The following is an 89,555-nucleotide window of genomic DNA, read 5'->3' as shown; positions in this document are numbered from 1 at the left end:
CTACAATTTTCGTGATGTTTCTAGTTGAAACGCCATTAATATAAGCTTCTATCATCGCTAAAATCAGTGATTGATCAGAGCGAGAATATTGATCAAAAACTTCAGTTGTAAATTCGCCATCACGCGTTCTAGGTACTTTTAAATGAAGTGTTCCGACTGGAATCATAAAATCACGTTCATAGTAGCCATTTCGTTGTGCAATCCTTTCAGGATGCTTTTGTTTGAAATCAGCGTTCACAAACTGATCTCTTTCCATTTCCATATAAGCATTTAATACAGTTACAGCTATACTTTTCATAGCAGTATTTAAATTACTTTCTAAAATAGCACTTGCCAATTCTTCAAAGTCTACGTTAATATTTAACTGAGTCATATATAGGTCACCTCTACAATATTTTCTTAGTCGATTACATTGTACTAAAGTGAGCTATATTTGGCTCTTTTTTTATTACACAATTATATGGACATATTCTGGTAAACTGCTCTAACGTGCAAGAAATTCGAGACAAGCCCGTTACATTTTCTAACGAGCTAGTGTTTTTAAATAAGCCCGTTATCGTAATATTATCTACGATTTAGTGAAGTGTTGACGCTTGAGGGAATAATATGAGTTAGGAAATACGTCCTAACCAATTGTTTTTATCAACAAAGAAGAGCTTATATAAAAATTTTATCTATAGCCAAAAGTACAAGTTTAAGGTAATGTTAATTTTTCGTAAATTTATTATAAATTTTTATGTGCAAATTTGCTTGAATGCAATGGATTTAGGTTAAATAATTTTGCATTATATGGCATAATAGATACATTAAGTGTTTTGGTTGAGGAGGACAAGAAATGTCACAAAAGAAACATGTCATTCCTAGAAATGAATATAAGAGACAAAGACGTGAATTCTTTCATAATTCAGAACGTGAGGAAAGAATTAGACAAGAACGTAAAGAAGACGAATTAAGACGTGCTCATGAAAAAGAACAACAAAAGAAAAACGAACAACGTGTTAAAGAAAATATGCAAAAGGCACGTATTGAAAAATTAACAAAAGAAGAAATTAAAAAGCAGAAAGAAGAATCAAAGGATCATCCAACGTTAGATTTAGATGATGAAAGATTAGAATCCAGTCATGAAGATAAATTTTCTAAAGAAGGTTCATCTATTGAAGATGATGTTTCCTCAACAGAAAATACTGAAGATTCATTTGAAAATCTAAAAGATAACCAAAATCTAGATGATTCAGAAGAAATCAAATATAAGAAAGTACATAATCAATCAAATAAGCTGAATAATAAGCAAGAAAATGAATTCGAAATAAATAAACAACTCGGCGCCGAACATGATGAAAAGGTAGAAAAGAAATCTCAAAATGATAAAAATATACTTAATATCATCTTATCGAAAATTGAAAAGCATTGGCCGATAATCGCTATTGTATTAGCTATTATACTTATATTCATATTAGTTTGGAGTATATTCCAAAATGTTAACCCACCAAATGAAAGTCGTAAATCTATAGAAGAGAAGCAATCTCAAAAAGGTTTCCAAAAACCAATAACAAATGTAATGGAAGCTGTTGAGAAGTCTAAAAACTCTGTAGTTGGTGTTTCTCATGAGGATTCAGATATCTCAAGTAAAACTGAATCCTCTCAAAAAGAGAAAGAAGAAAATAGCGGTGTAGGATCAGGTGTAATTTATAAAGTAGAAAATAATAAAACATACATAGTGACAAATTCACACGTTATATCTAATGATAAATCACCAGTTATTAGTGGTGAAAATGGTAAAAGGTATAAAGGTACTGTAGTAGGGTCGGATCAATGGTCTGATATTGCTGTTGTTACAATTCCCACAGATAAAGATGCTAATTTTAAACCAATTAAATTTGAAGACTCTGATAACTTAATACTTGGAGAATCAGCTATTGTTATTGGTAGCCCATTAGGGGCGGAATTCCAAAATAGTATTTCTACAGGTGTAGTTTCTGGTTTAGATAGAACCGTTCCTATTGATTTTAATGGGGATGACGAATATGATTGGGAAATAAAAGCAATACAAACTGACGCAGCTGTAAACCCTGGTAATTCAGGCGGGCCTATATTAGATGCACAAGGTAATTTAATTGGTGTAGTATCATTAAAAATTGATATGCCTAATGTAGAGGGTATGGCTTTTGCTATTCCTTCAAATGAGTCTGCTGAATATATCAAGAAATTAGAAAAAGATGGTAAAATCAAACGACCAGAAATGGGCATTATGGCTCAAAATTATAAAACTTTAAAATCTGACGAACAATCGCAAATAACACTGCCTAGTAAATATAACTCTGGTATGGTTGTAACTGGTATTGATGAAAAAGGCAATGCTCAAAAAGCGGACGTTAAATTCCATGATGTTATTGTAGAAATGGATGGCAAAAAAATAGAAAATAACCTTGAATTCCGTAAAGAATTGTATAATAATCATAAGTCAGGTGAAGAAATTAAGCTTAAACTTATCCGAGAGGGTAAAGAAATAACTAAGACATTAACTTTAAAATAAATAGAGGTGACAATTTGTGTCCATTATTAAATACTTTTTTCAAAAAATGACGCCGCAACAAGGTATTGTTTTGTATTATTTGGCCGCAATAATTGTCGCCTTTTTATTATTGAATTTACCTTATGTTGTAAAACCAGGTGTAAATATTGAGCCTGTAGATACTTTATTTGTAGCAGTGTCTGGAGTCAGTGTTACAGGACTAACTCCTGTAGTTATTGGAGAAACATTTACGACTTTTGGACAAGCAGTTATATTAGTCATACTGAATATTGGTGGTATTGGTGTCATGGCTATAGGGACATTGCTCTGGGTTATATTAGGTAAGCATATAGGACTTAGAGAAAGACAGCTTATTATGCTAGATAGTAATTCAACTGCAATGAATGGCGTTGTAAAATTAATATTAGATATTGTAAGAACGATTTTAATGATAGAAATTATTGGGGCTATTTTATTATCTTTTTATTTTTATAAAGATATTGGGTCTGTGAATGAAGCTATACATCAAGGTATCTTTGCTTCAGTTTCTGCCACGACGAATGGTGGACTAGATATTACTGGAAACTCGTTAGCACCATATGCGAATGATTATTTTGTTCAAACGATTATAATGTTGCTTATTATGCTAGGCGCAATAGGTTTCCCTGTTTTAATAGAAGTTAAAACTTATATGAAAAATACTATACCAAACTTTAGATTTTCATTGTTTACGAAAATTGCGAGTGCTACATATTTATTTTTATTTGTATTAGGTACGATAGTCATTTACCTATTTGAATTCTCAAATACATTTAAAGGAGCTACTTGGCATAAATCATTGTTTTATGCGATGTTTCAATCATCTTCAACACGAAGCGCCGGTTTATCAACCATAGATTTAACTCAATTTTCAGAAGCCACCAACTTTTTCTTAGGGGGTTTAATGTTTATCGGTTCATCTCCAAGTTCTGTTGGTGGAGGTATTCGTACAACAACTTTTACTATACTAGTATTATACTTAGTTAACTTTAGTAATGGACGAACGACAATTAAAGCTTTTAATCGGGAGGTACATCCGATAGATATACAAAGATCATTTGCCGTTATTTCATTAGCATTAGCTATCACATTTGTCGGTGTACTTGCCATTGTGAGGTTCGAAGATGGTAAACATGATTTATTATCTATTTTCTTTGAAACCATGTCGGCATTTGGTACATGTGGCTTGTCCATGGGTATTACAGATGGATTGCAATTAGGATCGAAAATAGTAATCATGATACTCATGTTTATCGGTCGCGTAGGATTATTATGTTTCGTTGTAATGTTAGGTGGAAAATCGACGCCAGATAAATTCCATTATCCTAAAGAACGTATCCAAATAGGTTAGTATTAAAAAAGGAACTTTTCGTTTAGAAATTTTAACGAAAAGTTCCTTTTTATTTTTGATCTGCTAATGCTATTAGAGTTCTATTATATATTTAGTTTTTAGAAACTGGTAACGAAATAGTAAATGTTGTTCCTTCTCCTTCTTCAGAATGAACGTATATTTTTCCGTTCCAATCTTCTATTAATTTCTTACTTAAATATAAGCCGAGGCCACTTCCTGAAGATTTCGTTGTGAAAAATGGCTCAAATATGTTTTGGATTGTTTCTTTTGTAATACCCGTACCATTATCTTTAAATTCTAGTGTTATATTGTTGTTAGAATCTATGTTCAAATTAATAGTTATATTTGCATTTGTTGTTTGTAGTAAAGCGTCTTTAGAGTTTTGGAATAAGTTTATCAATATTTGTTTCAATTGGTCTTCTGATAAATATGAATAAACAGGTTTATCAGGTAAGTTGAGTATAACGTTGATATTATTCTGTTCAAGTTCATACTCTAAGAATGCTTCCACATCTTGGATTGTTTGTACGATATTAATATTTTTATACTCTAGGTTTGTTGGTTTACCCAAATATAAAAACTGTGTAACGATATCATTTATACGTTCTAGCTCTTCGGTTATAATATTGAAATGTGTATCTAATTTATTTTTATCATATTTCATTCTCGTTAATTCTATAAATCCATTGATACTAGTTAAGGGATTTTTAATTTCATGAGCAGTATTTGCAGCTAATGTCCCTATTAGTCTAAGTTTTTCATTATTTGCTTGTTCTATTAAACGCTCATGTTCTATCCTTTCTAAGCGGCTTTTATACACTAATGCAACGATTGTTAATAATAAAAATATAACTAAAAATATTAATAGACTTGGAATTACTATTCTTGAAATGAAAAAGTATTGTCCAGAAATATTTATCAAGAATGGTAAGTCTTTATATACATAGTTGATGGATTTAGAGTTTTTAAATTCAGGTCCAATTTGATAAATTTCTGTTCCATTAATCGATTGAATATTAATATTAAATCGGTTTGAAATAAGTTTTATCTCATCTTGAAATGCGTTCATATTAATTTCAACAGCTGATGTATAATTTTTATTTTTAACTTTTAGTTGAGTTGTTAATAGTAGTATATCTGAATTTTTAAGAGATTTCTTTTTAGTTCTTAATTCGTCTTTATTAGAAACTGGAAAACGATGTTTATAAGTCTGATATTCTTCTATATCTGTATATCCCTTACCTTTAGAGTCATATACAATATTATCTTGATTATCTATTATGTAAATGTGATCAATCCATGTGTATCTCGTATGATTATCTTCTAAAAATTTATTTATAAAGTCTTCATTATTTGTATTAGATAATATAGTCGTTAAAGACTCTGAAATACTATCTGCTTGAGTAATGAAAGTTCCTATTTTTAAATCTATGATCTCTTTTGTAGCATCTAATCTTTGATGTATTCTAGTGGTATAATTTTTATTTAATACCCAGCCAATTAATACTGAAACAGTTAAAGCAAAGATTATATTTAGAATGATAATTTTTTTAAATGATTTCATAAACGTCTCCTACCTCTGTTGATGTTATTCTACCAAATTAGCAGAAAAAAACATAACTCTTTTTAAAAATGGTAAAATAAAAGTAAAAGGGGGAAAAACATTGAATACTAATGAAACTGTGACAATTGATTTGTTAGCTACTTCTGACTTACATGGACAAATAGGTAGGACAGGAATAAGTGGTAATATATTAAAAATGGCTACTTATGTTAAGCATAAGCGTAAGACAAATCACCATGTATTATTGCTTGATAATGGTGGTATGTTATCTGGTTCAATGTTTGCATTTTATTATGCTCAGATTGCGCCATATAAACGTAATCCAATGATTAAGATTATGAATGATATGAAATTTGATGCGAGTGGGGTTAGCCCAGATGAGTTTAACTTCGGGTTAGATTTTTTAAATCGTTCAATTGCTTTAAGCCGTTTCCCTTGGTTAGCAGCTAATATAGAACATAGCAAAACAAAAGAACCTTATTTTACAACACCTTACACTATAAAATATGTAGATGGAATTAAAATAGGAATTATAGGATTTACTTCAAGCGGTTTAATGGAGAATAAAAATGTAGAATTAGAGAACGAAGTAACTGTTGGAGAATCAATGGTATCAGCTAAGAGATGGGTGAGGTATTTACATGAGAAAGAAAGCCCTGACTTTTTAATTATGCTGTATCATGGTGGATTAAATACTTATACAGATAAAAGTAATTACAGAGCTTATTATAGTCATAATGCCGAAAATATGATGAAAAGCACTGAAGGTGTGAACGTTATTATAACAGGGCATCAAGAGCATGTAGTTGATATGAAAGTGGCTGAAACTCACTTTATCCAACCAGGAAAAGATGCGACTAATATCATTGATATGTCTATACAATTTAAGAAAAGAACAAATTCTGTAGAAATCATAGACTCTTCTATTAAGCATGTTGAAATTTCAAGTTATCCTGAAGATAGAGACTTATTAGAACTTACTTATTTTGATCAAAAAGCTGTACAACACTGGGCAGAACTACCTGTAGTAGACATGCCAGTTATATTAGATTATAAAGATATAAAAGATTTGTTTATAGAGCCACATGTATTTATTCAATGCATTCAAAATAGTATGCAGAGAGCATTTAACAATGTGGATTTTGTTTGTGCACAAATAGGTAATCCTGAAGGTAAAGGTTTAAGGGGTGAAATTCAAAATAAAGATGTCTATCATTCTTATATTCACACGGATAAGCCAATCAAAATCACTTTATCAGGCAAAGAAATAAAACGTATTCTTGAGAGAACGGCTACAGCATTAAGTAATCAAAATGGTGAAGTTTATTATAACGAGGAGATTCTTGAACCTACATTGATGACCGTTTGGAAAGGGTTTAACTATACAGTTAATATAAATAAACCAATTGGTCACCGCATAGTTATGGAAGATGTTGATTTAGAAAGTAAATATATAGTTGTCATGACAGATTATTTATATAGAAATGTAAAAAATATTATTTCAGGAAATGATTATGTTATGTCTAAAAAGACAGTCATTGAATATATAATAGAAGAATTATCAGAAACTAAAGGTAGAATAGAACTAGACCATCATTTTGAAATCATAAAATAAAAACAACAATCCATTGATTAATTTGGCAATGGATTGTTGTTTTAAATTTTGACTTAAACTTGTATGTTTCAAAATATTTTAACTAAATATAATTACGAGTATGATAATAGCTGCTACTTGAGCTATATATGATGTAATAATTCGTTTCGTGTAAAAATATAAAGTAGACAATATTAATTGAGCTAATAAAATAAATACAAAGATAGGAATATTACCTAAGTATAAAAATAATGAGCTTGAAGCTAATGCGGCGATTACAATTGCAATAATAGGTTGAGATAGTTTTTGTTGCAATTGATTTTGTAATATTGTTCTAATATATAGTTCGTGACAAGGAATTGCGATTACAATAGTTACAAGCATTTGCCATTTATAGAAAACACCAGCGCGCATTAATTCTTTAAATAGTGCTTCATAAGACAGACCACTATAAATGAGTGATAATAAAAGCTGCAATAAGACTAAAAATATTGCGCCTATTAAACCGTACCCAATAGATTGTAATAATCGTTTAGATTTAATTTCTCTTTGGTAAAATATATAGCTTATTCCAGCAATTAGCATAATACCAGTATATAAATACCAGAACACTTCTTTTTCACCTTTCATAATAAATAATAAAATATGAAAGAGGACGAAGCTTGAAATAAACCATATTAATTGAGCATTAATTTGTTTTTTCACTATTATCCCTCATTAGAAATTATAGTATAACGCTTATGGTTTACTACTGTTTTTTCTGGTAATTCCAAACTTTCGAAGTTATCCATAATTGTTAAATCTACGATAACTGAGTTTTCATTAATTTTTTCAACGCGTCCTTTTAAGCCATCTTGAAATTCTATGATATTTCCTACTTCTGCAATTGTCATTTTAATCCTCCTAAATAATACTAAGAAACATTATACTAAATTACCTATACATATAAAAGTAAAATGTGAATATACCTCTATATTATCACAAACATTTCATACATATGATTAATTCAACATATGGTAATATAATATTGAGGCTGATTGGGGAAAAATAAGGAGGAAATATGAATGAAATTTATAAGTAACAATGGTATTACCGATCCAATGATTAACTTGGCTATGGAAGAATATGTACTCACTTCTTTGCCTAAAGACGATAGCTATTTCTTATTCTATATTAACCAACCATCTATAATTGTTGGTAAAAATCAAAATACAATTGAAGAAGTTAATCAATCTTACGTTGAAGAACATAATATCAAAGTTGTAAGAAGGATTTCTGGCGGTGGAGCAGTCTATCATGATTTAGGTAATCTAAATTTCAGTTTTGTAACGAAAGACGATGAAGATAGCTTTCACAATTTTGCTAAATTCACACAACCAATAGTAGATGCTTTAAATGAAATGGGCGTTAAAGCTGAACTATCTGGTCGAAATGATATCCAAGTAGGAGAAAGAAAGATTTCAGGAAATGCAATGGTTAAACAAAGAGATAGAATGTTCTCTCACGGCACTTTAATGTTGGATAGTGAAATAGAAGAAGTTGTAAATGCATTACGTGTTAGTGAAGCAAAAATTAAATCAAAAGGTATTAAATCAATTCGATCAAGAGTTGCAAACATTCAAGAATTTCTTGAAGAGCCTATGGATATTGAAACATTTAAACAGCGTATTCTAACTTCAATATTTAAACAACAAGGTAGTGAAGAAGTAGAGGAGTATCACTTAACTCAAGAAGATTGGGATAAGATTAACGAACTTAGTCAAAATAAATACCAAAAGTGGGAATGGAATTACGGTAAAAATCCTAAATATAACTTTGAAAGAAGTCACAAATTTGATAGAGGACTTATTCAAATTAAATTGGATGTTAAGAAAGGTAATATTGAACATGCAGCTATTTTCGGTGATTTCTTTGGTGTAGGGGATGTTAAAGATATTGAAGATGCTTTAATAGGAGTACAACATCAAAAATCATCTATTACTGAAGCTTTAAAAGATGTAGATGCATTTTATTATTTTGGTGATATCAAAAAAGAAGATATTATTGATTTAATGTTATAAAGAAAGGAGACTATTTTTGATTTGGGTCAAAAGTAGTCTCCTTTTATGTTCTAGTATTTAAATGACAATTCACGATTGTAAATCCTCCAATTGAATTAATTCTTCACTGTATTGATCGAACAATTCATTATTTCGATTTACAAGTGCTTCATCAATTAAAATAGCTAATTCACGCTTTCGATTTTCACGAAGTGCAGAGTCAATAACAAGTTCAACTGATAAATCATTTAAGTTATTAACAAACGTTTCTAGACTTTGGTGTTTAACTTGTGAATATTGTTTCATTTTCAACAACCCCTTGACTTTATTTGTTAAAATTATAGCGTATTTATTTTCTAAATGCAATGAATATTCAGAAATTTTAAAAACTTTCGCTATTTGATTGAAAAGCTAACTATAGACCTCTATATTTATATTATAATTAAGTGTTTGTAATATTCAAACTTTTATGCTCAACCTTATTTTACCATGTGAAAATAATAAAACAAAATATTAATAATGTAAAGATATGTAATTTTTTATTAAAGGAGAGAAATTAAATGTTTAAATTTAAAAAGTGGGACCATATACAATTATCAGCACCTAAAGGATCTGAAGATACAGCAAGAGAATTTTATGCAAATAAATTAGGATTTAATGAAATAGAAAAACCGAAATCTTTACAAGGTAACGGCGGTGTTTGGTTGAATATTAATGATATAGATTTACACATCGGTATTGAAGAGGAATTTAATGCTTTAAAGAAAGCTCATCCAGCTATTAATATTGAGAATTTAGAAGCATTTAAAATTTATTGTGACGAAGTGAATATTAAATATCAATCTGATGATAGATTTCCAGGGGCAAAAAGGATTTTTATTAGAGATCCCTTTAATAATAGATTAGAGTTCATAGAAAAAAATATAGAATTTTAATAAAAAGTATTGACCGTAATTTAATATTTGTATATATTTAAATTAAATAAAAAGAAAAATTACTAGGGGAGGAGGGAAATTAAATATAGTATAAAATTTTTAATAAAGTAGTATAGTAATACAAATAATTGTAAAGGAGGTCGTCTATGGAAAAATATATTATTAAACAAAATACTGTTTATATACATGGTATAAAAATAGATGATCATATTGTTCATTCTGAAATATGTGAAGCAGGAAAAGATCCGTTTATGGTAAAATCAAAGCCACAAGAAATAATGAATCAGTCATGCCGTTTTTATGGCGAACATTTCAATGAAAGAAAGCAATTTACAAAAAGACTTACGAATATCACAAGTAAACCTCCAATATTAGTTTCACCTATCATTTCTACTTATTTCTTTTGTACAAACTCCGAAAGAACTCCAGAAAATACTTGGTTAAATCTTCTTTATGTTAAAGAATTCATCCCATTAAAAGGTAATAAAACAAAAATTATATTAGAAAAAGCACCTTCCATTATATTTAATATATCTAAACATGTTATAAATCATCAATATTTGAATTGCACATGTTTACATTATAGAAATCATCGTAAAAATTTATTCATTAGAGAACTTAATTCTGTGAATTTAGGGTTAAATCAGGAGGGATATAATGTGCTAGATGTTATTGATTTTTATTTAAATAAAAATAATTACAAAAAATAAATGGATAATAATAAATAATGGGATATGTGACACTAGAAGTGTAAATATTCCGTTATTTATTTTAAGTTTACTCTTGAAATTATGACCATGCTTGATATAATAGTATTTGTGCTTGATAAAATCATATTAATCCACAGTAGCTCAGTGGTAGAGCTATCGGCTGTTAACCGATCGGTCGTAGGTTCGAATCCTACCTGTGGAGCCATGGAGATGTACTCAAGTTGGCTGAAGAGGCGCCCCTGCTAAGGGTGTAGGTCGTTCTGCGGCGCGAGGGTTCGAATCCCTCCATCTCCGTTATATAGTCTGTAACCATTATGGTTGCAGGCTTTTTTGTTGTGTGAAAATAAGTGTTATATCTATTTTGTAAATGATTTTATTATTGAGATAGATATTTTAGCCTCTATAAGTTTCAATTTAATAGATAATACTAAAATCAAGATTTCAAGATATATAATAAATAAATGATATCTAAATTAATTCATAAAAGAATTCATGCATTAAATTCTATATTAATTTGTATAAATACTGAATGAAAAATATAAAAAATAAGTATTGAAAAAAATGTAAAATTAATATAATATAAAAAAGTGAGAAGTTCCTCACAATAAATGTAAAATCATTAACTTTCATCTTGAATAATCGTATATTGAAAGTGGGAATTAATGAATTTTATAAGTTATATATTTTAGATAATATACAAGAAAAAGGAGAACAAGATGAAGTATTTTGAATACTGGAGAAGAACATTCGATTATAAAGGTCAATCGCAATTAACAGATTTATTTATTTGTATAGGGATTAATATTTTAATATTAGCTTTTATATTTATATTCGCGCTATTAGGTCCATTAACTTGGGAAAATGCGCTTGTTAATTTATATTATATTTGTCTAGTATTAATGTTATTCCCAACTGCTTCATTGTTAGTTAGAGTTATAAAAAGCAATAAAAAAACTAATAATCAATTAAAATAGTGTTAGTAAAAATATTGATTCATAAGTAGAGGAAATCTTTAAAAGATTTCCTCTTTTTTATTAAGAAATATATTTCCAAAATATAAAAGTGTATAATGTATAATAAATTTACATTTAGGGGGTATACACATGACTGTTAAATTAGTATTCATGAATCAAGCTGATTTTGCTGACTTTAAAGAACATTCTTTAATGAGTTTTGCGAATGAACAGGTTAAAAGCGGTGCTTATGAAAAAGAAAATGCTATCGCTAGATCAAGGAAGTATTTTGACGAATTGTTGCCTGATGATTTGAATACGAAAGAACATAAAATATTTACTGTTTATAAAGATGAATACAAAGTGGGTACGTTATGGATTAGGGTATTTGAAAAGAACCATGCATTAAGAGCATTTGTTTATGATATTGAATTATTTGAAGAATTTAGAGGACAAGGTATAGGTACTCAAACAATGGAAGAACTTAATGAATACTGTAAAGAAATGGGTGTGGATACTATTAACCTACATGTGTTTGGACATAATAAAAGAGCTTTATCAGTGTATGAAAAAGTAGGTTTCAAAACAACAAATTATTATATGGAAAAGAAATTGTAATATAATGGACTTTGTAAAGATAATAGTTACGGAGTGATAATTTTTGTTAAATTTGAAAGAATCGCGTCATATGTATTTAAAAGGTGAAGATAGGGCAGTGCTGTTGCTACACTCATTTACAGGCACTACAAGAGACGTTAAAGATTTGGCTTATAATCTAAACAAACAAGGATTTACGTGCTATGTACCGGCTTATAAAGGGCATGGGCTTAGTATCGAAGCGTTTTTAGATTACCAAATTGATGATTGGTGGAATCAAGTCTTAAGAAGCTATCAGTTCTTAATAGACGAAGGTTATGAAGAAATTAACGTTTTAGGCGTATCTTTAGGTGGTTTATTTTCATTGAAACTCTCAGAAGAAAAGGATATAAATAAAAGTGTTATTATGTCAGCACCTAACAAAAAAGATAATAATAATATTAAGAGAAGAATAAAAAGCTATGGTGAACGGATGAATTACATACAAAATTTAGACGAGAATGAAAGCAAAAGACAAATAGCTTTGATAGATACTTACGATGAAGGTGCAACTAAATTTTGTGATTATATAGAAGATATCATGACTAATTTAAATAAAATACAAAATCCAATTAGCATTAAGTATGGTGAGCGAGATCAACAATCTTATAAAGAAAGTGCAAAATACATATATGAACATGTGAGTAGCAATGAAAAAACTTTAACAGCATATCCGAATTCATCACATCTTATGACGCGCAGTGAGGATAAGGATGAAATAGAAGAAAATATTATAGCATTTTTGAAATAAAAAGACCGAGACATATAAATGTCTCGGTCTTTTTATTTCAAAGTCCACCTAATAGACCACTGATATAAACTCCAAGTGCTAGTAACAAGCCGAAAATTGTATTGGCTTTTCCTGTAGCTGCCATAGCAGGCATCATGGATTGTGGTGTATTATTTTTATTAAAACGACGAATTGCTTTTATAGGAAATGGTGCTGAAATAAGTGCGATTAACCAAATGATAGAGCCATAAGGTTTGAATAGTGCTAAGTATATAACAAAGCCATAAGCAAAGATATAAAGTATCGCCATTGTTAGGATAGATAATTTTTTACCTACTAAAATTGCGTATGTTTTACGTCCGCTTTGTTTATCTTTTTCACGGTCTCTAATATTATTAGCTAAGTTGATAAGTCCAATTGTTATAGATACTGGAATACTTAACAACGCTGGATAGTAATTTATTGTTCCTGTTTGAATATAAAATGAAATCATTATAATGACGAATCCCATAAAGAAACCTGCAAATATCTCTCCAAATGGTGTCCAAGAAATTGGGAATGGTCCACCAGTGTAGAAGTAACCAATCGCCATACAAATAAGTCCTATTGGGATTAACAACCAAGTACTTTGCATACAAATATACACGCCAAGTAATAAAGCGATTATATAAAATATAATTGCGAGAGTGTATACTGAATTTGGCGACATACCATTTCTTACAATAGCTCCACCGATACCAACAGATGTGTGGTCATCTAAACCACGTTTGTGATCAAAATATTCATTGAACATATTTGTAGCTGCTTGTATTAATATGCTTGCTAATAACATTGCTAGAACAACTGAAATTTTTATAGAAGATTCTGAGCCTGTTAAGAATATTTTAGAAGCGGCTGTACCTAATAGCACTGGCACAAATGAAGCAGTTAAAGTATGTGGTCTCATCAAATGATAATATTTTTTAATACCTGAATGCTGTGATAAATTTTGTGACATTTATTTACCTCTTATATTAATATTTTTGACATTATTAGTATATGCTTTCACAAACAATAGGTCAATCACTGTAATTGTGTAATATTTTCACATATATTCATTTTAAAAAGTACAATAATTACGCATGTTGATAGAAAAAATGATAAAATAAATAAATAGATATATTTCGGAAAGAAGTGGAAGAGTGATGGCCTTGAGGACGGATTTGAAGCAAAATATGATTTCTGAAATCAAAGGGAATAAAAATTATATTTCAGTTGAAATTGAGCTTCAATATCAACCGGATTTAATTAATTTATTGAGGAAAGCAAATCATTATTTAGGACAAAGATTTTATTATAAATCGAAAGATCATAGATTAGAAATGTGTGGTATTGGCTATGTATTAGAAGCTAGATATTCACACCTAGAACACGATAAAATTTATGAGTATTGGCAAAGTATTAAAGAACAATTAGAAGCAAAAGTTTATCATGATAAAAAGCATCATTTGAAATTTTTCGGAGGATTCCAATTTTCTGAACATGCTTTGACGAATGAATGGAAAGACTACGGTATGAGTCATTTTGTCTTACCAAAATATTTAATAACAATTGAAGATGAACGTTGTTATTTAACTTATACAGAACAAAGCCAAAAGTTTAACATCGAAGAGATTAACGATATTTTATCAAAATTAGATGAATCAAAGCGAACAGATATTATTGAAACGCCAACTATGATTTCTAATAAAGATATTCAAAGTGAAGAGTGGAAAGCTTTAGTAGATAAAGTAGTTCAATTTATGAAAGATTCAGTGGCATTACAGAAAGTAGTATTATCTAGAAGAAGACAAATTGTTTTTGAAAATGAAGTAAATATTGAAGATGCTTTACAGCGCTCATTGAATATAAATGAATCAAGTTATTTATTATTATTTGAGTCTGGTAAATCTCAATTTATTTCACAAACACCAGAACAATTATGCCAAATCAGTAATGGTATATTATATACAAACGCAATTGCGGGTACTATAAGTAGAACAGATGATGAAACAATAAACGAATCTTTGAAAGACGAATTATTAAATGATTCTAAAAACCAATTTGAACATAGATATGTCGTAGATAGTATTATTCACGATATTCAATCATTTACAAAGCACTTAGAATACGATAAAAAGCCTACAATATTAACTAATAAACATTTATATCATTTATATACGAAAATACAAGCTGATTTATTATCAGAAAATGTATTAGAAATCGTTAATCAATTACATCCAACTCCAGCTTTAGGAGGTTTCCCGAAAGCAGAAGCAATGAGATTTATTGAGAATGAAGAATTTGGAACACGAGGTCTATATGGTGCACCTTTAGGCTATATTGATTTAGAAGATAATGGTGAATTTATTGTATCTATTCGCTCAATGTTAGTAAATGAAAATTCAGCAACATTGTATTCTGGCTGTGGAATTGTTAAGGATTCAAATGCAGAATCAGAATTTGAAGAAACAGATTTAAAATTTAAACCGATGTTAAAAGCACTAGGAGTGATGTAGATTTGAGTACACATACTGAAAGCTTAACTAAACAAGTATTTACGTTTGTTTCGAAATTATATGAACATGGGGTTGATGATGTCGTAATCAGTCCCGGATCTAGATCAACACCTTTAGCGATAGCTTGTGAAAGACATCCACATATTAAAACGTGGATTCACCCTGATGAAAGAAGTGCTGCATTTTTCGCTTTAGGTATTATTAAAGCAAATCAGAACCCTGTTGCGATAATCTGTACTTCAGGAACAGCGGCTTCGAACTATACACCAGCAGTTTCTGAAGCGTATATAAGTAAATTACCACTAATCGTTGTAACAAGTGATAGACCTCACGAACTAAGAAACATAGGTGCACCACAAGCTATTAATCAAGTAAATATGTTCCAAAACTTCACAAAATTTCAAATAGATATGCCTTTAGCAGATGAATCTGAAGGTACTATTAATACAATAAATATTAATATGATTAAAGCTGAAAAACATTTTGTAGGTCCACAAAGAGGGCCAGTGCATTTTAATTTTCCGTTTAGAGAACCATTATTACCGGATGTTAAATTGAGAAGATATCTATCTTCAAAAAGAAAAATAGAAACGAAGTATCAGAAGTCTATTGATTTTACAAATGTTCAAAATTATATCGAAAAACCTAGAGGTGTAGTTGTAGTAGGAGATACTCAAGGTCAAGATTTATCTCAAATATTGACTTATTCTGCTATTCATAACATACCGGTTTTAGCTGATCCTTTAAGTAATTTAAGAGGTTTGAATCATCCAAACGTTATCGCAACATACGATGCATTGTTTAAAGGTGGTTTAAGTATCGAACCACAATTTATTATTAGAGTGGGGCAACCAGTAGTTTCTAAACAACTTAATAATTGGTTGAAAGAAGTTAAATGCCCTCAGATACTCGTACAAAATAACGATACACCAGATGCTTTTCCAAAAGTTCCAACAATTTCAGTTGAATTGAGCCCAAACGATTTCTTTAGACAAGCTCAAGATGTGACACCAACACAAAATAAAAATTGGTTGAAAAAGTGGCAAGCTATGGAGAAAGAAGCACGCGCGTTAATTGAGACGCATATTGAAGAAGAAGCTGACGAAGGTGCAGCAGTAGGAAGCTTATTGAAAAAAATGACTTCTAAAGATACTGTGTTTGTCGGCAACAGTATGCCAATTAGAGATGTAGATACATTCAATATTGATTCAAAAGCTGAAATTGCAGCAAATAGAGGCGCTAATGGTATAGATGGTGTTGTATCAACAGCGTTAGGTATGTCTGTTTATAGAAAAGTGACACTGATTATAGGAGACATCTCATTTTTCCATGATATGAATGGATTAATTATGAGCAAAGCTTATGATTTAGATATTACGATTATTTGTCTCAATAACAATGGTGGTGGGATATTTAATTACTTGCCACAAAAAGAAGAAGCACCAGAACATTTTGAAAAATTATTCGGTACACCGTTGAATCTTGATTTTCAGCATGTTGCGCATTTATTTGAATTAGGTTATGAAAAATTTGAAAATGTTTCAGATTACAAACGACAAACATTACCTCAATTCGGTTCATATTTATATGAAATTATGACAAATCGACAAGAAAATACGGAAACACATCGAGAATTATTTGGCAAAATGAAAGGTATTCAATATGTTAACTCATTACGTTAAAGGTGAACTGAATACAGATCAGCCAACACTTATTATGTTACATGGTTTTATTAGTGACCATACGACTTTTCATTTAGTAGAAGATAAAATCGTAAATAATGATATCAATATTATTGAAATTGATTTACCTGGTCATGGACAAGATAAATCTAGAATAGATGATGAGTGGAGTATGCCTTTTATAGCTCAACAATTGTTAGAAGTTATAAAATATTATAATTTAAATCAAGTGTTCTTACACGGTTATTCTATGGGAGGTCGTGTAGCGCTTAGCTTTGCTATTCAACATCCACAAGTATTAAAAGGACTTATATTGGAAAGTGCTAGTCCTGGTATACAAGATAATGAAGAGAAACAGAAACGTATTGAAGTTGATAAAAACAGAGCACAATTAATTAGTGAAATAGGCATGACTGAATTTGTAAATGAGTGGGAGCAATTACCACTTTTCAATACTCAAAATCATCTGGCTTCTGAGGAACGTAAAAGAATCCGTAAGATGAGATTATCTCAAAATCCAAAAGGGCTTAGCAAATCTTTAATTGATTATGGTACTGGATCACAAACATCATATTGGGCAATGTTAGATCAGTTACAAACTCCTGTATGTATAATTGTTGGTTCAGAAGATGAAAAATTTATAAATATTGGTTCGAAAATGAATAATTGCTTTAAAAATAGTGAATTACACATAGTAAAAGAAGCTGGGCACACAATTCATGTGGAACAACCAACAAAATTTGATACAATAATAGTAGAATTTATTTTAGGAGGCACATTATGTCAAGACAATGGGAAACGATAAAAGAATATAAAGAAATTAAGTACGAATATTTTGAAGGTATTGCAAAAATTACAATTAACCGTCCAGAAGTTCGAAACGCTTTTACGCCATTAACAGTAAACGAAATGATTGATGCATTCTCAAGAGCAAGAGATGATGAAAGAATAGGTTCAATTATCTTAACAGGTGAAGGTGACTTAGCATTCTGTTCAGGTGGAGACCAATCTGTGCGTGGTCACGGCGGATATGTCGGAGACGACCAAATCCCTCGTTTAAACGTATTAGATTTACAACGTTTAATCCGTGTTATTCCTAAACCAGTAGTAGCAATGGTTAGAGGATATGCAATCGGTGGTGGACATGTATTACACATCGTTTGTGACCTTACAATTGCGGCAGAAAATGCAAGATTCGGTCAAACAGGACCAAAAGTAGGTTCATTTGATGCTGGATATGGTTCAGGTTATTTAGCTAGAATCGTTGGTCATAAAAAAGCTCGTGAAATTTGGTTCTTATGCCGTCAATATGATGCACAAGAAGCGGTTGATATGGGACTTGTAAATACAGTAGTACCTTTAGAGCAAATAGAAGACGAAACAGTACAATGGTGTCAAGAAATGATGGAACATTCACCAACGGCTTTACGTTTCTTAAAAGCAGCTATGAATGCTGATACAGATGGCTTAGCAGGATTACAACAATTCGCTGGCGATGCAACATTATTATATTATACATCTGATGAAGCAAAAGAAGGCCGCGATGCCTTTAAAGAAAAACGTAAACCAGACTTCGACCAATTTCCTAAATTCCCATAATATATAAAATAAGCATATCACTTTCATACTGAAATAATCAGTTAAGTGATATGCTTATTTATTTTGATTTAGTATAGTTTATTCATAATTATTAATATTTTAATAAATGTTTCTTAATTACATGCTCTATTAAATATGGTATTTCTTCAAATGCACTTTTAGTATGGATTCTTTCCGTTACTTGGTGGGCATCTTTACCGATTGGCCCAATATTTAATACAGGAGCACTTATCTCTTTAATGTCATGAAATGGAATGAAATACGATTGATTGAAATTTGGTGTTTGTTCGATATAGCTTTCAAATCCATCATCATCTTGTCTATATTTTGCGTAACTTAAATCACTTATACCGTTAAAGAAATACTGTCTTTTAGATGTTCTATCGAATTGTTCTAGAGACTTTTGGCTAACTGTTTCAACAATTTCATCTATGAAAGAATCTTCTGATGAATGTGCCGCTGGATAATAGGGTGGTGCGAAAAATGTTATTACAGTTGGACCAAGGTTTTTTAACATATGCATTAGTTGGTCCGCAATTTCGATTGCTTGTGCCCGTTCATCACTTATTTGATTAATAATTTGCTCAATAATTAAATTAACGTGTGCCTCTCCAAATTCTTCAATAGCTGTTAATTTTAACTCCTTAAAAGTCATTATATTAATATTAATTTTTCTAGATTGACCTTCGTTTTTTATAATATTTTGATAGGTTTCTTCGCACTCTTTTACTGCTTTTTCAACGATGCTATTAAAAGTCTTGAATACATCTTCAGCATTTTTATTAAATAAGAATATATTATATAAAGCAACTGTTCTAAATGGTGTTTGTACATCATAGTGTTCTTTAATATCACGACTCATTAGTGAGACTGGTAATGGTGTCGTTTCTTCTTTATATTCTTCTTTAAAAGTAGGGTTATATTCCATTTCTTTATTTATAAAACTTTGAATATAATTAGAGCTTAAACCTTGTGTTGGTTGACCTACATGAGTCTCTTTACCGTAACAGAGAACAGATGGCATTATTTTTCCAATCGTACCAGAATAAATATAGTGGTTGGAATCTTTTTCAGCTTGAGAGAAAGTCGGTTCACTATTTAAATGTAATTCAAATTCTAGTTGATCTTCTTTTCTTAATTGATTTAATTTTTCTACAGCTTTTAACATCCCGAGAGAACCAACTTCTTCATCAGGTACTGATACTACAATTATGTTGATATCCCAAGATTCATATATAGCTTTTTCTAAAGTTGACATATGTATCATAAGACCAGGTTTCATATCCATAGAGCCACGACCAAATAAATAATCGCCAGTCTTGATATCTTCTTTAGCATCCTCAGATAAATATTTATCATTTTCTTTAAAAATTTCTGTAAGTTTATCCATTTCAAATGCATGCATTTTATATTCGCTAAAGTCATCAATACCAACTGTATCGTAGTGACTAATACATATTAAGGTCTTCTTTGAGTTTGGTGCTTTATAATAAGCTAATACTGCATTTCGACCATCCCCAGTCGGTTGCAGTATAATTTGGTCTTCTCTTGATTTAAAATAATCTAGTTTTAAATATTCATTCTTCAAAAAATAAGGAAATGTTTTTTCACCTTCAGAATGTGTAATAGAAGCATGGCTCACCAATTTTTTTAGTAAATTTTCTCGTTCTTTACTTGTTTGCCATAATAAATTCATAAAAATCCAACCCCTTTAAGATAAATCTTGTATCATTTTTTCCAATCTATTAAGTCCTTCTTCTAATGATTTAAGGTCATAAGCGTATGAAATTCTAATATAACCTTTTCCTATATGTGTAAAAGCTGAACCTGGAACAACAGCAACATGATACTCCTCTAAAGCTTTTATACAAAAGTCATAATCATCTATACTAAAATGTGAAATTTGAGGGAAGATATAAAAAGCCCCTTCAGGTTTTTCTGATAAGACAAAACCTATTTCAATTAAACGATTATAGACATAATCACGACGTTCAATGTAAGCTTTATTCATTTCTTTAGGAGAATCAATACTGTGTGTAAGTGCTTCTATAGCAGCATACTGACTCGGAACATTTGCACAAATACAATTATAAGCATGTACAAAAGTTAATTGTCTCATTACATATTCTGGACCTAATAAAAAGCCAATACGTAACCCAGTCATCGAATGAGATTTACTTAAACCGCCTAATAAAATACATTGATTTTTAATTTCTTCATATGATGCGAAAGATGTATGTTGATCATTAAATGTATTTTCAGCATAAATTTCATCACTAACCACATAAATTGGATGTTCTTTAAATACATCTACTAATGCTTCAACTTCATTTTTATGTAAAGTAATGCCCGTAGGATTATTAGGATAGTTAAGTAATATTGCTTTAGTTTTATCAGTAATATGAGATTTTACTAGTTCAGGTGTTATTTTTAAATTTGTTTGGGTAGTATCTATATAAACAGGCTTTGCACCAAGCAATTCAACTAAAGGCACGTAACCGGCATAAACTGGAGCAGGGATGAGTACTTCATCACCTTGTTCTATAATGCCCCTTAATGCAGTGTCTAGCGCTTCACTTGCACCATTTGTTACTAATATTTCATTCGTATTAAAATAAGCATTAAAACGGTTTTCATAATATGATTTTACAACTTCTCGAAGTTTCAATAAGCCTGCATTATGAGAATAAGAAGTAAAATTATGATCAATAGCATCTTTCATAGCTTCTTTAACACGATTTGGTACATGAAAGTCGGGTTGTCCGACTGTCAGATTTATAACATCATCAATTTCAGGTATACGGTTAGAAATAGCTCTTATTCCGGATACTTGAAGTTTTGATGCAAAACGGTTTAACGGTAATTGCATTTTTTTCACCTCTTCAAAACGATAATTTAATTATAACGGTAATATAGCTACAAATAAATGAATATAGCAAAAATTTCGAAAACGTATTACAATAAGAAAAACATTACAAAAAATGGGGATGTTTACAATGGTAGATTTAAGTAAAATGAATCAGCGTTTAAAATTATTATTATCTTTAGATATTTTTGAATGGTTACCTCATCCGACATTTGTATTAGTGCAAAATAATGAAGAACAATGGATGATAACTTTTGAAGAAGATTCGATACATATTAGTAGGGCAGAAGTACAATTACCACACTTTCATAGGTTTTATTTTGGACAAGACAATCAATTAATTAAACGTGCTCAGTTTCATATTAAATTTAAAGCTAAAGCTGAAATGTCATTAGATGAAAAACAATTTGTATCAGATTTTATGAGACCATCTGAGAAAAAAGAAAATCCAATCTTGTTTATCCAATCAGAAACACCATATACACAAGAGTGGATTGATTACTTAACGTACTTGTTAAGTGCAGGATACGAGGTCTTAGAGAATATACGACGTAATAATCATCAATTAGCACCAATCACTCACAAGCATGTTCATATACCAGCTTATTTGTTAAATAGAGAAGAAAAATATATAGGTACAATATCTTATGAAACTTTAATAAGATAAGTATACAAAAAGGATGTTTTCGCTAGTTTCTAGCGAAAACATCCTTTTTATTTTTAATTTATATTCTATTCTTTCTTTTTAGGTGGTTTTTTCATGTTTACAACTGGATTTGCATAATGTTTAACAAGATCAGTACTAAAGAAGTAAACAATTACAATGGTTATAGCGATGATTCCAATCCAAGCATATGGTTGTTCTATTAAAAACTTATCCCATGCTTGAGATCTGAACAGTCCAACGAATAATCCATGTAATAAATATATAAACATAGTTCTAGAACCGATGTATGTTAAAGATAGTTTTCGTTCAGGTATTAGATTCATAAAACTTAATGTTGAAACGAAAATAACAATATAAATAAATAGTCGTTTTAAGGCACTGTAAACAGTGACGTCACGATCAATTTCTGAATATGGTTTACTACCAAATAGCCATTCAAAATTATAATCAGTCATTAAATATGCAATAAAGATAACGATTAAACTTAGACAAGAAATCCAAAGATACTTTTTATTTCTTAGAATTATAGATTGCTCTTTATTAATATAATAACCTAATAAGAAAATAGGGAAGAACACGAAAGTTCTTGAAAGGCTTAATTTTGCATTAATAAAATCGAAGTATCCTACTAATAAACCTATTAAAATAGCAATAATAAAAGTAGCATATGGGTTGAAGTTTCTTACAAAATGTAAAATGATATGCCATGAAAATAGACTGACTAAGAACCACATTGCCCATTGAGGATCGAAGGGGCTAACATTTAATGTATCGTCTCTGTCTATAAAGTAATAATACAATCCATAAAAAACTTGGAAAATTAAATAAGGTAAAAGTAATTTAATAGTAATTTTCTTTATGTATCCTGGCTTACCAACACTTTTTGCAAAGAAACCCGAGATAAGTACAAATGCCGGCATATGGAAACTATATATAAACATATACAGCGCTTTAATTAAATGGTTATCGTTAATATAAGACCTTAATAAATGTCCAAACACCACTAGTACAATTAAGAAAAACCTGGCGTTATCAAAATAATGATCTCTTTCTTTATGATTTGTCATGAAAATACTCCCTTAAATCAAGTGTTTACGCTTTCTATGAAATGTAGATTATAAATTAAATAAGTTCAATGTACAAATATAATCTATTTTAAAATATAAAATCATCCAAATAAATGAGTCCGGAACATCAATAATTGTCCCGGACTTTATGTTGTATTGGCAGTAGCTGACTGGGTTGAAAACACGCTTATATAAAGTTTTTCAACCCTAGTCATCCTTACCGAAGCGGGACTACGAAATCTTTTTAAGAAAATGAGATTTCTGTCCCACTCCTCATGCTACTTCTATTGATTAAGATTTATATCGGTCAAAGTCGTAATATTCGCCATCAGTTTGAATTTGTTGGTAAAAATCACTAATACGCTTAGCATTAGAAGTAGAAAAATCTACGCCAGTCGCATATTGATGTTCACCTGGGTTTTGAGGATTAAAACGCATTTTATATAATGTGTTTTGTCCTGCATTAATGTAGTTACTAGAGATAAATTGAGCTCCACCAAAAATAGCTTTGGATGGTGTATCCCATCCTGCTTGTTGAGCGTATTTAATACCACCGTATAAAGCATTGTCATCAATAGCACCTACACCAAACATATTATAATATTTAGTATCTGATTTTAAATCAACTTTACCATCAGAATTAATACTACCGCCTTTTGCTAAATCACTTGTGCCATTACCCGTTTCAAGAAGAGCGTGAGAAATTAAGTATATCTCGTTTACACCAACAGATTTTGCTGCTTCACTAAATGCTTCTCCTTGATTTTCTAATATACCTTTACCACGGAGTAATTCATTTAATTTAGATACAGGAATATTTTGAGATTGATTTAAATCTAAAAATTGATATTTTTGTACTGGATCGTCAATATATTTACTTGTGTCCATTGCATCTTTAACTTCTGCTCTAGTCGCTTTTCTAACGCCACTTGGTAACACTTTTTTAGGCTCTGTGCCATTTTTTAAAGCCATTTGAATATCTACAGCTTCATCAAGTGTATAAGGGCTTGTTGAAGATTTTGTTGAAGTTTCTGCAATTTGTAAGTATTTAGCATTAATCCATACTGTTTGTCCATTTAATATGCCTTTGTACCAAAGTTCATTGCCAATTTGTTGAGATGTAATGACTTTGAAATAAGCGTAGTGATAATTTTGTAATGAACCTAATAAGGTATTTTTAGAAGCATATGGCTCACTATAGAAATAACCAGTATTATCAGTGATTAAGTAATTTGTATAATTTTCTTGATACGCGATTGGTGTATTATTTACAGTGCTAGCTTTAATTGCTTCTGTCTTTTTAGGTGTAACAGTTGGTTGAGTGACTGTTTTTGGTTTTGTTGCATTTTGTAACTGTACATCTTGAGATTTAACCCAACCTAATGGTATAGCATTGTTATCTTGTAATAAATAAAATGTTTGATTGTTTATTACTGATTGTTTACCAATTTTAAATGTTTTTCCTGCTTTATTAACAGCTGGAACAGTTTTGTCATTATAAACAGAAGTATATACACCAGAAATATTTTTGTTTACTGTTCCTACATAATTTACGCGTTCTGTATTGGCTGTATAATTTTTAGTAGCTTGAGCAACCTGACTAGGCTTCGCAACTTTATTGTTAGTTTGAGCTGCTGGTTTAGATTTAACAGCAGTAGAAGCGGCTGGTTGAGTGACTGGTTTCGCCGCGTTGTTAGTTTGAACTTTATTAGTACTTACAGTCGATTTAGGCTTCACAACTGTATTATTATTTTGAGCTACTGGTTTAGGATTAACAACACTAGAAACGTTTGTTTTACTTACAGGTTTAACGTTATTAGTTTGTTCTTTACTAGTACTTTCAACTGGTTTAGGTTTTACAACTGTATTATTTGGTTTTTGAGTTGGTTTAGGTTTAACAGAAGTTTGTAATTGTACATCACTTGCTTTAACCCAACCTAATGGTGTTGAATTATTGTCTTGTAATAAATAAAATACTTGGTTGTTATAAGTAGATTGTTTACCAATTTTGAATGTTTTACCTGCTTTATTAACAGCAGATTTTTGCTGATTATCATATACAGAAGTATATACACCAGAAGCATTAGTGTTCACTTTACCAACATAGTCTACAACGATTGTGTTAGCAGGTTTTGAAACTACTGGCTTGCTAGGTTTGGCTTCAGGTTTAGTACTTGGCTTAGATACTACTGGCTTACTAGGTTTAGTATTAGGCTTAGATACTGTTGGTTTAGTACTTGGTTTAGATACTGTCGGGTTACTAGGCTTAGTAGTATTTTGGCTAGGCTTAGTAGTAGGTTTAGTTACTGGTTTAGTTGTTTCAGGCTTAGTAGGTGCTGTTAATAAACCAGTTTTGTATTGATATTTTTCCGTAACTAAGTCAACAAGTTCATCAAATGTATAATTATTTTCGGCAAACCAACCGTACGGATCACTGTGGTCTGTTCCACCTAAGAATTTAGATACAGCGTCGTGTGACCAAAGAGTACCAACGCCATCTCTCTCAGCACTATCTAATGATAATCCATAATAAGCTAAGTTCGTTGCAATATAATCTGCATAATTGTTAATAGAGCGAGCAAATCTATCGCTGCCATATACACGAACTAGTTCTACATGAATAAATCTTGGGTTTGCTTGTGCACCAGCACCCCATGCTAAATAGTCAGTAGGAGCTACTTCGATAATATTGTTATCATCTACATAAGCGTGTACGAACGCACTCTCATAATTATTTTTCATATAAGCAATCTCATTATGAATTGTAGAGTTAGGGTTTGCAGTTTCGTGAGCAACAATTCCTTCAGGTTTCCCAACCCCATTTCTATAAGGGATTTTTGGAATGTGGCTAGAGAAATCTTCTACATATTTAGGAACAGTATAGTTATTATTTCTTATTTGATTGTTAATTGATGAATTAACTGCAGCTTCATATTGAACATTAGCTGCTCTTACTTTAGGAGCACTTGGTGCATTTACAGCCGTTCTAAATTTAGTGCTGTTACTTTGTGGAGCAGCAGAACGTGACTGGATTTCCGCATTTTTAGAAGCAACTTTAGGTTCACTAATATTAGTCTCGTTGGCTTGATTAGTTTGGTTATTTTCATCAGATTCAGCATCATTAGAAGTATTATCTTCTTTAGATTGCTCTTTAATATTCTCGTTATTGTCTTGTTCTACGTCAGATGCATTATCTTCAGCATTAACATTATCAGATATAGTGTCATTAGAAGTATTGTCATCTTTCGCTTGCTCTTGATTATTAGCTTTTTCATCAGAGTCTTGTTCTACGTCAGATGCATTATCTTCAGCAGAAACATTATCAGATGTAGCGTCATCAGAATCATTGTTATCTTCCGCTTGCTCTTGATTATTAGCTTTTTCATCAGAGTCTTGTTCTACGTCAGATGTATTATCTTCAGCATTAACATTATCAGATGTAGCGTCATCAGAAGTATTGTCATCTTTCACTTGCTCTTTAGTATTTACATCAGAGTCTTGCTCTACGTCAGATGTATTATCTTCAGCATTAACATTATCAGATGTAGCGTCATCAGAAGCATTGTCATCTTTCACTTGCTCTTGATCATTAGCTTTAACATCAGAGTCTTGCTCTACGTCAGATGTATTATCTTCAGCAGAAACATTATCAGATGTAGCGTCATCAGAAGCATTGTTGTCTTTCGCTTGCTCTTTAGCATTAACATCAGAGTCTTGTTCTACGTCAGATGCATTATCTTCAGCAGAAACATTATCAGATGTAGCGTCATCAGAAGTATTGTTATCTTCCGCTTGCTCTTGGTCATTAGCATTAACATCAGAGTCTTGCTCTACGTCAGATGTATTATCTTCAGCAGAAACATTATCAGATGTAGCGTCATCTTGGACCTTTTCTTGATTGCTAGAATTTTCAATAGGATTATTAGCTACATTGGAATAATTATTTTCTTGTGTAGTCTCATTTGAAGTTTGTTGTTCTGTAGTTTCAACGTCATCAATAATTGATGGGTCTTTGTATTCTTTACTACCAGAAATATTTAAAGATTGGTTTTGTAATTCTTGTTTTTCTTTCTGAATTTGATTTGCATTATCGTGTTGTTCAATGATGTTCGAATCTTTATTGCTCTTTGTTTCTTCGGCATTAACTTGATGAGTTACAAGTGTCGTACCTGCTAACGTCATGGCAACAATTGCGGGTGTCTTATAATAGAATTTTTTATCCATATACAATCTCCTTTGAAATAGGTATTATATTATTTAATACTAAGTATAAAGGTTATTAGAAGAAATGATCCTAAAAACACAGATTTGTAATCTAACTTTAATATTTTGTATTAATAATTTTTATAACTTAAAAAAGCTTTTTCATGTAAAAGTGGGGGATGTTTTCTTCTAAAAATTCCTCGCCTTCAGCTTTATACCCTAATTTTTCATAAAATACTTTAGCATGTGATTGTCCATTTAATGCTGTTCCAATGAAACCATCTTCTTTTGCTTTTTCATTTATAAAATTCATCACATCTTTGCCGTAACCGAAACTTCTAAATGGTTTTAACACTGCTACTCGTTCTACTTTAGCTAAGCCATCTTTATATGCTCTATATCTACCAACAGCAGCAGGTTGGTTTTCATGATATAGAATAACGTGTTTAGCTATATCTTCAAATTTATCTATTTCAGCTTCTAAAGCTACACCTTGTTCTTTTACAAAAACTTCTTTTCTAATGTTAAGCGCATCATTTTTCTCTTTATCATTTTCAACTATTTTTATCATAATATTTCCTCCTAAAAGTGAATGGATTTATTATACATTAAAATGAAATATAAAAAAAAGCTCATAATCCAATTGTTGAAAAACAGTGGATTGTGAGCTTTTTGTAAGGAAAGAGATTTCCGAACTTTATCTATATTTATAATGCTTCTCTTCTGACGATAGCTGTATATTGCCAAAAAAGTCTTAGTTGGTGAATGTTCCAATTTGTTACACCCATTGTATAGCCGCTTGGTGTAAAAATTTGAATTTGACTTGTTTCAAGTGCTGCTGCTACAAGGTATTGTAAGTGCACACTTAGTGATTGCATTTCTTCAGTTAAGCCTGTTTCTGTATACACCCATGAAAAAGGAAGTGGATTTTCAAAAATATTGATGACATTAAATATTTCTGGTATCGCAATGACATAACATGCGCCATCAACAACAGGGTCATTTTCAGCTTGACTATAATAAACTATTAAAGCTTCATAATTTTCCCGATGTTCATGATTAACGAAATATAGATTTTTTCTGAAGTGTGATAAATCTCCCGCATGAACAATTTGATTTTCTAATGCATCGAACATTTTATTGATTTGTTCATATTTTTCGTATGTTTTTCGCTTTGTCATATTATGCCTCCTTTCTTAATATTGGTCTGGGCTAGGTTCTGCACTTTGATTAAATCCTTGATTATTTTGAGCTGGTGCATTCTGCTGTGGTACTTGTTGTTCCTGTTCTTGTGCAGGTGCATCATTGGAAGGAACATTTTGATCTGGTACTGCTTCTTGTTGTGGTACTTGTTGTTCCTGCTCTTGTGGTGGTTGTTCTACAGACTCTTCAGGTGCCGGTTCTACAGCAGGTTCAACGGTATCATTACCATCTGTATCGGCTGTACCGTCTTGTAATTGCTTTTTAGTAACTTCAACATACGGCATTAAATCACCATACGCTTGAATCATGAGATAATTCATAAAATCTGTTTTCTTAGTAGTTGACAATTTTAAGTCTTTTCTCAATTTATTTGAGAGTTTAACTAAATTATCTAAATCTGGGTTGAAGAAATAAACACCATTCACATTAGAATCTGTACCAACTAGTTGTTCAGATTCGATTTTAACTTTACTAGATGAATAAGTTGTTGCTAAATTTTGAATATCTTTGAAAGAGAAATTATGTTTAGCATTTTTACCAACTATTTTCACTAAGTCATCTAATTTATTAATAGAATTTGTTTCTTGCGCTTTTCTAATGATTGCTTTAATCATTTCCATTTGACGTTTACCACGTTCTAAATCTGAATCTTGTTTTCTAGAACGGACAACAGCTAGTGCTTCATCACCGCTTAGGTTATGTTTACCTTTTTTGACTTTAATTCTACCTTTATCTTCCGTGTTAGGTTCATTTAAATCAAATGGCACATTAAATTCTACACCGCCAAGTTCGTCTATTACTTCAACGAATGCTTCCATATTTATTCTCGCGTAGTAATCAACAGGAACATTTAAAGTTGATTCTACACTATCCATTGAACCTTCAGGACCGTCAATAGCATGAGCATGTGTGATTTTGTCATAATATTTCACTGCAGGGACATAACTCAACGTATCTCTTGGGATACTGACCATTCTAATTTGTTTTTTATCTCTATTAAATGTTGTATAAATCATAGCATCTGTGCGTGATTGATTAGCTTTTTGGCCACCTTCACGTCTTGATGAGCTATCATCGACACCTAAAAATAATACTGATATATGATCTAAACTAGGATCTACTGGTTTATCTCTTAAAGAAGATTTGCTTTTATTGGATTCTAGGAACGAATCATTAATAGCACCTCTAGTTTCAAGATAAAGCATTAGGCCGAATACAACAGGTAAAATCATAAGAACGACTGACATTAAAATTAAGCCTATTTTTGCGAATCTCTTCATATTATATATATACCCTTCCGTCTGTAGTCTTTATTTATTTTTGCATATTATACATCATACTCGATTTTACAAGTAAAATTCAACAATTTAAATGAATTATGTTTATTGAAACCAATTGTTGTAATGTTAAATTGTTGTAAAATTTATGGAAATGGTGTAAATTATAGTGAAGAATGTGAGGTGAGACAAATGGCAAAAGTGCTTGAAAAAGATTTAAGTAGAGCGAGTGAGCAAATAGTACTGAATAAAGATAATACTTACGATGTTATAAAACCACAAACGATTAATGTGCTTGGTTTGCCATTTGCAAACCTAACGGCAAATGAAATATTAGATCGTGTGAAATATTTTATCAATCAAGATACATTTGATAATCTCTTTATCGTAACTGCAAATCCAGAGATTGCTCACTATGCATATAACAATAACCATTACCAAAGACGCATTAAACATGCAGACTATATTGTTCCAGATGGTATTGGTATTGTGAAAGCTGCCAAATATTTAAAAACACCATTAAAAGAACGCGTACCTGGTATTGAATTAATGGAAGAAATGTTGAATATCGCAAATGCTAGTAGTAAGAAGGTGTTCTTACTCGGCTCTTCAAAAGAAGGCGTTAAAGAAACAAGAAAGATATTAGAAGAACAATATCCTAACATTACATTTGATCATAAACATGGTTATAAACATGTATTAGATTATAAAGTAACGAAGAAAGTAAAAAAATTTAATCCTGATTTTATTTTTGTTGCAATGGGCTTCCCTAAACAAGAAGATTGGATTTATTACAACCGTCACCATTTTGAACACACAGTTATGATGGGTGTAGGAGGTTCATTTGATGTTATTAGTGGTAACGTTAAACGTGCTCCTGAAGTCTTTCAAAAACTTAACTTAGAATGGTTATATCGTATTATTACAGATTTAAAACGAGTTGAACGTGCGATGAAAATACCACTCTTTATGAAAGAAGTTCAAATTCAAAAACGTATAGTGCCTAAGAAAGGCAAGCATGATTATATGAAGACGAGATAAATCAAAATGATTTTAGATACCTTGTTATATGAATTAGCTATTTAATTAGTTTAATTTATAACAAGGTATTTTTTATTATTTATTTTTGAAAGTGATAAAATAAAACTAACTTAATTAGAAAGTGAGTCACTTTTATGAATATATTATCATTAATTGAGAGACAAGTAGTAAACAAGAGTAAACATGCAGCTATGATTGTTGGAAATGACCAAGTGAGCTATCAAAAATTATGGCAAGATTCACATCATTTAGTTTATAAATTAAAACAATTTCCTAATAATGCGAAAATAGGTATTGCTATAGAAAATCCAATATCATTTATAAAGTGGTATGTTGCTATTTTAATCAATAAACAAATACCGTGTGTAATTGACCCTCATTTAAACAAAGATAAATTGGATTCCTTAATCGACGAATATAACCTTGATGGATTGATTAATAATAAATCAAATGTATTTAAATATAATGTGCCACATAAAGAAAAACTAGAAAATATATTGCATATTGGATTTACCTCAGGAACAACAGGATTACCTAAAGCATATTTGAGAAATCATGAATCGTGGGTTAAATCTTTTGAATACAATGATATGTTAATTGATAATAATATCGATGTGTTAGTTGCGCCAGGGCCTCATGCTCATTCATTATCTTTATATGTTATGATCTATGCACTATGTACTGGTAGAGCATTTATTGGGCAGGTACAATTTGATACGTTGTCTTTGTCAAAAGTATTACAACAAAATACAGATTCAAAAGCAATGTTTATAGTACCTACAATGTTACACAGTATGATGAATCATAATCTAAAATTAAATAAAGTTGAGACTATATTTACTTCTGGTTCTAAACTTTCTCTTCCAATGTTCAACAAATTTAAAGAACTATATCCTGAAATTAAATTAATTGAGTTTTTTGGAAGTTCTGAAGCTAGTTTTATTAGTTATAATATAGATGGTAAAGCAGCATATAATTCAGTAGGCTATTTATTTCCAAGTGTGAAAGTGAAATTAAAGGATAAAGATCAAAATAATATAGGTAAATTGTACGTTAAAAGTGATATGACTTTTAGCGGATATTTAGATGATAATATAGAAGTAAATTGGGTGAAGGTTGGTGACTGGGCTTCTCTCTCTGAAAACGGAGAACTATACTTATACGGTAGAGAAAGCAATCGGCTAATTATAGGAGGAAGAAACATCTACCCAGAAATCATAGAACAAGAACTAGTTAAATTAGATGGTATTGATGAGGTAATGATTTTAAGTGAGAAACATAATAAATTTGGTGAAATAGCGGTTTTGTTATATAAAGGAAGTACATTTCTTTCTCATGTGGAATTGAAACGTACATTACTAAGCATAGGTTTAAACCGATATGAAATTCCATCAAAACTCATTAAAATTCAAAAATTCTTATATACATCTAGTCATAAAATAGCTAGGAATTTGATAGAAGAGGCTTATAAAGAAGGCGGTGCAAAATGGAAGCAGTTATTGTAGAAGCAAAAAGGACTCCTTTTGGAAAATATGGCGGCATTCTTAAACATTTGGAACCTGAAGAATTATTAAAACCACTCTATAATTATTTGAAAGATAATCATAATGAAGCAATAGAGTACTTAGAAGAGGTTGTTTTGGGAAATGTGATAGGGAACGGTGGAAATATAGCTAGAAAATCTTTATTAGAAGCTAAACTATCACAACATATACCGGGGGTAACGATAGATAGACAATGTGGCTCGGGATTAGAAGCTGTTACATATGCTTGTAGGATGGTTCAAGCAAATGCTGGAGAAGTATATATAGCTGGAGGTGTTGAAAGCACGAGTAGAGCTCCTTGGAGAATAAAACGACCACAATCAATATATGAAACTGAACCTCCACAGTTTTATGAGCGAGCTTCATTTGCATCAGAAGGATCCGATCCTTCTATGATTGAAGCGGCTGAAAATGTTGCACAAGTATATAATGTATCTCGAAAATCTCAAGATGAGTATGCTTATAGTAGTCATCAAAAGACTTTGCAGGCTATTAAACAAGGACATTTATTACAAGAAATCTTACCACTAAAAGTAAGAAATGAAACTGTTGATAAAGATGAAAGTATAAAACCTAGATTAAATTTAAAGACTTTATCTAGATTAAAACCATTTATTCAAAATGGCACGGTCTCAGTAGGTAATAGTTGTATGAAAAATGATGGCGCAGTATTGCTGCTTATTATGAGTAAAGAGAAAGCTATTTCATTAGGCTATAAAGAAGGTTTAGAATTTGTGAATAGTGCTGTTTCTGGCGTGAATCCTAATTTGTTAGGAATTGGACCTGTACCAGCAGTTGAAAAATTATTAAAAAGAGAACATTTATCAATTAAAGATATTGATGTCGTTGAATTTAATGAAGCATTTAGCTCACAAGTACTAGCATCAAAAGAGTTGTTAAATATTCCAGATATTAAATTTAATATTTATGGTGGAGCATTGGCAATAGGCCATCCATACGGAGCTAGTGGAGCACAACTAGTAACGAGATTATATCATATGAAGCAAATGGAATATTCCATAGCTACGATGGGTATAGGAGGCGGTATGGGACATGCGACATTATTTAAACGATGGAAAAGAGAAGATTGAAGTTTCGTTTAATCTTAAAGATGTAGAAAATTATAAAATGTTAGTTTCTATAAACGAGGATAGTCTTTATGTTCCACCATTATATATTGCAAAAGTTTGGCCTAAATTCAAAATATTTAGTCGCTATATTAATAAGGAAATTTTATTAAGAGAAACTGAAGTTAATTCATACAAAGGATTAAAAGTAGACATCCCATATAATGCAACATTATATAAAGAGACTTCAAAGCAATTAAAAAAATATAAACTGCATACATTTTGCTTAATGATTTCAAAAGATAAAACAACTTATTTAAAAATAAAACAAACATTTGTCGAAAAGAGTGAATATTAATGAAGTTTGATCATCGAATGGTTCAAAACTATTTAGAATTGATTGAGGATTCAAACCCAGTACATGATGAAATTGTTCCAGGACAACTTGTTTGTGAGTGGCTATTACATAACGTTGAATGGAATAGTTTCAAAATAAAATATAAACAACCAATTTCAATAAATGAAAAGTTATATAAAGAAGAACAAGAAACGTTAATAAGATGTTCAAATAGTGAAGGTGTAACAAAGATAGAAATAATGAAATGTTAATAAAAAAGTAGGAACGGGACAGAAAATTTTTTTTGAAAGATTTCGTAGAATTGTCTTGCCAAGAATGACTAGGGTTGAAAAAACTTGAGATAAGTACATTTTTAATCCAGTCAGCTACTTCCAATATAACAAAAGAGACTGAGGCATTCATTTATGTCTCAGTCTCTGCTATTAGGGTGGGAGTATGAAATCTTTTTATTTAACGTAAAATCTTGTAGCATCTAATTCGTCTTTAAAAGCTTTCTTATCATTAGCCGATTTTTTATTAAATTCTTTTAGGAAGGATTGGTATTTTGGTAGCACCTCTTCTGTATCACCAAATTCTTTCAGTCTTCCCCCTTCGATCCAAGCTATTTTTGTACAGAAATCTTTAACTTGATTAATATTATGACTTACAAAGAATATTGTTTTTCCAGCTTCTTTAAATTGGTTCATTTTGTCTAAACTTTTCTTAGTAAATGTTTGGTCTCCGACTGATAAAGCCTCGTCAATTACAAGAATATCAGGATTAACCGTGACATTTATTGCAAAACCAAGCTTAGATTTCATACCACTAGAATATTTCTTGACCGGTTGGTATATAAACTCGCCTAGTTCTGAGAATTCGATAATTTCAGGAGTCAGTTTTTTAATTTCTTTTTTAGTAAATCCTAATAAAAGCATCTTATATTCAATATTATCAATACCATTTAATTGTGCATTTAAACCAGAATTGATTGCTATAACATTTACATCGCCATGACGTTCTATAATACCTTCAGTGGGCTGTAATGAACCGCCAATAATATTACTCAATGTTGATTTGCCTGATCCGTTAATACCGACTAGACCGATGATATCTCCTTCATAGGCAGTAAATGTAATGTCTTCTAATGCAAAAAAGCGTTTAGACTTAAAATTTGGAATAAAAACGTCTTGTAATCTTTCTTTATTAGTTCTGAAAATTTTATATTCTTTTGTTAAGTTTTTAATAACTACTGATTCTTTCATTTGTATCCATTCCTTAAAATTAGTAACATATCTATTATGCATTATTTTATCGATTTAGTAAATTTATTGTAAATTATGTGAGAATAATGTAAATTATATATGTTCTATAATTCTGTTATTAACCGTTATAAATATATCATCTAACGTAAAATGATGCTATATTTATGATTAGGTTATAAATGTAAAAGCGAAAGAGTGATATTAATGCAAGCTGTATTAACAGTGATAAAGGAACACTTTAAAAACTTTTATTTAATTCAAAGGTTAGCACGATTCCAATTGAAAATTTCTAACCATGATAATTATCTAGGTCTAGCTTGGGAGTTAATTAACCCTATTCTACAAATAGGTGTTTATTGGTTTGCATTTGGTTTCGGTATACGTCAAAACGCACCGGTAGATGGGATACCATTTATATTTTGGCTATTAGTAGGTATTAGTATGTGGTTCTTTGTAAACCAGGGTATTCTTGAAGGCACAAAATCTATATCCACCAAATTTAACCAAGTAGCAAAAATGAATTTTCCTTTATCAGCAATTCCTGCTTATATTTTAACAAGTAGGTTTTATGGACATATTATTTTAGTTTTAGTTATTATTTTAATTTGTATGACTACAGGAATATTCCCTTCTGTTTATGTTTTTCAATTAGTTATATATTTACCAATGGTATATGCATTTGCTTTCTCTGTTTCAATGTTAACTTCAACTTTAGGTGTGTTAATTCGAGATACTCAAATGGCTATGCAGGCAGTTCTGAGAATGTTATTTTACTTATCGCCAATACTATTCGTACCTAATAAAGGTTCTATAGTAGAAATGTTAATGAAATTTAATCCGGTATACTTTTACGCTCAGGCTTATAGGGCATCAATATTATATGATTATTGGTACATAGTTGAGCATTGGAGACTAGCTCTTTATAATGTCTCCGTCATTGCTTTATTCTTTGTAATTGGATCGATACTACATGTTAAATTTAGACAAAGATTTGCTGACTTTATTTAAATCTAAATAATTCAAATAAGGATTGCTCAAAAGGGTAATCCTTATTTTGTAAATTCAACTTAAGTTAGGTAGGTTGTGTAACTATGTTAAGAAATATCATTAAACAAATATATTTGTATTTATTATATGGCTTGGATAAGCTTATTAATCATAAAATTAAGCAAGACCATGTGGTCGTTTTTATGACATTTAAAGAAGACGTTTTACCGATTATTAAAGCATTGAAGCAAGAAAATTATAAAATAACGATTATTGCACATCCAAGATGGATGAAAGAAATAGAATCAATAGATGTTGAAAATGTAATTAATTTGAAAAACAAATACTTATATCAACAAATTAAAGCTATTAAAAGTAGTAAAACAGTAATTATCGATACATATTATTTATTATTAGGCGGAATTAAAAAAAATAAAAACCAAAAAATTATTCAAACATGGCATGCAGCTGGAGCTCTAAAAACATTTGGGCTTGAAGACAAAAGTATTAATCAAAATAATAAACGACAAATTAAAAATTATTTATCCGTTTATCAATTTACAGATTATTATTTAGTTAGCTCAGATATCATGAAAGATATATTTATAAGAAGCCTTGGTGCTAAAGAATCGCAAATGTTACCATTTGGTTTACCAAGATTAGATCAATATAAGCATAAAATAACGAGACCTAAACAAGATAAAAAGATAGCGTTATATGTTCCAACATACAGAGATTATACAGATGAAATTGTAACTATAAATAAACAAGCATTTGAACAAGCATGTCCTGAATATCAATTAATCACTAAACTACATCCTAGTATAAATAGTGAGAAATCAGACAGTCGAGATATCCAAACTTTAGTTGAAATAGCTGATGTAATTATTACAGACTATAGTTCTTTAAGTGTAGAAGCTTCTTTATTAGATAAACCTATTATTTTTTATAGTTATGATGAAGATATGTATAATGAAAAAAGAGGTTTAAATGAATATTATTATGAAATGACAAAGATGAACAAAGCATTTAATGAAGACGAATTGTTCGAACTTGTAAATCAAAACAAAATAAATAAAGATATAAAACCAATGTGGCATAAATATACAGATTTTAATGCAACTGAAAAGTTAATAAATTTTATACAAAAGGATGAATGATGTTATGAAAGTAAGTATTATTATCCCTGTTTACAACGCTGAAAATACAATAAAAGAAACAATAGCATCTATTTCCAGTACATATGACCATGAAATTATTTGTATTAATGATGGTTCTAAAGATAAAAGTGCAGAAGTAATAAGTGATTTATCTCAAGATAATATTGTCCTGTTAAATAGAGAAAATAAAGGTGCTGCAGCGACAAGAAATGAAGGTATAAGTATAGCGACTGGCGAATACATTATGTTTTGTGATGCTGATGATAAGTTAGGTGAGGGCATCGTAGATAAAATGGTGGAAGCAATAGAAGCAAATAATACTGATATTGTCGTTGGGCAAATATCACATCTAGTAGGTGAAGAAGTACGACCTATTAAGACATTTAATGACTTGAAGCCAATCTCAGATACAGATTTAAATCATTCTCCAGAAGTTATTCAATCTATAGGTCCATATGGCAAATTATATAAAAAGAAAGTATTAGAAAATATAAGATTTGATGAAGATATCACATTTTGTGAGGAACATACATTTAATTTAACAGCTTGGGCTAATAGTAAGATAACAATTATAGATGAATTAACTTATTTATATAATATTGGAAATGAAGATTCAATCGTAGCAACAAGTTATAAAAATATAGATAAGTATTTAAATGATGCAACTAAAGTGAGAAAAAGAACTCTAAATATATTAAAGAATTTAGAGGATAATGTATCCCAATATTATAGTTATAGAATGGATTATCTAATCATATATTTCTTAATTAGAAATAATTACTTAAAAACAGAGAATTTAAATAGTTTACTTGATGCAGCGACCAATTATTTAAAAGTAATTAAAGATGTAGATAACGAGCACAAAGAGAAATTAAAAGACATAGTATTAGCAATATCTACTCATGTAGGACATAACAAATTTGTTAGTATATCTAGAGCATTAAACATGTATCATACTAAAAAAACATACAGAAGTTACCAAATGAAAGCAATAAAATTAAAAACTAAAATGACATTAAGAGATTTGAAAAATAAAAATAGTAAATCAGCTCATTAATGTTTATTGGTATAAAAAATGAAGTAATCTATATATAGATTACTTCATTTTTTTATTTTGATTGATTTAATATATTAATATAGATATATTCTAATGTTTTTTCAGTGTTTCCATCATAAGGTTGATCAAGTTTATTACAAGCTAGTGTTATAATGTAATTATTATTTGAATATGCCACTACATCATTACCAAAAAATATTCCTCTAAATCTTTGGTGGTGCTTGTATTGATAAAAACCATATCTATAAGGTTTGGGATAAGTATTTTTACCATCTTCTGATAATAAACTTTGGGTTGCTGTTTTATTTCATAATTGATTTGTTCTAAAGGCGTGTATAAGCTTTGTCATGTCATTTGTTGACATATATACATTACCAGCGCCGTCATATTTGTCTAAATTATATGTAGGTGTATGAATATTTTGAGTCGGCTGGGATTTATAGCCACGCACCAAATATTTTTCATGTTCCAAATCATTATACCTTGAAGTAAAGTGTAAATTTGCCTTTTTAATAATTCTTTCTTTTAAATTCTGTTCGAAGGATTTATTTGTAGCAACTTCTATTATTTTCGCAATTGTTATGTAATTGACATCATTATAATTATATTGATGATATTTCTCTGGTAAAACACCTTTTTGTTTAATGCTTTCAATTGCACTGTCTAAACCAAAACTATTGGAATTAGGTGAGAATTTAGCTAAACCACTTTGATGAAAAATTAAATCTCTAACTGTAATTGCATAGTAATTCTGGAAGTTAGGTATATATTTATTAACATTATCATTTATATTAATCTTTCCCTCATCTTCTAATTGTCTTAGCATTATTCCAGTTAAAAATTTGTTTGCAGAACCAATAAGATACATTGAATTTTCATCATTAGGTATATTCTGTTCTATGCTTTTTTGACCATATGCTTTTGAAAATATTGTATTATCTTTTCTATATATTGTGACATTTCCATTAAAATTTATTGATTTTAAATATGCATCGACATCTTTATATAATGGATCATCATCTTTTCGTTTGTAAGCTTCTTTATTAGTAGCGCTATTTTTATCTTTTGTGTCACTTTTTTTCTTTTGGGTTGAAGCAATAGGTTTTGATTGTTGAACCTCCACTTTTGAACATTTGAGGTTCAATGTAATATAAACGATTAAAGCTATAATGATTAAACTCATTAATATTAATAGTATATTTTTCATCTGTTACTCCTATTTTACTTATAAATACATTACTTCTAATATTTTACATTATTCCTTTTAAAAATAGAACACATAATGTGTTCTATTCGTTGCCATATAATTCTTTTTTAATTTGAGTAGTTGAAATACCTTCTGTTCTTTTTAAATAAATAACTTCGCATTCGTCTTTTAAGAAGTCAAATTCGCCTTCCCAATCATGCCCCATTAAGAAAGTATCCACTTTGAAAGTTTTTACATCATCAACTTTTTGTTCCCAAATGTTCTCAGGGATAACTAAGTCAACATATCTAATGGATTCAAGCATCATTTTTCTTTGTTCGTAATTATAGTAAGACTTTTTGTTTTTTAGCTTATTAAACTCATCAGTAGACAGAGCAACGATTAAATAATCACCATATTGCTTTGCTCTTCTCAAAAGTTCAATGTGACCGTAATGTAATAAATCATAAGTCCCATATGTAATAACTCTGCGCATTATTTTTCACCTCGCTTAGTATATATTAAAGCTTAATACATAAATAAAATTATGTAAACAATTTGTATATTTCGAAAATCGGATTAAAGTATAAAATAAACACTTTATATTTAGTGGAACTATAGCATATTGCTTTAGTTTTATGGTGTTTATTGTAAGTGTATAATATAATAAGATATAAAATATAGTTAAAACTTAGATAAGAGGAGTATGTATGGATAAGAAGCATTTTTTAATGACAGAAGAATCATTTAGAGAAACGATAACATTTTATAACAAGAATGAAATTGATCAGAACGTAAATTTTAAGTTAAATACGTATTTAGACAAAGTACTGAATCCTCTTTTTCCATATAAATATGATTTTATACTTAACAATAAAGAACAACTTGTACAATTAATAAATAAAATGGCATATAAACCTTCAAAGAAAAGTATCTTTAAATATTTAGAAAATAAAGCTATAAGTCATGGAAAATTTTATTTTTCTTACTTATTTTCTAAGATAAGAAAGTCATTAAGTTCAATGAGATCAAATTATTATTCTTCAATGATTTTACCTAGAAAATTGAAGAATAATATTATTTATGAATCATTTAGTGGTAAAGCATTCTCTGATTCTCCTAAAAAACTCTATCAATATTTATCTAACCAATTAAAAGAATATGAACATATAGTAGTGGTTGACAATGATAAACTAAAAACTGAATTAGACAATTTAAATATTAAGACGGTGAACAAAAATACAAAAAGATATTTTAAGTTATATAGTAAGTCTATGGTATGGATATCTAATACTAGACTATCCCCCCAAATAGAAAAGAAGTCTAATCAAATTTATATTCAAACATGGCATGGAACTCCGCTAAAAAAATTAGCGAATGATCAAACTGTTGTATCAATACCGGGTATCACTTTGGAAGAATATTTATATAGTTTCAAAAAAGAAACTGAGCGATGGGATTATTTAATATCACCTAGTGAAATTGCTACAAGTAGATTCAAATCAGCTTTCAAATTGAAAGAGGATCAAATATTAACGTTAGGTTATCCTCGTAATGATGACTTAATTAATTTGAATCATAAAAGTTATATAAATGAGTTGAAGAAAAAACATAATATACCTTTTGATAAAAAAGTTGTATTATATGCACCTACGTGGAGAGATAATGATAGAGAACAAATAGGTCAGTATAATTTTAACTTAAAATTAGATTTGGAAGATTTTAATTCAAAACTTGGTAATGAATATATATTAATTATTCGTGCCCATTATTTAGTTTCTGAAAATTTAGATTTAGATAAACACAACAATATTTATGATTTATCAAATGCAAATGATATAAACGAGTTATTTTTAATGAGTGATATACTGATTACAGACTATTCTTCGGTATATTTTGATTATGCTAATTTAAAACGTCCTATTTTATTTTTTGCATATGACAAAGAAGAGTATGCAAGTGATATTAGAGGCTTTTATACTCCGTATGAAGAAGGAATACCAGGGCCAATCTTTACAGAAAGCGAAGCCCTAATAAAATATATTGAAAATAAAGAATATGATTCACTTCCTTATGATGAAAATTATATTATGTTTAATAAAAAATATAATTATTTAGATGATGGTGAAGCAACTAAAAGAGTTGGTAATGAAGTAACTAAAATCCTATAAATAAAGAGGATATTTTAAAAATAAAAGCAGAAAAAATTCGTATTGATTGAATTTTTTCTGCTTTTTATTGTGTGTATCGTATAACCTGTTTGTACTCGCATCTAATTAAAGGTATTATTTCATTAGTTAGTGTTTCATTGTTAAGAGTAAGTCAATTTTATTAAAAGTATGAAATAGGTTGAGGTGTAATATGATTAAAATAATTGAATTGAACAATGATGAAAAAATCATAGAAATAATTAATAAACTTTCTTCTGATATTTCACATGTCATATTAAAAGAAAATACTACTAAAATTAATAAAGATGTTCTAGAAACTTTAAATTTAGATAATTATTCTGCTGTTGTAGATTTTACCGTGAATGGTTATTACATAAATGATTGTCGTTATTTTGGAGATGAAAAAATAACTGCGAATAAGTGGTTTAGTAATAATGTTCTATATCCGAATATTATTTTTAAAGTAGAAGATTTGAAATGGTTGATTGACCGTCATGAGTGGGCGAGCCTTCTTGATATATGTGTTAAAGCTGTTGTTGAATTAGAAAATATATTCATCAATGGTCATGTCATTTTCGACTTTGATGAGAAATCTTCAAATAATTATTTAGATTTAAATAATTATGAAGATGATGATTATGTTAATCATTTTTATTTAAATAAATGGTTATTACTTAACAATCAAAAGGCGCAATTTAATAGGAAGAATACAACTTTACCTAATAATGCTAGAATGATAGATAAGGTAATGTACCGTTCGTATTTCAAATTACCTAATAAAATCTATTTGAAGATGCATCATCAATCATTAATGAAACAGAAAAATGCAGTTAATATATATCATAAAAATAAGGATGCTATTAAACCTTATATTGTATTTTTAGGATTTGACTATGGCTACAGAGGAAATTCTAAATATTTATTTGAATATATAAAAAATCATACGAACTTTACTGTATATTTCATTACAGATGAACAGCAAGGTGAAAGTTTTGTTTCTCCCCAACATTCTGAAACTCAAAACTTAATTGAACAAGCACAAGTATTAGTACTAGAAAGCTATATACCTGACGGTTTAAAACCAAATGGCACTATCATACAATTGTGGCATGGTACGCCAATTAAAAAGCTATTTTTAGATAGTAATGAACTTCATCAAAATAAAAATATATATAATTATAGAGCACGTAAATATAATAAGTTGATTAAACATAACTATTTCATTACTGATACTAAAGAGATTAATTCAGTATTCAATACTGCTTTTCCTATGCAAGAAACTAAAATAATAAGCAGTGGATATCCAAGAAATCAATTTTTGATAGAGCATAATGAGGATAACCAATTGATTAGTCAAATAAAAGAAGACTTACAATTAAATAATCATAAACAAACGATATTATATGTGCCTACATGGAGAGATAATAAAGAAGAGCAATATTTATTGGAGTTTCCAAAAGAAATTACTGATCATTATAATATTATTTATAAATGTCATATAGAAGATAAAAATATAAAAAAAACAAATTATATTGATCCATTAGATTATGAAACGCAGCAATTAATACTTGTTGCTGATATGTTAATAAGTGATTATTCTTCGATTATATTTGATGCATTGACGATTGATAAGAAAGTATACTTATATACACCTGACTTTGAATCGTATAAATATCATCGTGGCTTATATGAAGAAGTATTTAATACAGTTAATCAAAATCAATATTTTGAATCTAATAAAATGTTTGAAGCAATATCAAATCAACATTATATTAAAGTAAATAGCAAATATATTAATAAAAATAATCATTCATATGAAACAATACAAAGTATAATTGATAAACATATGAATAAAAATAGGTGATGACATGAAGTCTTTTACATTTATCGTGCATAATATTTATCATATGGGCGGTACAACTAAATCAATATCGAATTTAGCAAATGTACTAAGTGAAAAAGGGCATAAAGTTAGGATTATTTCTGTTTTTAAAGCAGCTTCAAATCCATACTTTAATTTAAATAAACAAATTGAAATTATACCTGTAATAGAATATAAGAGGTCAATTAAAGGTATACAAAATGTAGTAATGAATAGAATTAATAAATATACATCATTTATAAGACCAAAAGTTATTAATAAATATGAACCTGGATTTTATCAGTTTTCAAGTTATATTGAAAAGAAATTAATAAAAGCTATAAAACGTGTTGATACAGATGTTCTTATAGGTACAAGGGCAAGTTATAATTTACTTGTTGCAGAATTTGCCCCTCGTAACATTCTTAAAGTAGGTATGGAACATATGTATTTGCATGCTCATGAAGAAGCATATCAAGATGATTTAATTCAAGGATATGAAAACTTAGATATTGTCACGACGCTTACGAGTGAGGATCAATTGGATTATCAACAAGAGTTGAAACATACACCTGTTATTATTGTTCCTAATATATTAAAAGAACATAAATACAGTATGCCAAAAGAAAATCTGATTGTAGCGGCAGGACGTTTTGAACATGAAAAGGGCTTCGATTTATTAATTGAAAGTATCAATAATATACAACAAACAATGAGAGACTTGGATTATAAATTACATTTATATGGATCAGGTCAAGAAAAGAATCAATACTTGAAACAAATTAATGAATATAATATTGAAGATATTGTAGAGATTAAAGAAACAACTAATGAATTATCTAAAGTATTATCTACAAGTAAAATTACTGCAGTGCCTTCGAGAGTAGAAGGGTTCGGGTTAGTTATATTAGAAGCGATGTTACAACAAAGTGTAGTAATAGGATTTCACGATTGTTATGGTCCAGAATTTCTTATAGATAATGAAGTGAATGGCTATTTAATAGATAAAAATGATATAATAAGTTTTAGCAATCGTTTAACTCATATTATGCAAAACTATGAAGATTCAAATATACAAAATATAATCAATCATGCTGAGCAAAAAGTAAAAGAGTTTGACGAAAATATTATATATACACAATTTATAAAAGATATAAAAGAGATAAAATAGTTATTGATTGATGTTAAAGGAGAATGACTATGGTTAAGAAGGTTAAAAAAGCTATAATTCCAGCAGCAGGTTTAGGAACGAGATTTCTACCAGCAACAAAAGCAATGCCAAAGGAAATGTTGCCAATATTAGATAAGCCAACAATTCAATATATCGTTGAAGAAGCGGTAAGAGCAGGTATAGAGGATATCATTATTGTGACTGGTAAACATAAAAGAGCGATTGAAGATCACTTCGATAATCAGTTAGAACTAGAACTTAACCTGAAAGAAAAAGATAAACATGAATTATTACATAAAGTTCAACATGCTACAAATTTAGCTAATATGTTCTATGTAAGACAGAAAGAACAAAAAGGATTAGGTCATGCTATATGGTCTGCTAAACAATTTGTAGGCGGGGAACCATTTGCTGTACTATTAGGTGATGATATTGTTGAGTCAGAAGTACCAGCAATCGAACAACTTATAACACAATACAATAAAACAGGTAAATCAGTCATTGGTGTACAAGAAGTAGATTATAAAGATACACACCGTTACGGTATTGTAGACCCGATTTTAACGAAAGACAGATTGTATGAAGTAAAGAAGTTTGTTGAAAAGCCAGCTGAAGGGACAGCACCATCTAACTTAGCTATAATGGGTAGATATGTATTAACACCCGATATTTTTGATTACTTAGAAAATCAAGAAATAGGAGCAGGTGGAGAAGTCCAATTGACTGATGCTATTGAAAGATTAAACCAAGATGATCAAGTTTTTGCTTATGATTTTGAAGGGGAACGTCATGATGTTGGAGAGAAACTTGGATTTGTAAAAACAACAATTCAATTTGCATTAAACAACGATGAAATGTCAGAAGATGTTAAAGAATTTATTAAATCATTAGATATTAAATAATAAAAAAAGTCCGGCACATGAATAATGTCTCGGACTTTTTTATTGCTTTGTTGATATTTGTTAGGAAAAAATATTTTTATTTTGTTCTATTTTTAATTTAGTATTAAGATATTGTAAATTTTATATATTAACCTTTATATTCAATTTTCTTAAAGATATACTTACCTTTGTATAATATTTTAAGGAGTTTTGAATATGGTTAATAACCCGATTGTCATAGAACATAAATTCAGGCCAGAAATAGAAGGTTTAAGAGTAGTTGCAGCTCTACTCGTTGCCATATATCATATATGGTTTGGTAAAGTGTCCGGAGGCGTAGATGTTTTCTTTGTTGTTTCAGGGTTTCTAATCACAACCTCTATTATTTCAAGATACAATAAAGAAGGTGAATTTAAATTTTTACCCTATATTAAAGGTTTAATAAAGCGCTTATTCCCTTCGGTATTAACTGTGATATGTGTTACAGCAATTCTGAGTTTTTTCTTTTTACCACAATCTATTTTAGGAAAAACAATTAAAGAAATATTCGCTTCTTTATTTTATTATCAAAATTGGCAACTCGCTTTATCTAGTACAGATTATTTAGATAAAGATCAGATGAAAACACCCGTTGAACATTTTTGGGCCATGTCAATACAAGGTCAATTTTATATTATTTGGTTTATTTTATTTAGCGCAATATTTTTGTTATATAAAAAGAAGAAAAACTTAAATATTATTAATATCATGAATTTATTTTTAGGGACTATATTTGTAACATCTCTCATATATTCAATTTATTTAACCCATGTAAACCAACCGTGGGCATATTTTCATACTTTTACACGAGTATGGGAATTTTCTTTAGGTGGTTTGTTAGCAATTAATTTATCCAAAATTAAAGTGAATAGATATATCGCGAGTATAATCGGTTGGGTCGGTCTATTTGGACTTATACTAACAGGAATATTATTTGACGTATCTACAATGTTTCCTGGTTATATCGCTTTATGGCCAATGTTATGTGCCGTATTCATATTAGTTTCAGGAAATCACGAAACTAAATTCGGTGTAAAAAGATTTTTAGGTTCACCAGCAATGGTTAAAATTGGTGGTTTATCATTTGGTTTATATTTATGGCATTGGGTTATTTTATCGTTTTATCAATATCATAATGATAATCGACCAGGGGTTTTTATAGGAATATGCATTATTATACTATCATGGCTGTTGTCATATTTAATGACACGCTATATTGAAAAACCTATTAGAACAAATCAAAATGATAAAAATTCATTCAAAAAAATGGGAGTAGGTTTAGCGGTAAATATATGTGTATTAGCAGCGTTATACGTAATCATTTTAAACTCTCCATTTGATAAAGAAAAAGAAGCATTAAGTAAGACTTATCCAGGAGCTATGGCCATAGATAAAAAAATGCAAGGTAACAACGAAAGTGAACATATACCAAACTTTTCAGATATTCGAGATGAAACACCTGATTCATCTAAAGATAAAGTGCATCAAGCAATTGGTAAATCCAAAGTACTCGTTGGAGAATATGGAGAAAAAGAAAATTATGATAAAACAATCGCATTAGTCGGAAGTTCACATGCTGAACATTGGCTAGGCGCATTACAACAAGCAGCAAAAGAAAAAAATTATCGAGTATTAAATATGACTAAATCAGGATGTGTACTTACAACAAATGATGCTGATAAAGACTGTACAGAATGGAATAAGAATTTAATAAAAGAAATTGAGAAACAAGATATCGACTTAGTTGTAACAACTGCAGATGTCAGTTCAGATATAAATGGTAAAGTAGATCCATTACAAATTGAACAATTTAATAACATAACTGATACTAAGAAGCCTATTTTAGCAATAAGAGATAATCCCAGATATGAATTTAATGTACCTGAAACATTAGAAAAGGTCGGTGAAAAAGAAACAATCAAAAAAATGAATGCAAAAAATAGATTGCCGAAAACATCAAAATGGGATCAATTAAAAGAAAAACCTAAAAACACAGAATATGTAGATTATACAAAATACTTTAAGAAAAACGGACAATTCGTACCTGTAATCGGTAATGTCGTCGTATACATGGATAAAGGCCACATGACGAATACTTATTCAAAAACATTTGGTCCGATAATTCAAGAAGATATAGAAAAATATTTAAAAAAGACTGGGACTTAACTTTCCTAGTCTTTTTTATTTATATTCGTGATTTATTTACTTTATATTGTTTAGCAATTGTAAAGTTTGATAAAAGACTGTAAACCCTTCCTTAAGTATCTGTTAATCGACTGTTTATTGCTTTTATAATCGTTACAATGTATTTAACATTACAAAAGTAATAGCTTAACAATTTATTATTAAAGGATGGTTATAATATGAAATTAACAACTATAGGTCTTGGATATATTGGTTTACCAACTTCAATTATGTTTGCAAAGCATGGTGTAGATGTAGTTGGTGTAGATATCAATAAAGAAGCAGTAGATAAATTAAATAACGGACAAATTCATATTGAAGAACCAGGTTTACAAGAAGCATATGAAGAAGTTCTTGCAAAAGATAAATTTAAAGCAAGTTTAGAACCAGAAAGAGCAGATACATTCATCATCGCAGTACCGACACCTAATAATAATGACGAATATGAATCTTGTGATATTACGCTTGTCATGAGCGCTGTTAAATCAATCGTACCTTATTTAGAAAAAGGTAATACTTTAATAGTCGAGTCAACAATAGCACCTAGAACAACTGACGATCATGTGAAACCGTACCTTGAAAGTCAAGGTTTTACAATAGGTGAAGATATATATTTAGTACACTGTCCAGAACGTGTATTGCCTGGAAAAATACTACATGAACTAGTACATAATAATAGAATAATAGGTGGTATGACACCTGAGTGTGTTGAAGCAGGTAAAAAAGTTTATGGAACATTTGTTCAAGGAGAAATGATTGAAACGAATGCTAAAACTGCTGAAATGAGTAAATTGATGGAAAATACGTACCGTGACTTAAATATAGCTTTAGCAAATGAACTCGCTATGGTATGTAACAACTTAGATATTAACGTACTAGAAGTTATCAAAATGGCTAACAAACATCCAAGAGTAAATATTCATTTACCAGGGCCAGGCGTGGGCGGTCATTGTTTAGCGGTGGATCCTTACTTTATTATTGCGAAAGATCCAGAAACTACTACTTTAATTCAAGAAGGTAGAAAGATTAATCGCTCAATGCCTCAATACGTTATAGAAGAATCTAAAAAAATATTGAACGAAGTAAATGGAAATAAAATTGTTGTATTTGGTTTAACTTATAAAGGAGATGTAGATGATGTACGAGAATCTCCGGCGTTTGATATATACAATGAATTAAGAAAAGAAACAGATTTAGAAATAGAAGCATATGACCCTCACGTTGAGTTGGCATTTGTTGAAAAAAATGTACAAAAAGCAGTGAAAGATGCTTCATTAGTATTAATATTAAGCGATCACTCTGAATTTAAAACATTAACAGATAATGAATTCGAAGGTATGAGAGATAAAATTATATTTGATACTAAAAATATCGTTAAAAATGATTTTAATAATACTCAATATTATAATTACGGTAATTTATATACTTTTGGTAAAGAAAATATATATTCATTCAATAAGTAAAAAATGAGGGGTCTATTATGATTGATAAAAATAATCCATATATTAATGCTGGATTAAGTTTTCAAATAATTTTAAAAGAGAAAGAGAATCAAGAAATTTATGATGCTGATAATATAGAAATATCAGTAGGTTTAGTAACTCAATATTTACACAAAGTATTGAAAGTCATTTCAATAAAACATATTGGTGACGACTTATATGGTTTAATTGCTCAAGGTACAAATTTGATAGGTTGGACTAAGTTAAAAGATTCTATCAAATTGATTTCTAAACCGTTCGATACAGTTAGAGTAGATTTATCTAACTTTAACGCACCACAAATAAATAGAGAATTAGGGTTTAAAGTCGATTATAATTTATTGTTTAATGAGAAAAACTTTTCATCTAGGGCACTATATATATATGAAGGAGAAGTAGTAGAAGCGGTGTTTAATAAAGGATTGTTTGCAGGTTTTGTTTATGCAAAAGATATTGATCGATCAATTGTATGCAATACTAATACAGCAATTAAACAATCAACAACATTATATCAAGATAGTTCGTTGAACAAGTCTATAACGTTAGATTTACTCTCCGAAAGTATTAATTGTGAAAATGTAAAAGTTGATCTAGTTTTTACAAGAGCCCAGTCAGCACGAATCATAATTAAAAAAAAGAAATATTGGATTAGCATATCAGATTTTGAGGATATAACGTTATTTAACCATTTGGAAAATTACTCATATGAATCATATACAGAAAAAGAATTAGAAAATCTTGATATTATTACTAGAATTGAAGATGAGCGTAATGAATCAAAGGTTGCTATAACTAAACTTATAAAAGAAAATATTGCTTTACAAAAATATAAACATACAAATAACTCTGGAGATATGGGTAGATATGAGCAGTTATACCATAACTTAAGAAATTCAAAATTAGGTAAAATCCAAACGAAATACTGGACTTGGAGAAATAGGAGGAGATCGAGATGAACATAAATAAATCGACAAAAAAAGAAAACCTTCCAATTCAAACCACTAAAAACGAACTTACAAACTTTGATGATAAAAGCAAAACACAACAATTAAAAGAAGTTTTAGAAATTGTTGAAAATGATTATATGCATGCAATATATAAACTAAAGAAAGTAAAAGATAATACAAATCATCAAAATTATTATAAAAGAGTAGCAGTGGAATCAAAATTAGATTTTCTTGAAAACCATAAACAATATTTATCTCAATCTATCTCTTCTTATAAATCTAGAATATTTAAAAAGTCTGAGTATAACGTAGGTTTAGTAGCAGATGAATTTTTATATAATTCATTTAAAGATATTGGCAATATCGTCTATATAAATAGTGAATTTAAAGGTTTAAATCAAGATATGGATGTCTTAATTGTAGCAACTACTTGGAAAGGAATAGACGATAGCTGGACGGGTTTAGCTTCTGTTAATGGTGAGAAAAGACAACTGTTAATGGAAGGTATACGCAAAGCTAAAAGCATGGATATTCCTGTAGTATTTTATTCTAAAGAAGACCCTGTTAACTTCCATCTGTATAAAGATATCGCAACAGAATGTGATGTCATTTTAACATCAGCAGCTGAAGTCGTAGAGGATTATAAAGCTTATTGTAACAATGAAAATGTCCATGTCTTACAATTTGGTGTTAATCCTCATTATCATAACCCTATTGATACTCGAAAAGAGGATAATCAAAAGTATAATAATGATGTTATATTTGCCGGTAGCTGGACTAAAAAGTATCCAGTTAGAAATCAAGAATCAGCTAGAATGTTTGATGAATTGATTAAAAATGATAATGACTTAACAATTATAGATCGTAATTTACCTTTAAGAAGAGAACGTTATCAGTTCCCATCGAAGTATATACCATTTTTAACAATGCCCATTGATCATGAAGAATTGATGAAGATACATAAAATATATAGGTGGGCTATAAACGTAAACTCAGTTAAATATTCAGAAACAATGTTTGCTAATCGAATTTTTGAATTGCAAGCATTTGGTAATTTAATATTATCTAATTACTCAGTAGGTGTGAATAACCAATTTCCGAATATATTCATGGTAAATCATGAATCAGACGTTGCTACTATTATGAATGGCTATAAAAATTATGAATTAAATGATATGCAAGCTAAAAGTATTAGAAGTGTGATGCGTAATCATACAACTTATCACCGGTTAGATGAAATCTTTAGCTATATCGATAAGAAACCATCTCAAAAAGAAATGTTAATCTTAGTAGTTGTTGATAAAAAAACACCAGAGATGGAAGAAATTTTGAGAAGACAACTCAATGTTAATTTTGATGTAATTGAGCAAAATGAATCTATAGCTGAACAAGAAAAGTATGACTTTATAACCTTTATGAATGATTCAATACAATATGAAGAGTATTATTTAGAAGATTTAATTTCAGCTTTTAAATATGTTGATGTAGATTTTGTTACTAAAGATGAACAATCTGAACCACACCAATATATAGAAAAAGTACAAAATAAATATTTAACAATGTATCATAGAGATGTTATCGATTCAAATTTAGAAGTAAAAGAAACAAATAATGGATACAACCTTGATCAGTCAGAAATTTATAAGCCTTCTTTATACGGTCAAAATAATCAACAGAAAAAATTAAGCGTGATTGTACCAATTCATAATAATGGTACATATTTAGAAGATAAATGTATGAGAAGTTTAAGACGTTCTTCTATATTTAATAATATGGAGATTATTTTTGTAAATGATGGAAGTACTGATAAAGAAACAATTGCGATAATTGATAGATTAAGACGTCGATTTCCAGAGATTGTTTATCATGCATACGAGGATGGTTCTGGAAGTGCTTCTAGACCACGAAATAAAGGTGCAGAATTAGCTTCTACAAAATACATTACTTATCTTGACCCAGACAATGAAGCGACGGGTGACGGATATGCTAAATTATTAGAAGAAATCGAAAATAATAAAGACGTTGATATGGTAATAGGAAATATTATAAAAGAAGACAATAAACGTCGAGCTATTTTTAACTATGCTGGTACTGTAACAAAATATAATGATGGTAAATTATTAATTAACGATCCTAAAAAATATATGAAAAAATGTGGTTTAAGAGCACAAAGTATACAGGCTCTTATTATAAAAGCTGATATCATTAAAGATAATAATATTAAAATGATTGAAGGCGCTGCAGGTCAGGATACATTATTCTTCCAAGAATTGATGATACATTCAAATAAAGTAAAAGCAGTTAAAGATGTTATTCATATGTATTATGCTGCTGTAACAGGGTCCGTTACAAATTCAGTATCAAAAAAATTATTCGAAAAATATTATGCGTTAGAAATTGAAAGAATACCATTTTATGAAAAACATGATTTAATGAATTCTTATTTAGAAAATAGATTTAATTTTTACGTTAAAGGGTGGTATTTACCACGATTAGAAAAAGTAAAACCTGAAGAAAGAACAGAAGCTATAAAGCGATTTTTAGATATTTATGCTTTATACGATCAATATAAGAGACCAGAAGATAATGATTTAATCAATTATGTAGAAAATTTAAAAAAAGAAATACAATAGTTTTTACATTTTTAATAAATGATTGATAGAACTATTAAAAATATAACAATCAAGTAGGTCGTTAAGCATGAAAATTGTTGCAGAGATATTTAAAGAACAAATCTATAATTTACCCAAGATATTTAAACTAGCGATATATAATATGAAGAGTCAATACGCTAATCATTATCTTGGTGTATTTTGGAATATATTACAGCCTATGCTTCAAGTAGCTGTATATTATCTTGTATTTGGGTTAGGTTTAAGAGGGGATGCAAGTGCTCAAGTTGTAGGTGTTCCCTTTTTAGTGCATTTAATTTCAGGTTTGTTCCCATGGCTGTTTATATCCCAAGGAATTAATACTGGAGCAGCTGCCATACAAGGTAATGTTGGTCTATTATCCAAAATGAAGTTCCCATCTTCAATATTTATCTCTATAGCTTTAACAAATAATATGATTAATCTGATGATTACTTCGTCTATATTATTTGTTATTTCTGTTATAAATGGTTATGTACCATGGTGGCATTATTTCTGGTTTATATATTTTATCGTTGCCTCATTTGCGATTATTTTTGGTATTTCATTAATAATGAGTACTTTAGTTATTATTATACGAGATACTAAAAACTTATTACAAAATATTATAAGAATGCTATTCTTTATGACACCAATATTTTGGGCTATGGAAGAAGCACATGGTATTTTACAAAGAATTGCGAGCTTAAATCCTTTCGCATATTTAGTAGGTGTGTACAGAACAGCCTTTGTACATGGTAATGTTTCAATATATGGTCAATGGCATGACCATATTTATTTCTGGTTAATTACAATATTATTAATATTAATTGGTTCACTTGTTCACTCAAGATTTAAACGAAGATTACTAGACTACTTATAGGGTGTTTTTGAAATGACAAAGAAATTACTTATGATTTCACAAAATTTTTATCCTGAACTTGGTTCTGCTGCAAATAGAATGAGAATGATGTTTAAAGCTTTTAAAACTAAAGGCGCAGATCCGACGATGTTAACAACTGAACCAACATATCCAAATAGAGATTTGTTTCAAGATAGTTCATATTTTACAGATGAAGATTTAAATGAACTAGAACATAGTAAAATTATAAGAATGAAAATGCACGGTAATAAACAAAATAGCAACTTTATTATGAGATTGGTTTATTATATTGAACAATATATGCGTCTTCGAATTTACTTGAAAATGCATGATAAAGATTATGACTATGTCTATGTATCAAGTCCTAATATATTTTTAGCTTGGGCTACTTTATTTTTCAAAAAAAGTAAGCATCCAACTTATGTTCTGGAAATTCGTGACTTATGGCCGGATAGTGTAAATGGATTAAAACACGTTAATATTAGTCTATTTATACCATTACTTAAGTATCTAGAAAGAAAAATGTATAATGAAGCAGACAAAATTGTTATAAATAATGAAGCATTTAGATCTCATATTCAGTCAAAATTAAAAACAAAAATACCTATATTTTATTTACCTAATGGTTTATCGAAAACTGAATTGAAAACAGAAGAAAAGTATCGTGATTTCAGTGTTATATATACTGGAAATATTGGATATGCTCAAGATGTAAACCAGTTAATAGAGATTTGCAAAAAGTTAAATGAAAAGAAAATTAGTTTAACAGCAATCGTGTATGGTGTACAAGCTGCTAAATTTAGAGATGCAGTCCGTGAATTACCATACATTCAATTACAGAAACCTTTAGGTAGAAGTGAGTGTTTAAAAGAAATAGCAAAACATCATGTTTCACTTTCTATATTAGAATCATCTGAAGTTTTTATGAACGTTATGCCAGGTAAAATTATAGATTCAATCGGTGTGGGGACACCGCCTATATCTAATATTAGCGGTCCTACAGAAGCGATTATTCAAAAATATAATTTGGGATTTGCGAGAAAACAATGTTCCGTTAATACAATTGTTAATGAAATAGAATCATTAAAGCGTAATGAAAAATCATTAATTCAAAAATCCGAAAATGCGAAAAAATATAGGGATGAACACTTAATATGGGAAGACAATATTGAAAAATTAATTGCTTTTTTAAGAAAAGGTGAGACGCATGACACAAACATATAAAATCAAATGTGAAAATGTATCTAAAGTATATGATTTAAATGTTAGTAGAAAAGATAAATTATTATCATTATTTACGTTTGGATTAAGTTATAAATCAAAACCATATTATGCTCTTCATGATATTTCGTTTGAAGTTGAAGAAGGTACATCAGTTGGAATAATAGGGTTAAATGGTTCAGGAAAATCAACTTTATCAAATATATTGGGTGGGGTTATCGAACCTTCATCAGGCACAGTTTATACAAATGGTAAGCCATCTTTAATTGCTATAGGTGCAGGTTTGAATCCCGATTTCACAGGTGAAGAGAATATACATTATAAATGTTTGATGCATGGTATGTCTCAAAAAGAAATCAATGAAAAATTTGATGATATCGTTCAGTTTAGTGAATTAGATGATTTTATTTATCAACCTTTAAAGTCATATTCTAGCGGTATGAAATCAAGACTTGGCTTTGCAATAGCGATTCATACTGATCCTGATATTTTGATTGTCGATGAAGCATTATCAGTAGGTGATGAAACATTTTCTAATAAGTGTATTGAAAAAATGCATGAATTACAAGAACAAGGTAAAACAATCTTTTTTGTATCACATTCTGCAGGTCAAATTAAGAAAATGTGTAAAAAAGCAATATGGATTCATTACGGTGAAATGGTTGCATATGGAGAAGTACAAGAAGTAGTTAAAAGATATGTTAATCTCATACAAAAAGTTAAAAAGAAATCTAAAAAAGAGCAGTTAGAATATAAACGTATAAAAATCCAGCAACAAAGAGAAAAAGAAGTAAATGAAAAAGATGTTCATAAAGAGAAAAGACCTATAAGTTTATTAGCAATGATAGGCATGCTCAGCGTCGCTTGGATATATGTTATGCTATTTCAAGTAGGCATTTTATAATTTAATTATTTCAATTTTAAATGGGGTAATAAAATGAAGAAAGTAACAATGTTTGTGTGGAATCATTTTACGAATGATGCAAGGGTCAATAGAGAATGTACTACTTTAGCTGAAACAGGATATAATGTTGATCTAATCGCAATAAATGACCCGAAAAACCAAATGATTACAGCTTATGAAGAAATATCTGAAAGGTTCAAAGTACATAGAGTAAAACGTTATCCTTGGATACTACAAGCTTATCAAGATTATGGAAAGAAATTTTTACTTGTAGTTGCAGGTGTTCAAATTGCTATAATACCAAGTTTATTTTATGTCAGCTTCACATTAATGTCTGCATATTTGATGTCTTTATTATTAGCGGCTGGAATGATTAAATTTAAAAAAGTGAGAAAGTGGTTTATAAACAGTGCGATTATCATAAGAATGATTGTAAAAGGCTATATACAAAATGCCGATATTTATCATGCTAATGATTTAAATACATTACCACAAGCAATTGTCTGCTCTAAATTGAGGTTTAAACCAAAACCACTCATTTATGATAGTCACGAAGTACAATCAGATAGAACAGGCTATAATAAAGAAAAAATTAAAAAGATTGAATCATATATGCTTAAATTTGTTGATCAAATGATTGTAGAGAATCATACAAGAGCAGCATATAACGAAAAAATATATCATTTTTATCCGAAGACTTTATATAATTACTCTGAAAAATATGATATTCAAGATAAAGCTAAAATAAATTTACACGAATTAATAGGTATTTCGAAAAATGAAAAAATATTACTATATCAAGGTGGATTACAACAAGGTAGAGGGCTTGAACTATTAATAGAAGCTATGGATCAAATAGAAGAAGGGCATTTGCTATTTATAGGCGGAGGTAAGCTAACACAATCGTTAAAAGATCAAAGTAAACAATCGGCTCAATCCTCTAGAATACATTTTCTTGATAAAGTTCCATTTCAACAATTACCTTCTTATACGAGAGAAGCTTATTTAGGTTTTCAAGTATTACAAAATATATGTTTTAATCACTATTCAGCTAGTTCAAATAAATTATTTGAATATATGATGGCACATGTACCAGTTGTGAGTTGTGATTTTCCTGAAATTCAGAAAGTTGTAGAAGAAACAAATACAGGAATTGTAATAGATTCACATAATGTAAATGAAATAGCAGAAGCAGTTAATAAACTTGTTAAAAACCCTCAATTAAGAAGTGAAATGAGTGAAAATACTAAAGTAGCTAAAGAAATATATAATTGGGAAAATGAGAAAGTTAAATTATTAGATATTTACAACGAATTCGCTCCATTAACTCGTGAAGATTATGAAACAAGTTTAATATAAATATTATTTAATAGAGATAATTACGCCATTAGTTGCATGTAAAGCTAATGGCGTGTTTTATTACCTTGAGTTTTATAAATAGAGGGATTACAATAATAGCATTAATGAATTATAAGTGGGGGCAAAAGTAAAGGTTATGTATATTAAAAAAAGTATAGAAAATGTTTGTAATTATATTAAGTCAGATAACAATAAGGAAGCAATGATATTATTAAGAGATATTGAAGCAAATCTCGTTAGATATGATTTTGAAATTATGGGTAATGGATTTTTACAATTTGCAGAATTATATAAAACAAAGAAAAATAGGAGAAAGGCAATTGAAATGTATCAGAAAGCTATTATTTATTTCAGAGAAACAAATAATACCGATAAAATAGCTGAAATAAGTAAAGACTTTGAAAATCTTATAATGTAATTGATTTACATAAAAAAACAGTCGCAGTTCTTATTAGTAAGAACTGCGACTGTTTTATTTATTTAAACTTAGATTTTTATTATAGGTGAGAGCTGTGTCCACCAACCATAACCCAATAAGTACCGATTACAATAATTAAAGTAATGATTACTGCGAAGAGTACTTTGAATGCAGTTGCTCGACCGTCTCGTCCTTCTGTTAAGTGCATAAACATTAACAATTGTACAAGTGCTTGAATAAAAGCAAATCCAACAATAATTGAAGTTCTTACTTGTAGAGACATGCCAGTGTATAACATAACGTAAACAGCTAACAATGTAAGTACAATTGAGAATATTAAACCGACTGTATGATTTACGACTGTTTTATTCATGATCCACTCACCATCCCTACAAGATAAACTAGTGTAAAGATAAAGATCCATACAACATCTAGGAAGTGCCAATATAAACTACCTATGAAAATTTTAGGTGCGTTATGTTCATTTAAACCACGTCTAGCAATTTGGATTAAAACTCCTGAAATCCAGAATATACCTACAGTTACGTGAAGTCCGTGTGTTCCTAGTAAAATAAAGAACGCAGACCAGAATGAACCTAATTGAGCTGTAACACCTTCACCTACATAATGGGTAAATTCATATAATTCAAATCCAACGAATCCTGCACCAAGTAAAACGGTAATAATCATCCAAATCATCATCATTTTAACATTTTCTTTACGCATAAAGTAAACAGCTATACCACATGTGTAACTACTTACTAATAGTAAGAATGTCATTATCATGACTAAAGGTAATTCAAATAGTTCAGGCGTTGAAGCGCCACCATAAGAACCACTTTTTTGTAAGACTAGGAATGTTGCAAATAATGTACCGAATAACGCAATTTCAGCAGTAAGAAAGACCCAAAATCCGAGTTTATTTAATTGGCCTGTTTCATTAACAGTATCAATTGTATTATGTTGCTCATTACTCATCTTTATTGTCCTCCTTTTCCTTAAGTTCTTGTTCGCGTAATTCGCGTAATTTTGCTTCGTTTTCTTCTAGCTCTTCAGCATGAATGTGGTAGCCATAGTCTTCTTGGAAACTTCTCCAAAACATACATGCTATAACTCCAATTAAGAATATAATTGCAGGTATATAAGTTTCAAATACTAAGAAGAAACCTCCGAATAAGAAACTAACTGCCATCCAGAATCCAACGTGTGTATTGTTAGGCATATGAATATCTTCATAATTTCTATTATCAAGATAATGTTTGCCATTTTGTTTCATTTCTACAAATGTTTCAGTGTCATACCACTCAGGTGTGATAGCAAAGTTATAGTGTGGTGGAATTGCTGATGCAGTAGACCATTCTAATGTTCTACCTAAGCCATCCCAGTTATCGCCTGTAGCTTCACGTTTTGCTCTACCGAAGCTGTATACTACGTTCCAAATTAATGCTAAGAATCCAATACCCATCAAGAATGCACCGATTGTTGAGATGAAGTTTAATGTGAACCATCCATCTTCAGGTACATATTGATATAGTCGACGAGGCATACCATCTAAACCTAATAGGAATTGTGGTAAGAAACATAGGTTAAAGCCTAATGTAAATGTCCAGAATAACCATTGGTTGATCTTTTCATTTAATTTGTAACCAAACATTTTTGGATACCAGAATATTAAACCAGCGAAACAAGCGAATACTACAGCTGCAATAATTACGTAGTGGAAGTGTGCCACTAAGAAATACGTATTATGATACTGATAGTCAGCTGCTGCCATTGCTAGCATAACACCTGTTACTCCACCTAAAGTAAAGTTAGGGATAAACGCTAAAGCGAATAACATTGGTGATTCAAAGGTGATTCGACCTTTAAATAGGGTGAATAGCCAGTTGAATATTTTAACACCCGTTGGTATTGCGATTAACATAGTTGAAATTGAGAAGAATGAGTTAACTAATGCGCCATTACCCATAGTGAAGAAATGGTGAACCCAAACTAAGAAACTTAAGAATGCAATACCGCCTGTTGCCCAAACCATACTTTGATGTCCAAACAAACGTTTACGAGCAAATGTTGGAATAATCTCTGAGAACATACCAAATGCAGGTAATACAAGTATATATACTTCAGGATGACCCCAAACCCAGAAGAAGTTTGCCCATAACATAGGCATACCACCATTTGCTATTTCAAAGAAGCTCGTTCCCATTAAACGGTCAAATGTCATTAAAGCAAGTGCGACAGTTAAAATAGGGAAAGCTAGAATAATTATTAATGACGTAATTAAAGTCGTTATTGTAAACATAGGGATTTCCATAAATTTCATTGATTTAGTACGTAATTTAAGGATAGTAACAAAGAAGTTAATACCTGTCATTAATGTACCAATACCTGCAATTTGTATTGCAATTAAATAATAGTTAATCCCAGTACCTGGACTGAAGTCAGTTGCTAATGGTGCATAGTTTGTCCAACCAGCAGCTGGCGCACCGCCAAGTACGAATGAAATATTGAATAATCCCATTCCTGCAGCAAATAACCAGAAACTCAAGTTATTTAACATAGGGAATGCAACGTCACGAGCACCAATTTGTAATGGAACAACCACGTTCATTAAACCGATTAAGAATGGCATAGCCATAAAGATAATCATGATTACACCGTGAGTTGTAAAGATTTCGTTATAGTGCTGTGACTCTAGTAATGTATTGTCTGGTGTCATTAATTGTAGACGAATAAGTAAAGCATCTACACCACCACGGAAGAACATTAGGATAGCAGAAATAATATACATAATCCCAATTTTCTTATGGTCGACAGATGTTAGCCATTCTGAATATAACCAATTCCATTTTTTATAGTAAGTTAAACCACCAACAACGCATATACCTGTTAATACAAGTAGAACTTGTGCCATTGTGATCATCCAGTCACTTTGGATGATGAGTTCATGCCATGGAAAATTCATTACTTGTCACCTCCATGGTTTTTATTAGAAGATTGTTTGTTACCTTTTTCATCTTCATTTTTTGCATCTTCTGATATTTTTTCCATTTCATCCATATGATGTTCTTCTTCTTTCTTGAATTCACTATCATATTTCTCGTTATTTTTAAGAATCATAGGTTTCATTCCATGACGTTCGTAGTTAGGGTTAGTAACCGTAACTTTACGTGGAGGGAGAACTGGTTTTTCAGTTACACCTTCACTTTCATCATAGAAGTTTGGATCTTTTGGTTCATAACGGTAACGTTTATAAGCATGGAAGATGTATTCTGGGTCTGCTGCTGGATCTACATATGCTAAGTGTGTTCCGCTATAAGTAAGTTCCTGATTCTTTGTTGTCGGAAGAATTTGATGATCAAATGTATCTTGATCTATTGTTTTACGTTTTTGCGATTTAGATACCCATTTATCGTAATCTTCATTACTTACTGAATTTACGTTAAATGTTTGTCTTGAGAAACCTTCACCATTAAAGTTTGAGTTTCTACCTTTGAAAGTACCTGTCTCATTTGCTTCTAAAGTCCAATCCATAGTCATACTTGTCATGGCATATTTTTGACCACCTAGTTGAGGTACCCAAAAACTAGTCATTGTATCCATTGACTGTAGCTTGAATAATACAGGACGGTTTTCTGGTATCGTTACGTGATTTACTGTTTCTACTTTTTCCTCTGGATAACTGAAGAACCATTTGAAACCAGCGCTCGTTGCATAAATAACGACAGGCTCGTCTTCTGATTTTGGTGCTTCTTCATAGTTATATAGAGATTTAACTGTAGGTACAGCCAATATCACTAATATGATAACAGGAATAATAAACCATACTGCTTCTAAAATGAGATTGTGATGCATTGTACCTGATGTTACATTTTTTGTTTTTCTATATTTAATGATAAATATTAAAAACAAAATTAAGACCACTACGACAATGAAGACCATCATAATAATTGAGAAAATAATTAAGAAATGTGAATCTTCCGCCATGGGTCCTTTAGGGTTTAATACTTCTAAGTTTGAACAACCACTAAGTAAAATACCTAGCGTTGACATGAGAAGTATTGACTTTAACTTTGCCACGTTTTTTACCTCCCATTTTCTATATACCTATATATATGGCTAGACCTTAATTTTAAAGGATTTATCCATATTTACAAGGCTATTTAAAGCCTTGTAAGCATTGTTTCCAATAAATGCATTGCTCTAGCTTTGATATGACGCTATTTAACCTAATTGTTAAATTTTTGTGTACTTTTTGAATTGAATAAGGAAATAATAAATTTTCCCTTTTTATTAATAATTTCAATGATTTTTCTTTAAATTTAGTAAAGTTTGTATATACAATTTTATATTATAAAAAACATAAATAAAAGAGATAAAAAAGAAAGACTTCTAATTTTTAGAAGTCTTTCTTTTTAGAATATTATTTTACTGTAATTGTTCTACCTTGTGCTGTAATATGTCCGTCTTTATCTGATACAGCGTAACCAACTTTATATTTACCTGGTTTATTTGTGTTAACTTCACCGCTTGTAACGATGTCTGAAGTTAAATCATCGCCAGAATTAGATTTTGCTTTAACATCTTTAAGTAAATCGAAGTCTTCACCTTTATTTACTGTAATATCTTTAACACCTGTTAATTCAGGTTTAGGTGCTAAGTCACCGTCGTTAACATACACGCCTCGTTTATACGTGTAATAGTAACCATCTGAATCTTTTACATGATAAGTAATGTATTGTAAACCTGTTTTTGAAGTGTCGATATCACCTTTAACAGTTACTTTATCAGTTATATCACCATCTTTTTTATCTAAAGCTTTAACGCCTTTCATAGGATCAAAGTTATCACCTTGATACACTAAGTCTTTAGTTGGGACAGTAATTAGTGGCATATTTTCATCTAAGTCTTTTTTAGAAGTTTCTTTATTAGATGCTACTTCTGCTTTTTCTTTATTTTTATCTTTAGAAGCTTTATCTTTTGACCCATTTAATGAACCTTCTTCTACTACATAAACATAGTGCCATTTCGTTCTATAAGCACCGTCAGAATCAGTAACTTTATATTGAACTTTGTATTTTCCTAATTTTGAAGTATCAACATCGCCAGTTACTTTTATTTTTTTAGTTAAATCTCCATCTTCTTTATCAAATGCTTTAATTCCTTTTAATAAATCATAGTCAGAGCCTTTTTCAACTACGTCGCCTTCAACACCTTTAATTTCAGGTAAGCTGTTTCCAGTTGCGTTTGCAGTTAGTGAAGGTGTAACAAGTGTTGCAGAAACACCTAAGACAGTTAATGATTGTATTAATTTATTCATCATAATATTATGTACTCCTTTGTTGTAAGGTTATAAGGAAAGGATAACATTTTTTTAAGTTGATTTCCTTATAGTTACAAGATTATCGCAAACTTGTAACATTTACATCGACCTTAAGACCGATATCTACTATTAAGGAGTGTAGAGTGTATCTTTTAGATTATTTTTGGGTACGATATCACTTAAAGTATATTGATCTAGCGTTTTGAGGTATTCATTTAATGCGTGGTGGAGTGCACCTTTGAGGCCACAATTTAGAGCGATAGGGCAAGTGTTCGTTTCCATATTGAAACATTCGACTAGTTCGAAATGTTCTTCTGTTTGTCGAACAAGTGTACCGATATTTATGTCTTCAGGTGATAGATTAAGCGTAATTCCGCCATTTCTACCTCTGACTGATTTTAAATAACCTAATTTAACAAGTTGATGAACAATTTTTGTTAGATGGTTCTTAGATATACCATAAAAGTTTGCTATTTCTTCTATTTGAGATTGTTTCTTTTGCTGAGCAAGGTACATGAGAACTCGTAATGAATAATCCGTATATTGGGTGAGTTTCATAGGTCAGACCTCCTTATAATATACTTATTATACTTATTATTTATAACTTTACCAACAATTCAGATTGAAATATAAAAATGACAATTTTGTAAACAAAATGATTATTTATTGAATTACATTGTGAAATTATCTACAATTAAAGATGTATTTAAAATATATCTTTAAGAGGGGGCCTTCTGATGTTATCAGAACAAACTAGAGAAATAGTAAAACAAACAGTGCCAGTATTGGAACAGCACGGAACTGAAATTACAAAAGTATTTTACACAAGAATGTTTGAAGCACATCCTGAATTATTGAACATTTTCAACAAATCTAACCAAAAACAAGGTAAGCAACAAACTGCTTTAGCACAAACAGTTTTAGCAGCTGCAAAACACATTGATAATTTAGGTGCTATCGTTCCTAATGTTAACCAAATTGCGCATAAACACCGCGCTTTACAAGTTAAAGAAGAGCATTATCCAATAGTAGGGGAATACTTATTAAAAGCTATTAAAGAAGTACTTGGAGATGCAGCTACAGATGAAATTATGAATGCATGGGAAGAAGCATATGGTGAAATAGCAAGTGTATTTATTTCAATGGAAAAAGAAATGTATGAAAAAGCAGCTTGGGATGGTTTCCAACCGTTTAAAATTACGAATATCTTAAATCAAGGTACGACAATGAAATCATTTGAAGTAGAACCAGAAGTTGCTTTAGAAATACCTGAATTAGTAGCTGGGCAATATATAACAGTGCGTGTGAAACCTGAAAATGATGAAAATCTAGCATTAAGACACTATTCACTTTATTCAGTTGAAAATGATGGAACATTAAAATTCGCTGTTAAAAAAGAAGGTACAGGAGAGAAAAAAGGTATCGTGTCACATGAATTACACGATAATACTTCTATAGGTGATAGTATTGAAATTTCAGCGCCAGCAGGGGACTTTAAAGTGAATTCAGAAGCTGGTAAAGAATTGTTATTATTATCTTCTGGTGCAGGTGTTACACCAATGCTTGCTATGTTAGAAGATGAAGCTAAAAAAGGAAGACAAGTACATTTTGTACATGTTAATGAAAGTGAAGCAGATGTTCCGTTTAAAACTGAGCTTACAGAAATTAACGAAAAATATGATAACGTCGATGTAACTTATCATTTGAAATTAAGAGACGGATATTTAACAAGTGATTCTTTACAACATTGGATTAATGAAAATACTGACATTTATTTATGTGGTGGTATATTATTTATGGATACAATATTCGATGAATTTGCTAAATTAAATATTAGTCAATCAGATGTTAACTTCGAACCATTCGGTCCAAAAATGAGTATTACAAACGTATAATACGAACAAAAGTGAATTAATTAAAAAAGCCTTAACCCAGTTGTAATCATTCTGTACAACAAAGCGTTAAGGCTTTTTCTTATTCTATATTATTTTTCCATTTTTCAGCTAACAGTGTGTTGTTTAATACCATTGTAATCGTTAATGGACCAACACCACCTGGTACTGGCGTAATAGCACTCGCAACTTCTTTTACTGCTTCAAAGTCTACGTCACCTTTCAGTTTTCCATTTTCATCTGGTGTGTTACCAACATCTACAATGACTGCTCCTGATTTTACTAAATCTTTTGTAACAAGATGTACACGGCCAACAGCACTAACGATAACATCAGCTTGCTTTAGAACTTCTTCTGTATTTGTTGATTTGGAATGTAATAAAGTAACGGTAGCATCTTGATCTGTTAATAATTTACTTACTGGTTGCCCAACTATATGACTTCTGCCTATAACAGCAACATTCTTACCTTTTAAGTCTATATCAGCATGTTTTAATATTTCCATTATACCTAATGGAGTACATGGAATAAATGTACGCTCACCAGTATATAATCTTCCTATGTTGATAGGATTAAAACCATCTACATCTTTATCTGGGTTAATGGCTTCTAGTACTTTTGCTTCTGATACTTGCTTTGGTAAAGGTACTTGAACTAATATACCACTCACTGAATCATCATTGTTTAAGCGTTCTAACTCATTTAACACTTCTTCTTCCGAAGATGATTCATCCATATGTACTATTTCAGAAATCATGCCAATTTTTTCAGCTGCTTTCTTTTTAGAATTAACATAACTCTGGCTCGCACCGTCATTTCCAACAAGAATAACAGATAGTTTAGGTACGATATTTTGTTCTTTTAATTTTTCCACTTCACTTTGTAGACCACTTCTGTATGCTTTTGCAATCTCTTTACCATCTAATATTTTTGCTGACATATAAATCCTCCTAAATTATAAATCGAACTTTAACATTGCTTACATAGTAAATTATGTCGTTAATACGAACATAAATCAAATATTTTTGTATAAAAATATAAAAATGTTCGTTTTTCCATTGAAAATAGCAAAATCAATTGTTATGCTATATCTGTAATATACACAATAAAACTTTAACATTTCAACTAATTGAAAGGGTGACAAAGATGAAAGTGGCAGTAATAATGGGTAGTTCTTCCGACTGGCCAATCATGAAAGAAGCATGTGACATGCTTGATTATTTTGGTATTGAATATGAAAAAGAAGTCGTGTCTGCTCATAGAACACCATTAAAAATGGTCGATTATGCTAAGAGTGCAACAAAAAATAACATAGATATTATTATTGCTGGTGCCGGTGGTGCAGCTCATTTACCAGGAATGGTAGCGTCATTAACGACTGCTCCTGTTATAGGCGTGCCAATAGAATCTAAAAGTTTAAAAGGTCTAGATTCTTTATTATCTATAGTTCAAATGCCAGGAGGTATTCCTGTTGCTACAACAGCTATAGGTAAAGCAGGTAGTAAAAATGCTGGCATTCTTGCAGCTAGAATGATAGGTATGCACGATAATAAAGTTAGACATCAATTAGTTAAATATGAAGAAAGTTTAGTTGATAAAGTGGAGGAAATGCAAAATGACTTATTATAACCTTGAAGCAGGTGACATGATAGGTATTGTAGGTGGCGGCCAACTAGGAAAGATGATGGCACAATCGGCACAAAAAATGGGGTTTAAAGTTGCAATACTAGATCCTGACGAGAATTGTCCAGCTCAATATGTAGCACATGAATTTATCAATGCGGCATATTCAGACGATTTAGCCCTTAAACGTTTAGGTGAAATTTCAAAAGTAATTACTTACGAATTTGAAAATATTGATGCACATCAATTAGAAACACTCTCTAACCAATTTAATATTCCTCAAGGAAGTGAAACAGTAGCTTTATTACAAGACAGATTAACTGAAAAACAAACATTACAAGAAGCAAACGTAAATATTGTTCCTTTTATAGAAGTTAAAGAAATATCTGATCTTGAGGAAGCTATTGATGAAATTGGACTTCCATTTATAATCAAAACGCGTTTTGGTGGATATGACGGTAAAGGTCAGTTAATTATACGTGAAAAGAGCGAACTAGAAGAAGCACGCAAATTAGTCACTGATACACCATGCGTTGTAGAAAAGTTTATTTCCCTTAATAAAGAAGTATCTATTACGGCAACACGTGATATATACAATCAAACAGTTTATTTTCCACTACAAGAGAATGAACATAGAAATCAAATATTATACAAAACGATTGTTCCAGCACGAGTAGATTTAGAAAACAAAGCAATAGAAGCAGTTAAAAAAATTATGACTAAGCTCCATTTTGTAGGAACTTTTACAGTCGAATTTTTTGTAACAAACAATCAAGATTTATTTGTTAATGAGATTGCACCGAGACCACATAATTCAGGTCATTATTCAATAGAAGCTTGTGATTATTCTCAATTCGATACACATATTCTTGCTGTGGCTGGATGGCACTTACCTAAGCAAATCTCATTATTGAAACCAGCGATTATGATGAATTTATTAGGTCAAGATGTGAACTTATTATATGAAACTTTTTACAAACATCCGGAATGGCACGTTCATTTGTACGGTAAAAAAGTAAATAAAACAAATCGTAAGATGGGTCATATCACAAAATTAACAGAAGACTTAAATAAAGATGAAGCGATGTTTAACAATTTGTTTGAAGGGCGGAACAATTAAATGACTCTATTATATGAAGGAAAAGCAAAAAGAGTTTTTAACACCGAGAAAGAAAATATTTTAAGAATTGAATATAAAGATGAAGTCACAGCTGGCAACGGTGCAAAAAAAGATGAAATGACTGGTAAAGGTCGTTTAAATAATCTTATTACATCTAAAATTTTTGGAATTTTGCAAACAAGAGACATCGAAAGTCATTTTGTTGAAAAACTATCAGATACGGAACAATTAGTAAAAGCAGTAGAAATATTTCCATTAGAAGTAGTTGTACGTAATGTAGCAGCTGGTTCCATTTGCAAAAGACTTGGTTTTGAAAAAGGACATCAATTTGAAAAGCCATTACTAGAATTGTTTTATAAGAAAGACGAATTAAATGACCCGCTTATTACAGATGACCATGTAGAACTATTAAATATTGCTACAACAGAACAATTAGAAGTTATTAAAAATAAGGCATTACAAGTTAACACAGTTTTAAGTGAAATCATGGAAGAAATGAATCTTTTATTAGTGGATTTCAAAATAGAGTTTGGGTATACAGCTGACGGCGAAATCTTGTTAGCAGATGAGATATCTCCAGATACATGCCGTATATGGGATAAAGATACTCATGAAAACTTTGATAAAGATGTATATAGAGAAGACACTGGATCATTAATTGATACGTATGAAACTTTTTATAATAAATTGGAGGAACTATAAAATGAAAAATATTGAATTGCACATTACATTACAAGGACAAGTTTTAGATACACAAGGGCAAGCATTGAATAGAGCTGTACACGATTTAGGTTATGAGCAAGTCAATAATATTAGAGTAGGTAAAGTAATATACATGACAGTTGAAGAAACAGATGAAGCAACAATCCATAATATCGTTAATACACTTAGTGAAAAATTATTTGCGAATACTGTAATTGAAGAATATAGTTTTAAAATTTTAGAAGATAAGGAGAACGCATAATGAAATTAGCTGTATTAGTCTTCCCAGGTTCAAATTGTGACCGCGACATGTACAATGCTGCTACACGTTCTGGAGTTGAAGCGGAGTATGTTGATTATAGAGAAACATCTTTAAAAGGTTTTGATGGTGTTCTGATACCAGGCGGTTTTTCATTTGGTGACTACTTAAGATCAGGAGCTATGGCTAGAGTTGCTCCAATTATAAAAGAAGTTAAAAGACTAGCAGAAGAAGGGAAACCAGTATTAGGTGTTTGTAATGGCTTCCAAATTTTAACTGAAATCGGATTATTGCCAGGTGCGCTTTTGCATAATGATGATCATTTATTCGTTAGCAGAAATGAAGAATTAACGATTGTTAATAATCAAACAAAATTTACGCATCAATATGATGAAAATGAAACAGTTGTATATCCAGTTGCGCATGGCGAAGGCCACTACTATTGTACGGATGAAATGTATGAAGAATTGAAAAAACATAATCAAATTATTTTAACGTACCAAGATAATCCAAATGGTTCATACAAAGATATAGCAGGGATTACAAATATAGAAGGTAACGTTTGTGGTATGATGCCACATCCTGAGAGAGCTATGGAAACATTACTTGGCTCAGATAGTGGTGTTAAGTTATTTCAATCTATGATCGAAAGTTGGAGGGAACAACATGTCTAAGTTTTTAGAACCGAGTATTAAAGAAATCGAAACTGAACATTTATATAGAGATATGGGATTAACGGATGAAGAGTATCAAAAAGTTATAAGCATATTAGGAAGAAAACCTAATTTCACTGAAATTGGTATTTTCTCAGTTATGTGGAGTGAACATTGTTCTTATAAACATTCTAAACCATTTCTTAAACAGTTTCCTACAACTGGAGAACGCGTATTAATGGGACCTGGTGAAGGTGCAGGTGTTGTAGATATTGGTGATAATCAAGCAGTAGTATTTAAAGTTGAATCTCATAACCACCCTTCAGCAATTGAACCTTATCAAGGTGCAGCTACTGGTGTAGGCGGTATTATCCGTGACATCGTATCTATCGGTGCTAGACCAATTTCATTATTAAATAGTTTAAGATTTGGTGAATTATCAAATAAAACAAACCGTAGATTATTTAGCGGAGTTGTAAAAGGGATAGGTGGTTACGGAAACTGTATAGGAATCCCAACTGTAGCTGGTGAAATTGAATTTGATGAAAGATATGATGGTAATCCTCTTGTTAACGCAATGTGTGTAGGTATTATCGATCACGATAAAATTCAAAAGGGTACTGCAAAAGGTAAAGGCAATCCAGTAATATATGTAGGTTTAAAAACTGGTAGAGATGGCATTCATGGTGCAACTTTTGCTTCTGAGGAATTGAGTGAAGCATCTGAAAGTAAAAGACCTTCAGTACAAATAGGCGACCCATTCGTTGGTAAAAAATTAATGGAAGCAACACTAGAAGCAATTACATATCCTGAGCTTGTAGGTATTCAAGATATGGGTGCAGCAGGTTTAACTTCTTCATCTTCTGAAATGGCAGCAAAAGGTGGTAGTGGTATTCATCTACATTTAGAAAAAGTTCCAACAAGAGAAGAGGGTATTTCACCATATGAAATGATGTTGTCTGAAACTCAAGAACGTATGTTACTTGTAGTTGAAGAAGGAACAGAACAAAAATTCTTAGATTTATTTGAACATCATGAATTAGATTCTGCAGTAATTGGAGAAGTAACTGATACAAACCGCTTCGTTTTATCTTATGAAGATGAAGTTTATGCAGATATACCTGTAGAACCTTTAGCAGACGAAGCACCTGTGTATATTTTAGAAGGTAAAACACCTAAGTATGAAACAAAAGATAATAAATACGAAGATATTGATGTAAAAGATGTATTTAATCAATTAATTAGTCATCCAACTATAGCTTCAAAAGAATTTGCTTATGAACAATACGATCAACAAGTTGGGGCAAATACTATACGCAAACCAGGTATTCACGCTGGTGTCGTTAGAGTAGAAGGTACTAAAAAAGCAATTGCTTCAACTATTGATGGCGAAGCTAGATATGTTTTCAATAATCCTTATGAAGGTGGAAAAATGGTTGTTGCAGAAGCGTATCGTAACCTGATTTCAGTCGGTGCAACGCCTTTAGCAATGACTGATTGTTTAAATTATGGTTCTCCAGAAAAACCAGAAATATATCAACAATTAGCTGATTCTACAAAAGGGATGGCAGAAGCTTGTGAAATACTCAAAACACCAGTAGTTTCAGGTAACGTTTCCTTGTATAACGAAACAAAAGGTACTTCAATATTCCCAACACCAGTTATTGGTATGGTTGGTTTAATTGAAGATGTAGAATATTTAAATGATTATAAACCTCAAGCTTCAGAACGTATTTATCTAGTAGGCGACACTGAAAATAACTTTGGTGGAAGTCAAATCGAAAAACTTCTATATAGAGATGTTAACCATGAACATTGTGAAATAGATTTAAATACAGAAGTACAAAGAGGAGAAACAATTAAAAAAGCAATTGTAGATGGGAAAGCGTCACATGTACAAGCATTAGGTAAAGGCGGAATCGCAATAGGCTTAGCTAAACTTAGCGCACACTTTAATTTAGGAGTTGAAGTTAATTTAGAACTTACAAACGCACAATTGTTTAGTGAAACACAAGGTCGATATATTGTCGTAGCAAAAGAAGGCGAAACAATAGATATCGATGGTGCAATTGAAATTGGTAAATTAACTGACGATACGCAATTTAAACTATCGAACCAAACTACACAATTAACTGTCGACGTGAAGAATATAAGGGAACAATTGAAAGGGGCAATTGGCCAATGCATGAAATCAAAAGTCTAAATGAGGAATGTGGAGTGTTTGGTATATGGAATCATCCAGAGTCAGCACAATTAACATATATGGGCTTACACAGTTTACAACATAGAGGTCAAGAAGGAGCAGGAATTGTTGGGTCAAATGGCAATGAATTAAAGGGTGAACGTGGTTTAGGCTTATTATCAGAAGCGATTTCTGATGCGCAATTAGAATCTTTCAAAGATTATAACCATGCAATAGGACACGTGAGATATGCGACATCTGGCAATAAAGGAATAGAAAACATTCAGCCATTTTTATATCATTTTTACGATATGAGTGTTGGCGTTTGCCATAACGGTAACTTAGTAAATGCACAAAGTTTGAGAAAAAAACTAGAAAAAGATGGCGCGATTTTTCACTCTTCATCCGATACAGAAGTGATTATGCACCTAATCAGACGAAGCAAAGCAACTGATTTCGAAGGAAGTTTAAAAGAAAGTTTAAACATAATTAAAGGCGGATTTACGTTTGCATTACTAACTAAAGATGCATTATATGGAGCAGTTGATCCAAATGCCATTAGACCTTTAGCGGTAGGTCGAATGAAAACTGGAGCTTATATTATAGCTAGTGAAACATGTGCAATCGATGTATTAGGCGCTGAATTTGTAAGGGATATACATGCAGGAGAATATGTTGTGATTAATGACGACGGAATAAGAGTAGAATCTTACACTAAACAAACCTCAACAGCGATTTCAGCTATGGAATATATTTATTTTGCAAGACCAGATTCAACAATTGCAGGTAAAAATGTTCATGCAGTCCGTAAAGAATCAGGAAAACGTTTAGCTGACGAAAGCCCAGTAAGAGGTGCAGACATGGTAATAGGGGTGCCAAATTCATCTCTATCTGCAGCAACTGGATTTGCTGAAGAAAGCCACTTACCTTATGAAATGGGTCTAGTTAAAAATCAATATGTCGCAAGAACATTCATTCAGCCGACACAGGAACTTCGTGAACAGGGTGTGCGTGTGAAATTATCAGCTGTAAAAGATATTGTTTACGGTAAAAATATAGTGCTCGTAGACGATTCAATTGTGAGAGGAACTACAAGTAAAAGAATCGTAAGAATGCTAAAAGATGCTGGTGCAAATGAAATACATGTACGCATAGCATCTCCTGAGTTTATGTTTCCGAGTTTCTACGGTATCGATGTTTCAACATCATCAGAATTAATTTCTGCTCACAAATCACCAGAAGAAATACGAGACTATATAGGAGCAGATTCTTTAGCATATTTAAGCGTAGATGGTTTGATTGACTCAATTGGTTTAGATTTAGACGTACCTTACAACGGATTATGTGTTGAAAGTTTCACTGGTGATTATCCAGCAGGCTTGTATGACTATGAAACACGTTATTTCGAAAACTTAAGTAAACGACAAAAAGAATATTTAAGTGAACACAAACAATACTTTGATAGAGAGGGTAATCTTAATGTCGAAAGCATATAAAGCATCCGGTGTTGATATTGAAGCAGGTTATGAAGCAGTTAATAGAATGAAATCTCACGTACAAAGTACGATGAGAAAAGAGGTACTTGGTGGTCTAGGTGGTTTCGGAGCAGCGTTTGATTTATCCCAATTAAATATGAAGAAACCAGTTTTAGTTTCGGGTACTGATGGTGTAGGAACAAAATTAAAATTAGCTATCGATAATAATAAACATGACACAATAGGTATAGATGCAGTCGCTATGTGCGTAAATGATATTTTAACAACTGGGGCAGAGCCATTATATTTCCTTGACTATATTGCAACAAACAAAGTAAATCCGGAAACGATTGAAAATATCGTTTCTGGTGTATCTGTTGCTTGTAAAGAAACAAACTGTGCTTTAATCGGTGGAGAAACTGCAGAAATGGGCGAAATGTATCATGAAGGTGAGTATGATATAGCTGGTTTCTGTGTAGGCGCAGTTGAAAAAGATGAATATATCGATGGCAGTAATGTGTCTGAAAATGATGTCATTATTGGTATAACTTCAAGTGGTATTCATTCGAACGGATATAGCTTGGTAAGAAACTTAATCAAAACAAGTGGTATTAATCTAGAGGACCAATTTGATGATCAACATAGTTATTTAGATGTGTTTTTAGAACCTACTAAATTATATGTAAAACCTGTACTTTCTGTATTGAATAAAGTGAAAGTAAAAGCTATGTCGCACATTACTGGCGGCGGTTTTATAGAAAATATACCAAGAGCTATTCCAGATAATATGGATGCAAATATTGATGTGAATACTTATAAAATTCCTAAAATATTTAAATGGTTGCAAGAACAAGGCGAGATTGATGCAACTGAAATGTATAACGTGTTCAATATGGGTATTGGTTTCGTATTAATAGTTGATCAAAATGATAAAGATGAAGTATTGAATACATTAAAAGAACAGAACGAAGAAGCTTACGTTATTGGGGAAATTACAAAAGGTTCTGGTAACGTGAATTTATCGGGGGTTCAATTATGATAAAAACTGCTATTTTTGCTTCAGGTAACGGTTCTAATTTCGAAAAAATTATGGAAAATATTGAATATGGTCATTTAAGTCATATCGAAGTTACTGCTTTATTTACAGATAATCCGAATGCATTTTGTGTTGAAAGAGCAAGAAGGTTTAATCTACCTGTATATATCATTGATCCTAGAACATATGATAATAAAAAGGAATATGAGGAAGCTCTAATTACAAGATTATCTCAAGAAAGAGTGAGTTGGATTATTTTAGCTGGTTATATGAGACTTGTAGGTCCAACTTTACTTAGTCAATATGAAGGAAAAATTTTAAATATACATCCTTCAATATTACCAAGCTTTCCTGGTAAAGATGCAGTTGGTCAAGCACTAGATTATGGTGTAAGAGTTACAGGAGCAACTGTACATTACGTAGACAGTGGTATGGATACAGGAGAAATTATAGACCAACTAAGTTGCCCAGTTTATCCAGACGATACAAGAGACACACTACAGCTGAGAATACAGAACTTAGAATATGAACTATATCCGCGCGTCATTAAAGAAATCATAAAATAAAGGAGTCTTTACAAAATGAAAAATGCAATATTAAGTGTTTCAGATAAAACGAACATTGTCGAATTTGCACGTAATTTAATTAAAAATGACTACAAAGTCTATTCTACTGGTGGCACTAAAAAAGCTTTAGAAGAAGCGAATGTTGAAGTGTACTCAGTATCAGAACTAACAGACTTTCCTGAAATAATGGATGGTCGTGTAAAAACACTTCACCCTGGTGTACATGGTGGTATACTTGCAAATCGTTCTATTCCTGAACATTTATCAGCATTAGAGGAACAAGGTATCGACTTAATCGATTTAGTCGTTGTTAATCTATATCCGTTTAAAGAAACAATTAAAAAAGAAAATGTTACTGAAGAAGAAGCAATTGAGAATATAGACATTGGTGGACCAACTATGTTGAGAGCTGCTGCTAAAAACTTCAAATTTGTAACGACAGTTGTTAATCCTGATGATTATGAAGAAGTGATTCGACGTATAGAGAACAATGAATTAGATGAGAATTACAGACAATCATTAATGATAAAAGTTTTCAAACATACTAATGATTATGATAATACGATTGTAGAATTCTTTAATGATGCTTCTGAAGAATTAAGATATGGAGAAAATCCACAACAAAATGCTACGTTTGTTAAGACTTCTCAAGAGCCTAATACTTTAGCTGGAGCTAAACAGTTACATGGAAAAGCATTAAGTTTTAATAATATAAAAGATGCAGACGCAACATTATCATTGATTAAGAAGTTTGAACAACCTACAGCAGTAGCTGTTAAACACATGAACCCTTGTGGGGTAGGTGTAGGTGAAACAATAGAACAAGCATATGAATATGCTTATGAAGCGGATTCACAATCAATATTTGGTGGAATAGTTGCACTTAATAGACCTGTTACAAAAGCTTTAGCAGAAAATCTACATTCTATTTTCTTAGAAGTGGTTATCGCTCCTCATTTTGAAGAGGAAGCATTGGAAGTTCTTAAAGGTAAGAAAAATATTAGATTGTTAGAAATCGATATGGCTGAAACAAAAGATGAACAAGAATTTGTTTCTGTTTCAGGTGGATACTTAGTTCAAGATAAAGATAATGCAATTATTAAAAGAGAAGATATGAAAGTAGTAACAGATGTTGAACCAAGTGAAGAGCAATGGAAAGCATTAGAACTTGCTTGGAAAGTAGTACGTTCAGTTAAAAGTAATGCGATTGTTCTAGCAAATGATCATCAAACTGTCGGTGTCGGCGCTGGACAGATGAATAGAGTAGGATCAGCTAAAATTGCGATAGATAGAGCAATTGAAATGAATGATAATGTAGCTTTAGCTTCGGATGGCTTTTTCCCAATGGGAGATTCAGTTGAAACTGCTGCAAAAGCTGGCATTAAGACAATTATTCAACCAGGCGGTTCAATAAAAGATCAAGAATCTATTGATATGGCAAATAAATATGGCATAAGTATGGTATTTACTGGCGTGAGACACTTTAAACATTAGGAGGTTCATAAATGAAAGTACTGATAATCGGCTCAGGTGGTCGTGAACATGTTTTAGCTCAAAAATGTAAACTTTCAAATACAGTCGAAGAGGTATTTGTTATTCCAGGAAATGATGCGATGAGTGGTGTAGCAACTGTCATTTCAAATATTAAAGAAGATAATCATGAAAAGATAAAAGAGTTCGTGGTAAATAATGATATTGAATGGGTTATTATCGGCCCAGAACAACCTTTGATTGATGGATTAACTGATGTTTTAAGTGAAACAAATGCTAAAGTATTTGGACCTAATAAAGAAGCTGCACAATTAGAAGGGTCAAAAGAATTTGCTAAAAAAATAATGGACAAATATAATATTCCAACAGCTGAATATGAAACAATTTGTTCTAAAGAAAAAGCATTAACATATGTTGAAGCATGTCCTATACCAATTGTATTGAAAAAGGATGGGCTGGCTGCTGGTAAAGGTGTTATCGTAGCTTTGACTAGAGAAGAAGCTCGACAAGCTGTAGAAACTTTATATACAACAGATGATGAAAAAGTTGTATTTGAAGAGTTTCTTGAAGGCGAAGAATTTTCAGTTATGACATTTGTAAATGAAGAATTTGCGGTACCTTTTGATTGTATAGCTCAAGATCATAAACGTGCATTTGATGCTGATAAAGGTCCTAATACTGGAGGTATGGGTGCTTACTGCCCGGTTCCACATATTTCAAAAGAAATCATCGAAGAAACAAATCAAAAAGTAGCGCAACCTATAGCTCAAGCACTTGTAAGTGAGGGTATACAATACTTCGGGTTAATATATATCGGTGCAATTTTAACAGAAGATGGTCCAAAAGTTATTGAATTTAATGCGAGATTTGGAGATCCTGAAGCACAAGTATTATTAACAAAATTAGATTCAGATTTTATTGAACTGCTAGAAAAAACATATAAAAAAGAACCTATCAAGCTTGAATGGAAAGATGAAAGTGTAGTAGGCGTTGTATTAGCATCAAAAGGGTATCCTGCTAATTACGAAAAAGGTCATATAGTTGAAGGCTTAGACCAAATAGAACAGTATTATGTTAGCGCCTTGAAAAAGAACGAAAAAGGACAATATGAAAATAACGGTGGAAGAGTTATGATTTCTATTGGAACAGGCAAAGATATAAGAGAAGCACAAAAAAATGCTTATGCTCAAGTGGAAAAAATAAAATGCGACAATTTATTCTATAGAAAAGATATAGGACATAAAGCATTGAAAGCTCAAATATAATAAAATGAAAGACCGATAAAATTTATTTGATTGCATAAATTTTATCGGTCTTTTTCATTGCGCTACATTTCGTTCTTTTAGGGAAAGATATGGTCAAACATAACGCAATGTTACCTAATATCAGTAATGTTTGTAATAGGGAAGAAACTCCCTAAACAAAACGCCAAAATAACTAATAAAATTGACATTATAATAAAATACACATCATTTATTGTAAAAGGCACTTTATAATAATAAGTTCGTTTACCATTCGTAAATCCTTTAGCTTCCATAGCTACTGCTAATCTATGAGATTTTCTTATACTTTGACTTAATGTCGGTATAAGTAAATGATTTATCCATTTAAGTCCTTTACGCTGACTTTTATCAATGACTTGATAACGCATTTTTAATGCTTGTCTTAATTGGATGAATGATGTAAACATGATAGGAATCATTCTGATAGATGCCATAAAAGCATAAGCTATTTTAGGTTTTAATTTTAAATGTTGCATGAAGCTATAGAACACATAAATAATTTGTGATGTGAAAGGTATAACCATTCCATAAAAGGAAATAACCAATGTACGCATTGTAACGTGTAAGCCTCTCATTAAGCTTTCACTCGTAATATTGATAATACCAAATTTAAACAACGTATGACTTCCTTCACCGTAAAAAATCATAAATAGCGAGGAAGTAAAGCCAAAGAATAAAGTAATAGCAATAACAATTAACAACGGCGCCCATTTTACACCGCTCATAAATATTAAATATATAAACATCACAAGTGTTAAATAAAGCATGAAATCAAAATCATGTATGAAAATGGCAAAGAAAAATAGTGAAATACCTAATAATAGTTTAGTTAAAATATTAACGTTATCGATGAAAGTGTAATATCTTTTCCAATTATTCAGCATAAACATCACCATCACTTATGGCTAATTCACGGTTTTGAATGTTCAATATTCTGGTCGCGTAACGATTTATGATTTCATTTTCATGTGTAATCATGATAATTGTTTGCCCATCTGCAACTCTCTGTTTAAATAACTTAATCAGTTCAAAAGTGTTATGGCTGTCTAAACCAAATGTCGGTTCATCTAGTAATATGATTTCAGATTGCGTGCTTAATGCTGTAGCCACGCTTAATCTTTTTTTCTGTCCAATTGAAAGTTCGAATGGATGTTGTGCTTTTACATGTTCTAATCTTAATAATTTCAACATCTCTTCAGTTTTTGCTTGTGCTGTTTCTTTATTTTGATGTGAAAAATTAATCGAAATTTCATCATAAACAGACATTTCAATAAATTGTAATTCTGGATTTTGATATACAAAATACATGTGTTTAGATGCATCTTTTATTTTTTTTAGACGTTTATCTTTGTAATAAATATTTCCTTCATATTTAATAAGTTGCATTAAGGTTTCTAAAAAAGTAGTCTTTCCAGTTCCATTAGCCCCTGTTAACACTATTAATTCACCTTTGTTTATAGATAAATCGTTTACTTTAAATAACTTTTTACGATGACGTAATATTTCTAGATTACTTATATTTAATAAAGGTTCGTATTTATGGTTAATAGAAAGTGATTTAGGTGCATAATCCCATGAATTAGGATGCCAAACACCATATTCATTTAATACGTCAGTATGGTTATTTAATATGTCGTCAGGTGTACTGTCATGCGTAATTTGCCCTTTATCATTCATGACAATGACTCTGTCTACATAATTCCATATATAATCAACTTTATGCTCAACAATTACAACTGTTTGATTTTCCCAATGTTGCATGAGTAAATCCCAAAGTTGATAAGTAGAAGATGTATCTAACATTGCAGTTGGTTCATCTAAAAATAAAGTATCAGTTTTTTGCAATAAAATAGAAGCAATAGCTAATTTCTGTTTCATTCCACCGCTAAGTTGGCTAAGTTTTTTAGATGGATCTGCCTCTAAGTTAACTTCTTGCATAGCTTTTGATATAAGTGAATCCATTCGGTTAGGCTCAACTTTCATATTTTCTAATACAAAAGCCAACTCTTCTTTAATTTTAGGCATACAAAATTGTGTGTCAGGATCTTGAAATATAACACCTGGGAAAGGGTCAATATGCTTTTCATCAACTTTCATAGGTATATCTACAGACCTAGGAATGATGCCACTTAATACATTTAATAGGGTACTTTTACCTGAACCACTCGGACCAAGTAATAAAACTTTCTCTCTATCATTTATAGTAATATTTAAATTTTTAAAAATGATACGTTCATCATCTGGATATTTAAGTCTAAGATTTTTAAGTGATAACAATTTTATAGCTCCTATAATAAGTCGTAATCTTTTTTAGAAGAAGGTCTGAATAATTTAGTAACACCAGTTCGATCAAGTGCTCGTACAATAGCGTATCCAAGCGCGCCACCTAATATAGCTCCGCTCAGTATTCTTATGCTGAACATTAATATAATATTCCAAGTTGCAACATCGCCTAAATAATTATAAAACCAATCAACGGGTAAAGTAATGATACCAGCCAAAGCTCCAGCTATAATAGCGACAGATAACTTTCTCGATTTATATCGAACAGCTAAAAATACAATTTCACAAGCTAAGCCTTGAAGTAAGGCATATACAAAAGTAGGAATATCAAATTGTCCCATAACTATTGTTTCGCCAGCACCCGCTGCAAATTCTGCTAATAATGCTACACCAGGTTTTTGAATAATCAAATAAGTGATAATAGCTGCAATAAACCAAAAACCATAAATAGATTGCTCTAAATGGAGACCAAGTGGTTTTAAAACTTCATACGGTAACCATAAAAATTTATAAATAATCGCAAATACAGCACCTATTAATACAGTTACTAAAATATCAGATAAAGTTAATCTTTTTGCCATAACTAATTCTCCTTTTTTATATAAAAAAATGCACTTCTATATCTAGATAGAAGCGCATAAAAATATTGTTATCATTATAAAAATGAATATTATAAGATTCACGAACACTTTCCTACGCTAGTATAATCTAGATCAGGTACAAAGGGTTCAGACTTTTTCAGGTCTGTCTCAGTTTAAAACGCCCCTAGTGCATTTATTGATTTGTTAACACTACGATAAGTCTTATTAAATCTTTTGTCAATAAGAACATTTTGTAACACCATATTATTCAAAAATATAATAAGAATGAGGGAGTAGGACAGAAATCTCATTTTATTAAAAAGATTTCGTAGTCCCACTCCGGCAAAGATTACTAGGGTTAAAAAAGCTTGATATAAGTGCATTTCAGCTACTACCATTATAATGAAAGAGGCTGAGACATGTATTTATGTCCCAGCCTCTCAAGCGTTGAAATTTAAGATAAGATATATTTATTCAAAAGTGTCTTGAATGTTGTCTTTTGTTTCATCTTGTCCTTTATCGTTATCTTTTTTGTTTTCTTGTTCTTTTTTCTTAGCTTTTTCTGCTTCTTCTTTATGTTTATCGTTATTACTCATAATAACACTCCCTTAAAATGTATGATATTATTATATACCCAGGTAGTACTGACTTTTAAACTTATTTATACTTCTTGGGGCTGATTTTCGATTTATTTAAAGACATTTGAAAATGAAACAATTATAATGTTCAATGAGGTGAAGAACATGTCTATTAAGAAAAAAAGCTGGGAAGTTCATTTTAGCCGGATTATAGGTATATTCATTATCATAACGGGCCTACTGATATTATTTAATGCACCACGTATTAAAGATTATAATATTAAAGACTCTGCTAATATCCATATTCGTAATATTTGGGACTTTTTTGTAGCTTTTTTTGATGAGTTAGTAAGAATTTTAAATCACTATATAGGTGGTTTTCCAGTCATTTCGGCAATAATTATCTTGTTGTTCGGCATCTTTGTATTGTTAATAGCACGTACATTAAGAAGAACAACAAATTATGATTATGATATATCTATATTTTATATAGTTTTAACGATTATATTCATGATTATTATTTTAATGACAATGTTCCAAGTTTATAGCTATGCTTCATTTTTATTTATTATCCCATTTGCCATACATGTAGGCTATGTTGTATATAAAAGTGAACTTAATCCATTACATCGAAAAAAACATTACTTATGGATTATCATTTCATACGGAATGTGCTATTTTATTTCACAATTCGCTATGAATCATAATATTGATACAAAAAGCGTTAAACCGCTCGATGTAATGAGTGTGAATTTGTTCTTTATTTTATTATGGTGTTTTAGTCAGATGTCTGTATGGACGAGTCTTTATTTGAGACGATCATTACCAATTAGTGAAGAAGACATTGAAACTGTAAATGAAGAACGTTATTCAAGAGTTAAAAATAATCGATTAACTAGAAAAATATTTACTATGTCACAAGCTTTATACAGCAAATTAGAAGATATGAAGCAAGTTACTTTGGATAAGTTTAATTCTGAAGAGGTAAAAGAAAAAAGAAGAAAACGAAATGAAAAATGGAAAGAAATCATAAAAATTGAAGATGAAGATATACCTAAATGGATGAGAAGACCAAAATGGTTGAAAAAAAGTTATATAGAATGGATTTGTACATTCGTACTTTTCTTATTTACGATTATAGAATTTAACAATAGAAATGGCTTATTCTTATCAGGTGAATGGAGTCTATCTCAAATTCAATATGTATTTGAATGGGTAACATTATTTATAATGATGTTATTAATTATACTATATGCATACTTTAACTATACAACTAATGTTAAAAATACACATAATTTCGGAAAATTATTTGTGATATCAGCATTGTTCTTTGAAATTGCAACTACATTCTTTGTATCGGCACTTCAAACATCACAATTTTCCGTATTTATTACACCGATATCATTTTTATTAATGCTATTTGTTACACCAGCATTTATCATTCATTTGAAAAAATCATTTTAATTTGAAGGGCTTAAAGTCCTAATAATATAAAAGAGCTGGGGATACAAATCCTTAGCTCTTTTTTGGATGAGATTGGTCAAAAAACAAGAGTTGATGATATTGTTGTTGGATTTACTCCGACAATAATCCAAGTAGAGCACCTTTTATTGGATTAACTACATCAATAATCCAACTAGACACCCCTTTGTTGGATTAAATACATCAATAATCCAAGTAGACCACCTTTTATTGGATTAACTCCGACAATAATCCAATTAGACACCCCTTTGTTGGATTAAATACATCAATAATCCAATTAGACACCCCTTTGTTGGATTAACTCCTTCAATAATCCAAGTAGAGCGCCTTTTGTTGGATTAACTCCGACAATAATCCAAGTAGAGCGCCTTTTGTTGGATTAACTCCTTCAATAATCCAAGTAGAGCACCTTTTATTGGATTAACCACCTCAATAATCCAAGTAGACACACCTTTATTGGATTAACCACCTCAATAATCCAAGTAGAACACCTTTTGTTGGATTTACTCCGACAATAATCCAAGTACAGCACCTTTTATTGGATTAACAATTTGGAAGACAAAGTATTTTATAGATTATCAATTGGTACATTATTAGAAATTTATATAAGAGAAGTTGTAATAAGTAAATATTTTTATAGAATTAATTCTAAAAATGTATTGCACGGAATAATCTAATGATTTATACTAAATTTAGTAAGCGTTTACATACAAGGGGATCAAAACTTTCTGGGGGAAATTTTGATTAATAAAATTCGGTTAACAGAGTATTCTAAAGGGGGATACTCTGTTTTTTTGGTGTCTTTGGCTATTTTACGTTATAATATGTGAGACATTTCGAAAGGATGGCCAAAAACAATGAAACAAATTATGCTTAAAAATGGTAAAGAAGATAAATATTTTAGAGGATATCCATTAGTCGACAAAGATGACATTTTTGAAATGCCAAGTATGGATGAAGGTGAATTAGTAGCTTTAGTAGATGCTGGGAAAAACTTTATCGCTACTGCTTATTATGGTGAGCAAAACAAAGGTATAGGTTGGGTATTATCTTTAGATTCCACTGAAAAAATAGACCACAAGTTTTTCGTTAAGTTATTTAAACAAGCAATTCAAGAACGTGAATATTTTGAAAATGTAGATGGCATTAATGCTTATAGGTTATTTAATGCTGAAGGTGACGGAATTGGTGGATTAACAATTGATAACTACGATGGGCATTTGTTATTACAATGGTACTCAGTCGGTATTTATCGTTTGAAAGATAGAATTTTGCCAGCTATTCAAGAAGTTTTCGAATATAAATCTATTTTTGAAAAAAGGAGATTTAAAGGAATGGAAACATCTTCTGATTTCGTAGAAGGTGACGCGCCAGAATTTCCTTATGTAATTGAAGAGAATCATCTATTTTATAATGTGAATTTAGATGACGGACCAATGACTGGTATTTTCCTAGATCAAAAAGAAGTACGAAAAAAAATACGCGACCATTATAGCGAAGATAAAGATATACTGAACTTATTTAGTTACACTGGTGCATTTTCAGTTGCAGCAAGTGAAAATGCTAAAAGTACAACAAGTGTTGATTTGGCAAATCGAGCTAGAACATTAACTGAAGGAAACTTTGGATTAAACGCCATGAATTTAAATAATAACCATATATTTATTATGGATGTTTTTGATTACTTTAAATACGCTTTAAGACATGGTTTAAGCTATGATGTTATTGTCATTGATCCACCAAGTTTTGCTCGTAATAAGAAAAAGACTTTTAGTGTACAAAAAAACTATCCTGAACTAATTGAAGGTGCTGCTTCATTACTTAATGAAACAGGTACTTTAGTATTAAGTACAAATTCAAGTGCGTTTCCGCAAAAAGCATTTAAAAAAATGATAAATCAAACGTTGGATTCATTAGAGCTAGATTATACAATTTCCGATGTGATGGGGTTACCTAAAGACTTCAAAACGCACCCTCATTATAAACCAAGTAAGTACTTGAAAGTTGTTTTTGTACAGATAAATGGTTAAATTCTTCGAAAAAAGGGTATATTTTACTATTCATTAAATTAATAATGAACTGTGAGGAGAATGATTAAAATGGGAATTATAAACAAAATCACTTCAAAAGCTGGAAATAAAGCGTTAGGTATTGAAGAAATAAAAAAACGTTCTGAATTACCAACAACAGAAACTGAATTATTGGAACGAAGAAAAAGAGCTCAAGATCTCGTTCAAAAAAAATCATTAATGTCATCTGCCGCTAATGTTGTGCCGATACCTGGTTTAGGCGTAGGTATGGATATAAAATTAATGGGAGACATCATAGAAGATATTAATAAGATTTACGGATTGAGCCATAAGCAAGTCAATAAAATGCAAGATGATTTAAAACAAAAAGTTTTAACTTCAGCAGCTATGAAAGGTAGTCAATTCATAGGTCAAAAAGTAACGAATGCTATGGTTAAAGTATTTTTTAAATCGGTTGTAAAAAGAGAAGCTGCGAAGCAATCTAGATGGGTACCTCTTGTTGGACAAGCAGTAGCGGGTTCAATAAGTTACTATTTAATGAAAAAAATGGGCGAAGATCACATTAAAAAATGTGAGAAAGTCATAAATGATTTTTTACGTCCATCATAATTTATCCTGTGACTGTCAACAAGTCTTTAAGACGAGTTGGCAGTCTTTTTTTGTAAAATAAATTACATTTAAGTTAACGTTTGCATTATGAATGAAAACGGTTTATAATTCTAATTGTGAACTAAAGTTTGTAAAACAAACAAATGTTTGTGAGGTGAAAATTTTGAACGAGAATGAAAGATTAATTTTAAATTTAATCAAAGAAAACCCGTTTATTTCTCAACAAGAATTGTCAGAGAAAGTTGGCTTATCAAGGCCAGCAGTTGCAAATATCATTTCTGGCTTAGTTAAGAAGGAATATGTTCAAGGGAAAGCTTACGTCTTAAACGAACAAAATCCAATTGTTTGTATAGGTGGCGCTAACATTGATCGTAAATTCCATATTACTGAGCAATTAATTCAAGGTACTTCTAATCCTGTAACATCAGAAACGTCAATAGGTGGTGTTGCAAGAAACGTCGCTGAAAATCTAGGACGTATAGGTGAAGACGTATTGTTGTTAACAACTGCTGGAAATGATGCAGAATGGCAACATATTTCTGATTTGTCATCTCCATTTATGAATGTTGATTACGTTGAAAATATTTCGAGTGAAGCAACAGGTAGTTATACAGCTTTGTTAGATCAAAATGGCGACATGACTTTAGGTCTAGCTGATATGTCTGTATATGATAAAATCACACCTGAATTTATGATAAAAAACACATATTTGCTTAATAAAGCTAAATGTATGATTGTTGATTTAAATTGTCCGAGAGAAACATTAGAATTTCTATGTGCTTATGCTGAAAAGAAAGGTATCAAACTTATCATCATTGCTGTTTCAGGGCCGAAAATGAACCATTTACCACATAATTTACATGCAGTAGATTGGATTATTATGAATAAAGATGAAGTAGAAGCTTATGTTGGTAAAAAAGCAGAAACTGATGAACAGTTAAAATCTTATATTTCTGAAATTAGCAAACAAGGTGCAAAAAATATCATTGTCACTTCTGGTAAAGAACAAATCTTTTATGAAGGACAGGAAGGTATTTTAGAATTTAGTGTAACACCAGTTAAACAAGTAGTAGATGTAACTGGGGCAGGAGATGCATTTACATCAGCTTTGATTTACGGTTGGCTTAAGTCCTATGACATAGAACAAATTGTTAAACTTGCTAAAGCAAATGCAGCAAAAACTATTCAAACACCATTTACAGTTAGACAAGATTTACATGAGAAACAACTTATAAAAGACATGGAGGAATTATAATGGAAAACTATATTCAATTTTCAGAAGAAGTAGAACAAGCTAAAAAGGAAGGTAAAGCAATTATTGCTTTAGAATCTACAATTATTTCACACGGCATGCCTTATCCTCAAAACGTGGACATGGCTAAAAAGGTTGAACAAATTGTAAGAGATAATGGCGGTGTACCAGCAACAATCGCTATTATAGACGGCACTATTAAAGTCGGTTTAAATGATGAAGAATTAGAATTACTAGCAAGTGCTGATGACGTAGCAAAAGTATCAAGAAGAGACATTGCTGAAATACTTGCAACTAAGAGAATTGGTGCAACGACTGTTGCTTCAACTATGATTTGTGCACAATTAGCTGACATCCAATTCTTCGTAACAGGTGGTATTGGTGGGGTTCATAAAGGTGCTGAACAAACGATGGATATTTCAGCTGACTTAGATGAACTATCAAAAACGAAAGTAGCAGTAGTTTGTGCAGGTGCTAAATCTATCTTAGACTTAGATAAAACTTTAGAGTACTTAGAAACTAAAGGTGTACCTGTAGTTGGTTATCAAACAGATGAATTACCAGCATTCTTTACTCGTGAAAGTGGATTGAAATTAAACACGAGAATTGATGATGTAAAAACAATTGCTAAATTAGCTGAAGTTCAATGGGATTTAGGCTTAGATTCAGGCATTGTTATAGCAAATCCGGTACCAGAAGAAGATCAATTAGAACCATCATTTATTAATGGAATCATTGATAATGCAGTTAAAAAAGCAGAAGAACAAGGTATTCATGGTAAAGACTCAACGCCATTCTTATTAGGAGAAATTGTTAAACAATCTGAAGGTAAATCTTTAGAAACGAATATTAAACTGGTTTATCATAATGCAAAAATTGGTACACAAATTGCAGTTGAATATGCAAACTTGTCAGATTAATAATAAATGCACCAAAATGTTGCATACTTATGTAATTTGATTGAATTGTATCTATTTTTTTGATATTCTTTATTCGTATAGATAAAATTTGATTTTATACAAATTAAATAATGGCTTTAGAAGGAGACAATAAAATGGAACAAAAATCTTACGTAATTATTGACGAAACGGGTATTCATGCAAGACCAGCTACTATGTTAGTTCAAACTGCATCTAAATTTGATTCAGATGTTCAATTAGAATATAACGCTAAAAAAGTTAACTTAAAATCAATCATGGGTGTAATGAGCCTTGGTGTTGGTAAAGACGCTGAAATTACTATCTACGCTGAGGGTAGTGATGAGAAAGAAGCGATCGAAGCTATTACAGACGTATTATCTAAAGAAGGTTTAACAAAATAATGTCTGAAATATTAAAAGGTATAGCTGCATCTGATGGTGTAGCTATTAGTAAAGCTTATTTACTAGTTGAACCTGATTTATCATTTTCAAGTGAAAATATCAGCGATGTAGACGGCGAAGTTGAAAAGTTTAAAGCTGCTGTGAATCAATCAAAAGTTGAACTAACTCAAATTCGTAATAATGCTGAAAAGCAACTTGGTGCTGATAAAGCTGCAATTTTCGATGCACATTTATTAGTGTTAGAAGATCCAGAGTTATTAAATCCAATTGAAGAAAATATACGCAATAATAAAGTGAACGCTCCAACTGCATTACAAGAAGTATCTAATAATTTCATTAGTATTTTTGAAAATATGGATAATGAGTACATGAAAGAGCGCGCTGCAGATATACGAGACGTATCTAAACGTATATTAGCTCATATTTTAGGAGTAGAATTACCAAATCCTAGTATGATTAATGAAAGCGTTATTATTGTAGGGGAAGATTTAACACCATCTGATACAGCACAACTTAACAAAGAGTTTGTTAAAGGTTTTGCTACAAATATTGGTGGAAGAACTTCACACTCTGCAATTATGAGTCGTTCTTTAGAAATACCTGCAGTAGTAGGTACAAAAGATATAACTGACCGTGTTAAACATGGTGATAGCTTAATCATTGACGGATTAACTGGAGACGTAATCATTGATCCTAGCGAAGATGAAGTTCTTGCTTATGAACAAAAGCAAAAAGACTTTTTTGCTGAAAAACAAGAGCTTGCTAAGCTAGTAAATGATGATTCAGTTTCTAAAGATGGTGTTCATGTTGAACTTGCTGCTAATATTGGAACACCGAATGATTTAGAAGGTGTTAAAAATAACGGTGCACAAGGTATCGGCTTATATCGTACTGAATTCTTATACATGGGAAGAGACAATATGCCTTCAGAAGATGAACAATTTGAAGCATATAGCAAAGTATTAAAAGAAATGGATGGCAAACGTGTTGTCGTACGTACTTTAGACATTGGTGGAGATAAAGAATTATCTTATTTAAACTTGCCTAAAGAAATGAATCCATTCTTAGGATACAGAGCTATTCGCCTATGTTTAGATCAAACAGATATCTTTAGAACACAATTAAGAGCATTATTACGTGCATCTGAATATGGAAAGTTAAACATCATGTTCCCAATGATTGCAACTATCCAAGAATTCAGAGATGCTAAAGCAATCTTACTTGAAGAGAAAGAAAAATTAGTTTCTGAAGGTGTTAAAGTTGATGATGATATCGAAGTAGGTATCATGGTAGAAATACCAGCAACTGCAGCATTAGCTGACATCTTTGCTAAAGAAGTAGATTTCTTTAGTATCGGAACTAATGATTTAATTCAATATACTATGGCTGCTGACCGTATGTCAGAACGCGTTTCGTATTTATACCAACCATATAACCCTGCAATTCTTCGCTTAATTAAGCAAGTAATTGAAGCTTCACATAAAGAAGGTAAATGGACTGGTATGTGTGGTGAAATGGCTGGCGATAACACAGCTGTTCCATTATTACTTGGATTAGGTCTAGATGAGTTCTCTATGAGCGCAACAAGTATCTTAAAAGCTAGAAAACAAATAAAAGAATTAGACCAAAAAGAAATGCAAGAATTAGCTAATCGAGCTATTAACTGTGCGACTTCTGAAGAAGTTGTAGAATTAGTTAATGAATTAGCATAAATTGAGTTTAATTTTATATATAAAGAGGGATTTCTTAATTATTAAGAAATCCCTCTTTTTTATAAAAATTATTTTCCTTTTAAATAAAATATAGCAATTTCAGGATTGCAAAATACTCTAATCGGTAACCTAGTCATACCAATCCCT

At 30.6% G+C, this 89,555-nt stretch carries 82 protein-coding genes, 2 tRNA genes and 1 riboswitch (1 of these 85 cut by a window edge); of the genes, 56 read left to right on the top strand and 28 right to left on the bottom strand.

All coding sequences use genetic code 11. The features are described from left to right. On the bottom strand, nucleotides 1-373 hold a 373-nt coding region (locus LQ682_RS02020; RefSeq protein WP_239723794.1), incomplete at its 3' end, for a transposase. A 462-nt stretch (nucleotides 374-835) separates the two neighbouring features. On the opposite strand from LQ682_RS02020, the gene LQ682_RS02015 reads away from it, so the two are divergent. Continuing rightward, nucleotides 836-2,533, top strand: coding sequence for a S1C family serine protease (locus LQ682_RS02015; RefSeq protein WP_064204870.1), 1,698 nt, complete (start codon nucleotides 836-838; stop codon nucleotides 2,531-2,533). Between the two features lie 16 nt (nucleotides 2,534-2,549). Next, entirely contained in the window at nucleotides 2,550-3,902 is a 1,353-nt protein-coding gene (locus LQ682_RS02010; protein ID WP_239723793.1) for a TrkH family potassium uptake protein, read from the top strand. A gap of 91 nt (nucleotides 3,903-3,993) precedes the next feature. Here LQ682_RS02010 and LQ682_RS02005 read toward each other — a convergent pair whose 3' ends face one another. Then, nucleotides 3,994-5,466: an ATP-binding protein gene (locus LQ682_RS02005; RefSeq protein ID WP_239723792.1), complete on the bottom strand. Its 1,473-nt coding sequence runs from the start codon at nucleotides 5,464-5,466 to the stop codon at nucleotides 3,994-3,996. Nucleotides 5,467-5,566: 100 nt separating this feature from the next. Here LQ682_RS02005 and LQ682_RS02000 point away from each other — a divergent pair, with 100 nt between their 5' ends. Then, the gene (locus tag LQ682_RS02000) at nucleotides 5,567-7,081 is read left to right on the top strand and encodes a bifunctional metallophosphatase/5'-nucleotidase (protein WP_239723791.1); all 1,515 of its coding nucleotides are present in this window, start codon (nucleotides 5,567-5,569) and stop codon (nucleotides 7,079-7,081) included. Nucleotides 7,082-7,159: 78 nt separating this feature from the next. On the opposite strand, the gene LQ682_RS01995 is transcribed toward LQ682_RS02000, so the two are convergent. Next, nucleotides 7,160-7,765 (bottom strand): CPBP family glutamic-type intramembrane protease, encoded by a 606-nt coding sequence (locus tag LQ682_RS01995; protein WP_064204873.1) that lies wholly within the window; start codon nucleotides 7,763-7,765, stop codon nucleotides 7,160-7,162. 2 nt (nucleotides 7,766-7,767) lie between these two features. Beyond that, on the bottom strand, nucleotides 7,768-7,953 hold the full coding sequence (locus LQ682_RS01990; protein WP_017000707.1) for a YkvS family protein: 186 nt from the start codon (nucleotides 7,951-7,953) through the stop codon (nucleotides 7,768-7,770). Between the two features lie 171 nt (nucleotides 7,954-8,124). Between LQ682_RS01990 and lplA the strand changes: the two genes are divergently transcribed. Further along, nucleotides 8,125-9,120: a lipoate--protein ligase gene (lplA, locus tag LQ682_RS01985; RefSeq protein ID WP_064211116.1), complete on the top strand. Its 996-nt coding sequence runs from the start codon at nucleotides 8,125-8,127 to the stop codon at nucleotides 9,118-9,120. Nucleotides 9,121-9,189: 69 nt separating this feature from the next. Here lplA and LQ682_RS01980 read toward each other — a convergent pair whose 3' ends face one another. Continuing rightward, complete coding sequence (locus LQ682_RS01980) at nucleotides 9,190-9,405, bottom strand: IDEAL domain-containing protein (RefSeq protein ID WP_017000704.1); 216 nt, start codon at nucleotides 9,403-9,405, stop codon at nucleotides 9,190-9,192. A gap of 254 nt (nucleotides 9,406-9,659) precedes the next feature. Between LQ682_RS01980 and LQ682_RS01975 the strand changes: the two genes are divergently transcribed. The 7 genes from LQ682_RS01975 to LQ682_RS01945 all read left to right on the top strand — a co-directional run bounded on the left by LQ682_RS01975 (nucleotide 9,660) and on the right by LQ682_RS01945 (nucleotide 13,084). Beyond that, nucleotides 9,660-10,034, top strand: a complete 375-nt coding sequence (locus LQ682_RS01975; RefSeq protein WP_239723790.1) for a VOC family protein — start codon at nucleotides 9,660-9,662, stop codon at nucleotides 10,032-10,034. A 146-nt stretch (nucleotides 10,035-10,180) separates the two neighbouring features. Further along, entirely contained in the window at nucleotides 10,181-10,744 is a 564-nt protein-coding gene (locus tag LQ682_RS01970; protein ID WP_017000702.1) for a competence protein ComK, read from the top strand. Between the two features lie 130 nt (nucleotides 10,745-10,874). Continuing rightward, nucleotides 10,875-10,949: transfer RNA gene (locus tag LQ682_RS01965), tRNA-Asn, on the top strand. 1 nt (nucleotide 10,950) lies between these two features. After that, nucleotides 10,951-11,038: transfer RNA gene (locus LQ682_RS01960), tRNA-Ser, on the top strand. Nucleotides 11,039-11,460: 422 nt separating this feature from the next. Then, nucleotides 11,461-11,718: a hypothetical protein gene (locus LQ682_RS01955; RefSeq protein WP_017000701.1), complete on the top strand. Its 258-nt coding sequence runs from the start codon at nucleotides 11,461-11,463 to the stop codon at nucleotides 11,716-11,718. Between the two features lie 129 nt (nucleotides 11,719-11,847). Next, nucleotides 11,848-12,315 (top strand): GNAT family N-acetyltransferase, encoded by a 468-nt coding sequence (locus LQ682_RS01950; protein ID WP_135031746.1) that lies wholly within the window; start codon nucleotides 11,848-11,850, stop codon nucleotides 12,313-12,315. Between the two features lie 43 nt (nucleotides 12,316-12,358). After that, nucleotides 12,359-13,084: an alpha/beta hydrolase gene (locus LQ682_RS01945; protein WP_239723789.1), complete on the top strand. Its 726-nt coding sequence runs from the start codon at nucleotides 12,359-12,361 to the stop codon at nucleotides 13,082-13,084. Between the two features lie 37 nt (nucleotides 13,085-13,121). Here LQ682_RS01945 and LQ682_RS01940 read toward each other — a convergent pair whose 3' ends face one another. Continuing rightward, the gene (locus tag LQ682_RS01940) at nucleotides 13,122-14,060 is read right to left on the bottom strand and encodes a 1,4-dihydroxy-2-naphthoate polyprenyltransferase (protein WP_064204879.1); all 939 of its coding nucleotides are present in this window, start codon (nucleotides 14,058-14,060) and stop codon (nucleotides 13,122-13,124) included. Between the two features lie 187 nt (nucleotides 14,061-14,247). Between LQ682_RS01940 and LQ682_RS01935 the strand changes: the two genes are divergently transcribed. Genes LQ682_RS01935 through menB form a run of 4 tightly spaced genes read left to right on the top strand, consistent with a single transcriptional unit; the run spans nucleotide 14,248 to nucleotide 18,881 of the window. After that, nucleotides 14,248-15,600 (top strand): isochorismate synthase, encoded by a 1,353-nt coding sequence (locus tag LQ682_RS01935; RefSeq protein WP_135021753.1) that lies wholly within the window; start codon nucleotides 14,248-14,250, stop codon nucleotides 15,598-15,600. A 2-nt stretch (nucleotides 15,601-15,602) separates the two neighbouring features. Then, nucleotides 15,603-17,282, top strand: coding sequence for a 2-succinyl-5-enolpyruvyl-6-hydroxy-3-cyclohexene-1-carboxylic-acid synthase (gene menD / locus LQ682_RS01930; RefSeq protein WP_017000696.1), 1,680 nt, complete (start codon nucleotides 15,603-15,605; stop codon nucleotides 17,280-17,282). Then, nucleotides 17,263-18,087, top strand: a complete 825-nt coding sequence (gene menH, locus LQ682_RS01925) for a 2-succinyl-6-hydroxy-2,4-cyclohexadiene-1-carboxylate synthase (protein WP_135031752.1) — start codon at nucleotides 17,263-17,265, stop codon at nucleotides 18,085-18,087. The genes menD and menH overlap by 20 nt, the downstream gene beginning before the upstream one ends. After that, a complete protein-coding gene (menB, locus tag LQ682_RS01920) occupies nucleotides 18,060-18,881 on the top strand; it encodes a 1,4-dihydroxy-2-naphthoyl-CoA synthase (RefSeq protein ID WP_174700893.1) in 822 nt (273 codons plus the stop codon). Before menH ends, menB begins: the two co-directional genes overlap by 28 nt. Nucleotides 18,882-18,972: 91 nt before the next feature. Here the strand turns inward: menB and LQ682_RS01915 are convergent, their stop codons facing one another. Together LQ682_RS01915 and LQ682_RS01910 are read right to left on the bottom strand one after the other, a co-directional pair. Then, complete coding sequence (locus LQ682_RS01915; RefSeq protein ID WP_064211120.1) at nucleotides 18,973-20,577, bottom strand: M20/M25/M40 family metallo-hydrolase; 1,605 nt, start codon at nucleotides 20,575-20,577, stop codon at nucleotides 18,973-18,975. Nucleotides 20,578-20,592: 15 nt separating this feature from the next. Next, nucleotides 20,593-21,750, bottom strand: coding sequence for an aminotransferase class I/II-fold pyridoxal phosphate-dependent enzyme (locus LQ682_RS01910; RefSeq protein ID WP_239723788.1), 1,158 nt, complete (start codon nucleotides 21,748-21,750; stop codon nucleotides 20,593-20,595). Between the two features lie 127 nt (nucleotides 21,751-21,877). On the opposite strand from LQ682_RS01910, the gene LQ682_RS01905 reads away from it, so the two are divergent. After that, a complete protein-coding gene (locus tag LQ682_RS01905) occupies nucleotides 21,878-22,414 on the top strand; it encodes a hypothetical protein (RefSeq protein ID WP_016999618.1) in 537 nt (178 codons plus the stop codon). A 65-nt stretch (nucleotides 22,415-22,479) separates the two neighbouring features. Here the strand turns inward: LQ682_RS01905 and LQ682_RS01900 are convergent, their stop codons facing one another. The 5 genes from LQ682_RS01900 to LQ682_RS01880 form a co-directional block, all read right to left on the bottom strand. Continuing rightward, complete coding sequence (locus LQ682_RS01900) at nucleotides 22,480-23,481, bottom strand: acyltransferase family protein (protein ID WP_064205415.1); 1,002 nt, start codon at nucleotides 23,479-23,481, stop codon at nucleotides 22,480-22,482. 291 nt (nucleotides 23,482-23,772) lie between these two features. Beyond that, on the bottom strand, nucleotides 23,773-27,705 hold the full coding sequence (locus LQ682_RS01895) for a glucosaminidase domain-containing protein (RefSeq protein ID WP_239723787.1): 3,933 nt from the start codon (nucleotides 27,703-27,705) through the stop codon (nucleotides 23,773-23,775). A 127-nt stretch (nucleotides 27,706-27,832) separates the two neighbouring features. Beyond that, nucleotides 27,833-28,255 (bottom strand): GNAT family N-acetyltransferase, encoded by a 423-nt coding sequence (locus LQ682_RS01890; RefSeq protein ID WP_239723786.1) that lies wholly within the window; start codon nucleotides 28,253-28,255, stop codon nucleotides 27,833-27,835. 136 nt (nucleotides 28,256-28,391) lie between these two features. Then, entirely contained in the window at nucleotides 28,392-28,865 is a 474-nt protein-coding gene (locus tag LQ682_RS01885; protein ID WP_016999622.1) for a DUF2538 family protein, read from the bottom strand. A 15-nt stretch (nucleotides 28,866-28,880) separates the two neighbouring features. Then, nucleotides 28,881-30,167: an LCP family protein gene (locus LQ682_RS01880; protein ID WP_214269788.1), complete on the bottom strand. Its 1,287-nt coding sequence runs from the start codon at nucleotides 30,165-30,167 to the stop codon at nucleotides 28,881-28,883. Between the two features lie 189 nt (nucleotides 30,168-30,356). Between LQ682_RS01880 and LQ682_RS01875 the strand changes: the two genes are divergently transcribed. The 5 genes from LQ682_RS01875 (at nucleotide 30,357) to LQ682_RS01855 (ending at nucleotide 34,425) form a co-directional block, all read left to right on the top strand. Continuing rightward, nucleotides 30,357-31,205 (top strand): WecB/TagA/CpsF family glycosyltransferase, encoded by an 849-nt coding sequence (locus LQ682_RS01875; RefSeq protein WP_016999624.1) that lies wholly within the window; start codon nucleotides 30,357-30,359, stop codon nucleotides 31,203-31,205. Between the two features lie 134 nt (nucleotides 31,206-31,339). Continuing rightward, the gene (locus tag LQ682_RS01870; protein ID WP_218688294.1) at nucleotides 31,340-32,710 is read left to right on the top strand and encodes an AMP-binding protein; all 1,371 of its coding nucleotides are present in this window, start codon (nucleotides 31,340-31,342) and stop codon (nucleotides 32,708-32,710) included. Continuing rightward, nucleotides 32,692-33,840, top strand: a complete 1,149-nt coding sequence (locus tag LQ682_RS01865) for a thiolase family protein (protein WP_064205005.1) — start codon at nucleotides 32,692-32,694, stop codon at nucleotides 33,838-33,840. Before LQ682_RS01870 ends, LQ682_RS01865 begins: the two co-directional genes overlap by 19 nt. After that, a complete protein-coding gene (locus LQ682_RS01860; protein ID WP_231051452.1) occupies nucleotides 33,803-34,174 on the top strand; it encodes a protein vraC in 372 nt (123 codons plus the stop codon). Before LQ682_RS01865 ends, LQ682_RS01860 begins: the two co-directional genes overlap by 38 nt. Next, complete coding sequence (locus LQ682_RS01855) at nucleotides 34,174-34,425, top strand: hypothetical protein (RefSeq protein WP_070045535.1); 252 nt, start codon at nucleotides 34,174-34,176, stop codon at nucleotides 34,423-34,425. Before LQ682_RS01860 ends, LQ682_RS01855 begins: the two co-directional genes overlap by 1 nt. Nucleotides 34,426-34,620: 195 nt before the next feature. Here the strand turns inward: LQ682_RS01855 and tagH are convergent, their stop codons facing one another. After that, on the bottom strand, nucleotides 34,621-35,415 hold the full coding sequence (gene tagH, locus LQ682_RS01850) for a teichoic acids export ABC transporter ATP-binding subunit TagH (protein ID WP_239723785.1): 795 nt from the start codon (nucleotides 35,413-35,415) through the stop codon (nucleotides 34,621-34,623). 204 nt (nucleotides 35,416-35,619) lie between these two features. Here tagH and LQ682_RS01845 point away from each other — a divergent pair, with 204 nt between their 5' ends. The 3 genes from LQ682_RS01845 (at nucleotide 35,620) to LQ682_RS01835 (ending at nucleotide 38,619) form a co-directional block, all read left to right on the top strand. Beyond that, on the top strand, nucleotides 35,620-36,423 hold the full coding sequence (locus tag LQ682_RS01845) for an ABC transporter permease (RefSeq protein ID WP_239723784.1): 804 nt from the start codon (nucleotides 35,620-35,622) through the stop codon (nucleotides 36,421-36,423). An 83-nt stretch (nucleotides 36,424-36,506) separates the two neighbouring features. After that, nucleotides 36,507-37,562 (top strand): CDP-glycerol glycerophosphotransferase family protein, encoded by a 1,056-nt coding sequence (locus LQ682_RS01840; RefSeq protein WP_239723783.1) that lies wholly within the window; start codon nucleotides 36,507-36,509, stop codon nucleotides 37,560-37,562. 4 nt (nucleotides 37,563-37,566) lie between these two features. Next, on the top strand, nucleotides 37,567-38,619 hold the full coding sequence (locus LQ682_RS01835) for a glycosyltransferase family 2 protein (protein WP_239723782.1): 1,053 nt from the start codon (nucleotides 37,567-37,569) through the stop codon (nucleotides 38,617-38,619). Between the two features lie 307 nt (nucleotides 38,620-38,926). Here LQ682_RS01835 and LQ682_RS01830 read toward each other — a convergent pair whose 3' ends face one another. Together LQ682_RS01830 and tagD are read right to left on the bottom strand one after the other, a co-directional pair. Continuing rightward, the gene (locus LQ682_RS01830; RefSeq protein ID WP_239723781.1) at nucleotides 38,927-39,826 is read right to left on the bottom strand and encodes a serine hydrolase domain-containing protein; all 900 of its coding nucleotides are present in this window, start codon (nucleotides 39,824-39,826) and stop codon (nucleotides 38,927-38,929) included. Between the two features lie 82 nt (nucleotides 39,827-39,908). Continuing rightward, nucleotides 39,909-40,301 carry a glycerol-3-phosphate cytidylyltransferase gene (tagD, locus tag LQ682_RS01825; protein ID WP_216683091.1) on the bottom strand — a complete coding sequence of 131 codons (393 nt, stop codon included), beginning with the start codon at nucleotides 40,299-40,301 and terminating at the stop codon, nucleotides 39,909-39,911. 214 nt (nucleotides 40,302-40,515) lie between these two features. Here tagD and LQ682_RS01820 point away from each other — a divergent pair, with 214 nt between their 5' ends. The 13 genes from LQ682_RS01820 to LQ682_RS01760 all read left to right on the top strand — a co-directional run bounded on the left by LQ682_RS01820 (nucleotide 40,516) and on the right by LQ682_RS01760 (nucleotide 57,955). Beyond that, nucleotides 40,516-41,976, top strand: a complete 1,461-nt coding sequence (locus tag LQ682_RS01820) for a CDP-glycerol glycerophosphotransferase family protein (protein ID WP_239723780.1) — start codon at nucleotides 40,516-40,518, stop codon at nucleotides 41,974-41,976. A 190-nt stretch (nucleotides 41,977-42,166) separates the two neighbouring features. Next, nucleotides 42,167-43,840, top strand: coding sequence for a CDP-glycerol glycerophosphotransferase family protein (locus tag LQ682_RS01815; RefSeq protein ID WP_135031781.1), 1,674 nt, complete (start codon nucleotides 42,167-42,169; stop codon nucleotides 43,838-43,840). 4 nt (nucleotides 43,841-43,844) lie between these two features. Beyond that, nucleotides 43,845-45,008 carry a glycosyltransferase gene (locus tag LQ682_RS01810; protein ID WP_239723779.1) on the top strand — a complete coding sequence of 388 codons (1,164 nt, stop codon included), beginning with the start codon at nucleotides 43,845-43,847 and terminating at the stop codon, nucleotides 45,006-45,008. Nucleotides 45,009-45,037: 29 nt separating this feature from the next. Then, nucleotides 45,038-45,910 (top strand): UTP--glucose-1-phosphate uridylyltransferase GalU, encoded by an 873-nt coding sequence (galU, locus tag LQ682_RS01805; RefSeq protein ID WP_064205015.1) that lies wholly within the window; start codon nucleotides 45,038-45,040, stop codon nucleotides 45,908-45,910. 195 nt (nucleotides 45,911-46,105) lie between these two features. Beyond that, complete coding sequence (locus LQ682_RS01800) at nucleotides 46,106-48,094, top strand: acyltransferase family protein (protein WP_239723778.1); 1,989 nt, start codon at nucleotides 46,106-46,108, stop codon at nucleotides 48,092-48,094. Nucleotides 48,095-48,291: 197 nt separating this feature from the next. After that, nucleotides 48,292-49,575 (top strand): nucleotide sugar dehydrogenase, encoded by a 1,284-nt coding sequence (locus tag LQ682_RS01795; RefSeq protein ID WP_064211321.1) that lies wholly within the window; start codon nucleotides 48,292-48,294, stop codon nucleotides 49,573-49,575. Nucleotides 49,576-49,592: 17 nt separating this feature from the next. Then, on the top strand, nucleotides 49,593-50,549 hold the full coding sequence (locus LQ682_RS01790; RefSeq protein ID WP_239723777.1) for a hypothetical protein: 957 nt from the start codon (nucleotides 49,593-49,595) through the stop codon (nucleotides 50,547-50,549). Then, the gene (locus LQ682_RS01785; RefSeq protein WP_064211319.1) at nucleotides 50,546-53,173 is read left to right on the top strand and encodes a glycosyltransferase; all 2,628 of its coding nucleotides are present in this window, start codon (nucleotides 50,546-50,548) and stop codon (nucleotides 53,171-53,173) included. The genes LQ682_RS01790 and LQ682_RS01785 overlap by 4 nt, the downstream gene beginning before the upstream one ends. 67 nt (nucleotides 53,174-53,240) lie before the next feature. Beyond that, entirely contained in the window at nucleotides 53,241-54,053 is an 813-nt protein-coding gene (locus tag LQ682_RS01780) for an ABC transporter permease (RefSeq protein ID WP_016999646.1), read from the top strand. Between the two features lie 12 nt (nucleotides 54,054-54,065). Then, complete coding sequence (locus LQ682_RS01775; protein WP_239723776.1) at nucleotides 54,066-55,277, top strand: glycosyltransferase family 4 protein; 1,212 nt, start codon at nucleotides 54,066-54,068, stop codon at nucleotides 55,275-55,277. Further along, nucleotides 55,261-56,178 (top strand): ABC transporter ATP-binding protein, encoded by a 918-nt coding sequence (locus tag LQ682_RS01770; RefSeq protein ID WP_064205021.1) that lies wholly within the window; start codon nucleotides 55,261-55,263, stop codon nucleotides 56,176-56,178. Before LQ682_RS01775 ends, LQ682_RS01770 begins: the two co-directional genes overlap by 17 nt. 33 nt (nucleotides 56,179-56,211) lie before the next feature. Then, nucleotides 56,212-57,537, top strand: a complete 1,326-nt coding sequence (locus tag LQ682_RS01765; RefSeq protein ID WP_239723775.1) for a glycosyltransferase — start codon at nucleotides 56,212-56,214, stop codon at nucleotides 57,535-57,537. A 136-nt stretch (nucleotides 57,538-57,673) separates the two neighbouring features. Further along, the gene (locus LQ682_RS01760) at nucleotides 57,674-57,955 is read left to right on the top strand and encodes a hypothetical protein (RefSeq protein ID WP_016999650.1); all 282 of its coding nucleotides are present in this window, start codon (nucleotides 57,674-57,676) and stop codon (nucleotides 57,953-57,955) included. 79 nt (nucleotides 57,956-58,034) lie between these two features. Here LQ682_RS01760 and qoxD read toward each other — a convergent pair whose 3' ends face one another. From qoxD to LQ682_RS01730, 6 genes are all read right to left on the bottom strand, one after another. Next, nucleotides 58,035-58,328, bottom strand: a complete 294-nt coding sequence (gene qoxD, locus LQ682_RS01755; protein ID WP_016999651.1) for a cytochrome aa3 quinol oxidase subunit IV — start codon at nucleotides 58,326-58,328, stop codon at nucleotides 58,035-58,037. Continuing rightward, nucleotides 58,325-58,933 (bottom strand): cytochrome aa3 quinol oxidase subunit III, encoded by a 609-nt coding sequence (gene qoxC, locus LQ682_RS01750; RefSeq protein WP_016999652.1) that lies wholly within the window; start codon nucleotides 58,931-58,933, stop codon nucleotides 58,325-58,327. Before qoxC ends, qoxD begins: the two co-directional genes overlap by 4 nt. Next, nucleotides 58,926-60,920 (bottom strand): cytochrome aa3 quinol oxidase subunit I, encoded by a 1,995-nt coding sequence (gene qoxB / locus LQ682_RS01745; protein ID WP_016999653.1) that lies wholly within the window; start codon nucleotides 60,918-60,920, stop codon nucleotides 58,926-58,928. Before qoxB ends, qoxC begins: the two co-directional genes overlap by 8 nt. Beyond that, nucleotides 60,920-62,035: a cytochrome aa3 quinol oxidase subunit II gene (gene qoxA, locus LQ682_RS01740; RefSeq protein ID WP_016999654.1), complete on the bottom strand. Its 1,116-nt coding sequence runs from the start codon at nucleotides 62,033-62,035 to the stop codon at nucleotides 60,920-60,922. Before qoxA ends, qoxB begins: the two co-directional genes overlap by 1 nt. Nucleotides 62,036-62,378: 343 nt before the next feature. Beyond that, nucleotides 62,379-63,278 (bottom strand): immunoglobulin-like domain-containing protein, encoded by a 900-nt coding sequence (locus LQ682_RS01735; protein ID WP_016999655.1) that lies wholly within the window; start codon nucleotides 63,276-63,278, stop codon nucleotides 62,379-62,381. 129 nt (nucleotides 63,279-63,407) lie between these two features. After that, nucleotides 63,408-63,836 carry an RrF2 family transcriptional regulator gene (locus LQ682_RS01730; protein ID WP_016999656.1) on the bottom strand — a complete coding sequence of 143 codons (429 nt, stop codon included), beginning with the start codon at nucleotides 63,834-63,836 and terminating at the stop codon, nucleotides 63,408-63,410. A 179-nt stretch (nucleotides 63,837-64,015) separates the two neighbouring features. Between LQ682_RS01730 and LQ682_RS01725 the strand changes: the two genes are divergently transcribed. After that, entirely contained in the window at nucleotides 64,016-65,173 is a 1,158-nt protein-coding gene (locus LQ682_RS01725) for a globin domain-containing protein (protein WP_064211315.1), read from the top strand. A gap of 79 nt (nucleotides 65,174-65,252) precedes the next feature. Here the strand turns inward: LQ682_RS01725 and folD are convergent, their stop codons facing one another. Continuing rightward, on the bottom strand, nucleotides 65,253-66,110 hold the full coding sequence (gene folD, locus LQ682_RS01720) for a bifunctional methylenetetrahydrofolate dehydrogenase/methenyltetrahydrofolate cyclohydrolase FolD (RefSeq protein WP_064205024.1): 858 nt from the start codon (nucleotides 66,108-66,110) through the stop codon (nucleotides 65,253-65,255). A gap of 206 nt (nucleotides 66,111-66,316) precedes the next feature. Here folD and purE point away from each other — a divergent pair, with 206 nt between their 5' ends. Genes purE through purD form a run of 11 tightly spaced genes read left to right on the top strand, consistent with a single transcriptional unit; the run spans nucleotide 66,317 to nucleotide 77,542 of the window. Further along, entirely contained in the window at nucleotides 66,317-66,799 is a 483-nt protein-coding gene (gene purE, locus LQ682_RS01715; protein WP_016999659.1) for a 5-(carboxyamino)imidazole ribonucleotide mutase, read from the top strand. After that, on the top strand, nucleotides 66,786-67,913 hold the full coding sequence (gene purK / locus LQ682_RS01710) for a 5-(carboxyamino)imidazole ribonucleotide synthase (protein WP_239723774.1): 1,128 nt from the start codon (nucleotides 66,786-66,788) through the stop codon (nucleotides 67,911-67,913). The genes purE and purK overlap by 14 nt, the downstream gene beginning before the upstream one ends. Next, nucleotides 67,914-68,615: a phosphoribosylaminoimidazolesuccinocarboxamide synthase gene (purC, locus tag LQ682_RS01705; protein ID WP_016999661.1), complete on the top strand. Its 702-nt coding sequence runs from the start codon at nucleotides 67,914-67,916 to the stop codon at nucleotides 68,613-68,615. It abuts the gene before it with no gap. 1 nt (nucleotide 68,616) lies between these two features. Next, on the top strand, nucleotides 68,617-68,877 hold the full coding sequence (gene purS, locus LQ682_RS01700) for a phosphoribosylformylglycinamidine synthase subunit PurS (protein WP_064205026.1): 261 nt from the start codon (nucleotides 68,617-68,619) through the stop codon (nucleotides 68,875-68,877). Further along, nucleotides 68,877-69,548 (top strand): phosphoribosylformylglycinamidine synthase subunit PurQ, encoded by a 672-nt coding sequence (purQ, locus tag LQ682_RS01695; protein ID WP_016999663.1) that lies wholly within the window; start codon nucleotides 68,877-68,879, stop codon nucleotides 69,546-69,548. The genes purS and purQ overlap by 1 nt, the downstream gene beginning before the upstream one ends. Next, entirely contained in the window at nucleotides 69,541-71,730 is a 2,190-nt protein-coding gene (purL, locus tag LQ682_RS01690; RefSeq protein WP_239723773.1) for a phosphoribosylformylglycinamidine synthase subunit PurL, read from the top strand. Before purQ ends, purL begins: the two co-directional genes overlap by 8 nt. Beyond that, entirely contained in the window at nucleotides 71,709-73,205 is a 1,497-nt protein-coding gene (purF, locus tag LQ682_RS01685) for an amidophosphoribosyltransferase (protein WP_239723772.1), read from the top strand. Before purL ends, purF begins: the two co-directional genes overlap by 22 nt. Then, a complete protein-coding gene (gene purM / locus LQ682_RS01680) occupies nucleotides 73,189-74,223 on the top strand; it encodes a phosphoribosylformylglycinamidine cyclo-ligase (protein WP_064211311.1) in 1,035 nt (344 codons plus the stop codon). The genes purF and purM overlap by 17 nt, the downstream gene beginning before the upstream one ends. Further along, nucleotides 74,220-74,786, top strand: a complete 567-nt coding sequence (purN, locus tag LQ682_RS01675) for a phosphoribosylglycinamide formyltransferase (protein ID WP_064205031.1) — start codon at nucleotides 74,220-74,222, stop codon at nucleotides 74,784-74,786. Before purM ends, purN begins: the two co-directional genes overlap by 4 nt. A 15-nt stretch (nucleotides 74,787-74,801) precedes the next feature. Continuing rightward, nucleotides 74,802-76,280 (top strand): bifunctional phosphoribosylaminoimidazolecarboxamide formyltransferase/IMP cyclohydrolase, encoded by a 1,479-nt coding sequence (gene purH / locus LQ682_RS01670; protein WP_239723771.1) that lies wholly within the window; start codon nucleotides 74,802-74,804, stop codon nucleotides 76,278-76,280. Between the two features lie 11 nt (nucleotides 76,281-76,291). Next, nucleotides 76,292-77,542: a phosphoribosylamine--glycine ligase gene (gene purD / locus LQ682_RS01665; protein ID WP_064205033.1), complete on the top strand. Its 1,251-nt coding sequence runs from the start codon at nucleotides 76,292-76,294 to the stop codon at nucleotides 77,540-77,542. Between the two features lie 110 nt (nucleotides 77,543-77,652). Here purD and LQ682_RS01660 read toward each other — a convergent pair whose 3' ends face one another. The 4 genes from LQ682_RS01660 to LQ682_RS14120 form a co-directional block, all read right to left on the bottom strand. Beyond that, a complete protein-coding gene (locus tag LQ682_RS01660; protein ID WP_064205037.1) occupies nucleotides 77,653-78,444 on the bottom strand; it encodes an energy-coupling factor transporter transmembrane component T family protein in 792 nt (263 codons plus the stop codon). Beyond that, on the bottom strand, nucleotides 78,434-79,837 hold the full coding sequence (locus LQ682_RS01655; RefSeq protein ID WP_194200880.1) for an ABC transporter ATP-binding protein: 1,404 nt from the start codon (nucleotides 79,835-79,837) through the stop codon (nucleotides 78,434-78,436). The genes LQ682_RS01660 and LQ682_RS01655 overlap by 11 nt, the downstream gene beginning before the upstream one ends. 11 nt (nucleotides 79,838-79,848) lie before the next feature. Continuing rightward, complete coding sequence (locus tag LQ682_RS01650; RefSeq protein WP_064205035.1) at nucleotides 79,849-80,424, bottom strand: ECF transporter S component; 576 nt, start codon at nucleotides 80,422-80,424, stop codon at nucleotides 79,849-79,851. A 92-nt stretch (nucleotides 80,425-80,516) separates the two neighbouring features. Further along, nucleotides 80,517-80,620, bottom strand: a riboswitch (TPP riboswitch). Between the two features lie 274 nt (nucleotides 80,621-80,894). Continuing rightward, nucleotides 80,895-81,020: a hypothetical protein gene (locus LQ682_RS14120; RefSeq protein ID WP_016999673.1), complete on the bottom strand. Its 126-nt coding sequence runs from the start codon at nucleotides 81,018-81,020 to the stop codon at nucleotides 80,895-80,897. A gap of 147 nt (nucleotides 81,021-81,167) precedes the next feature. On the opposite strand from LQ682_RS14120, the gene auxA reads away from it, so the two are divergent. The 7 genes from auxA (at nucleotide 81,168) to ptsP (ending at nucleotide 89,408) form a co-directional block, all read left to right on the top strand. After that, nucleotides 81,168-82,466, top strand: coding sequence for a lipoteichoic acid stability factor AuxA (auxA, locus tag LQ682_RS01645; protein WP_016999674.1), 1,299 nt, complete (start codon nucleotides 81,168-81,170; stop codon nucleotides 82,464-82,466). An 875-nt stretch (nucleotides 82,467-83,341) separates the two neighbouring features. Then, a complete protein-coding gene (locus tag LQ682_RS01640; RefSeq protein WP_239723770.1) occupies nucleotides 83,342-84,514 on the top strand; it encodes a class I SAM-dependent rRNA methyltransferase in 1,173 nt (390 codons plus the stop codon). Nucleotides 84,515-84,583: 69 nt separating this feature from the next. After that, nucleotides 84,584-85,123: a DUF697 domain-containing protein gene (locus LQ682_RS01635; protein WP_064211306.1), complete on the top strand. Its 540-nt coding sequence runs from the start codon at nucleotides 84,584-84,586 to the stop codon at nucleotides 85,121-85,123. A gap of 163 nt (nucleotides 85,124-85,286) precedes the next feature. Further along, on the top strand, nucleotides 85,287-86,378 hold the full coding sequence (locus tag LQ682_RS01630; RefSeq protein ID WP_064204126.1) for a carbohydrate kinase: 1,092 nt from the start codon (nucleotides 85,287-85,289) through the stop codon (nucleotides 86,376-86,378). After that, nucleotides 86,378-87,295, top strand: a complete 918-nt coding sequence (locus LQ682_RS01625) for a pseudouridine-5'-phosphate glycosidase (RefSeq protein WP_016999678.1) — start codon at nucleotides 86,378-86,380, stop codon at nucleotides 87,293-87,295. The genes LQ682_RS01630 and LQ682_RS01625 overlap by 1 nt, the downstream gene beginning before the upstream one ends. A gap of 134 nt (nucleotides 87,296-87,429) precedes the next feature. Continuing rightward, on the top strand, nucleotides 87,430-87,696 hold the full coding sequence (locus LQ682_RS01620) for a phosphocarrier protein HPr (RefSeq protein WP_016999679.1): 267 nt from the start codon (nucleotides 87,430-87,432) through the stop codon (nucleotides 87,694-87,696). Beyond that, nucleotides 87,696-89,408: a phosphoenolpyruvate--protein phosphotransferase gene (ptsP, locus tag LQ682_RS01615; protein WP_016999680.1), complete on the top strand. Its 1,713-nt coding sequence runs from the start codon at nucleotides 87,696-87,698 to the stop codon at nucleotides 89,406-89,408. Before LQ682_RS01620 ends, ptsP begins: the two co-directional genes overlap by 1 nt. Before the next feature lie 68 nt (nucleotides 89,409-89,476). Here the strand turns inward: ptsP and LQ682_RS01610 are convergent, their stop codons facing one another. Further along, nucleotides 89,477-89,555, bottom strand: the 3' portion of a protein-coding gene (locus LQ682_RS01610; RefSeq protein ID WP_239723769.1) for a metallophosphoesterase. The gene runs 683 nt beyond the window's last position; 79 of the gene's 762 nt are visible here — the last part of the coding sequence; its start codon lies beyond the right edge, outside the window; its stop codon occupies nucleotides 89,477-89,479.

Source organism: Mammaliicoccus sp. A-M4, from assembly GCF_022386955.1.
Classification (GTDB): Bacteria; Bacillota; Bacilli; order Staphylococcales; family Staphylococcaceae; genus Mammaliicoccus; species Mammaliicoccus lentus.
The sequence above is the reverse complement of the archived record's forward strand: the minus strand, read 5'-3'. Positions and strand labels throughout refer to the sequence as shown.

What these genes read in the sequence shown, in the direction of transcription:
- LQ682_RS02015 (WP_064204870.1), top strand. Translation starts at nt 836, where the DNA reads ATGTCACAAAAGAAACATGTCATTCCTAGAAATGAATATAAGAGACAA.
- LQ682_RS02005 (WP_239723792.1), bottom strand. Translation starts at nt 5,466, where the DNA reads ATGAAATCATTTAAAAAAATTATCATTCTAAATATAATCTTTGCTTTA.
- LQ682_RS01990 (WP_017000707.1), bottom strand. Translation starts at nt 7,953, where the DNA reads ATGACAATTGCAGAAGTAGGAAATATCATAGAATTTCAAGATGGCTTA.
- lplA (WP_064211116.1), top strand. Translation starts at nt 8,125, where the DNA reads ATGAAATTTATAAGTAACAATGGTATTACCGATCCAATGATTAACTTG.
- LQ682_RS01980 (WP_017000704.1), bottom strand. Translation starts at nt 9,405, where the DNA reads ATGAAACAATATTCACAAGTTAAACACCAAAGTCTAGAAACGTTTGTT.
- LQ682_RS01975 (WP_239723790.1), top strand. Translation starts at nt 9,660, where the DNA reads ATGTTTAAATTTAAAAAGTGGGACCATATACAATTATCAGCACCTAAA.
- LQ682_RS01970 (WP_017000702.1), top strand. Translation starts at nt 10,181, where the DNA reads ATGGAAAAATATATTATTAAACAAAATACTGTTTATATACATGGTATA.
- LQ682_RS01955 (WP_017000701.1), top strand. Translation starts at nt 11,461, where the DNA reads ATGAAGTATTTTGAATACTGGAGAAGAACATTCGATTATAAAGGTCAA.
- LQ682_RS01950 (WP_135031746.1), top strand. Translation starts at nt 11,848, where the DNA reads ATGACTGTTAAATTAGTATTCATGAATCAAGCTGATTTTGCTGACTTT.
- LQ682_RS01940 (WP_064204879.1), bottom strand. Translation starts at nt 14,060, where the DNA reads ATGTCACAAAATTTATCACAGCATTCAGGTATTAAAAAATATTATCAT.
- LQ682_RS01935 (WP_135021753.1), top strand. Translation starts at nt 14,248, where the DNA reads ATGGCCTTGAGGACGGATTTGAAGCAAAATATGATTTCTGAAATCAAA.
- menH (WP_135031752.1), top strand. Translation starts at nt 17,263, where the DNA reads ATGTTAACTCATTACGTTAAAGGTGAACTGAATACAGATCAGCCAACA.
- LQ682_RS01915 (WP_064211120.1), bottom strand. Translation starts at nt 20,577, where the DNA reads ATGAATTTATTATGGCAAACAAGTAAAGAACGAGAAAATTTACTAAAA.
- LQ682_RS01910 (WP_239723788.1), bottom strand. Translation starts at nt 21,750, where the DNA reads ATGCAATTACCGTTAAACCGTTTTGCATCAAAACTTCAAGTATCCGGA.
- LQ682_RS01905 (WP_016999618.1), top strand. Translation starts at nt 21,878, where the DNA reads ATGGTAGATTTAAGTAAAATGAATCAGCGTTTAAAATTATTATTATCT.
- LQ682_RS01900 (WP_064205415.1), bottom strand. Translation starts at nt 23,481, where the DNA reads ATGACAAATCATAAAGAAAGAGATCATTATTTTGATAACGCCAGGTTT.
- LQ682_RS01895 (WP_239723787.1), bottom strand. Translation starts at nt 27,705, where the DNA reads ATGGATAAAAAATTCTATTATAAGACACCCGCAATTGTTGCCATGACG.
- LQ682_RS01890 (WP_239723786.1), bottom strand. Translation starts at nt 28,255, where the DNA reads ATGATAAAAATAGTTGAAAATGATAAAGAGAAAAATGATGCGCTTAAC.
- LQ682_RS01885 (WP_016999622.1), bottom strand. Translation starts at nt 28,865, where the DNA reads ATGACAAAGCGAAAAACATACGAAAAATATGAACAAATCAATAAAATG.
- LQ682_RS01880 (WP_214269788.1), bottom strand. Translation starts at nt 30,167, where the DNA reads ATGAAGAGATTCGCAAAAATAGGCTTAATTTTAATGTCAGTCGTTCTT.
- LQ682_RS01875 (WP_016999624.1), top strand. Translation starts at nt 30,357, where the DNA reads ATGGCAAAAGTGCTTGAAAAAGATTTAAGTAGAGCGAGTGAGCAAATA.
- LQ682_RS01870 (WP_218688294.1), top strand. Translation starts at nt 31,340, where the DNA reads ATGAATATATTATCATTAATTGAGAGACAAGTAGTAAACAAGAGTAAA.
- LQ682_RS01865 (WP_064205005.1), top strand. Translation starts at nt 32,692, where the DNA reads ATGGAAGCAGTTATTGTAGAAGCAAAAAGGACTCCTTTTGGAAAATAT.
- LQ682_RS01860 (WP_231051452.1), top strand. Translation starts at nt 33,803, where the DNA reads ATGCGACATTATTTAAACGATGGAAAAGAGAAGATTGAAGTTTCGTTT.
- LQ682_RS01855 (WP_070045535.1), top strand. Translation starts at nt 34,174, where the DNA reads ATGAAGTTTGATCATCGAATGGTTCAAAACTATTTAGAATTGATTGAG.
- tagH (WP_239723785.1), bottom strand. Translation starts at nt 35,415, where the DNA reads ATGAAAGAATCAGTAGTTATTAAAAACTTAACAAAAGAATATAAAATT.
- LQ682_RS01845 (WP_239723784.1), top strand. Translation starts at nt 35,620, where the DNA reads ATGCAAGCTGTATTAACAGTGATAAAGGAACACTTTAAAAACTTTTAT.
- LQ682_RS01840 (WP_239723783.1), top strand. Translation starts at nt 36,507, where the DNA reads ATGTTAAGAAATATCATTAAACAAATATATTTGTATTTATTATATGGC.
- LQ682_RS01835 (WP_239723782.1), top strand. Translation starts at nt 37,567, where the DNA reads ATGAAAGTAAGTATTATTATCCCTGTTTACAACGCTGAAAATACAATA.
- LQ682_RS01830 (WP_239723781.1), bottom strand. Translation starts at nt 39,826, where the DNA reads ATGAAAAATATACTATTAATATTAATGAGTTTAATCATTATAGCTTTA.
- tagD (WP_216683091.1), bottom strand. Translation starts at nt 40,301, where the DNA reads ATGCGCAGAGTTATTACATATGGGACTTATGATTTATTACATTACGGT.
- LQ682_RS01820 (WP_239723780.1), top strand. Translation starts at nt 40,516, where the DNA reads ATGGATAAGAAGCATTTTTTAATGACAGAAGAATCATTTAGAGAAACG.
- LQ682_RS01815 (WP_135031781.1), top strand. Translation starts at nt 42,167, where the DNA reads ATGATTAAAATAATTGAATTGAACAATGATGAAAAAATCATAGAAATA.
- LQ682_RS01810 (WP_239723779.1), top strand. Translation starts at nt 43,845, where the DNA reads ATGAAGTCTTTTACATTTATCGTGCATAATATTTATCATATGGGCGGT.
- galU (WP_064205015.1), top strand. Translation starts at nt 45,038, where the DNA reads ATGGTTAAGAAGGTTAAAAAAGCTATAATTCCAGCAGCAGGTTTAGGA.
- LQ682_RS01800 (WP_239723778.1), top strand. Translation starts at nt 46,106, where the DNA reads ATGGTTAATAACCCGATTGTCATAGAACATAAATTCAGGCCAGAAATA.
- LQ682_RS01795 (WP_064211321.1), top strand. Translation starts at nt 48,292, where the DNA reads ATGAAATTAACAACTATAGGTCTTGGATATATTGGTTTACCAACTTCA.
- LQ682_RS01790 (WP_239723777.1), top strand. Translation starts at nt 49,593, where the DNA reads ATGATTGATAAAAATAATCCATATATTAATGCTGGATTAAGTTTTCAA.
- LQ682_RS01785 (WP_064211319.1), top strand. Translation starts at nt 50,546, where the DNA reads ATGAACATAAATAAATCGACAAAAAAAGAAAACCTTCCAATTCAAACC.
- LQ682_RS01780 (WP_016999646.1), top strand. Translation starts at nt 53,241, where the DNA reads ATGAAAATTGTTGCAGAGATATTTAAAGAACAAATCTATAATTTACCC.
- LQ682_RS01775 (WP_239723776.1), top strand. Translation starts at nt 54,066, where the DNA reads ATGACAAAGAAATTACTTATGATTTCACAAAATTTTTATCCTGAACTT.
- LQ682_RS01770 (WP_064205021.1), top strand. Translation starts at nt 55,261, where the DNA reads ATGACACAAACATATAAAATCAAATGTGAAAATGTATCTAAAGTATAT.
- LQ682_RS01765 (WP_239723775.1), top strand. Translation starts at nt 56,212, where the DNA reads ATGAAGAAAGTAACAATGTTTGTGTGGAATCATTTTACGAATGATGCA.
- LQ682_RS01760 (WP_016999650.1), top strand. Translation starts at nt 57,674, where the DNA reads ATGTATATTAAAAAAAGTATAGAAAATGTTTGTAATTATATTAAGTCA.
- qoxD (WP_016999651.1), bottom strand. Translation starts at nt 58,328, where the DNA reads ATGAATAAAACAGTCGTAAATCATACAGTCGGTTTAATATTCTCAATT.
- qoxC (WP_016999652.1), bottom strand. Translation starts at nt 58,933, where the DNA reads ATGAGTAATGAGCAACATAATACAATTGATACTGTTAATGAAACAGGC.
- qoxB (WP_016999653.1), bottom strand. Translation starts at nt 60,920, where the DNA reads ATGAATTTTCCATGGCATGAACTCATCATCCAAAGTGACTGGATGATC.
- LQ682_RS01735 (WP_016999655.1), bottom strand. Translation starts at nt 63,278, where the DNA reads ATGATGAATAAATTAATACAATCATTAACTGTCTTAGGTGTTTCTGCA.
- LQ682_RS01730 (WP_016999656.1), bottom strand. Translation starts at nt 63,836, where the DNA reads ATGAAACTCACCCAATATACGGATTATTCATTACGAGTTCTCATGTAC.
- LQ682_RS01725 (WP_064211315.1), top strand. Translation starts at nt 64,016, where the DNA reads ATGTTATCAGAACAAACTAGAGAAATAGTAAAACAAACAGTGCCAGTA.
- folD (WP_064205024.1), bottom strand. Translation starts at nt 66,110, where the DNA reads ATGTCAGCAAAAATATTAGATGGTAAAGAGATTGCAAAAGCATACAGA.
- purE (WP_016999659.1), top strand. Translation starts at nt 66,317, where the DNA reads ATGAAAGTGGCAGTAATAATGGGTAGTTCTTCCGACTGGCCAATCATG.
- purK (WP_239723774.1), top strand. Translation starts at nt 66,786, where the DNA reads ATGACTTATTATAACCTTGAAGCAGGTGACATGATAGGTATTGTAGGT.
- purC (WP_016999661.1), top strand. Translation starts at nt 67,914, where the DNA reads ATGACTCTATTATATGAAGGAAAAGCAAAAAGAGTTTTTAACACCGAG.
- purS (WP_064205026.1), top strand. Translation starts at nt 68,617, where the DNA reads ATGAAAAATATTGAATTGCACATTACATTACAAGGACAAGTTTTAGAT.
- purQ (WP_016999663.1), top strand. Translation starts at nt 68,877, where the DNA reads ATGAAATTAGCTGTATTAGTCTTCCCAGGTTCAAATTGTGACCGCGAC.
- purL (WP_239723773.1), top strand. Translation starts at nt 69,541, where the DNA reads ATGTCTAAGTTTTTAGAACCGAGTATTAAAGAAATCGAAACTGAACAT.
- purF (WP_239723772.1), top strand. Translation starts at nt 71,709, where the DNA reads ATGCATGAAATCAAAAGTCTAAATGAGGAATGTGGAGTGTTTGGTATA.
- purM (WP_064211311.1), top strand. Translation starts at nt 73,189, where the DNA reads ATGTCGAAAGCATATAAAGCATCCGGTGTTGATATTGAAGCAGGTTAT.
- purN (WP_064205031.1), top strand. Translation starts at nt 74,220, where the DNA reads ATGATAAAAACTGCTATTTTTGCTTCAGGTAACGGTTCTAATTTCGAA.
- purH (WP_239723771.1), top strand. Translation starts at nt 74,802, where the DNA reads ATGAAAAATGCAATATTAAGTGTTTCAGATAAAACGAACATTGTCGAA.
- purD (WP_064205033.1), top strand. Translation starts at nt 76,292, where the DNA reads ATGAAAGTACTGATAATCGGCTCAGGTGGTCGTGAACATGTTTTAGCT.
- LQ682_RS01660 (WP_064205037.1), bottom strand. Translation starts at nt 78,444, where the DNA reads ATGCTGAATAATTGGAAAAGATATTACACTTTCATCGATAACGTTAAT.
- LQ682_RS01650 (WP_064205035.1), bottom strand. Translation starts at nt 80,424, where the DNA reads ATGGCAAAAAGATTAACTTTATCTGATATTTTAGTAACTGTATTAATA.
- LQ682_RS14120 (WP_016999673.1), bottom strand. Translation starts at nt 81,020, where the DNA reads ATGAGTAATAACGATAAACATAAAGAAGAAGCAGAAAAAGCTAAGAAA.
- auxA (WP_016999674.1), top strand. Translation starts at nt 81,168, where the DNA reads ATGTCTATTAAGAAAAAAAGCTGGGAAGTTCATTTTAGCCGGATTATA.
- LQ682_RS01640 (WP_239723770.1), top strand. Translation starts at nt 83,342, where the DNA reads ATGAAACAAATTATGCTTAAAAATGGTAAAGAAGATAAATATTTTAGA.
- LQ682_RS01635 (WP_064211306.1), top strand. Translation starts at nt 84,584, where the DNA reads ATGGGAATTATAAACAAAATCACTTCAAAAGCTGGAAATAAAGCGTTA.
- LQ682_RS01625 (WP_016999678.1), top strand. Translation starts at nt 86,378, where the DNA reads ATGGAAAACTATATTCAATTTTCAGAAGAAGTAGAACAAGCTAAAAAG.
- LQ682_RS01620 (WP_016999679.1), top strand. Translation starts at nt 87,430, where the DNA reads ATGGAACAAAAATCTTACGTAATTATTGACGAAACGGGTATTCATGCA.
- ptsP (WP_016999680.1), top strand. Translation starts at nt 87,696, where the DNA reads ATGTCTGAAATATTAAAAGGTATAGCTGCATCTGATGGTGTAGCTATT.